The organism is Streptomyces iconiensis (genome assembly GCF_028657195.3).
Taxonomy (GTDB): Bacteria; Actinomycetota; Actinomycetes; order Streptomycetales; family Streptomycetaceae; genus Streptomyces; species Streptomyces iconiensis.
In genome coordinates this window covers 1-115,092 of sequence record NZ_JANCPR020000027.1, presented here as the reverse complement: position 1 = coordinate 115,092, position 115,092 = coordinate 1, and the positions used below count along the sequence as shown (strand labels likewise).

Genomic DNA, 115,092 nt, shown 5'->3' with positions numbered 1-115,092 from the left:
CGGGCGGGCGGGCGCGGGCGGCGACGATGCCGCCGGCGACGATGCGGCGGGCCAGCGCTGTACGGCCCTCCTGGACCTGGCAGCGGCGCTGAGCCTGACGGGCGCCGGCCCCGGCGAGCGCCTGCGGGTCCTGGAGCGGGCCCGCGAGGCGGCGGGCGAGCGCCGCGATCTGAACCTGCGCTGCGCGCGGGAGCGCGCCCGGGTGCTGCGCGAGAGCAGCGCCTGGGACGAGGCGGCCGAAGCGTACGCACAGGCGGAGCGACTGACCGTGCGGGACAGTGCCCAGCGGGGCGAACTCCTCACCGAATGGGGCGAGATGCTGCTCACGGAGGCCAACGACATCCCGCGCGCCGAGGGGATCCTGCGCGAGGCGCTCACGCGTGCCCCGGTAGGCAGCCGGGTGATCAGCAGAGCCGCGCTGCTGCTCGGCAAGGTGCTGCTGCTGCGCTACGAACGCGAGGGCTTCAGGCCCGACCTGTACGAGGGGTGTCATCTGCTGGAGCAGGCGGCACGCCAGGACCCGGAGGCCGAGCGCCGCGCGACAGCGTGGCTCGCGCTCGGCAGGGCCCGTGCCCTGTTCCCCGAGGACGCGCCCCAGTTCCAGCAGGCGGGCGCCGACCTCACCAACGCACTGGAGGAGGCCGAGGAGGGCGGCAAGCCGTCCGGGTCGGTCACCGTGGCCCGCGCGCTGCACGCGCGGGGCGACTTCCACCGCCGGGCGAGCCGCAGGGACGAGGCGCTGGCCGACTACCGCGCGGCGGCGGCCGAGTGGCAGCGGCTGGCCAACCATCTGGCCGAGGTGCCCTGGTCCGAGGTCAGGGAGACCCGCGCCCGGGTCACCGAACTGGCCCCGCAGTGACGGGATGAGGGGGGACGAGGGGGAGCGGCGGCCGAATGCGACGGCCCCCAGGACCGAACGGGTTTCCGTATACATGGCCCGGGAAAGAGACATCATCCGTGCTTACCGCCCCCGGGCGGGGCGTCAGGGAGGAGATGAGCGTGCCGAAGCGGACCGGTGGCACGTCCCGAGGCCCGGGGCAACAGAGCGGGGGCTCGGCGCCTCTGCCCGACCTCAGCGGCATCGACCTGCGGACTCTCCGTACGTCGGACGACTCGGCAGTGGCCGCCGCCGTCGAGTGGGCGCTGCGTGTACCCGAGAAGTTCCGGCTCTTCTGGGCGGCCGAGGGCGGCGAGGGGCGCGGACCCAACCGCTGCGCGGGCACGCCGCCCCGGCAGGACGAACGGCACTCCGTGCCCGAGCTGGGCGCCGACGTGCCGCGTGATCCGGCCAATTTCCTTCCCTGAAAGCCGGGTTCACGATGCCGCCACCGGTACGACCTTTCGCCGTGAAGAGCCCGGCACCGCACAGATGGGGCGACGCCCGACCTGCTGCCGAGGACACCGCGCTGCTGCGGGACGGGCTGCACAGCACCCGCCTCCTGCTGCTGAAGACACTCCTCACCCGCGCCGAGCGCGAAACGGTGTCCCCCCGTGCCATCCGCGCGTTCCGTGACCACTGGAGCCTGCTGGAGCGCGCCGAGGCCCACGATCCCGGCGCGGCACGCGAGACGCTCGGCTATCCCGCCGTCGGCGCCTGGCTGGTGGCCGCGCTCGACGCGTTCGAACCCGAGGCGTTCGAAGCGGCGCTCTCGGACCTCGGCGCCGTAGCGGCGACTGCCGCGTCCCGCGCCGGTCTGGAGTCGGACGCCACGCTCCCCGTCCGGCACGGCGCGCTGACCCTCCCCGGCCTCGGCGGCGGTGTGACCTCGGCGCCCGCCATACATGTGCGGGTCACCCACGAGGGCCCGCGGCTGCGCGCCGAGCGGCGTCCTGGCGAGGCGGAGGGAGCCGACGGCTCCTGTGGCTGGCGGCCGTTGTCCGGCCTGCCGGGCGGCGTGGGCGTGCTCGACGACCGGGACCCGTATCTGTGCGCCGGGGGCGACCTCGCCGGCTTCTCACCCGTACACCTGCGCACCTCCCGTGAGACGCGTCCCTGGCTTGAGGTGTGGGAAGCGGCGCTCGGCCTGCTGCGCGAGACGGACCCGGAGCGGGCGGCCGAGGTCGCCGGTCTCGTCAGGGCGCTGGTGCCGGTCGTACGCGAAGAGGCGGCGGGACCGGTGAGCGCCACCTGCTGGTCGGCGCCCTGGGCGGTGCTCACCACGCTGCCCGGCACGGCCGAGGAGATGGCCGAGGTACTCGTCCACGAGGTGCAGCACAGCAAGCTCGCCGTGCTCGGCGACCTGGTCACGCTGCACCACGGCGACCGCGAGGCCGTCTACAGCGTCGGCTGGCGCACCGACCCGCGCCCGCTGGGCGCCATGCTCCAGGGTGCCTACGCGCATCTCGCGCTCGCCGACCTGTGGGGCCGAATAGCCGCGAGGGACGGCGTCCCGGCCAGAAGCAGAAGAACGGCGCGACTGCGCTGCGCCGAGTACCGCGAGCAGGTGGCCGATGCGCTTACCCTTTTGCTGGGGTCGGACCAACTCACCTCCGAGGGCAGGGAGTTCGTGGAAGGCATGCGGCGCCGCCACGGAAGGCTGGGACCGCGGAGCACCCCCATAACGGACGAACCGTTATCAAAAGACAACGTTGGGTAATCTCGCCGCGAGAAGTCACCTCCTCGGTGACGCGGCTGCTGGACGAGGGAGAACGACGCATGGTCGCTCAGCGGGAACCGGCTCAGAGCGGGCCACCCGGGCAGGAGTCCGAGCACTTCGTGGTGGTCTTTCCCGGGTACCACCGTGCCTGGGGCAGCTGGATCGCGCACAAGCTGGAGAACCACGGCCATCGCACCACCCTCCAGCGCTGGGACCCCGACCGCGAACAGCCGCTGGAGGAGGCGCTCGGCGACCTCCAGCTCGCCACGGGACGCGTCGTCCTCGTCATCAGCGACCTGTTCTTCCAGCTCGGGCCGCGTACGGAGACCGACTGGAGCTCCGTGCTGCGGGGCTTCGTCTCCGAGCACGCCGGGGAGTTCGCCGCCGTCAACCTCACCAACCGCGAACTGCTGCCCGCCACCGCCGTGCTGGAGCCCGTCAACCTCTGGGGCGTAGGGGAGGACGAGGCCGAGCGGCGCCTGCTCAACAGGCTCGGGCTGCGCCCCCGCCGGCTCAGGAACCTCCCCCCGGCCGGCTCCAGCCGCTACCCCAACGAGCCGCCCGCCGTCTGGGGCGAGGTCCCGCGCCGCAACGCCCGCTTCACCGGCCGCGACGTCATCCTCGGCGATCTGCAGCAGCAGCTCATGGACGCCGAACACGGCGCCGCCGTATGCACCCTCGTCGGCACGGCAGGCATCGGCAAGACCCAGATCGCCGCCGAGTACGCGCACCGCTTCGCTCCCGACTACGACGTCGTGTGGTGGGTCAACTGCGACCAGCGCAACACCCAGCGCGAGGCGTTCAGCTCCCTCGCCGGAGAGCTGGGCCTCGGCGGCGTCGCCGAGGTCGGCGAGCGCGTGCGCGCCGTACGCGACACCCTGCGCAGGAACGAGCCCTCAGGGCGCTGGCTGCTCATCTTCGACGGATGGGAGGAGCCGGAGGACGCCATCACCTACCTGCCCCAGGGCGGTACGGGACACGTCCTCATCACCTCGCGCAACCAGAACTGGCGCTCCAGCACGGACATCAAGCCCATCACGGCCTTCCGCCGTGCCGAGTCCACCGGCTACCTCATGCGCGGCGCCCCGCACATCAGTGTCGACCAGGCCGACCAGGTCGCCAGCGAGTTCCAGGACCTGCCGCTCCAGCTCGCGCAGGCCGCCGCCTGGCTGGGCCAGGAGGGCATGGAGGTGCCCGAGTACCTGCGCATGGTGCGCGGGGTCGGGCTCACCCGGCTGGAGAGCCACTCCATGCCGGACGACTACCCCGTCTCCTCCCTGACCTCCTGGTCGATCCTCCTCAACAAGCTGCGCAAGTCCGAGCCCCGCGCCGTCGAACTCCTCTCCCTGTGCGCGGTCTTCGCGCCGGGCCGCATCCCCCTCGGCCTCGCGCGCGGCATCCCCGGCGCTGAACTCCCCGACCAGATGCGCTGGATCAGCAGCGACGGAGCCGGCTGGGCCCGCGCCCTGGACTCCCTCGTCAGCTACTCCGTACTCACCCGCGAGAGCCGGGGCCCGGCGGGCGACGGCGAGCAGGAAGACTCCGTGCACATCCACCAGGTGGTGCACAGCGTCATCAGCGAGCTGACCGGGGGCAGGAAGAGCGAGGTGTACCGCGACATCGTGCACCGGCTCCTCGTCGAGGCGGACCCCGGAGCCCCCAACGACAGCAGGCAGTGGCCCCGCTACGCCGAGCTGATCCCGCATCTGCTCGCCTCGGAGGCGCACTCCAGCAGGGAGGGCCGCGTCCAGGAGATGCTGCTCAACTGCCTGCGCTACTGCTACACCAGCGGCGAGTACACGCTCGGGGCCGAACTCGCCGAGGCGGTACGCGAGAAGTGGGAGGAGTTCCTCGACGTCGCGGGCCCGCGCCTGGGCGCCCTCACCACCCAGCAGGGCAACCTGCTGCGCCTGGCAGGCCGCTTCCGCGAGGCCCAGTACCTCGACACCTTCCGGCGCGACCGGCTGCTGGAGATCCCCGGCGCCGACGAGGAAGCCCTGGTCGAGGCCACCAGCTGCCTGGCGGCCGACCTGCGCCCCCTGGGCCAGTACGAGGACGCGCTGAAGCTCCAGCAAGAGGTCGTCGAGACCACCCGCAGGCTCTACGGCCCGGAGGAGCGCACCAGCCTCCTCGCCCAGCACAACCTGGCCGTGGGACTGCGCCTGCTGGGCCGGTACGAGGACGCGTACGACGTGGACCTCGACACCCTCCGCAAGCGCGAGCAGGTGCTACGCGCCCGCCACCCCAACACCCTCTCCTCCGGCAACGCCTGCGCCCGCGACCTGCGCCTGATGGGCCGCTACCAGGAGGCGCTGGCCCGCCAGGAGCTGGGCATGCGGCTGCACCTCCAGGTGCTGGGCCCCCAGCACCCGCAGACCCTGCTGGCCCGCCACAACCTGCTGCTGTGCCAGCGCAGAGCGGGCACCTCACGGCAGGACATGGCCACCGCCATGGCGTCGCTGCTCGACCAGCAGGAGCAGGTGCACGGCCGCCGCCACTACTCGACGCTGGCGCTGCTCACCGACTACGGCAACTTCCTGCGGGAGCACGGCGACCTGTCCCAGGCCAGGGAACTGCTCACCGAGGCCGAGGAAGGCTTCCGCAGACTGCTCGGACCCGCGCACCCCGTCTCCACGGCCATGCAGTCCAACGCGGGCCTCGTACTCCAGGCCGAGGGCGAGCGGGACGGCGCGCTGAACATGTTCGAGCAGGCGCTCGCCGGGCTCACCTCGCTGCTCGGCGCCGACCACCCGGCGACCCTGGGCTGCGCCCTCAACACCAGCGGCGGCAGGAACCTGAGCGAGGCACTGGACGACGCCTTCGAGCTGAGCCGGGACACGTTCGAGCGGGCCCGCGAGACGCTCGGTGCCGACCACCCGCTGACCCTCTCGTGCATGGTCGCGAACGCCGCTGACCTCCGGGGGCTGCGCCGCCGCGACGAGGCACGCGCGGTCGAGGCCGAGGTGCTGGAGCGGCTCACCCGCTCCCTGGGCGCCCAGCACCACCACACGCTCTCCGCACGCCAGCGGACACGCCCCTACTGGGACTACGAGCCCTACCTCGGCTGAGGGCCGGGGGCCGGTCCCTGAAAGCCCGGCGTACGGAAGTCCGGCGCGCGGGGAGCCCGGAGCGCGGGAAGCCCCCGCCGCGAAAGTCGCGGCGGGGGCTTCCCGTTGCTGCCTGTACGGGCGGTGCCGTACGCGGCCGGTCAGATCGCGAAGACCTCGTTGATCAGCTCGTTCTGCTCCTCGGCGTGCCGCTTGCCCGAGCCGACGGCCGGCGAGGACGAGGACGAACGCGAGACCCGGCGCAGCCGGTCGGCGTTCGGCACCGGCTCCGAGCCGATGATCAGGTCCAGGTGGTCCACCAGGTTGAGCGCGATGAACGGCCACGCGCCCTGGTTGGCGGGCTCCTCCTGGGCCCACACGAACTTCTCCGCGCCGCTGTAGCGCGCCATCTCGGCCTGGATCTCCTTGTCGGGCAGCGGGTAGAGCCGCTCAAGCCGGATGATCGCGGTGTCCGTGACGCCACGCTTCTGCCGCTCGGCGTCCAGGTCGTAGTAGACCTTGCCGGAGCAGAAGACGACCTTGCGGATGTGTGCCGGGTCGCCCTGCCCGGAGGAGATCCGCGTGTCACCGATGACCGGGCGGAAGCCGCCCTGGGTGAACTCCGCCGTCGCGGACGCCGCCGCCTTGGACCGCAGCATCGACTTCGGGGTGAAGACGACCAGCGGCTTGTGGTGCGGGTTGTGGACCTGCCAGCGCAGCAGGTGGAAGTAGTTCGACGGCAGCGACGGCATCGCGACCGTCATGCTGTTCTGCGCGCACAGCTGGAGGAACCGCTCGATGCGGGCCGACGAGTGGTCGGGCCCCTGGCCCTCGTAGCCGTGCGGGAGCAGCAGGGTGACCCCTGACGTCTGCGCCCACTTCTGCTCGGCCGACGAGATGAACTCGTCGATGACCGTCTGCGCGCCGTTCATGAAGTCGCCGAACTGCGCCTCCCACATGACCAGCGCCTCGGGACGGGCCAGCGAGTAGCCGTACTCGAAGCCCATCGCCGCGTACTCGCTCAGCAGCGAGTCATAGACGTTGTAGCGCGCCTGGTCCTCGGTGAGGTACAGCAGCGGCGTGTAGTCGTCACCCGAGTTCTGGTCCAGCAGCACGGCGTGCCGCTGGCCGAAGGTGCCGCGGCGCGAGTCCTGGCCCGCCAGGCGGACCGGGGTGCCCTCCATCAGCAGCGAGCCGATGGCGAGCGTCTCGCCCATGCCCCAGTCGATGGTGTCGTCCTCGACCATCTGCGCGCGGCGCTGGAGCTGCGGCGTCAGGCGCGGGTGCACGGTGACCCGCTCGGGGATGTTGACCTGCGACTCGGCGATCTGCTTGACGACCTCCTGGCTGATGCCGGTGTCGACGTGCACGGGGAACTCGGGCTGGGGCGCCGGGACCTCGGCGGGCGCCGGCGCCGAGGTGGCGTCGCGCACCTCCGTGAAGACCTTCTCCAGCTGGCCCTGGAAGTCCTGGAGCGCCTGCTCCGCCTCCTCCAGGGTGATGTCGCCCCTGCCGATCAGCGACTCGGTGTACAGCTTGCGCACCGAGCGCTTGCGGTCGATCAGGTCGTACATCAGGGGCTGGGTGAACTTCGGGTTGTCGGTCTCGTTGTGACCGCGCCTGCGGTAGCACAGGAGGTCGATGACCACGTCCTTGTTGAACGCCTGGCGGTACTCGAAGGCGAGCCGCGCGGTGCGCACGACGGCCTCGGGGTCGTCGCCGTTCACATGGAAGATCGGGGCCTCGACCATGCGGGCCACGTCCGTCGAGTACATCGACGAGCGCGCCGACTCGGGTGCGGCGGTGAAGCCGACCTGGTTGTTGATGACGACGTGGATCGTGCCGCCCGTACGGTAGCCGCGCAGCTGGGACATGTTGAGCGTCTCGGCCACGACGCCCTGGCCCGCGAAGGCCGCGTCACCGTGCAGTTGCAGCGGCAGCACGGTGAAGTCCGTGCCGCCCTTGCCGATGATGTCCTGCTTGGCCCGTGCCACGCCCTCGACCACCGGGTCGACGGCCTCCAGGTGCGAGGGGTTGGCGGTGAGCGAGACCTTGATCTGCTCGCCGTCCAGGCCCGTGAAGGTGCCCTCGGCGCCCAGGTGGTACTTCACGTCGCCCGAGCCGTGCATCGACTTCGGGTCGAGGTTGCCCTCGAACTCCCGGAAGATCTGCGCGTACGGCTTGCCGACGATGTTGGCCAGCACGTTCAGCCGGCCGCGGTGCGCCATGCCGACCACGCACTCGTCCAGCCGGGACTCGGCCGCGGCGTCGATCACCGCGTCCATCAGCGGGATGACGGACTCGCCGCCCTCCAGCGAGAAGCGCTTCTGGCCGACGTACTTGGTCTGCAGGAACGTCTCGAACGCTTCAGCCGCGTTCAGCCTGCGCAGGATGCGCAGCTGCTCCTCGCGCTCCGGCTTGACGTGCGTCAGCTCGACGCGGTCCTGGATCCACTTGCGCTGCTTGGGGTCCTGGATGTGCATGTACTCGATGCCGGTGGTGCGGCAGTACGAGTCGCGCAGTACGCCCAGGATGTCGCGCAGCTTCATCATCGACTTGCCGGCGAAACCGCCGACGGCGAACTCACGCTCCAGGTCCCACAGCGTGAGTCCGTGCTCGGTGATGTCCAGGTCGGGGTGCTTGCGCTGCTTGTACTCCAGCGGGTCGGTGTCGGCCATGATGTGGCCGCGCACCCGGTAGGAGTGGATCAGGTCGAAGACCCGGGCCGCCTTGGTGACGTCGTCGTCGTGCGAGGCGTCGATGTCCTGGAGCCAGCGCACCGGCTCGTAGGGGATGCGCAGCGCCTTGAAGATCTCGTCGTAGAAGTTGTTCTCGCCGAGCAGGAGCTGCGCCACCGTGCGCAGGAACTCGCCGGACGCCGCGCCCTGGATGACGCGGTGGTCATAGGTGCTCGTCAGGGTCATGACCTTGGAGATGCCGAGGCGGTTCAGGGTGTCCTGGGAGGTGCCCTGGAACTCCGCCGGGTACTCCATGGCGCCGACGCCCATGATCAGACCCTGGCCCGGCATGAGGCGCGGCACGGAGTGCACCGTGCCGATGCCGCCCGGGTTGGTCAGGGAGCAGGTGACCCCGGAGAAGTCCTCCATGGTCAGCTTGTTGCTCCGCGCGCGCCGGACGATGTCCTCGTACGCCTGCCAGAACTCGAAGAAGGTCAGCGTCTCGGCCTTCTTGATCCCGGCCACGACGAGCTGGCGGTCGCCGTTGGGCTTCACCAGGTCGATGGCCAGGCCGAGGTTCACATGGTCCGGCTTGACCAGGGTCGGCTTGCCGTCCTTCTCGGTGAACGACTGGTTCATCGAGGGCATCGCCTTCAGCGCCTGCACCATGGCGTAGCCGATGAGGTGCGTGAAGGACACCTTGCCGCCGCGGGCGCGCTTGAGGTGGTTGTTGATGACGATGCGGTTGTCGAACAGCAGCTTCACCGGCACGGCGCGCACGGACGTGGCCGTGGGCAGCTCCAGTGACGCGTTCATGTTCTTCGCCACGGCCGCCGACGGGCCGCGCAGCTGCACGTACTCCGGACCCTCGGAAGCGGCGGACTGGCCCGGCTGCTCCTTCTGGGTGGCAGCCGGCTTCGCCGCGGGGGCCGGGGCGGGAGCCGCGGCCTTCGGCTGAGCGGCCGGTGCCTGCTGTGCGCTCGGCGTCTGCTGTGCGCTCGGTGCCGGGCTCGCGCTGGGCTGCGCGGGTGCCGGTACCGGGGCCTGCTGGGCCGGCGCCTGCCCGGCCGCCGGGGCCTGGGCCGCCGGCTGCGGGGCGCTCTGCTGCGCCTGCTGCGGCGTGGAAGCGCTCGGTGGGGTCTGAGCGTCCCGCGGCGTTCCCGCGCCGTCGGGCGCGGCCTTGGCTGCTTCTGAGGACTCTGGCTGGTAGTCAGCGAAGAAGTCCCACCAGGCTCGGTCTACCGAGTTCGGGTCCTGGAGGTACTGCTGGTAGATCTCGTCGACGAGCCACTCATTGGGCCCGAACGACGTGGAGGCAGGGTCTTTGCCCTGCCCGTCCTTCCGTTCAGGGGAGGTGCTCGGTGAGCTATTGGGGGACTGTGACGACACGGCGGCAACCGCCCTCTTCCGCTTCCTTAGGTGGTGGACAGCGGAAATAAAGGCTACGCCTCTCCGGACGATTGGTGGAGTCCGGGCCGCCCCTTGGTCACCTAAGTCACATCAGAAGCGCGGTTTCGGCCCCGGATTTGGCGGGAATCACCAACGGTTTTGACGTGATTCCGCGACCACACATCCCTCATCCCACGTCCACGTGGGCCTCACCAGCGACCCTACGTCAACCTGGCAAGGGCGGCTCTCCCGGAAGCGTGACCTGGATCCGGCAGCCCCGGGGCGATTCGGCCACCCTGATCAAGCCGCCGTGCAGATCGACGGCCCAGCGTGCGATGGCGAGGCCCAGCCCCGTGCCGCCCGTCCCGCCGCCCTCGCGCACCCGCTCCGCGCTCTGCGTGCGGCTGAAGCGCTCGAAGACCCGCAGCCGCTCCGACTCGGGGATGCCCGGCCCCTCGTCGAGCACGTCGACTTCCAGGCTGCCCCGCTCCTGCGCGCTCTCGCCCGGTCGGGCCCTGATGGTGACGCGGCCGTGCTGCGGGCTGTGCTTGACCGCGTTGTCGATCAGGTTGGCGACGACCTGGTGGAGCCGTTCGGGGTCGGCGTATGCGGTCAGCTCGGGCGGGGAGACGTCCAGGTGCAGATGGACGTCCGTACGCGCGTGGCCCGAGCCCTTGCTCATGTTGGCCTCCTTGAGCACGCCCGCCAGGTACGGCCAGACCTCGAAGCGGCGCGAGCGCAGCGGCACCACGCCGTTGTCGAGGCGCGAGAGGTCCAGCAGATGGTCCACGAGCCGGCCGAGGCGCTCGGTCTGCGACAGCGCCGTGCGCATCGTCTCCGGATCGGCCTCGGAGACGCCGTCCACGACGTTCTCCAGCACCGCGCGGAGCGCCGCTATGGGGGTGCGCAGCTCGTGCGACACATTGGCGACCAGCTCCTTGCGGTGCTGGTCGACGGCCTCCAGGTCGGCCGCCATGTGGTTGAAGGTCTCCGCCAGCTCCCCGAACTCGTCCCGCCGTCCTCCCCGCACCCTGCGCGAGTAGTCGCCGTGCGCCATCGCCTTGGCCGCGTCCGTCATCTCGTCCAGCGGCGCGGTCAGCGACTGCGCGACGAACTGGGTGATCAGCAGCGAGGCGACGATCGAGATGATGGTGATCACCCGCAGCTCCGTCGCCGACTGCACGGCGAACAGCGCGAGCAGCGTGGTGATCACCACGCTGACGATCACCAGCGCGCCCAGCGCCGCCTTGACCGAGCGGTACGGGTCCAGGGGGCGCAGCGCCTCCCAGAACCTGTCCCACTGGCCGGCGCACCACCGCGCCGCAGCGCGCCGGCACCTGACCACGGAAGCGGACACCTCGCCGCCCTCCTCCGTGCCCTTCAGGAGCCCTCGACGGCTGCGCCCGTCACCGGCGTCGGCTGTGCTCCTGGCGCGCCGGGCGTGCCGGGTGCGGGGGTCTCCAGCGCGTACCCGACGCCGTGCACCGTGCGGATGCGCTCGGCACCGATCTTGCGCCGCAGCGCCTTGATGTGGCTGTCGACCGTGCGCGTGCCCGAGGCGTCGGCCCAGTCCCACACCTCGGCCAGCAGCTGCTCGCGCGAGAGCACGGCGCGCGGCGAGTGCGCCAGGCAGACCAGCAGGTCGAACTCGGTCGGCGTCAGATGCACGTCCTCACCCGTGACCCGCACCCGGCGCTGCGCGTGGTCGATCTCCAGCTCGCCGAGCCGGAGTATCCCGCTGCGGGGCGTGTGCGCCGCCAGCGTGGCCCGCTCGACGCGGCGCAGCAGCACGTGCACACGGGCCGCGACCTCGCGCATGGAGAACGGCTTGGTCATGTAGTCGTCGGCGCCCACACCGAGGCCGACGAGCATGTCGGTCTCGTCGTCCCGCGCGGTGAGCATCAGCACCGGTACGGGGCGCTGTGCCTGGACCCTGCGGCAGACCTCCAGGCCGTCGAAGCCCGGCAGCATGATGTCCAGGACCAGCAGATCGGGCTGCCACGCCTCCGCGGTGTCCACGGCGGCGGGCCCGTCTCCCGCCGTCTGGACCTGGAAACCCTCGGCGCGCAGCCTGCGGGCTATGGCATCCACGATGGTCGGATCGTCCTCCACGACCAGGATGCGACGCTGGGCGCCAGGGGTGCTGGCGGCGGCTGAACCGCCAGGTGTCTGAGTGGTGTTCTTGTGGTCCATGCGGCCCCGCCCCTGCTGGCTCTCTCCGGCTTTCTTCGCACAGCAGCGTAAGGGCCTGCCGCGCGCCTCGGCTACGCCGGTCGTACTGCGAAGTGGACCACGTCGGGGACGCCTCGGGCGACGTGGATCTCTTCGGTCCTAACGCGGCAGAACCCCTCATTCCGCAGGGAATTCTCGAATACGGGCGACGGCCGGGCCGACCAGACGGCCAGTACGCCGCCCGGTGCGAGCGCCTCGCGGCAGGCCGCGAGCCCGGTGGGCGAGTAGAGGGAGGAGTTCTCCTCGGTGACGGTCCAGTCGGGGCCGTTGTCGATGTCGAGGCACAGCGCGTCGAAGCGGCGGCCGGCAGCGGGCGCCTCGCGTACGTACGCGAGGAGGTCGGCCCGCACCAGTTCCGTACGCGGGTCGGCCAGCGCCTCGCCGGAGTACGGCGACAGGGGGCCCTCGCGGTGCCAGTCCAGGATCGCGGGCTCGCGCTCGACCACGGTCACGCGCGCCCAACGGGGTTCGCGCGCCGCCTCGGCCAGCGAGAAGCCGATGCCGAGGCCGCCGATCAGCACATGCGGCGCCCGCCTGCCGCCCGGCCCAGCGGGCAGGTCCTCTCCGTTCTGCTCATCGAGCGCGGTGAGTGCGGCGCGTACGAGGAGGCGTTCGGAGCGGCCGTCGGAAGTGTCCATGAGGAAGCAGCCGTTGGCGATGATCTCGAAGACCTCGCCGGCCGCCGAGTGGGTGCCGCGCCGCCGCAGCACCACTTCGCCGTAGGGGCCCTCGCGCCGGTCGACCGTCACAGGCGTGGCAGGTGGAGTCAGCATGGGGGCAGCGTAGGCATGCGTACGGGCCCGCGTCGTTCGCGTGGAGTGCGCGTACATGCGCGGGGGCGGGGCAGGACCGGGCAGGGGGCGGCGGAGAAAAACCCTTGGCGGGCCTCGGCGGCGGATTGTTACGGTACCGGTGAATCGTGAGAACCACCGGTCTGCCATCTCCGGCAGCCGGACTATCGGGCGTTCGCGCCCTGGAAACGCAGGTGTTGATGTTCCGGCAAGCGCCGAGCGCGCCTCTCCGAGCTCACGCGACCGCCCCTCCGGCGACGCGCGGTCCCGACTGAGCCGGAACACGATACCGAGGACCGCTCGGCGCTCCCTTGCTGCCCCAAGACAGATCTCCAGCAAGGAGTCCACCGGTGTCCACTCTGCGGACCAACACCTTCACCTGCGTACGCTGCGGCCTCACAGTCACCCTGTCAGGACCCGACGGCGCGCGCCGTAACCACTGTCCGAGCTGCCTGCACTCGCAGCACGTCACCGACCACGTCGAGGGCGGCCCTTCGGACTGCCTCTCGCGTATGACGCCGATCGCCATCGCGGTGCTGCGCACCAGCGACTGGATGGTCATCCACCGCTGCACGCGGTGCGACGAGCTGACGTCGAACCCGGTCTCACCGGACGACAACCACCTCATCCTGATGAGGATGGCCGTGCGTCCGCTGGCCCAACCGCCGTTCCCGCTCGAAGTGTTCGGCGAGGTGTGACATGGCGAGAAGACACGCACGCTCCGTGCGCCCGCAGCGGCGCAAGGAGCGCGCACACGCGCTGCCCGGTGAGCGGGGCGACGCCTTCAGATGCGTCGGCTGCCGGCTCGACGTACCCATGGCGGCGCCCGGAACCGCACACCGCAACCACTGCCCGCACTGCCTCAGCAGCCTCCATGTCGACCGGCGCGTGCCGGGCGACCGCGCCTCCGGGTGCCGGGGGCGCATGGCGGCGCTGGGTCTGTCCGTGCGTCAGAACGGGGAGTGGCTGCTCATCCACCACTGCCTGACCTGCGGCGAACTCAGCGCCAACCGCATCGCGGGCGACGACAACGCGCTCGCTCTGCTGCGCATCGCCGTCCGTCCGCTCTCGGACTCCCGGGTGCCGGTGCGGGCGATGCTGACGCTGTAGTCCAGCCGGTGCCGGTGCCGGTGCCCGTGCTGCCGTCGGCACCGGCATCGGCGCCGTAGCTCACTCGATCCCCACCGGATAGGGGATCGACCTGAACGCGCCGTCCAGGTGGCGCGCGCTCCGGGGGAGCCAGGTCGCTGCCAGCCGCACCACCTTCGCGGCCGGCAGCGGCTTGCTCACCTCGGTCATGCTGGGCTTGGCCGTCGACTGCACCGCCCAGGCGAACCCGTTGAGCGGTGCGAGAGCGGCCCAGCGGCCGGCGTCGATACCGCGCAGCATCATGGCCCGCATGTAGGCGTGCCACACGTGGTAGCCGATCGGTGCCATGCCGGGGGCGAAGTTCATGGTGTGCACGGGGGAGTGCGCCTCGGCCCTGCGCGGGTCGAAGAGCACGCCCTGTCCGAACCACGAGAAGGCCGCGGTCAGCCGGATGTCCCTGGGCCGGTAGAACCTGTCCACGACGCCGAGCTGGGCCCTGGACAGGACGCGCAGTGCCTTGTCGACGGGGCGCATGTGCGCGGCGTAGTTCTCCGGGTAGCCGGGCTCGCCGCTGAGCTTCAGCCACAGGTCGCGGATACCGGTCTCCAGGCCGCCGGGGATGTACTTCTCGATGGCCTCATAGGCGGCGTTGATCTCGGCTGACGGCTTGTAGAGCGTCACTTCGTCGAACCAGTACCAGAACTCGTTGGCCCTCCTGTCCCCGAGCATGCCGGGCACGTCGGGGAAGTCCGGGTCGCCTCCCGGCCTGATACGGGCGACACGCGCCGCCTCGGGCGCTTCCGCGGCCTGCCGGGCGCCGGCGGCCCGTGCGGTGGTCCCGGCGTGTGCCGTGCCCGTGGCGGCGGCGCCGAGCCCGACGACGGCTGCGGCTCCCAGCGAGGTGCGCAGGAAACTCCTGCGCCCCGTGGCCACTTGGGCCGGGCCCTCCTCTGTACGTGTGGTCCTGCGCTCTTCTCTCATCTTCCTCATCCACTCCTCTCCTGTGTGAACACCCGTTCCACGTCGTGCCGTTGGATCCAGTCGATGTCCCGGACGAGCGAGGCCGCGCCGCTTCCGCCGCCCGCGCCTGGCGAGGGGCGCAGCCGCAGCGAACCGCCGTCCCTGGCACCGAGCTGGACCCGGGTGGTGTGGGCACGCCGTACGGCCTCGTAAGCGAGCAGCGCGCTGGGCACCGTGGGCCCGGCGGCGAGACAGTGGGCCAGGGCGGCCCCGTCCTCGATGGCCTGGCTGGCGCCCTGTCCGTGGTGCGGCAGCATCGGGTGCGCGGCGTCGCCGAGCAGCGTGACGCGGCCTCTGGTCCACGAGGGCAGCGGTTCGCGGTCGTGGAGCGCCCAGCACCCCGCCTCGTCCGCCGCCTCCACGAGTGCGGTGACATCGCGGTTCCAGCCACGGAACGCCCTGGCGAGCACCGCCGGGCCGGCGACCGCGCTCCAGGACTCGCGGCGCGGCGCGGCGTCGGGCAGTACGGCCACATAGGTCCACAGCGCGCCGCCGCTGACCGGATAGCACAGCAGCCGGGAAGCGGCCCCGGTCCAGACGAACAGCGTGCGCGCGGGCAGACGGGGAAGGCTTACCGCCGGTACGGTTCCCCGTACGGCGCTGTGGCCCGAGAAGACGGCTGAATCCGGTCCCGCGACGGCACGCCGTACGGCCGAGTTGACCCCGTCGGCCCCGACCAGCACGTCCGCTTCCGCACGCCCGCCACCTGCGAACTCAAGCCGGACGCCGTCCACTTGCTCCCGGAATCCCACCAGCCGGTTCCGCAGGTGCAGGCATCCGCGTGGAAGCCGCTCCGCGAGGATCCCGTGAAGATCCGCCCGATGGATGGTGTAGTACGGGGCACCGAATTCGGCCTCCCAGCTCCGGCCCATGGGCTGGCGGAAGAGAGTCTTCCCGTTCGCTCCGTCCCGTACCTCCAGGGCGGCCGGCCGTACCGCGGTCTCGCGCAGCCGGCCCGCCAGTCCCCAACGGTGCAGCACCCGGCTGCCGTTGGGCGCCAGGTGCATGCCGACGCCGACCTCGCGCAGCTCAGCGGCCTGCTCGTACACCTCGACGCCGATGCCACGGCGCGACAGCGCCACGGCGGCTGCCAGCCCGCCGATGCCCGCACCCACGATCGCCACCCGCACCGCCGGCCCCCCGCCCCTCGCGGTTCCACTGACCTGCTCACGCTAGGTCGGCCCGGTTCCCGGGCGCGTGGGCCGGTTGTCCCGAGGCTGTCCCTGCCGCCGACAAGCGGAACCAGAGGTAGGGGTTTCTACGGGTGAGGTGCGGCCGTGCGACTCCTGTGGCTGGAAGGTGCCTGTCCAAACGGGAGTGTCACCGACATAGCCTGATCCCATGGGGAGTTTGTGGGAGAACTTTCACAAGCGTTCAGTGACCGATTCGAATAGGTTAGGTGGGAACGAATCCCCACCAGTAGGCGGCATGCTTCCGCTGAATGTGCCCCTGGCTGACCTACCAGGGCACACCGCCGTCCGGCTGCGCCGTCCCTCTTGGCGGGAGCTGCTCACGGCGGCCGGCACGCTCTATGTCGCCTACGCGCTGTTTCCTGGCGTACACATGTCGGCGGCCCAACTGCCGGGCGGTGTACTGGGGGAGAGCCTCAGCCTGGAGGTGCTGCGGCTGCCGCTCGCGCTCCTTCCCGCGGCCCTCGCGCTGCCGCTCTACGTACTGCTCGCGGACCGCCGAAGACGGCTGGGCCGCCTGGCGCCCGGTAAGGGCGCGACACTTCTGTGGTACGGCGCCATCCTCTGCGCCTCGGCCGCCGTTCCGCTCATCAGCATCGTGAGCCTCTGCCTGCTCGTCGGCATGCTCCTGCCGGTCTCACGCACCGGGCGCGCGGGGGTCGCGCCGGTGGACGCACTCCGTTCCGAACGCCGACGGCGCGTGGTCGCGAGGGAGACGGCCCTGCGGGAGGAACTCGTTCGTGAGGAGGAACGCCACCGCCTCAAACGGGATCTGCACGACGACCTCGGGCCGGCGCTCGTCGCCATCCGGCTGCGGCTGGACACGGCCGCCTCGCTCCTGCCCGACCAGCCGGAGTCCCCCGGCAGACCCGGCCAGCCGGGGCTGCACCGGATCATCACCGACGCGGCGGCCGAGGCGGCACGCGCGGTCGGTGAGATGCGCCGCGTCATCGCCGACGAGCCCCCTTCGGGGCTCGCGGGTTCGGGTCTTGTCGACGCGCTGGAGCTGAAGGTCAAGGAACTGCACGCCGCCGGGCCCCGGCTCACCCTTGAGGCGCCCGACGGGCCCCTCGACCTGTCCCCGCCGGTCCAGACGGTCGCCTACCGGATCGCGACCGAGGCACTGGCCAACGCGCTGCGTCACGCACACGCCCACCGCATCGAGGTGCTGCTGGTCCAGGATGCACAGCACGTGCGCCTGACCGTCAGCGACGACGGCGTCGGGCTGCCTCCGCAGCCCGCGCCGGGAGGCGGTACGGGACTGCGCTCGATGGCCAGACGGGCCGCCGAAGCGGGTGGCTCCTGCGTCGCCCTACCGCGAGAGGACAGGAGAGGTACCGAGGTCAGCGCCGTCTTTCCGCGCGGCGCCTGAGAGGGGAGGAGCAGCACGAGGGGGGACGAGGGGGACTGACCGGATGACCGTTTCGATACTCCTGGTCGACGACCATCCCATCTACCGGGCGGGCGTACGGCTGGCGCTGGAGAGCTGCGAGGGGCTGGAGGTGGCGGGCGAGGCGGCCAGCGGCGAGGACGCCGTCGCCTGGCTGTGCAGTCCCGGGCAGAGCGCCGACCTCGTCCTCATGGACATCCAACTGCCCGGCATGCTGGGCACCGAGGCGATCCGCGCGATCCTCACGGGCGACGGCGCGCGGCACCACAGGGACACCGGCACCAGTCCGCCCCGCGTGCTCGTGGTGTCCATGTCGTCCGAGGACGACGTGGTGGTGGCCGCGCTGCGCGCGGGCGCGCACGGATACGTGGGAAAGGAGGCGTCCCGCGAGGAGCTGATACGCGCCGTGCGCACCGTGGCGCACGGCGGCGGAGTGTTCAGCCCGTCCATCGCGGTCCGGCTGGGCGCGTACTTCTCGTCCGTGCACGAGCTGCCCAACCGCGCGGCCTTCCCCCAACTCACCGACAGGGAGCGGGAGATCCTCGGCCTGCTGGCGCGCGGTCGCAGCAACCGCGGCATCGCGCGCGAGCTGGTGCTGTCCGAGAAGACGGTACGCAACCACATCTCGCACGTCTTCGCGAAGCTCCAGGTCAAGGACCGCGCCGCGGCCGTCGTACGCGCCCGCGACGCGGGACTCGGTACCTGAACGCACCCGCCCCGGCCGGGGACACACACAAGCCCTCCGGCCGGGGACACCCGCCCCCGGCCGGGCACGCGCAACCGGAGCGCACAGCCCCGCTGTGCCGTGCCTCGGACCGGAGGACATCGGTCCACGGTGTGACACAGGGCCCCGTACGGGCCCGCCGTGCACCCGTGGGCCGACGCCGTCATCGCGACATGGGGCCGATGCGCCGGCCACCCCCGGCGCGGCAGCGTGGAGGGGTGATCGAGCTGAGAGAACTGACGAAGCGTTACGGGGACAGGATAGCCGTCGACGACCTGTCCTTCACGGTCTCCCCGGGCCGCGTGACGGGCTTCCTCGGGCCCAACGGAGCCGGGAAGACGACCACCATGCGCATGGCGCTGGGCCTCGGCCGCCCCACCTCGGGCACGGCCCTCGTGCACGGCCGGCCCTACGCACAGCTGCGCGAGCCGCTGCGGCAGGTCGGGGCGCTCCTGGAGGGTTCGGCGGCGCACGGCCGCCGGCGTGCCCGCAGCCACCTGCTGTGGCTCGCCCGCAGCAACAGGATTCCGCGCACCCGCGTCCGCGAGGTCCTCGGCATGGTCGGCCTGGAGGACGTGGCGCGCAAGATGCCGCAGGGCTTCTCGCTCGGCATGAACCAGCGCCTCGGCATCGCGGCGGCGCTGCTCGGCGACCCGCCGCTGCTGCTCCTGGACGAGCCCGTCAACGGCCTGGACCCCGAGGGCATCCTGTGGATCAGGAACCTGATGAAGGACCTGGCCGCCGAGGGCCGTACCGTCCTCGTCTCCAGCCACCTCATGAGCGAGATGGCGCTGACGGCCGACCATCTCGTCGTCATCGGCAAGGGCAGGCTCCTCGCGGACACGCCCATGAACGACTTCATCGCCCAGCACTCGCGCTCCCGCGTCCGCGTCCGTACGCCCGAACCCGACCGGATGCGCGAGGCGTTGACGCGGGCAGGACTGCGCGTCAGTACCGGTGAGGACGGGACGCTGGAGGCCGACGGCACGGAGGTCTCCTTCGTGGGCGAGGTCGCCTCGCGCGCCGGGATCACCGTCCATGAACTCAGCAGGCGGGCCGCCTCGCTGGAGGAGGCGTTCATGGGCCTCACCGGCGAGTACGTCGACCACCGCGGGACCGCACGGGTCCCGGACCAGGCCGAAGCCGCTCCCCCCGGCCCCGACCGGGACCCGGCGGACGTCCGTACGGAACGGGGCGACAGGTGACGGCGGAAACGGGTACGGCCGAGCGCGGGGTACGGCGGCGCGGTGGCGCGCTCGCCGCCGAGTGGACGAAGATCCGCACCTTGCCCTCCACGCTATGGACCCTGCTGACGGCCTTCGTCCTCACCGTGGGCATCGCCGCTGTCTACGGCATCGTTCTGCGCGACGCGTACGGCGACATGGACGCCAAGGGCCGCAGCACCTGGGACCCGGTCTACTCGGGGCTCAACGGCCTCACGTTCGGCGAGCTGGGCATGGTCGCCTTCGCCGTGCTCGTGGTCGGCGCCGAGTACAGCACCGGCACCATCCGTGCCTCGCTGACCGCCGTCCCCCGGCGCGGGCTCTTCTACGCGAGCCAGCTCCTCGCCGGCACCCTGCTGTCCCTCGTGGTCGCCGTCGTCACCACGTACGCCGCCTTCTTCGTTTCGCAGGCGGGCATCGGGCCCGAGCACAACGCGAGCCTCGGCGACCCCGGAGTCCTCCGCGCGACGCTGGGCGCCTGCGTCTACCTGACGCTGCTGTGCCTGTTCTCCATGGGCGTCGCCGCGATGCTCCGCAGCAGCACCCTGTCCCTGGGCGTCCTCATCCCCCTGTTCTTCATCCTCTCCGAGGTCCTCACGAACGTCTCCAAGGTCAAGACCGTCGCCAAGTACCTCCCCGACGAGGCCGGACGCCAGATCATGCGCCTGGTGCCCTGGGACGACAAGCTGGGCGCCTGGGAGGGCCTGTGGGTCATGGTGGCCTGGACCGTCGCCGCCGTCGCGGGCGGCTACGTGATGCTGCGCCGCCGCGAGATCTGATGCCGGGCGGGCGAGGGAGCCGCCGGCCCGGGGGCCTGGCCTGTGCGTACGGGAGCTGAGGACCGGGACGGGACTGGGGACCCAGGTTTCCGGGACAGCGGGCGACCTACGTTTCGTTGTGCCCAGGAGGCTGCGGGCACAGCTCGCAGCCCTCGTATTCAAGTGAAGGATGGTGGCACATGGCCACGTTCGACGACGTCTACGAGCCCCCGACCCTCGACGAGGTCGGCGACTTCCAGGAGCTGACGATGCTCGGCGGCTCCCGCCCCTGCAAGGACTGGTTCAACGGCCAGGCATGGGTGGGCTGCTGACCGACTGAAGCGCGTCCGACGCGCTGAGGCGCGGTGGAGGGAGCCCGACAGGCGTGCTCCCTCCACCGCTCCGCGCTTCCCGGGCCCGGAAACCGTCATTTCCGGGCCCGGAACCTCCACTTCCGGGGCCCGCCGACGCGCGCCCGCAATCGGCCCCCGCGCGCCCGCCAACGGCCCGCGCCCGCGAAGGCCCCCGCTCCCGGCCGACGAACCCGCACAAGGCACAAGGAGAAGACATGGCGTTTCTGGCTCTCCCGGACACCCCAGCGGCCGAGGCGCTCGTGCGCGAGGCCACCGGGGCGCCCGGTGTCCACGTCGTCCCGCACGCCTCGGGCAGACCCTGGCTGGTGGGGCACTGGGCCGAGGAGGACGCGTGCCTGGTGAGCGCGGGGCGCTCGCGGCAGCTCGCCGTCATCGGGCACGGCAGACCCGACCCGCACGCCGCCGAGAAGGCGCTCGCGCGGGCACGTGTGCTGGAGGACCTGGACGGGATCGCCCGTACGCTGCCCGGCTCCCACCATCTGATCGCCTGCATCGACGGCCGGAGCCGGGTCCAGGGCGCCGTGTCGACCGCGCGGCAGGTCTACCTCGCGCGTACCGGCGGGGTCACGGTCGCAGCGGGGTCGCCGGCGCCGCTCCTGGAACTGCTCGGAGCCCGGATCGACGAGGACGTCCTCGCGCTGCACCTGCTGGGCACCCTTCCCGCGCCGCTCACCCAGCGCTCCATATGGTCGGGCATCCACCTCCTCCCGGCGCGGCACTGGCTGGAGCTGGGAAGGGAGGGCGGCAGCAGAGCCGTCTCCTGGTGGACGCCCCCGCCACCCGCACTGCCGCTCGCCCAGGCGGTCGAGGCGACGGCCTCGGCACTGCACGAGGCGGTCGCCGCCCGGCTGCGCCCCGGGCGGCCGGTCAGCGCCGACCTGTCCGGCGGCCTGGACTCCACAGGGCTGTGCTTCCTCGCGCACGCCGCGGGCGCTCAACTGATCACCCACCACTGGAAGTCACGGGACGTGGGCAACGACGACACGGAGTGGGCCCGCCTCGCCGCCGCTGCACTGCCAGACGCCCACCACCGCTTCCTGCCGCTGGAGGACAGCCCTACGTGGTTCGACGCCTCGGCCGGAGAGGCCGGCACGGCGGCCGTACCCCTGGATGTGGAGGGTCCGCTCCAACTGGGCAGGAACCGCGCCAACTCCGAACTGCTGGCCCGCGCGGCGCGCGATGAGGGCGCCACGGCGCACCTCGCGGGGGTCGGCGGCGACGACCTGTTCGGCGCCACCCCCATCTACCCGTGGTGGCTGGCGCGTGCCCACCCGTTCACCGGCCTCCCCGCGCTCCACCGCATACGGGTCATGAACCACTGGGCGGTACGCCCCACGGTGCGTGCCCTGTGCGACAGGGCGACGCCCGCACAGTGGCTGGCGGCCTCGGCGGCGCGCATCACCCTGCCGCACGCCCGCGAGTCGCGGATGCCGCTGGAGTGGCGGGGCGACTCGCACATCGCGCCCTGGGCGACGCCCCGGGCCGTGAGCACGGCGGCCCGCCTGGTGCGCGAGTCCGCCGCGCTCCAGCCGCGCGTACGCCATCACACGGCGTGGCTCCAGCACTTCGTCGTCGAGACCGCCGCACGCAGCGGCCAGGGCATCCGGCAACTCAGCCACGCGATGACACCCTTCGGGGTCGGCTTCGAGGCCCCGTACCTCGACGACCGGGTGCTGGAGGCGGCCCTGTCGGCGCGGGTCGACGACCGTATGGGGCGGCTGCGCTTCAAACCGCTGCTGACGGCCGCGCTGCGCGGCGTGGTACCCGACGCCTCGCTCGCACGGGTGAGCAAGGGCGAGTACGGCGCCGAGATGTACGCGGGGCTGCGCCGCAACCGCAGGCGGCTGCTGGAGCTGTGCGACGACCTGCACCTGGCCAGACTGGGCCTCGTCGACGCCGAGGCACTGCGCTCGGCGCTGCTGCACCTCGGTCCTGAGACACAGCAGGTCGCGCCCTTCGAAGCCACGCTGGCCTGCGAGAACTGGCTGCGTTCACCCGGCGTCCCCGCACCGGCCGCGCCGGCACCCTCTCCTCTTCCGGCAGGAGGCACCCGATGACCCTCGCCCTGACCCGCGATGTGTCCCTGGCGGACGTCGAGGACGGAGCCGTACTCCTCGACGAGCGCAGGGGCCGCTACTTCAAGCTCAACGCCACAGGCCGCGCCACGCTCGCGCTGCTCCTGGAGGGCCACAGCCCCGAGGAGGCAGCGGCCAAGCTGACCGAGCGCCACCCCGCCGCCGCCGAACGGGCACTCGCCGACGTACACGTCCTGATGCGCGGTCTGCTCGACGCGAAGCTGGCGGTGCGCTCATGAGCCTTCCCGTCACGGGTGAGACTCGTATCCGGCTGCGTTGGCGCCGCCATCTCACGGCACGCCTCGCCGCTGCCTGCGCCCGGCTGCTCATCGTGCTGCCGCCCCGCAGGCTGCGCCAGGTGCTGCGCGTGGTGGCCGTCGGCGCGGGTGCGCCCAGCGAGCAGTACGTGCACGAGGCCCGGCAGTCGGTGGTCACGGTCAGCTCGCGCTGCAACGGCAAAGGCTGCCTCCAGCGTTCGGTCGCCACCGCCCTGCTGTGCCGTATGGGGTCGGTGTGGCCCGACTGGTGCGTGGGCGTGCGCACCGAACCGTTCGGCGGCCACGCGTGGGTCGAGGTCGACGGGGTGCCCGTGGGCGAGGGCGCCGGGATGGCCACGTTCCATACGATCCTGAGCGTGCGGCGCGGCCCGGGACCCTCGCGGCCAGAGACGGGGATCCTCGGGCGCGGTACCGGACTTGTACGGCGCGGTACGGGGCTCGTACGGCGCCGCACCGCGAGCGCGCGGCACGGCACCGGGCGCACCGGGCGGTCCCGCACCGGGCGCACCGGCCGGTCCTGGGGCGCCGGGGAGAGCGCGCGGGGCGCCGCCAGGAGCGGGCCGCACGGGACCGGGAGCCGCACGTGAGCGGCACGACCGTCGTGGAGACACGGGGCCTCAGCAAGCTCTTCGGACAGCGGGCCGCCGTCACAGGGCTGGACCTGGACGTGGCCGCGGGCGAGATCTTCGGCTTCCTCGGACCCAACGGCGCGGGCAAGAGCACCACCATCGGCATGCTCGCCACCCTCGTACGCCCCACACTCGGCGAGGCCAGGGTCGCCGGGTACGACGTGACGCGCGACCCGCACGCGGTGCGCCGCCGCATCGGCCTCGTCTTCCAGGAACCGTCACTGGACGGGGAGTTGACGGCCCAGGAGAACATGCGTTTCCAGGCCGAACTGTTCGGAGTGCCCCGGCGGGAGGCACGTTCCGCCATCGCCGCACTGCTCGGCCTCGTCGATCTGACGGACCGCAAGGACTCACCCGTACACACCTACTCCGGCGGCATGAAGCGCCGACTGGAGATCGCCAAAGGACTGCTGCACACCCCGCGCGTCCTCTTTCTCGACGAGCCGACCACCGGGCTCGACCCGCAGACCAGGGCCGCCATCTGGGAGCACCTGCACCGGCTGCGCGAAGAACAGGAGATCACGATCTTCCTGACCACGCACCACCTCGAAGAGGCCGAGAACTGCGACCGCATCGCGATCATGGACGAGGGCGAACTCGCCACCGAGGGAACGCCCGCCGAGCTGAAGGCCGTGATCGGGTCCGACCTGGTCGTGCTGCGTACGGGCGACGACGCGGAGGCGGCGCGCACCGTGCGCGAACGCTTCGGCACCGAGGCCGAGACCGGCACCGACGGCGTACGGCTGCGCGTCGCCGACGGCGCGGCGTTCGTACCCCGGCTGTGCGCGGAGATCTCCGTTCCCGTCCACGCGGTGACCGTCACGCCGCCGACGCTCGACGACGTCTTCCTGCACTCAACGGGCCGCACCATCCGCGACGCCGACGACGGCCCCGGAGCGCTGGCCGCGCTGGAGAGGCGGTGACCATGGCACACACCGGAACCACGCCCACGACGAGCACAGCACCCCGCGCGCCGTCCACACCCACCGTGGCGGGCACACGACCGGAACCCGAGCCGCGCGGGCGGCTCATCGGCGACCTGCGCACGGTCCGGCTGCTCTGGCACCGCGAGATGATCAGGGTCGGGCGCAACCGCCTCCAGGTCGTCATGGGCCTGCTGGCCCCGCTGATGTTCCTCCTCGTCCTCGGCTCGGGGCTGGAGTCGGCGTCGAGCGGCATGGAACAGTTCCGGCTCTTCCTCTTCCCGGGCGTCCTGATGATGGCGCTCCAGGCACCGGCGATCACCGTCGGCGCCTCCATCGTCTGGGACCGCCAGTCCGGGTTCCTGCGCCAGATGCTGGTCGCCCCGGTACGGCGCGGCGCGATCCTCTCCGGCATCTGCCTGGGCGGCGGCGCGACCGGTGCCTTCTACGGGCTGCTCGTCCTGCTGACCGGGCCGGTGGTCGGAGTGCCCTTCCACCCGAAGCTCCTGCTGGTGCTCCTGGAACTGGGGCTGATCGCCTTCGCGTTCACGGCCTTCGGGGCCCTGGCAGCGGTGTACGTGCGCAAGCCGCAGACCTTCCAGGTCGCGATCAGCATGTCGATGATGCCCCTGCTGTTCCTCTCCGGCGCCGTCTTCCCACCGAGCGGTCTGCCGGGCTGGCTCGGCGGCGCCGTCATGGTCAACCCCCTCACCTACGCGGTCGACGCGATACGGCGCACGCTGCCCGGCGAACGCAGCAGCTTCGGCGGAGCCCTCAGCCCCGACTGGTGGGGCTGGACCCCGCCCGTCGCGCTGGAGGTCGGCCTAGTCGCGGCACTCGCGGCGCTGACCCTGACGGTGGCGACGCGGAGGTTCGCGCGCTGAAACGGGCGGGGCCGTAGCCGCAGCCCGGCGGCCGGCTCTGGCCCCGCGCGCCGGTTCCGGCCTCCGCCGGCTCTGGCCCCCGTCGGCTCTGGCCCCCACCGGTCCCGCTGACGGGAACGACCAGCGCAGGCCCGTGACTTGTACTCCGTGGCCCGTGGCCCGTGGCCCGTGGCCCGTGGCCCGTGACCGTGAGCGCTGTCCCGCGCAGCTGAACGCCGCGGCGCCGGCTTCCGTTCCTCGTCAGGCCCCGCTCAGGCACCGCTCAGGTCCTGGCGGCCGACCACTGCCTGAACGATGCAGGCAGTGCTGCCAGGACATCGCTCTCCTGCGGGGTCCACCCCAACGCGTCCCGGGCAGCGGAGGAGTCGATGACCTCGTCACGGTCGAACACCCGGTACACCGGCTTCTCGTCCTCAACCGGGGCGAAGGCCAGAGCGTCGGTTCTGCCGGCCGCCCGGGCGGCGGCTTCGACGACAGCCAGCGGGGCCACGGGACGCGCGTCGGCCAGCAGGTAGGCGCGCCCGTCATGTTCCTCGGGCGCACGCAGCACCGCCGTGTACGCACGCGCCAGGTCCTCGACGTGAATCCAGGACCACACCTTGTCCCGCCGTCCCCGGTGCACAGGACCGGAGGACCGGGCCTCGCGGAACCAGTCCCCGACGATCGAACTGCGCGCGTCACCGCCGTGCACCATCCCGGGGCGCAGCACGGTGTGCGGCAGCCCGGCACTCCGCAGCTCGGCTTCCAGACGAGCACGGAGGTTGCCGCCGTCGACGGGGGTCCGAGGCGTCAGCACCGCATGGGCGTGCTCACCGTAGACCGAGCAGCCCGTCGTATAGACGAGATGCCGCCGGCCACCTACGTCGGCGAGAGCACCGAACAGAGCGCGATCGGCGCCGACGGGGTCGTGCGGGTCGAAGGCGGTATGGACAACGGCGTCCGCACCGGCGAGCATCCCGCTGAGCTCGGCACGGTCCGCGAGACGCCCGCGCAGCGGCCGGACGCCGAAGTCCTCCAGCGCCCTCGCCCTGTCCGAGCCCGGATCCCGCGTGAGGGCATGGACCTCATGTCCCGCCCCGGCCAGAGCAACCGCAACGGCTTGCCCGACATAACCAGTTGCCCCTGTGATCAGTACACGCATCCGAAGAGGTTAATCGGTACCCCGGCAACCGCCGCGGTCGCCGGGCAGCAGCCTCCCGACCGCGGCGACCCACACGCCCCGTGCGGCGAGGTAGCTCTTCACTCCGCGAGATCCCCTGCGAAGTGACGCTTCGACCTGCGGACATTTCCGTCACGGTCGTGATCGCTCACGGCGAACAGCAACACAGGGGCGCAGGGGAACATCCTTGGCGTCACAAGCATTGAGTGGGTATTACTCAACTTGCCTGCCGAGGGAGAGATCATGGCTGCTGAGTCGGCTCAGCTTACGGACCCCACACCGCTCACCCTGCCTGTGCTGCCGCTCGACGACGAGATCGTGCTGCCCGGGATGGTGGTGCCTCTCGACCTGTCCGAGAGCGAGGTGCGGGCCGCAGTCGAAGCGGCGAAGGCGGCGGCGTCCGAGGGCGAGAAGCCCCATGTGCTGCTGGTGCCGCGGGTGGACGGCCAATACGCCGGCATCGGTGTGCTCGGCCGCGTGGAGCAGGTCGGACGGCTCGCCGACGGCGACCCCGGCGCCCTGATCCGCGGCCTTCGCCGCATCCGTATCGGTGCGGGAACCACGGGACCCGGCGCTGCCCTGTGGGTCGAGGGCAGTGAGGTGTCCGAGACCGTGCCCGACCCTTCCTCAGCCTCCGGCCGGGGAGACCCCAAGGCGGGCGCGGTCACCGAGCTGATGAAGGAGTACAAGGCACTCAGCACGGACTGGCTCCGCAAGCGCGGAGCATGGCAGGTCGTCGACAGGGTGCAGCAGATCGAGGACGTGTCCCAGCTCGCGGACAACGCCGGGTACTCACCGTTCCTCAGCGCGGAACAGAAGCTGGCCCTCCTGGAGACCATCGACCCCGTCGAGCGCCTCAAGGCCGCGACCGCCGCGCTGCGCGAGCACCTCGCCGAGCAGGACGTTGCCGAGTCCATCGCCAAGGACGTCCAGGAGGGCGTCGACAAGCAGCAGCGCGAATTCCTGCTGCGCCGCCAGATGGAGGCCGTACGCAAGGAACTGGCCGAGCTGAACGGTGACCCCGAGGACGAGGGCGAGGACTACCGCGCCCGCGTCGAGGCCGCCGACCTGCCCGAGGAGGTCCGCAAGGCGGCCCTCAAGGAGGTCGACAAGCTGGAGCGCTCCAGCGACCAGTCGCCCGAGGTCAGCTGGATCCGCACCTGGCTCGACACCGTGCTGGAGCTGCCCTGGAACGAGCGCACCGAGGACGCGTACGACATCACGGGCGCGCAGACCGTCCTGGACGAGGACCACGCCGGACTTCAGGACGTCAAGGAGCGCATCACCGAGTACCTCGCGGTCCGCAAGCGCCGTGACGAGCGGGGACTCGGCGTCGTCGGCGGACGGCGCGGGGGAGCGGTGCTCGCCCTCGTCGGCCCTCCCGGCGTCGGCAAGACCTCGCTGGGCGAGTCCGTCGCACGCGCCATGGGCCGCAAGTTCGTCCGCGTCGCACTCGGCGGCGTACGCGACGAGGCGGAGATCCGCGGCCACCGGCGTACGTACGTCGGCGCGATGCCGGGACGCGTCGTACGCGCCATCAAGGAGGCCGGTTCGATGAACCCGGTCGTCCTGCTGGACGAGGTCGACAAGGTCGGCTCCGACTTCAGGGGCGACCCCGCGGCTGCGCTGCTGGAGGTCCTCGACCCGGCCCAGAACCACACGTTCCGTGATCACTACCTGGAGGTCGAACTCGACCTGTCCGACGTGGTGTTCCTCGCGACGGCCAACGTCATCGAAGCCATTCCGCAGCCCCTGCTGGACCGCATGGAGGTCGTCCAGCTCGACGGGTACACCGAGCACGAGAAGGTCACCATCGCCCGTGACCACCTGCTGCCCCGCCAGCTGGAGCGCGCGGGCCTGGAGACCGGCGAGGTCACCTTCGAGGAGGAGGCGCTGCGCAAGCTCGCCGCCGAATACACCCGGGAGGCGGGCGTCCGCAGCCTGGAGCGCTCCGTGCAGCGGGTGCTCCGCAAGGTCGCGGCGCAGCAGCAGCTCGGCAAGCTGGAGCTGCCGTACACCGTCGGCACCGGGGAACTGCGTACGCTCATCGGCCGCCCGCACCACACCCCCGAGTCCGCGCAGGACCCGGCAGAGCGCCGCACCTCGGTGCCCGGCGTGGCGACGGGGCTGGCCGTCACCGGAGCCGGCGGAGACGTCCTCTTCGTCGAGGCGTCCCTCGCCGACCCGGAAACGGGCGCCTCGGGACTGACCCTCACGGGCCAGCTCGGCGACGTGATGAAGGAGTCGGCGCACATCGCGCTCTCCTACCTGCGCTCGCGCGGAGCCGAACTGGAGCTGCCCGTCGGCGACCTGAAGGAACGCGGTATCCACCTGCACGTTCCCGCCGGCGCGGTACCCAAGGACGGACCGAGCGCCGGTGTCACCATGACGACGGCCCTGGCCTCGCTGCTCAGCGGGCGCCAGGTACGGCCCGACGTGGCGATGACCGGCGAGGTCTCCCTGACCGGCCGGGTGCTGCCCATCGGCGGCGTCAAGCAGAAGCTGCTGGCCGCTCACCGCGCCGGGGTGACGACCGTCGTCATCCCGAAGCGGAACGAGCCGGACCTGGACGAGGTACCCGAGGAGGTGCTGGACGGACTCGACGTCCACCCCGTCTCCGACGTACGCCAGGTACTGGAACTGGCCCTGACGCCCGCCCGCACCCCGGCCCGCGAAACACCGGTCGCGGCGTGACGGACGCGCACCGGTAAGAGCGGCCCCCGCCTGCAATGGGCGGGGGCCGCTTGTTGTTACCTGGTCGGTTCAGCCGGTGGCGGGGGTTTTCGGCCGGTCCATCGCCCCGTTGCTGTTGTCGTGTGGGGGGCGACCCCCACGCCCCCGGCCGGGGGTGGTGGCTGGTTCAGCCGTTCGCGAGGGCCCTCAGCCGGTCCATCGCCCCGTTGAAGACGTTGTGGTCTCCGACGATCGGGCCGCTGGAGGTGTACTGCCAGAAGGTGTAGAAGCCCCAGCCCGCCGGGAGCGTGCCCGGGGAGGAGGCATAGCGGGCGATCCAGAGGGGGTTGGTGTTACCGAAGCTGCTGCTGTTGCCCGTGCACTGTGTCCACCAGTTGGTGGTGGTGTAGATGACCGCGTCGCGGCCGGTACGGGCCTTGTACGTGCTGGTGAAGTCCTTGATCCAGTTCACCATCGCGCTCTGGCTCAGCCCGTAACAGGTCGCGCCGTACGGGTTGTACTCGATGTCCAGGACACCCGGCAGCGTCTTGCCGTCCTTGCTCCAGCCACCGCCGTTGCTCGCGAAGTAGTTGGCCTGTGTGGCGCCGCTCGATGAGTTGGGGGTCGCGAAGTGGTAAGCGCCGCGGATCATGCCGATGTTGTACGAACCGTTGTACTGCTGCGCGAAGTACGGGTTCTTGTAGCTGGTGCCTTCCGTGGCCTTGACGTACGCCCAGCGCACGCCGCTGTCCCACAGGCCCTTCCAGTTGACGTTCCCCTGGTGGCTGCTGACGTCGACGCCCTCGACGGTCGCGGCGAGCCGCGCGCGTTCTCCTGGCGGCTTGCCGCTCGTGTCGTCGCCTTCGTGCTGCTGGACTCCGGCGCCCATCCACGCCTCGCCCGGTTTCAGCGGGGCCTCGCTGGGGGACTGCTGTGCGGGCGCCGTGCCGGGGCCGGGGGGTGCCGCCGTCGCCGCGCCGGGGAGGGCGAGGAGGACGGCGAGTGCTGAGACGAACGTTCCGATGAGTGTCGCGAGTCCGCGTCTGCGGCGGGTGGGACCGGATCTGTAACTGGGCATCGCTGCCTCCGGGAGACCTCGGTTGGCGGGGGGAGGAGAAGCAGAACGCACGACATGTACTGGTGTGCACATGCCATATTTGAAAGGTACGCGCGTAGACCTGCCAGGTGGAAGACGACCCGCCGTACGCCGTTGGTCTATTCCTGCGAAATACTGTGCCGAGCTGCGACTATCGCGGTCGCTGGCAGAAACTTTCTTCCTGGAGAACGCCGAGAGGGCGGCTGACGTGCACAAGACTGCGACGGAACCGGAGGAGCCCTTCGGGCCCGAGTGTCTCGACGTGGAGCGCGAATTGGCGGTCTTCCTGCGCCGGGCCCGCGCCTCGTCGGGCGAGATGGCCCGTGAGGTGCATCCCGAACTGGAGCCCGCCGCCTACGGATTGCTCGTACGCCTGGAGGACGCGGGCCCGCAGCGGGCCACGGACCTCGCCGCGTACTTCGGAGTGGGCAAGGCGACGATCAGCCGCCAGCTCCACGTCCTCGTCACGCTCGGGCTCGTGGACCGCGCGCCTGACCCCGGAGACCGCCGGGCCTCCCTCCTCCGCCTCACCGAAGAGGGCCGCGCCCGCTTCACCCGCGTCCGCGACGCCCGCCGGCTGCGCTACGCGCGCAAGCTCGCCGCCTGGGACCGCAACGAGATCGCCGAACTCGCCCGCCTCCTCCACCGCCTCAACTCCCTGGGGGAGTCCGAGGAGTGAAGGGGAAGGGCCGTGGGAGAGGGGGGAGGGAGGGGGCGTGACCAGGCCGTAAGGGGTCAGCCGCTGACCCGCTCCAGATACGCGGCTGCCTTCTCCGGCTCGAAGAACCACTCCTCGAAGTCCGAGGGATCGTCGAACCCGTTCGCGAACCGGTCGGCGACGGCCTGCAGCTCGTTGCCGGCACCCAAGAGCTGGAGGACATGCTCCGGCGGCGGAGCCAGCATCGCGTTGGTCCACTTCGTCACGTGCTGTGCCGTGGCCCAGTAACGGGCGAAAGCGCCCTGCATCCACTCCTCGTCGAACGGCTCGTCGCCGCGCTCCAGTATCGCGGCGAGATATGTCGCGGCGCACTTGGACGCGGAGTTCGAACCCTGCCCGGTGATCGGGTCGTTGGCGACCACGACATCGGCCACACCGAGAACCGCACCGCCCCCGGGCAGCCGCCCGACAGGCTTGCGCACGGTGGGTGCGTAACGGCCGGCGAGCGTACCGCCCGCGTCGGTCAGCTCGACCTGGGTGGCACGCGCGTACTCCCAGGGCAGATACCTCTCCAGCAGCTCCAGCGACGTGGCCAGGTGTTCCTGCGGGTCCTTGACGCCTTGGAACGCGTCGAGGGGCCCGCCGGGGATGCCCTCCCAGAAGAGGATGTCGGCCCGGCCACTGGTGGTGAACGTCGGCATCACGAAGAGTTCGCCGACACCGGGCACGAGGTTGCACCGTACGGCCTCGGTCTCGGGGTGTTCGGGACGCGGGCCCATGCCGTGGACGTAGGCGACGGCCAGCGCGCGCTGCGGGGTCTCGTGCGGCGAGCGCGCGGGGTCCCGCTCGAACATGGACCCCAGCTCGCCCTTGCCGGCCGCGACCAGTACGAGGTCGTAGCGGCGTGCGAAGAAGTCGAGGTCGGAGACGGCGGCGCCGTGGATGACGAGCTGTCCGCCGCGCTGCGCGAAGGTCTCCATCCAGCCGGCCATCTTGACGCGCTGGTCGACGGATTGCGCGTAGCCGTCGAGGTGGCCGAGCCAGTTGACCGCCCGGGAACTGTCGGGCGCCGCGACGGAGACACCCAGGCCCTGGATCCTGGGAGCCTGGCTCTCCCAGAAGTTGATCTCGGTGTCGCGCTCGTGCTGGAGCGCGGTGTGGAACATGCACTGGGTCGACATGACCCGACCGCCACGGATCTCGTCCGCCGTGCGGTTGGACATCACGGTGACGTCGTAGCCGTGCGACTGGAGGCCCAGCGCGAGTTGGAGACCGGCCTGACCGGCTCCCACTATGAGTATCTTCCGCATGGCGGTTCTCTCTTCTTCCGTTCGGACGTACGTGCGCGAGCGCGCGCCCGCTGCCGGCGCGCGGCTCTCAGACCGTCGTCGCGTCGAGCGCGTGCGCGCAGAGGGAGAGGAGCGACTCGATCACCGTGCTCCGCTCCCGCGCATCCATGATCACAACGGGTGAGTGCGCCGGTACCGACAGGGCCTCCCGCACATCCTCGGTGTCGTACGCGTGCGTACCCTCGAAGTGGTTGACCGCGACGATGTACGGCAGTCCGCAGCTCTCGAAATAGTCCAGCGCCGGGAAACAGTCCTCAAGACGCCGGGTGTCGGCCATCACCACGGCGCCGATCGCGCCGCGCACGAGGTCGTCCCACATGAACCAGAAGCGCTGCTGGCCCGGGGTACCGAACAGATACAGCACGAGGTCGGACTCCAGGGTGATGCGCCCGAAGTCGAGTGCGACCGTGGTCGTGGTCTTCTCGGGAGTCGAGGCGAGGTCGTCCGTGCCCTCGCTCGCCTGCGTCATCAGAGCCTCGGTCTTGAGCGGCTCGATCTCCGAGACGGCACCGACGAACGTCGTCTTGCCCACTCCGAAACCTCCCGCCACCACGATCTTCGTGGATATGGGCGCGCGGCTGAGATCCGTCTGCCACTCCGGCACGGGCCCCCTGATCGCCTCAGAGTCTGCGAAGTCCACCAAGCACCCTTTCCAGCAGCGCGCGGTCCGGCCTGTCGGCGCCGTGCCCGGTGCCGTAGACCCGAATCTTTCCCTGGTCGGCGAGGTCGCTGAGCAGTACGCGTACCACGCCCAGCGGCATGCGCAGCAGCGCGGAGATCTCGGCGACCGACCGCATCCTGCGGCACAGCTCCACGATGGCCCGCATCTCGGGCATGATCCGGTCCCGCAGCCCGCCGGAGGTCAGTTCGTGCAGCTCTTCGGGGGCCTCTATCGCGGCGACGAACGTCTCCACGAGCAGCACGTGCCCGTACTGCGTACGTCCGCCGGTGAGGGCGTAGGGGCGGACCCGTTTCGCTTTGCCGGGCTCGGCTCCGCGTATCGGCAAAGGGGGTAGGGAGTTCACTGCTGTCTCACTTCTCCAGCTCCATGGACTCACGCAGTTCGCTGCGGAGTTCGGGGGTGAGGACGTGACCGGCGCGGCCGACGAAGAGCGCCATGTGATAGCCGATGACGTTCATGTCGCAGTCCGGTGTGGCGTGGACGCCGAGCAGCGAACCGTCGCCGATGGTCATGACGAAGAGCGCCCCCTCGTCCATCGCGACCATGGTCTGCTTCACCTTGCCGCCGTCCATGAGCTTCGCGGCCCCGAGCGTCAGCGAGCCGACGCCGGAGACGATGGTGGCCAGGTCGGCGCTCGACCCTTTGGGCCCGGTCGACTCTCCCGTACCCTCCTGGCCACTCACCCCCGTTGGCCCCATCGGTCCGCTTGGCCCCGTCGGTCCGCTCGCTCCCCCTGGTCCGGTGGGGCCCGTCGGCGCTCCGGGGCCCGTCGACCCGCCGGGTCTGCGCGTCGGTGCCTTCGGCCTCGGACCTTCGTCGCCACCGGCTTTCGCCGGGGCACCGCCGCCCTCGCTCTTCCTCTCTCCGAAGCCCTCCTGGCCGTGCTCCGCACCCAACGAGGGGTCGGAGGACAGCAGAAGCAGCCCGTCGGACGAGACGACGGCGACGGACCGGACTCCCGGTACCTCGTCGACCAGATTGTCCAGCAGCCAGCGCAGATTACGCGCTTCAGTGCTGCTGGTAGTGCGCGTGGCGGGCGCGTTCACTTGCGTGCCTCCTCGGCAGTACCACCGTCAACCTGCGCCCCCGCTTGTTCCTCTACACCCTCTTCAGCGGCAACCTGCGCTTCTGCGTCACGCAGCCCTTCCCGTGCGCCCTGCTGGAACCCTCCGAGCCTGCGTCGCAGCTCATCGGCGTTGGCTCCCCCTTTGCGGGCACGCGGTGGCGCCGTCTCGCGCGCGGCGATCCTGGGCGTGCGCTTGGGCAGCCCTTTGACGGTGACCTCGGCATCCACGCTCCCGCGCTCCGAGCCCTGCGCGTCACGTGCGCCATCTGTGGCCTTTGCGGGGCTTATGGCACCTACGGCACCTGTGGCACCTATGGCATCTGTGGCGCCCGGGCCGGTCGTACTGCCCGTGCCGTGGGTGGCCTGGTCATCTTGCGTGGCCTGTGCGTCACGTGTGTCGCGTGTGTCCTGCGAGCGCTGTGTGACCTCCACACCGCCCGCATCTGAACTGTGCGCCGGGGCCTGATCATCGGCCCTGCCATGCTCGTCCGCCGGCTCGTCACCCTGATCGGGCTCCGCGGCCTCGGGCTCGGTAGCACGACCGGTCCTCGGGGCCCCGGCTCCGGGGACCTCGGACTCGGGGACCTCGGACTCGGCGGAGTCGTCCCCTTCCTCGGAGTCGTCCGCATCGCAGGCAGCAGTCTCCGACGCGGCATCGAGCTGCGGAACCTCGACGGACACGGTGGTCTCGCCGGAGTCAGCGCCGTCACCTCCGTCAACCCCACCGCGTGCCCCAACAGCCTCAGAGGGCTCGATGCCCTCCTCTCCAGCCTCGGCGACTCCGGCGACTCCGGCGACTCCGGCGGCTTCGGCGGCTTCGGCGGCTTCGGCGATTCCAAGGGCCCCGGCGACATCGGCGGCACCGGACCCCTTCTCCGCCCCAAAGGCAACCTGGGCCTCCGAGGTGTCCTCCGCCTCAGAGGTGCCCTCCGTCCCAAGGGCTGCCTCCGTCCCGGTGACCTCCTCCGGCTCCGTCACACGGGACTTCCTGCGTACAGGCAACGCGTTGGAATTGGCCTCGGCGACGGAGCCCGGAAGCTCCGTCCCGTCGGCCCGGCCCGTCGCGCCGGCCGGAGCGGAGGCGGCCGGTGCGGGGCGGTCGGGGAGCAGTTTGCGCGGGACGATGACGACCGCAGCCGTACCACCCTGCTTCTGCTTGCGCAGCTGTACGCGCAGCCCATGGCGTGCGGCGAGCCTGGCAACCACGTAGAGGCCCATGCCCAGCCCGTCGGTTGCTTCGTCATGCACGGGCGTGCTGCCGTCGGCGGCGAACGGTGGGTGCAGCGCCTCGGGCTCGCCCAGTCGCGTGTTGAGCGCGATGAGCTGGTTGTCGCTTACACCGATGCCGTCGTCCTGAACGGAGAGCATGACCTCGCCGTTCTCCAGCATCCAGCCGGACAGCCTCACCTCGGACTCGGGAGGTGAGAACGAGGCGGCATTGTCGAGCAGTTCGGCGACCAGGTGGCTGAGGTCGTCCGCCGCGAACCCACTGACCTGGATGTGCGGCGGCAGCGAACCCAGTTCGACGCGCTCGTAGCGCTCTATCTCGCTGACGGCCGCGCGCAGCACGTCCAGCAGCGGTGCCGGGCTCTGCTGGTGGCCGCCGGACTGCTCGGACCCCGCCAGCAGCAGCAGGTTCTCGCCGTGCCGCCGCATACGTGTCGCGAGGTGGTCGAGCTTGAAGAGGGTCGCCAGCTGGTCGGGATCGGTCTCCTTCTCCTCCAGGCCCTCAAGGACGGCGAGCTGACGTTCGACCAGCCCGAGGCTGCGCAGCGCCAGGTGGACGAACGTTCCATGGGTGGCACCCGCGGTGGCGGTCATTTCCTCCCTGGCGGCCTCCAGCTCGTCCCGGAGCGCGAGGAAGTCGTCCTGCAGCAGCGTGTGGCGCTCGGTCAACTCAGCCTTGCTGACCGCCAGTTCGTCCTGCTCGCTCTCCGCGCAGGCGGCCCGCCGCCGAAGGTCGGCCGCAGTGGCGCGCAGCGCGTTCAGGGCGCGTACGACGTCGGCGAACTCGTCGTTCCTGCCGTTGAACGTGATCGGCTCAGCCTGCCCGGGGTCCTCGGCCAGCCGCTGCGAACCGCGCTTGAGCACGGACAGCGGACGGGCCAGCGAACGTGCCGTCGTCACGCTGATGCCGACAGCGAGCAACAAGCACACGCCGAGCAGCGCGGCACGGATCTGCAGCGCCGTCACATCGTCGTCGCGCAGCCCCTCCAGCCGCTTGATCTCCGCGACCGCGAACGACGACTGCACCCCGCGCATGTGCGCGATCCGCGCGGACACGGCGGCATCGAGCCGGCCCCTGTCCACGGTGCGCGCCGACGTCGTGAGGTAGGGACGGGACGTCAGCTTGTCGAGGTAGCGCTCCGCGACATTGACGTCCGTACCGTTCACGGTCGTGCTGTAGCTGTCACGGGCCTTGGCGCCCGCCATCTCGTCGAAGTCCGCGAGCGCGCTCCGCTCCCTTACGCGCGCCTGCTGGGCCTGCGTGGTCAGTTCGCGCTGCGCGCCCTTGCCCGCCATGGCACCGCGCAGCAGCCCGCGGGTGGCCGATGCCTGGTCGATCGCGCGCGCGAGGTCGGGCAGTGCACCGGCCGTGGCGTCCTGCGCGCGCGCCGGAAGATCTCTGACGACGCTCTGCGTCACACCGCGCAGGTCTTCGATGACACGTGTGTAGGCGGTGTAGGCGTCGAGCGCGTTGCCCCGTCCCGTTATCGCCCGCTGCCGCGTCTTGGGCATCCGCTTGAGTGCTTTGGTGACGTACGAGGGCGGGGAGGCGGCCCTGATCTCGCGGATCTGCCGGTCAACCCGGGCGCGTTGGGACTCGCTGACCCCCGCGCCGCCCCGGCTGGTGCGACCCGCCGCGATGTACTCGACCATGCCGTCACGCTCGTCCGCGAGGGAGTGGGAGAGCGCGATCGCCTGCCGGTTGAGGCCGGCGAGGTCAACCAGTTCCTGCGCGTCCGTCGCATCCCGCGATGCGGCGGCCACGGTGGGCGCCCCCGCAGCCAACACGGCAACGGCGCACAGAACAACCGAGGCGAGCAGCCTGTTACGCACCCGCGCCTTCTTACGGGGCCTCCCCGGAACACCCTGTCCGCCCCCGCCTCCCTCTCCGCCCCCTTCGACAGGAACCTCGGGACTGCCAGGCCCACCAGGACTGACGGGAGCCTCCTCCGGAACAGTGGGCTCTGCGGACCCTGCGGACCCTGCGGGCTCGGCGGCCCCTGCGGGCTCGGTGGAGTCGTCAGAGCCAACAGGACCAGCGGGACCGCCAGGGCCGACGGAGCCGGCAGAACCAACAGAGTCAACAGGCTTGGCGGGACCGCCAGAGCTGAAGGGGCCGCCAGGGCTGAAGGAGGCATCGGAACTGCCGGAACCGTCAGCAGCGAAGAGGCTGCCGGAGGTACCGAGGGGCCCAGCAGAACTGGCCGGACCGGCGGAGCTGACAGGGCTGACGGAGCCGCTGGAGCCACTGGAACTGCCGGACCCACCAAGGCTGGTGCGCCCGCCGATGCCAACCGGACTGCCAGGCACGACGGAACCGGCTGAGCCAACCGTCCCGCTCCCGGGCTCGGCCGACCCACTCGACCCACCGGCGGACTCGGCTGTCCCGCCCACTTCCTTGGCAGCAACGCCCGGCCCACGGCCGACCGAACTACCGGTGCCACTTGGGCGGTCAGCGCTACGGGCACCGTCGGGAACGCCGCCACCGTCAGCGCCACCGGGGCCTTCAGGACCGCCGGAACCGCCAAGAACGCCGAGCCCCCCGGGATCACGAGTACCGCCGGGACCCTCGGGATCACGGGTACCGCCAGGGCCTCCGGAATCACGAGTACCGCCGAGGCGACCGGTGTCACCGGGCACGTCCGGGCTGCTGCCGCGCCCGGTGGCGTGCCTCGGCGCCTCGGTTGCCGTCGGCTCTTCCGTACTGGTGCCGCCCGTTGAGGGGGCGGTGGGGGCAGCGGCGTCGGTGGGGGGCGCCGTGGCCTGGAGAACATCCGGTTTCCGAAGTTGCTTCTTCCGCACCCGTGCTCGCAATCTCGTCCCGCCTGTCCCGGAGGGCCCGGGTTGGCACAGTCCAACGTGTGTGGCAAGAGATTGACCCCGACTGCCTCCGGAACTCCTTCGGCCTTCCTCCGCCCGGCTCTTGCCGGGAGGTGCCCCCCATCTCGACGACCGACCATCGCAGCGCGCTTGTGGGACGGGTGTGAATCCCCTGCCGGGCCACCCGAAGGAGTGAACATCACTCCGGAGTTGGTGAACAACTCGGCCTGGGGCGCCCTCCGTCCAGGGCCTGGGCATGGGTTGGAAATCCGCTCGGCCTCCTGGCAGGATGCCCGCCGCACATTTTCGGAGTGCACGATTCCGGTCAGCGGCACCCGCCGAGACGCACCGCGGCACGCCACATTCCCCGTCAGGTCCGGACCACTCTCCATGAGGCGGCGTCACCTCGCCGTGTGTGCTTGCTACTCCGGCAGACTTTCCCCATGCGCATCGAGATGGCCACCGAGCCTGGTGATCCCCAACGTCCCAATGAGGACTACGCGTCAGCGACCGTTCCTGCCTCCGGTTTCGGCGGCGCGCTCGTTGTGCTCGACGGCGTGACACCTCCACAGGGCGACGACGGCTGTGTGCACGGTGTCCCCTGGTTCGTCGCCAGACTCGGCGGAGCACTTCTAGAGCTGTCCGGATCACGTCAAGACATGACACTCTCCACCTGCCTCTCCTCCGCGATCCGGCGCACCGCTGCCACCCATCGCGAAACCTGTGATCTTTCTCACCCGCGCACCCCTCAGGCAACCGTTGTCGTCGCGCGGTGGGACGAGCTGCACATGGAGCACCTGGTCCTCTCCGACTCCGCGCTCCTCATCGAGAACGCCCACGGCGAGGTCGACACCGTCCTCGACCGGAAGCTCTCCCAACTTCCCCCGCACGTCCGCGCCCTGCGTGATCGCGTCCGCGCGAGTACGGAACCGGAAGACCGCGCCACCGCTCGCGCCGCGTACGTGCGTGCTGTGGAAGCGCTCCGCAACGCGCCCGACGGCACCGGCTTCTACACCGCCGCGGCCGACCCCGACGTCGCCGCACACGCGGTCACCGGTTCGACGCCACGCGCCCAGGTCCGTACCCTCCTCGCCCTCACCGACGGCGCCACCCGCTGGACCGAGACCTTCCACCTGGGCACCTGGCCCGACCTCTTCGCCCTCACCCAGAAGGAAGGCCCCCACTCCCTCATCTCTCGCGTCCGCACAGCCGAGTCGGCCGGCCCGACCTCCACGTCCCTCCCCCGAGGCAAACCCCACGACGACGCCACCGCCCTCCTCGCAGACCTGACCTGACACGCCCTCACCCCCGTTACCCGCACTCCCACCCCGCCCCCGGCTTCGCCCGCCCCTGGTGCCGGCCCTCGGCCCAGCTCTGAGACGAGCCCAACCATCGGCTGCCCAGCCCTTGTCCCCGTCCCAGCCCCTGTCCCGGCGTCAGCTCCTGCCTCAGCGCCAGCCCCTGGGGTACGCGGCTGGCTCCGCCCGGGCCGCGGCCCCAGACCGCCGCCCCCAGGTGCTCGCGCCCGCCCCTGGCCCGCGCCCCGAAAGTTGCTCCCCCAACCGACCCCACAAGGTCACAGCTGACGGGGCGCCCCGGGCATCAGGTCGCCAGGCCCCTGCTGTGCCCCGGCCCGATGCCGACCCCGGCAGCGCTTCCCCGCCCGGGGGCCCGGACCTGACGAGCCTTCGGCATCGAAACGCCCGGCCGGACCGACTCAGTCCCGGCGCCCTGTCCTGGCTTGAGCCCCGGTTTCGCACCAGCCGGCTGCCGGGCTCCGGGATCTGGCCGAGCCCGATGCCAGGTCATTTCGGCTTGCCCTGATTCCGGCCCCGTGGCGTGCTCTGTCCAGGCCCCGGGCCGCTCCGACCTGGCCCCGGTTCAAGCCTCGGGCCCTCGGCGGCCCACTCCCACCCCGACAGCCCTTCACGTGGACGCGTCGGGCCGGACAGCCCCGATAGGTGGGTTGGAGGCCAAGGGCGAGATCTTCACGACGCCCCCGGGCCGTGGAGCCTGCACCACGCGCCCGGCACCGGCGTAGATCCCCACATGCGTCGCACCGGCGAAATAGATCACCAGGTCACCGGGGCGCAGCTTGCTCAGGGGGATGCGGGGGAGGCGTCGCCATTGTTCCTGGCTGGTGCGCGGGATCGAGCGCCGCGCATGGTGCCACGCCTGTGAGGTGAGCCCCGAACAGTCGAACGAGCCCGGGCCCTCGGCTCCCCACACATAAGGCTTGCCGAGTTGCCGCATCGCGTAGTCGAGTGCCTGCTGCCCCGCGCCGGAGGGGTCACGTGGGCCGCCGAGCGCGCCGGAGGCCATCAACTCGCGCTGTGCCTCATCGGTACGCCGGCTCTCCAAGGCGCGCAGTTCCGCCAGCTCGGGCCCGCTGAGCGAGGCGAGTAGCTTCTCCACCTTCCGCAGCCTTGCCCGCACCTCGTCGCGCTGTGCCTTCTTGCGCGCCGTCAGTCGCTGCTTCTTCTTCAGTGCCCGTCGCGCCCGCTCGGTCAGCACGGCCTGACGCCGCTCGCCGACCGCCAGCTGCCGCACGGTGGCGGCCTGGTCGCCTGCCGCGCGCTTCAGGAGATGTCCTCTCTCCAGCAGCTGGTACGGCTCGGGTGAGAGCAGCACCTGCATGGCGGGTGGCAGCCCGGCGCCGCCACCCCGGTACTGCTGTCGTGCGAGCTGTCCCGCCTGCGTGCGGCCCGAAGCGAGCGCCGACCGAGCCCGAGCGAGCGCTGCTTGGGCTCGTGCGGTCGTGGCACGCTGTGCCTTCAGTTTCTCCTCCGTGGCGTTGTACGCCTCCGTCGCGGCCTCGGTCCGTTCGTACAACGACCGCATCCGGCCCAGCAGTTGGCTGACAGAGCCCTCACCCGTAGTCGCGTCGCCTGCCTCGGCCCCGCCCGCTGACCCAGCATCACCCCCCGTCTCAGAGCCCACCCCAGCCTCTGTATCCATCCCAGCCCCGGCGTCCCTACCCGCCTCTGGCCCGGACCCCGCACCGGCCGCACCCCGACCGGGCCCGGCGCCCGTATCCGGCTGCGGAGTCGCCGGCGAAGGCTCCGGAACCGCGAGCGCGGGCCCGGAGGCGAACCCCATCACCGTCAGCACAGCCAGCACGGCGGCCATCACAGCCCGCACGGCAGAGCCCGTACTCGCCCCACCTCTCGATACCGATACCGACATCACACACCTCGCTTCCGAGCGGCTTCTCCCCGTGTTCCAGCCGCTCTTTGGCGATCGTGGCACGGGCCTGCACACCTGCTCAGGGCGAGCTGAGCGAATGCGCGCACGGCTCTCACCCGTTCGTTGGACGGCCGCAGACCGCTCTCCGGCCCCCGCTCCCGCGCGCGGCGAGGCTTCCAGCGCGCGTCGCCGCTCCCGTGGACGTTGCTGGATTTCGACGTGGCGAAGAGGGGGCATCGGCGACGTCACCGGGAAGCAAGCGCGGGAATCCGGCACCCTGCGGACGACCCGTCAGGACCGGAGGCGGGCACGGTTCGAACGACATCCGCTGTCCGTGTCCCCCGGTCAGCGCGCTGTCTCCGCCGTGTTCTGCGAGGCGGAAGAGCAACCGGGAGAAGAACCGGAACGCCCCGGGCCGCAGACATGTCGGCGTACGGCGCAGACCTCCGCCCGGCTCCCTGTTCGGCGGCCGTACAAGTCGCCGGAGCACCAGAACCGTGTACCCGTACGCCCGGGCCCCGATCCGAGGTACCGAGGTCCGGCGATCGCAGCCCCACCTCGATCACCCGAACGTGTGAGGACAGCCCTTCCGTGAACCCGCTGCACCCCTCGCCACGAGCCTCGCCCAGCCCCCGGCGAGTCAGCCGCTCGACAGCCCGTCAGCAGCCGGCCTCCGCCCCCGGCAAGCGCACCGACCCGCCGTCAGCAGCCGGTCCCCGCCCCCGACAAGCACGCCGACAAGCCGTCAGGTCCCCACCTTTGCCGACCGAACAGCTCGGCAAAGAAACAGTGCGCCCCAACGACGAAACGGCACATCCACCAACGGGACATCGGCCCAAAGCGATCAACCAACGCCCTCAGCGACGAAACAGTCGCCGCTCTCACCGACGGAACAGCCGCCCCACCAGTCGCCGTGCCTCTTCGGCGCGGCCGTCGATGTCGTGGACGTACGGCTCGGGCAGCCACTCCTCGGCGGGCCGCTCCGCCATGCCCGACAGGTCGAGGGCGCGAGCCAGGGGCTCGGGGCGCGGGCGGGAGGCGGGGGTCTTGTGCAGACAGTCGAGCAGCGTGGGACGCAGTGCCTCCGGTACGCCTGCCAGGTCCGGGTCCTCGCGTGCCGTGGGCAACAAGCTCCTGGTGAACGGGGAACGGGCGGTGGCGGCCAGCACCAGCAACACACCGAGTTCGAACACGTCGTCGGCGAGGTGACCTGCGGTCGAGGCTTCCTGCTCCCCGTTGCCGTTGCGCCCACCCACGGCTGCCGAACGCCCCAACGGCGTCCCGTAGTCCACGACGCGCGGCCCGGCGGCCGACAGCAGAACATTCCCCGCGCGCAGGTCGCGGTGTGGTGTTCCCGTGGCATGCAGTGCCGCCAGCGCGCGCGAGACGCCGCCGCCCAGTGCACGTACGGACATTTCCGGCAGAGGCCCGTAGGAGGCGACGAGCGCGGCGACGGAGTGCCCCGGCACGAACGCTGTGGCGATCCAGGGCTGTTCGCTGTCCAGCTCGCACCCGAGCGCTTCCGCGACGTGAGGACTGTCGACAGAGGCCGCCGCATGCCCCGTCTCCTGCCGTACCCGTGCCCGTAGTTGACGGTCGCGCAGCAGCTCCGGCCTGACGGCACGGACGGCGACGGTCCGCTTACGTGCCCCGCGCCACGGTGTGCCCTTGCCGAGGTAGACGGTGCCCGCCGCGCCGCTTCCCAGTACGCCGTGCAGCCGGAAGGGGCCGAGCCGTTGCGGGTCGGAGTCTCGGAGTCGGGCTATCCCTTCGATCACGCCAGCAGCGTATGCGCGCGGTGCGTCGCCAGCCAGGTCGTTGACCGACCGTTGTGGGGCGCCGCCCGTACGAGATGACGAACCGGGGGAGGCAGCCAGGGCGGCGCCCGCAGGGCGAGCAAACCGGACTGGACCATGACTGTCAATGGTCCGGACCATTAAGGAAGTTGAGGTGACAAAGGGGCGCGAAGACCGACTACAGGCGCTTCGGGAAGCATCGACAGGGGAGTGGCCACGCACAGTCACGCGAGGCCATCTCCCACAACGAACCCGCCGTCACCGCGGACGGCGCCAAGGAAGGCGCGACAGGAACCCGCCGCTCGGCCGGCCCTCGCCCTCGTAGACGTACTTCCAACCGCGCGGGAGTCCCAGCTTGTTCACCGCCGAGGGCTCCAACCGGTACAGGTGCACCGCAGCGCGCCCACCCGACGCCCCGTCTCGCTCCCCGTCCGGATCGCCGTTCCCGTCCAGGATGGGGATCTCGTAGTCGCGCGGTGGCCTGCCCGTCGGGCCGAGCAGTACGGGAAGCGTCCGCCCGTCCATTGGGCCGCCGGAGAACGTGGTCTCCTCGCTGCGCACGCGATCAGCCCGCCGCGTCCACGTCGCACCGGCCGGACCCGGCCCGCACGTCGCCATCCGCGCTCTCCTGCTGCTCGCCGGCCTGTGATGTGTCGGGCCCGCCTGGCCGCGCGAGCGCACGCGCTCCCGGGCCCTCTTCGCCGAGCCTGTCGTGGTGGTTCACCAGCGCGCAGGTCGTCAGCGAAAGGCAGCCGCAACCGATGCAGTCCGTGAGGTGGTCGCGGAGCTGTTCCATCAGCGCGATGCGCTGGTTGAGGTCGTCGCGCCAGCACTCCGAGACGGCGGCCCAGTCCGCCGGTGTGGGGGTACGGCCCTCCGGCAGCAATGCCAGTGCCTCGCGGATGGAGGCGAGCGGCATGCCGAGCCGCTGCGAGGCACGGATGAAGGCGACGCGGCGCAAGGTGTCGCGGCTGTAGCGTCGCTGGTTGCCCGAGGTGCGGCGGCTGCGGATCAGCCCCTCGCGCTCGTAGAACCGCAGGGCCGATGTCGCGACCCCCGCGCGCTCCGCCAGTTCTCCGACGGTGGCTTCCTTGGCCTTCCATGACAGTTGAGTCGGCATAAGGGCCAGCCTAGCCCAACCTTCAACCGTTCTTTAAGTCCCCGCGTGCCGCCGTTCCAGCCCCCGCAGAGCACACCTAGTAGTGCACCCCTTCCGCGCACTTCACCCTGCCCGCCGGTGGTGCGCACGTCGACGCGCTCACCAGTAGTACGCAGTCCTCCCGGCCCGAACGCCGGAACGCGGCGGAATGCCGCCCCCGCTTCACAACAGATGCGTGGCGTCGGCCACCACCGGCAGCACCCTGCGCGCCAACCGCCCCACAGTGCCGTCGTGCGGCTCCATCGAGAGGGCGCGCTGGGTGAGCGCGGCCGTCTCGGCGTCGCCGGCTGCCGTTATCGTCAGCACCGCGACGAAGTGGTCGACCAGCCAGTCCCGCAGCTCTTCCACGGGCGGCTGTTTACCCTCGTCCAGCCAGATCAGGGATGCCGCCTCCACGGCCCCTATCCACGTGCGTACGGCCATCCCCAGCCGCGCTCCAGGCTTTCCGGCGACGCCGAGGTGCGTGAGGATCTGTTCGGCCGCGTTCCGGCGCACCTCGTCCACTATCGCGTTGGTGCGCGAGGTCTCCACCACGCTGCCGCCCTGCAACAGAGCAGTGAAACCCGCGTCGTGCCCGTCGACGAAGGCGAGGTAGCGGTCCAGGGCGTGCGAAAGGCGCTCGGTGAGTGGCCCGGTCTGCGGCTCGGTGAAGCACTGCTCCAACTCGTCGGCGGCGCTGCGCAGAGCGGCCTCGTACAACTGCTGCTTGCCACCGGGAAAGTAGCGGTAGACGAGTGGCCGGGAGACGCCGGCCGAGACCGCCACGTCGTCCAGGGAGACGTCCTCGGGCGGCCGGTTCGCGAACAGACCGAGCGCGTGGACGAGCAGTTGTGTGCGCCGCTCGTCCACGCTCAGTCTGCGATAGGCCGGGGCGGTGCCGCTACTGCTCATGCGTGCAGCGTAACCGCCAGGGGGCGCACGGGTGTTCCCCCGCACGGGGGGGGGCATCCTTCACGGCGGCTTCACGCTGTCCCCACGGCCTCACCCGCGGTGCTGCCCACTGTCTCCACCACGCTCAACCCGCGGGCTGCCGCGGCCACTCGCCGCAGACAACCGGGCGATGGCCGACACCGCTGAGGCCGCGTTTCGAGCCGAGCCGCAGACCCATCGCCTACTGGGACAGCGTCCGAACCAACCACAGCCTGTCGCCTACTAGGACAGCGGTCGAACCGACCGCAGCCCGTCGCCTACCAGGACACTGCTCCGAGGTGAGCCGCACTTCGCCACCTACTTGGGCAGCAGTCCTGAACTGACCCACAACTTGCGGCCGACGCCGCGCAGGACGCCGATCTCGTCCAGGAAGTCGGTCAGCCGCTTGGCGCCCGACTGCATGACCTCCTTGCGATGCCCGCTCGCCTTGACCTGCGCAATCGCCTCCTGCTTGTTCAGTCCGACGTTCTCGTACACCTGCGGGTTGACGAAGGAGATCGAGAAGACCCGGGCCGCCTCGCCGGAGCTTATTCGTGTCAGCTCGGCCTCCCAGCGCGGGCAGTCGACCATCTGGCGGCGCAGTTCCTCGCGCGCATAGCGCACGTGCCGTGCCTCCTCGATGACGTGTATACGGGTCACGCCGCGAACCAGCGTCTGGACCCGCTCGTCGGGGAAGGTGAGGCGCTGCATCCAGTCGAGGATCTCCTCGCCCAGTAGCGTCGCCGTGAACGAACCAGGCGTCGTGGAGACGGTCTTGAGCAGCCGCGCGAGGTTGTGGTGGAAGCGCGAGACCGGGTAAGCGGGAGCGCCGCCCTGGGTGATCAAGCGCGCGAACATCATGGAGTGCCGGCACTCGTCCGCTATCTCGGTCAGCGCGTAGCGCACGTGGTTGCTGGTGAGCGGCTTGTCGTAGATGTGGCGCACGAGGAGCTGCATCAGGATGACCTCGAACCAGATGCCCAGCGAGGCGAGCGAGGCCGCCTCGTGCCGGGACAGGTCCATCCGCTGCTCTTCCGACATGCGCTTCCACAGCGGGGTGTCGTAGAGCGAGACGAGCTCCGGCGGCCAGTACCACTTGCCTTCCTCCCAGGAGGCGTCCCAGTCCAGCTCCGTGTCCGGGTCGAACGAGTGCTTCCTGGAGGATTCGAGAAGTCGCTCAGCGACCTGCTCACGGTCCTTGAGCAGACCGAGGGCATCACTGAGCACCTCGCGTTCCATGGGTGCGATGTCAGGCGCTGTCGTCATGCTGAGGCACCTCTTCGTTGGGGTTACCGGCGGTCACGTCTGGCGTTCCCTCTTATGAGACTGCCTGTCAGCAAGGGCGTCAATCCCCCTCGCACGCCTTGTTGACCGCGCGGTAACACGCGTGTGAGCCTGCCAACTACCCACCCCTAGAGGGCAGTACGTGAGCTGGAGGCGACATCCGTGTCCACACACGATCTCTACGTACACAAAACCGAAGCCCCCCTGTGGCAGGTCCCCGCCTCCGGGAACGCGCGCTTCAGCTGGGACTACGACGACGGCCGCGACCGTCTCCTTGCCCTCTACCAAAAGGGCAAGGACAAACAGTGGGACGGTCAGCGCCGCATCGACTGGGACCTGGAGGTCGACCCGTACGACCCGCTGGGCACTCCCGACGAGGCCATGACGCTGTACGGCACGTCCTACTGGGACAAGATGAACGAGGCCGAACGCGGCGACCTGCGCAGGCACTATGCCTCCTGGCAGTTCAGCCAGTTCCTCCATGGCGAGCAGGGCGCCATGGTGTGCGCCGCGCGGATAGTGGAGGCCGTGCCGGACCTGGACGCGAAGTTCTACTCCGCGACACAGACCATGGACGAGGCGCGGCACGCGGAGATATACGGCCGCTTTCTCCATGAGAAGGTCGGCATGCTCTACCCGATCAACGACAACCTGCAGTCCCTCCTCGGCGACACCCTCCGCGACTCCCGCTGGGACATGCCGTACTTGGGCATGCAGGTGCTCATAGAGGGTCTGGCGCTGGCCGCTTTCGGCATGATCCGCGACACCACGGACAAGCCCCTCCCCAAGCAGATACTCGCCTACGTGATGCAGGACGAGGCCCGCCACGTCGCCTTCGGCAGGATGGCGCTGCGCGACTACTACAAGCAGCTCTCCGACGCCGAACTCCGCGAGCGCGAAGAGTTCGTCATAGAGGGCTGCTATCTGATGCGCGACCGGCTCAAAGGGAACGAGGTGCTGGAGAACTTCGGCATACCCAAGGCCGAGGCCGAGGCGTTCAGCGAAGGCTCCGAATACCTCCAGCTCTTCCGCCAGTTGCTCTTCAGCCGCATCGTCCCCTGTGTGCGCGACATCGGCCTGTGGGGCGAGCGTCTCCAGCGCGCCTACGTCGACATGGGCGTCTTCGAGATGGGCAACCAGAACCTCGACCTCCTCATGGCCCAGGACGAGGAGATCGCTGAAAAGCTCGACGCGGAACGCTTCGCGGCGGAAGAGACCGCACGCACCGACGAGGTCGCGGAGGCCATAGCGGAGGGAGCGCGTGATTCCGGGCCTACCGGCGATTGAGGACGGTCGGAAACGGGCCGCCGACGGGCGGAGACGGCACAACACCCCGCCGATACCGACGCATCCATTACCCGCCCAGGGGAAACATTCCCCGCTACAGGGCCAAACGAGTGTAAGTGCATCCGAAGGTCTCGAAGGGTGCCACTACCATCCCAGGGCATGACCTCTTCCACTGCCGCAACGTCAGACCAGCAGAATTCCCTTCTGGGCACCCTCATCATCGTCCCGTGGGCCAATGAACCCGCCCCCGGTTCCAACGGCGCCGCGACGCCGTTCCTGTTGGTGTGTTCGCGAGGGGACGGCCGCGACGGGCCGGGGCCGGGAGCGAAAGCGCTACGGGCCGAGCTGGAAAAGACCGGCCTCTGGATCGGCGAGGGGACAGCGGATCTGACGCGCAAGACCCAGAGCCCCGTCACGCTTCTTGTCGAGGCTGGAAGGGCCGTACTCAGCATGCCGTTCCTGCATGTCCAGTGCCCGGTCACCCCGAACTGGGAAAAGGCGGCCCACGAAAGCGGCACTGCCTACCTGATCTGCACGGTGCGCCCGTGGCCCGAAGCCGTACAAGGAATGCCGGTCGGCGCTGACCAACTGCGCGAGTTCGTCTCGGACGAGCAACTGGTACCGACCAGCGCCCGCTGCCTGCTGCCGGTCCGCAGGGTACGTACCTGACGCGCCACGGCGACAGATGAAGGGGCACTTCCGAGCCCGGAAGCTCGGAAGTGCCCCTCTGTACTGCGCAAGCGCCGAGCCGCCATGACAGAGGGCATACGGGGCTTGAATATCCCCTCGCGCCCAACTCCTCGCCATGGCGAGCGACTTCAGGCCGAATCTCCTGAATCCCGCGCCAGCGGCCTCGCATCCATGGCCGCAGAGCGGTAAAGAGACGGTCGATTGCGAGTCGCAGGCAACTCTTCTTTCGCCCACGCACACGTACTTCGGCGCGCTCGCCGGGTGGCTATCGGCGCCGGGACAGGAATTGCACCAATTCCGCGACGAAGCCGTCTGAATCGGAGGACTTGGGGAGCCAGTACCCCTGTTGCTTGGACGGAACGGCCGGAGGCTTTCTTGCTCTGGCCCCCCATGGGAGTGCGACCTTCAGAACACAAGAGGGGATTCAGCCCGCCTGACCGGTGATCGGCCGGTGCGAGGCAGCCGGCCACGGAACACGCCCTCGACGCCGGACTGGGCCATCGCCCAGCGGCAGTTTCCGGGTCACAGATCGACGCGACATCCGTACCTTGCAGCCGCCAACGTCGGCGAGGCCGCCCGCGCGGTCAAGTGCAGGCTCCAAAGGCAAGTACGGGTCACACATAAGCGATGTCGCCTCATCGTACGCCGCCGCCCCTATTCGCTGGAGCCCTGGACGTCCTGCTCAGTCGCGCAGTGGGCTGCAAATCCGTCCTGGAGCCGTGTGTCACAGGCCGTCGAACAGGACGGAGGTTCTTGCTGCGGTTGCAACGCCCGCAGCAAGGAAAGTGAAACGTCGGCCCTCTACGTCAACGCGCTTTGGAGGGCAGCGACTTCTCACGGCTACGCAGATCGCGTAGACACAAATACACTATGTTGATAGATGCTGATCCCAGGCGCGGTTCGCGATCAGCATCTGCAGCGGAGGTAGGCCCAAACGCCGGGGCCGCTGATGAGACAGCGGCCCCGGGTCCGTAGTAGGGCCTCACCTACCGCCGGACCGCGTCGGCCTCAGTCGATGACGGCGCCCAGGATGGGCAGCGCCGGGGCGGAGGAGTCGTCCTTCACCTTCGAGCCCTGGCGGACCTCGTTGCACTGGAAGGCGCGTGCCTCGTCCAGCAGCTCGATGGTGATGATGTCGATGTCCTGGATGGTCGGGCAGACATCGCGGATGATTTCGATGTTCTGCGAGTAGTGACCGTGTGCCTCTTCGTCGGCCATTGCCGGAGTGGCCGTCATGCCGGTTGCGGCCAGCGTCAGCATCGAGCCGGCGAGAATCTTCTTAGCGTTCATGGGCATGTGCCTTCCTTGCGTCCGGTAGCTGTGGCGCTTATCCGTAAGCGCCGACAGATTCTCTAACTGTCTGGCAGTCCCCGGAGTTCCGATCCCTAAAACTCATTCACCCTTTTGCAGCAACATGTAACTGAGTAACGAGTGGTAGGTCTTCATGCGCGAGCTAAGGCGCTGGTGAATTCACTGGACGCCTACCCTCTCGGCGCCCTCGCTCGTTGCCAAAAGCTCTGGCCGCCGTCCTTTTTGGTGAGGGGCTTGGCTCGTTGTTCCGTCTGGCAAACTAATGGGCCCCGAGCTACGCGGTCGTACCGCCGGCTCGGGGCCCATATCCCTCGTTGAGGGTATTCCAGAGCACCGCAAAGGGTGCCGCGAGACTTTAGTTGATTACCTGGCCGAGGAGCGGCAGCGCAGGGGCAGAGGAGCTGTCCTTCACCTTGGATCCCTGGCGGACCTCGTTGCACTGGAAGGCGCGTGCCTCGTCCAGCGCCTCGATGGTGATGATGTCGATGTCCTGGACGGTCGGGCAGATGTCGCGGATGATTTCCACGTTCTGCGAGTAGTGACCGTGCGCTTCTTCGTCGGCCATTGCCGGCGTAACGGCCATGCCGGTAGCGGTAAGAGTCAGCATCGAACCGGCAACAAGCTTCTTCACACTCATGGTGTGTACCTTCCTAACGTATATGGGCGTCTCCCAGTGAGTGCGCCAGCACAAGCAATAACGTGCCGCCCGTCTTTACGTTTCTCCGAAAGGCAATAATCACCCAGTTACCGCATCAGTCTGCTTATTTGAAATGTCTCCATAGTATTTTCGGACGACGCGAGGGTGCAACTGGGTGAAAGCCACTCTGGTCGCGCAACCTCTGACACGGCATGACGGTTGGGACCGGCGTCGGCACCCGGACCGGGTGCCATGTCGTCCCAGGAAGGAGTGCTCAGCGAAAATGAACACTAAGAAGGTGTTGGCCGGGTCGATGCTGACTCTGACGGCAACCGGCATGACAATCACGCCGGCAATGGCCGACGAGGAGGCGCACGGTCACTACTCGCAGAGCATCGAGATCATTCGCGATATCTGCCCGACCATCCAGGACATCGACATCATCACCATCGAGGTGCTGGACGAGGCACGCGCCTTCCAGTGCAACGAGGTCCGCCAGGGCTCGAAGGTCAAGGACGACTCCTCTGCCCCGGCGCTTCCGCTTCTGGGCCAGGTCCACAACTGACGGTCCTGAGCATCTCGTCTTCCCTTCCGCCAGGTGAAGCACTCGAAACGACCGGATGCCGCCCATACGTCAGCAGCACTATGAGGTGGCCACTGCCTGGCAAGACTGGGGCACTCTTGGCGTAGCGGAATTTGGAGATTGTCCCGGGGGCGGGGGAACTTACCCTCCGCCTCTGGGACGTAGCTTTTTGAGCAAAGGCAGAACGTGAAGCCGGAGCGCCGCGAACGGCCACCTGGCGCCCAGCCGCCCCCGCTGGTCTGCGGGGCGAGCGTGGCGGAGTAACGCGCCACCAAGCACGTCTGCGGCCCCCGTTCAGCGGAGCCCAACTGCCCCACCAGTAAATGCCTCTGGTGGGGCAGTCGCTTGTGTGGCTGCTGGGAAGAACCCGTGAGGTCCTAGGGGCGGACGCTCGCGTGCCCCGTGGTCTCACCGGGGAGGCGACGGGTGCGGGGTGAGGTCGGACTGCGGATTCCGCGGTAGTACAGGGCCTGGCGTCACTGCCGCGGCTGCGCGACAAACAACTGGCCAAGAACCCGGCGCTGTACGGACGGGAGCAAGGGGTGGACGTTACAGCGCGTCGAGACCGCGCTTCGGTGAGGCTGCCTAACCTGCGTCGTTCGAGGTGTGCGGAAGCTGCTGGTGTGCAGCGACTGGGGCTTGTCAGAACACGGGTCGGTGCGTGACACGGGGTTCGGAGGGCTCACCCCCGAAGCCCCGGTGGGCGCCGGCAGCGGCGCTGTCGATCCATTCGGTTCGGGAACGATCGTGCAGGCGACGTTGAAGGGCGTGGCCGAGCCGGTCTTCGAGGTCGGGTCGCGCTCCCTACCGGCGGGCGGCGCGTGGTGGAGACGGCCAGGCTTGGCTGGTAGCCAGCGCTTTCGGGGGCGGCGTCACGTCGTCTTCTCGCTGCTGGTGGACCTTTAGCCGCACCGCCTGGACCGGCGGCCGGGCGTCCGGGCCTTCTCGTTGCCGGGTGACCGCGAGTTGGGGGGACAGCGGCGGCCTGTGAACACGCTGCGGCTCACGGCGAGGCCGTGGACGCAACAACGCCCCGCAACCAACATGCGAGTTGGTAACAGGGCGTTTGCGGTACTTAACAAGAAGTACCCCCGGCAGGATTCGAACCTGCGCACACGGCTCCGGAGGCCGTTGCTCTATCCCCTGAGCTACGGGGGCGTGGCCGCGTGGGCGGCGACAGGTAGAACAGTACCAGGCCAAGGGGGGTGGGCCGGAACGGGGTTTTTGGTGGGGTGGGGTGAGGGCGGAAATGGGCAAAACCCGGACGCAGGTGGAGGGGTGCCCCTAGGCTTTGCGACGTGCCAGGTATGTCCGGCCGGGTGCTTGTTGTCGACGACAGCAAGGTCATCCGGCAGTTGATCAGGGTCAACCTTGAGCTGGAGGGCTTCGAGGTGGTGACCGCCGTTGATGGTGCCGATTGCCTGGAAATGGTGCATCGGATCCAGCCAGACGTCATCACGCTCGATGCCGTGATGCCACGGCTCGATGGTGTGCGTACGGCGGAGCGATTGCGTGCTGATCCGCGCACGCGGCACCTACCGCTCGCTCTCGTGAGCGCGTGCACCGAGCTGAAGGGTGGTGTCGGTGCGGGTGGCGCGGGAGGCGTGGACGCGTTTCTCGCGAAACCGTTTGAGCCGGCCGAGCTGGTCCGCCTCGTGCGGCGGCTCATGCACGGGCGCGGGGGAGGCGAATCCGGATCGGGTGCCTCCGAGGCCGTGGGGCCCGTCTCCGAACCGGTCGAGCCGTAATCGGTCGCCGGCCGGTCGAGGACGTGGGGCGAACCGCGCGTTGGGTCGTGGCCGCGACCGCACCAGGCGGACATCGGTCGAGCCGTCGTCCGCCCTAGCCGTATGCGGTCGGCGCTTCGCTCTGCGACGTGGCTCGCGGGCTCGTGCCGTCCCGAGGTGTACGAGTCCGGAGCCGTGTGAGGGGTCCGTTGCGAGCGCGTGCCCCGGTGGTTGCCGGGTGGGCGCTCTCTGGTTTGCGACCGAGCGGGCCTTGTCGCCTTGTCCTGAGCGTGCGCCTCCCCCGGTCCCGCCTTGCCGCTTCGTCCGGTTCGGCGCCGTTCGGCACCGTTGTCGTCCGTTGGTGTCCGTGCCCCGACACGGCGGGTGTGTCCGCGTGCTCCGTCCTTTCGCGAGTCGTATGCGGTCCGGGTGGCGAAACCTGTTCGCGTGGACCCACCCCGCCTCCCATACGCTTGCTCTGTGACCCCCGCCCAGCTCTCGCGCATCGTGTTGCACACGTTGCGCCGTGATCAGCCCGCTCTCTCTGGCGAGATGCGGGTTGTCGTGGAGACGCCGCCCCGTCGCGGGGGCGGGGACTACTCGACGGGGGCTGCCTTTCAGGTGGGGGCGCGGCTGGGGCGGGGTGCGTATGCGGTCGCTGTCGCGCTGCGGGACGGGCTGTGCGGGGAGGCGGGGATCGCCTCGGCCGAGGTGGTCGGCGGGGGATTCGTGAACGTCACGCTGGAGGACGGGGCGCGCGCCGCGCTCGTACGGGATCTGGCGGGTGGCCGGCAGGCTTCCCCCCTCGCGTACGGGCTTGCTGGCAGCCCTGTCAGTGATCCTGCTGATGGTGACCTCTCCGTCGGTGGCTCTCCTGGCAGTGATCTTTCCGCCGGTGGCCGACCTGCGGCCGGTGAAGCACCGGCCGGTGGACCTTCCGCCGGTAGTGCTTCCAGCACGGTTCTCTCCGGCGGCGGTCTGCCTCCGCATCCTTCCGTCGGTGCCTCTCCCGTTGCTCGGTCTTCCGCCCGTAGCGACGTCCTCGTTCACGACCGGCCCACAGCGATCACCGCCTCGACCTGCGCCACCACCTCCGCCCTTTCCGCCCACGACCTTCCCGCCCGGGACATCCCGCGGTGGGCCGAGGTCACGGGGGAGGGGGAGGCCGGGCTCGCGGTGCGTTCGGGGCGGGGGAGTTCGCTGTTCCGCGTGCAGTACGCGCACGCTCGCGCGCGAGCGCTCGTGCGGAACGGGGGGGAACTCGGGTTCGCGCCGGATCCGGAGGCCGCCGGGGTCGAGGATGCGGGGCGTCCACTGCTCGCGCTGCTCGCCGACCGGGCCCGGGTGACGGAGCCCGGGCCGCTGGCGCGGCATCTGGACGCCGTGGCGGGCGCATTCACCGACTTCGCCGAGTCCTGTCCGCCGCTGCCCAGCGGTGACGAGAAACCCGGGGCCGTCCACCGCGCCCGGCTGGCCCTCGCCGAGGCCACCGGAGCGGTGCTGGCAGACGGCCTGTCCCAGCTCGGCGTGACCGCACCCGTACACATCTGAGGACACGAAGAGATCATGAGCCGTTCCGCGCACCCAGCCGGGCCCCGCTATGCCGACGTACTGCCCGAGGGGCACTACACAGCGCCGCCGGCCGACCTCAATCAGCTCGACAGGACCGTCTGGTCACAGACGGTCGAGCGCGGCACCGAAGGGGCCGTCACCGTCGGCGGGATGGATGTGAGACAGCTCGCCGAGGAGTTCGGCACGCCCGCCTACTTCCTCGACGAGGCCGACTTCCGCGCCCGCTGCCGCGCCTGGCGGGATGCCTTCGGGCAGGGTGCGGACGTGTTCTACGCGGGCAAGGCGTTCCTCTCACGCGCCGTTGTGCGCTGGCTGTACGAGGAAGGGTTGAACCTCGACGTGTGCTCGGGCGGCGAGCTGGCCACCGCGCTGGAGGCGGGGATGCCGGCCGACCGCATCGCGCTGCACGGCAACAACAAGTCGGTGGACGAGATCACACGGGCCATCGAGGTGGGGGTGGGGCGCATCGTGCTCGACTCCTTCCAGGAGATCGCCCGTGTCGCGCACATCGCCGGGCGGCTCGGGCGCCGCCAGGCCGTGCAGATCCGTGTGACGGTCGGCGTCGAGGCCCATACGCACGAGTTCATCGCGACCGCGCACGAGGACCAGAAGTTCGGGCTCGCGCTGGGTAGGGGCACCTCACAGCCGGAGGCCGGGGGAGGCCAGGCGGCCGAGGCGGTGCGCCGGGTGCTGAAGCTGGACAGCCTGGAGCTGACCGGTATCCACTCGCACATCGGCTCGCAGATCTTCGACATGGCGGGCTTCGAGGTCTCGGCGCGCAGGGTCGTGGGGCTGCTCACCGAGATCCGTGACGAGCACGGGGTCGAGCTGCCCGAGATCGACCTCGGCGGCGGCCTCGGGATCGCCTACACCCCCGAGGACGACCCGAGCGAGCCGCACGACATCGCCAAGTCCCTCGGCGACATCGTCAGGCGGGAGTGCGAGTCGGCCGGGCTGGCCGTGCCGCGGCTCTCGGTGGAGCCGGGGCGTGCCATCGTCGGTCCGACGGCGTTCACGCTCTACGAGGTGGGCACCATCAAGGAGCTGGAGGGCCTGCGTACGTACGTGAGTGTCGACGGTGGCATGTCCGACAACATCCGTACGGCGCTCTACGACGCCGAGTACAGCGTCGCGCTCGCCTCGCGTGCCTCTGAGGCGCCGCCGATGCTCAGCAGGGTCGTCGGCAAGCACTGCGAGAGCGGGGACATCGTGGTGCGCGACGCGTTCCTGCCCGCTGACCTGGCACCGGGCGACCTGCTCGCCGTGCCGGCGACGGGTGCTTACTGCCGTTCGATGGCGAGCAACTACAACCACGCGCTGCGCCCGCCGGTCGTAGCCGTGAAGGATGGGAGCGCCCGCACGATCGTGCGGCGGGAGACGGAGGAGGATCTCCTGCGACTCGATGTCGGTTAGCGAGATTTATGTCCCACATACTGGACCGGGCGTGGGATCTCCCGACCCGTACGTGAGACTTGACACCACGACACGCTTGTGACGAGACATACGGAAGATGAGGTCAGATGATGCGTACGCGTCCGCTGAAGGTGGCGCTGCTGGGCTGTGGGGTTGTCGGCTCAGAGGTGGCGCGCATCATGACGACGCACGCTGACGACCTCGCGCAGCGCATCGGCGCCCCGGTCGAGCTGGCCGGGGTCGCCGTACGCCGTCCCGACAGGGTCCGTGAGGGCATCGACCCGAGCCTCGTCACCACCGACGCCGCCGCGCTCGCGGCGCGCGACGATGTCGATGTCGTGGTCGAGGTCATCGGCGGCATCGAGCCCGCGCGCGCCCTCATCACCTCGGCCTTCGAGCACGGCGCCAGCGTCGTCACGGCCAACAAGGCGCTGCTCGCGGAGGACGGCTCCACCCTCCACGAGGCGGCCGAGAAGCACGGTGCCGACCTCTTCTACGAGGCGGCCGTCGCCGCCGCGATCCCGCTGGTCAGACCGCTGCGCGAGTCGCTCGCCGGCGACAAGGTCAACCGTGTGCTGGGCATCGTGAACGGCACGACCAACTTCATCCTCGACCGGATGGATTCCACCGGCGCCGGTTACAGCGAGGCGCTGGACGAGGCGACGGCGCTCGGCTACGCGGAGGCGGATCCCACGGCGGACGTCGAGGGGTTCGACGCGGCGGCCAAGGCCGCGATCCTCGCCGGGATCGCCTTCCACACGCGCGTACGTCTGGACGACGTGCACCGTGAAGGGCTCTCGGACATCACGGCCGCCGACATCGCCTCGGCGAAGCGCATGGGGTGCGTGGTCAAGCTGCTCGCGATCTGCGAGCGTGCCACCGACGGGCGCTCCGTGACCGCTCGGGTACACCCCGCCATGATCCCGCTCAGTCATCCCCTCGCGTCCGTACGCGAGGCGTACAACGCGGTCTTCGTCGAGTCGGAGGCCGCGGGTCAGCTCATGTTCTACGGTCCCGGCGCCGGGGGAGCGCCCACGGCCTCGGCCGTGCTGGGCGACCTGGTGGCCGCCTGCCGCAACAAGCTGAACGGCGCCAAGGGACCCGGCGAGTCCGCGTACGCGCAGCTGCCGGTGTCGCCCATGGGCGACGTGGTCACCCGCTATCACATCAGCCTGGACGTGGCCGACAAACCGGGTGTCCTCGCCCAGGTGGCCATGGTCTTCGCTGAGCACGGCGTCTCGATCGACACCGTGCGGCAGAAGGGCAAGGAGGGTGCGCACGACGGAGCCTGGCTCGTCGTTGTCACCCACAGGGCCGCCGATGCCGCGCTCAGTGCGACGGTCGAGGCACTGCGTGGCCTCGACACCGTCCGCGGGGTCGCGAGCATCATGCGGGTCGAAGGCGAGTAGGCCAGTAACAGTGAGCAAGGGAGCCAAGGAACAGTGACCGTCATGGAACCTCCGATGTCCCAGATGCCCGGCGTCGCGGCAGGCCCAGTACCCACGGCTGGACGCGCGCAGTGGCGCGGCATCATCGAGGAGTACCGCGACCGCCTCCCGATCGGCGCGGACACCGCTCCCGTCACGCTCCGTGAAGGTGGCACGCCGCTCGTTCCCGCCCAGGTGCTCTCCGAGCTGACCGGCTGCGACGTCCACCTCAAGGTCGAGGGCGCGAACCCCACGGGGTCCTTCAAGGACCGCGGAATGACGATGGCCATCACCAAGGCCAAGGAGAACGGCGCACAGGCCGTCATCTGCGCCTCCACAGGCAACACCTCGGCCTCGGCCGCCGCTTATGCCGTACGGGCCGGAATGGTCTGCGCCGTCCTCGTGCCGCAGGGCAAGATCGCGCTGGGCAAGATGGGCCAGGCGCTGGTGCACGGCGCCGAGATCCTCCAGGTGGAGGGAAACTTCGACGACTGCCTCAGCCTCGCGCGCGGGCTGTCGGAGAAGTACCCCGTGGCGCTGGTGAACTCGGTGAACCCGGTGCGTATCGAGGGCCAGAAGACGGCCGCCTTCGAAATCGTCGACATGCTCGGTGACGCCCCCGACATCCACGTCCTCCCTGTGGGCAACGCGGGCAACATCACGGCCTATTGGAAGGGGTACGGCGAGTACGCCGACGCCGCCATCGCCTCAAGGACCCCGCGTATGTGGGGCTTCCAGGCGTCCGGTGCCGCGCCGATCGTGCGCGGCGAAGCCGTCAAGGACCCGAGCACCATCGCGACCGCCATCCGCATCGGCAACCCGGCCTCCTGGACGCTCGCCGAGCAGGCGCGTGACGAGTCGGGCGGGTTGATCGAAGCGGTGACCGACCGTCAGATCCTGCGCGCCTACCGGCTGTTGGCCGCACAGGAGGGCGTCTTCGTGGAGCCGGCCTCCGCCGCTTCCGTGGCCGGACTGCTCCAGGCGACCGAGGAAGGCAAGGTCGATCCGGGCCAGCGCATCGTCTGCACCGTGACGGGCAACGGCCTCAAGGACCCGGACTGGGCCGTCGCCGGCGCCCCGCAGCCGGTCACCGTACCTGTGGACGCCGACGCAGCGGCCCGGCGCCTCGGTCTCGTCTGACCCGGTGCCGCACCCCGGCGTCGCACGTCAGCGCCGTTTTCTGGGGCAGGAGCACAGGGTGGCTCACGACACGCTTCGTGCGCCTCCTGTGCGCCCTATGTCGCCAGTGAACCCACCTTCGATAGGCTGACTTCTACCCCGACGGTCCACCCCGACTCCCGTACGTCCTCCGTGTGGGGCACGTGGAGCCGTGACCGGTCCGGCTATGCCGCGGTTCGAGGGGTGCTGCCGCAAACAGAAACCAAGGAGAGTCATCGAGAGATGGCCGGTCCCGCGTTCCGCGCCGCCGCCGTCCGTGTGCGCGTCCCTGCCTCCAGCGCCAACCTCGGCCCCGGCTTCGACGCCCTGGGCCTCGCGCTGGGGCTCTACGACGACGTGGTCGTCCGTGTCGCCGACTCCGGGCTGCACGTCGACATCGCGGGCGAGGGCGCCTCCACCCTGCCCCGCGACGAGAACCACCTGCTCGTACGCTCCCTGCGCACCGCCTTCGACCTGCTCGGGGGCCAGCCACGCGGACTGGAGGTCGTGTGCGCCAACCGCATTCCGCACGGGCGCGGCCTCGGTTCCTCCTCGGCGGCGATCTGCGCCGGCGTGGTGGCGGCCCGCGCCGTGACCACGGGCGGTGAGGCCAGGCTCGACGACATGGCGCTGCTGGAGCTGGCCACGGAGATCGAGGGCCACCCCGACAACGTCGCTGCCTGTCTGCTCGGCGGCTTCACGCTCGCCTGGACCGACGCCGGCGCGGGACGCGCCATCAGGATGGACCCCGCCGAGTCCCTCGTCCCAGTGGTCTTCGTACCGGAGAAACCGCTGCTCACACAGACCGCGCGCGGTCTGCTCCCGCGCTCGGTCCCGCACGTCGATGCCGCGTTCAACGCGGGCCGTGCCGCGCTGCTCGTCGAGGCCATGACGCGCCGGCCCGAGCTGCTGCTGGCGGCGACGGAGGACCGGCTGCACCAGGAGTACCGCGCGCCCGCCATGGACGAGAGCGCCGACCTGATCGGACGCCTGCGGGCCGACGGCGTCCCCGCCGTGATCTCCGGCGCCGGTCCCACGGTTCTGGCCCTGGCAGCCGAGGAGGGCGAGGCCGACAAGATGTCCCGGCTCGCGGGTGAGGGATGGACCGCGAACCGGCTCTCCGTCGACGCGGCGGGCGCCAGTGTGCTCCCGCTCAACGCGGGCGGAACAGGACGGCCGGGGGGCACCGAGAGCCCCGGCGGCGCACCGGGAGGCACGGGCAGCGCGCCCCGGTGACAGTCGATTGCCGGTCTTCGAGAGGGGGAATGTTTGTTGGACCCGGTAGTGTTAACCTCAAAGCAGCACTCGCAGTCTCGTGAACCTCACACGGAAGTGCGTGACGGTTCGAAGAGTGCGGTGTTTACGTGTTCCCCTGGCAGGACCAGCAGGGACCACCTCTTCTCCCAGGAGCTTCCCAGACTGCTTGGATCACTACCGGGCAGCGCCGAGCACGCTCCGGAGCCGACGTGAAGGACATCAAAGTCCATGCTTCACGCCGAACCCACGTACTGATCTCCCCGCCATACATCCAGGCGGGACCACCGCCCCGGTCAGGTCCCCGAGCACAGGACTCTAGCCGGACAGCACAACCGGTCGCCGAGCCAGACTGGCCGACGTCCGCTCCAGGGAAGGACCCTTCGTGAGCGACACCACCGATCTGATGGGCGTGAACGCCGATACCGCAGCCGACGGTGCCGCGGCGCCTGCTGCTACGGACGCTTCCGCCTCGACTGCCTCCGGTGCCGCACCCAGGCGTCGGCGCTCCGGCACGGGGCTTGAGGGCATGGTTCTGGCCGAACTCCAGCAGGTCGCCTCCGGCCTCGGCATCAAGGGCACAGCGCGGATGCGCAAGAGCCAGTTGATCGAGGTCATCAAGGAGCGGCAGGCAGGCGGGAGTTCGGAGCAGGCAGCCGCCTCCACGTCCACCGCCGGCGCGCGGGACACCAAGGCCGCAAAGAGCACCAAGTCGTCAGACGACAGCAAGACCGCCAAGAGCGCCGAGAGCAAGGGCGCCGAGAGCGCCGAGGGCGCGGCGGAGACGAAGCCGAAGCGCCGCACCACCTCGCGGAGCCGCACGGGCGAGGGCGAGAACGCGGCGGACGCCCAGCAGCAGATCGAGATCCCGGGACAGCCCGAGGGCGACGAGAAGCCCAAGGAAGGGCGTTCGCGGCGCGCCAAGGCGGAGTCGGCAGCCGACACCGCCGAGGGCCGTACCGATTCCGCACCCGCCAAGCAGGACGTCAAGTCCGGTGGTGACAACGGGAAGTCGGAGGGCGGCAGGCCGGAGAAGGACGCCAAGGGCGGGGCCCAGGGCGACGGCAAGCAGCAGCAGGACCGCCAGTCCAAGCGCGACCGCCAGCGCGACAGGGACCGCGACCGTGACCGCAACCGCAACAAGGGCAACGACGGCGGTGGCGGCGGCCAGCAGGGCCAGAGCCAGGGTCAGGGCCAGGTCGGTGGCGGCGGCCAGCAGGGCCAGGGCGGCGGCAACAACCGCAGGGACGACTTCGACGACGAGAGCGGCGGCCGTCGTGGCCGTCGTGGCCGTTACAGGGACAGGCGCGGCCGTCGTGGCCGCGAAGACTTCGGCGCCGAGCCGCAGGTCGCCGAGGACGACGTCCTCATCCCCGTCGCCGGCATCCTCGACATCCTCGACAACTACGCGTTCGTGCGCACCTCCGGCTACCTGCCGGGCCCGAACGACGTGTACGTCTCGCTCGCCCAGGTCCGTAAGAACGGTCTGCGCAAGGGTGACCACGTCACCGGCGCCGTCCGGCAGCCGCGCGAGGGGGAGCGGCGCGAGAAGTTCAACGCTCTCGTCCGCCTCGACTCGGTCAACGGCATGGCGCCCGAAGGCGGCAAGGGCCGGGCGGAGTTCACCAAGCTCACCCCTCTCTACCCGCAGGAGCGGCTGCGCCTGGAGACCGAGCCGGGTCAGCTCACGACGCGGATCATGGACCTGGTCTCGCCCATCGGCAAGGGGCAGCGCGGTCTGATCGTGGCCCCGCCGAAGACCGGCAAGACCATGATCATGCAGGCCATCGCCAACGCGATCACGCACAACAACCCCGAGTGCCACCTGATGGTCGTCCTCGTCGACGAGCGTCCCGAAGAGGTCACCGACATGCAGCGGTCGGTCAAGGGCGAGGTCATCTCCTCGACCTTCGACCGCCCGGCCGAGGACCACACGACGGTCGCCGAGCTGGCCATCGAGCGGGCCAAGCGGCTGGTGGAGCTGGGGCACGACGTGGTCGTGCTGCTCGACTCGATCACCCGCCTCGGGCGTGCGTACAACCTGGCTGCCCCGGCCTCCGGGCGCATCCTGTCCGGTGGTGTCGACTCGACCGCGCTGTACCCGCCGAAGAAGTTCTTCGGTGCCGCGCGGAACATCGAGGACGGCGGCTCCCTGACGATCGTCGCGACGGCCATGGTGGAGACCGGCTCCCGCATGGACGACGTGATCTTCGAGGAGTTCAAGGGCACGGGCAACATGGAGCTGAAGCTGGAGCGGAAGCTCTCGGACAAGCGGATCTTCCCCGCTGTGGACGTGGACGGCTCCGGCACCCGTAAGGAAGAGATCCTCATGGGCAGCGACGAGCTCCAGATCGTCTGGAAGCTCCGCCGTGTGCTGCACGCTCTTGACCAGCAGCAGGCCATCGAGCTGCTGCTGGACAAGATGAAGCAGACGAAGTCCAACGCCGAGTTCCTGCTCCAGATCCAGAAGACGACGCCGACACCTGGCAACGGACAGGACTGACGTTCGGCGGGCCGTCGGCCCGAGGGCCGGGATCGCCCGTACGGATCACGGCGAGGGCCGCTCCACCACACACGGTGGGGCGGCCCTCGCCGTCTGTTGTGGCTGCTGAGAGCTTGACCACAAGTGATTGCCCGAGGCAACCCGTGTGGTTTCGCCGAGCGCGGGTACGTCGTCGCAGGTAAAACGGGACCGGTAGGGAACAAGGGCCCGTCGGGGCGCCCTCGTCCGCAGTGCGTGGTGGAAGCACCGTTGTGACTCGTTGTGCAACCCTTCCGCGAGACACAGCGTCCACATCGGACAACAGCGCCAATCGGCAGGACCTAGGGAAGTGAAGATGGCGGGCGACAGCAACGAGGGCGATACCGCGGCCGAGCGCCGCGCCCGGGGCATACGTGCCACCGGCCGCCGTCGCAGGCCACGCACGGGGCGTCAGCGCGCGGTGCGCGTGGCTGTGTGGAGCGTCGCGGGCGCCGTCGTACTCGGCGGGACCGGCCTGGGCTTCGTCTACTTCAAGCTGGACGGCAACATCTCCGGCGTCGACATCAACGCGGCGCTCGGCACGGACCGCCCCCAGGACGTACCCAACGGGTCGATGGACCTCCTCGTCCTCGGCTCCGACACCCGCGAGGGCGACAACGCGAAGTACGGCGAGGACCAGGGCGGGGCCCGCTCGGACACGGCGATGATCGTGCACATCAATGAGACGCACGACAAGGCGAGCGTCGTCTCGATACCGCGGGACACGCTCGTGCAGCGTCCGAGCTGCCAGGGCGACGAGAGCGTGGGCAACAGAAAGGTTCCTGCGCAGCGCGCGATGTTCAACAGCGCCTACGAGGTGGGCGGCCCCGCCTGCGCGGTGAAGACGGTGGAGTCCCTCTCGGGGGTCCGTATGGACCACTACCTGGAGGTCGACTTCTCGGGCTTCAAGAAGCTCATCAACACCCTCGGCGGTGTGGAGATGACCACCACCAAGGCGATCAAGGACAAGGACAGCCACCTCGATCTCCAGGCCGGCACCCACACCCTCGACGGCGAGCAGTCCCTCGGGCTCGTACGTACCAGGCACGGCGTCGGGGACGGCAGCGACCTGGGCCGCATCCAGCTGCAGCAGTCGTTCGTGAAGGCCCTGATCGACCAGGTCAACAGCGTCGGCCTGTTCGGCAACCCCAAGCGGCTCTACGACCTCGCCGACACCGCGACCTCGGCGGTCACCACCGACTCCGAGCTGGACTCGGTCGGCGAGCTGACCGGCATGGCCAAGATGCTCAAGGGCATCAAGTCGGACGACATCGAGATGACGACGCTGCCGGTGCGGTACGACCCCGCCGATCCCAACCGCGTCATACCGCTGGAGTCCAAGACCAAGCAGGTCTGGTCCGCGATCAGGCACGACAAGCCGGTTCCGAAATCGGCCACCAAGGGCTCGGCCGGCGATCAGACCGATATAGAAGGCGTTGTCCAGGACAAGGGCGACAAGCCGGGCAAGGGTGGCAAGGGTGACAGGCTCGCTGAGGAGCGGGGAACACGGGAAGAGGCGAAGGGCGGGGACCGTCCGGAATAACCGGCTCGTCCCCCCGGTTTTGGGGGGTGCGGTCACCAGTGGCAAACTGGACCGTCGGCCCCGGTTCACGGTGGACAACCCGTCCCCCGACCCGGTGCTCTCCCGAACCTAGGAGTGACCTTGAAGCGCGAGATCCACCCGGAGTACTACGAGACTCAGGTGAGCTGCACCTGTGGCAACTCGTTCACCACGCGCAGCACGATGTCGGAAGGCCAGATCCGCGCCGACATCTGCTCTGCGTGCCACCCCTTCTACACCGGCAAGCAGAAGATCCTCGACACCGGTGGCCGCGTGGCCCGCTTCGAGGCGCGCTTCGGCAAGGACGCCGGCACGGCCAAGAAGTAGCGACACCGCAGCGCCGGTCCGCGGCTGCCCCCTCCGGGCAGCCCGGCCCGGCGCTCTTTTGGTGTTCCGCGCTCCGGCGTCCCACCTCCCCGGTGAAGGGGAGAGGCGCCACACTTCTTCAGTAAGGATGGCCACGATGTTCGAGGCGGTCGAGGATCTCATCGGCGAGCACGCCGACCTCGAAAAACGGCTCGCCGACCCCGCGATCCACGCGGACCAGGCGGGTGCGCGCAAGCTGAACAAGCGGTACGCCGAGCTGACCCCCATCGTCGCCGCCTACCGTGAATGGAAGCGGACAGGGGACGACATCGGCACGGCGCGTGAACTGGCCTCCGAGGACCCGGAGTTCGCCGACGAGGTCAAGGAGCTGGAGCGGCATCGCGAGGAGCTGACGGAGCGGCTGCGGCTGCTGCTGGTTCCGCGCGACCCCAGCGACGACAAGGACGTCATCCTGGAGATCAAGGCGGGTGAGGGCGGTGACGAGTCCGCGCTCTTCGCCGGTGATCTGCTGCGGATGTATCTGCGCTACGCCGAGCGCCACGGCTGGAAGACCGAGCTGATCGAGTCCAACGAGTCCGACCTCGGCGGCTACAAGGACGTCCAGGTCGCCGTGAAGATGAAGGGCTCGGCCGAGCCGGGCCAGGGGATCTGGGCGCGGCTGAAGTACGAGGGTGGGGTGCACCGCGTGCAGCGGGTGCCCGCGACCGAGTCGCAGGGCCGCATCCACACCTCGGCTGCCGGGGTGCTCGTGCTCCCCGAGGCCGAGGACGTCGATGTCGAGATCAGCCCCAACGATCTGCGGATCGACGTCTACCGCTCCTCGGGACCCGGTGGCCAGTCGGTCAACACCACCGACTCCGCCGTCCGCATCACCCACGAGCCGACCGGCATCGTCGTCTCCTGCCAGAACGAGAAGAGCCAGCTCCAGAACAAGGAACAGGCCCTGCGCATCCTGCGGGCACGGCTGCTGGCCGCCGCACAGGAGGAGGCCGAGCGCGAGGCTTCCGACGCGCGCCGCAGTCAGGTCCGTACGGTCGACAGGTCCGAGCGGGTGCGCACGTACAACTTCCCGGAGAACCGGATCTCCGATCACCGGGTCGGCTTCAAGGCGTACAACCTCGACCAGGTCCTCGACGGTGAGCTCGATCCGGTCATCCAGGCATGCGTGGACGCGGACTCCGCCGCCAAGCTGGCCGCCGCACAGTGAGACGGATGGGGTCAGAGTGAACGTGCTGCTCACCGAGGTGGCGCAGGCCACCCAGCGGCTTGCGGACGCGGGCGTGGCCTCGCCGCGTTTCGACGCGGAGGAGCTGGCCTCCTTCGTGCACGGCGTCAAGCGGGGTGAACTGCACCGCGTGGCCGACGCCGAGTTCGACGCGCGCTACTGGGAGGTCGTGGCGCGTCGCGAGGCCCGCGAGCCACTCCAGCACATCACCGGACGTGCCTTCTTCCGTTACCTCGAACTCCAGGTGGGCCCCGGTGTCTTCACACCGCGGCCCGAGACGGAGTCCGTGGTCGGCTGGGCGATAGACGCGGTACGCGCGATGGATGTCGCCGAACCGCTCATCGTCGACCTGTGCACGGGTTCGGGCGCCATCGCGCTCGCGCTCGCACAGGAGGTGCCGCGCTCCCGTGTGCACGCCGTCGAGCTGGACGACGGCGCGCACGGCTGGGCCCGTAAGAACGTCGAGGGGTCCCGCGTCACGCTGCACCACGGCGACGCGCTCACGGCGCTCTCGGAGCTGGACGGACAGGTCGACCTCGTGATCTCGAATCCGCCCTACATCCCGCTCACCGAGTGGGAGTATGTGGCTCCCGAGGCCCGTGACCACGATCCCGGTATCGCGCTGTTCTCGGGTGAGGACGGTCTCGACACCATCCGCGGTCTGGAGCGCGCCGCACACCGGCTGCTGCGTCCCGGCGGGGTGGTGGTCATCGAGCACGCCGACACCCAGGGCGGCCAGGTGCCGTGGGTCTTCGCGGAGGACCGGGGCTGGGCCGATGCCGCGGATCACCCCGACCTGAACAACCGACCCCGCTTCACCACAGCACGCAGAGAGGTGCCGTAAGTGACTCCGCCGGTCCGTGCCATGGCACGGGGCGGTTTCCCTCCCGGCCCCGTGGGCCGGGACGCGGTCAAGCCCTGACCGCTGCCCGAAGACAGATCGCCATCGTATGAGGAACCGCGGGGCACCCGCAGGCAGTTAAAGGAGGAATCCGGTGGCACGGCGTTACGACTGCACTGACGCGACCGATCGCAAGACCGGACTGCGCGAGGCCGCTTCGGCCGTCCGCCGGGGCGAGCTGGTCGTGCTGCCGACGGACACGGTCTACGGCATCGGGGCCGACGCGTTCAGCGCGGACGCCGTCGGTGACCTGCTGGAGGCCAAAGGCCGCGGCCGTGGCATGCCCTCACCCGTACTCGTCGGCTCTCCCAACACCCTGCACGGGCTCGTCACCGACTTCTCCGAGGCGGCCTGGGAGCTGGTCGACGCGTTCTGGCCGGGTGCGCTCACCCTTGTCGCGCGCCACCAGCCCTCGCTCACCTGGGATCTCGGCGAGACGCACGGCACGGTCGCCGTACGGATGCCGCTGCACCCCGTGGCGATCGAGCTGCTCACCGACTTCGGTCCGATGGCCGTCTCCTCGGCGAACCTGAGCGGGCACCCCGCGCCGCAGGACTGCGACGCGGCGCAGGAGATGCTGGGCGAGTCCGTCGCCGTCTACCTCGACGGCGGGCCAACGCCCGACTCCGTGCCGTCCTCCATCGTCGACGTCACCGGCTCGGCGCCGACGCTGCTGCGTGCCGGCGCCATCAGCGCCGAGGAACTCCGCAAGGTCGTACCGGGCCTGGAGGTGGCCCCGTAGTGACCGCCCCCGAAGGGCGTGGCCCGGCGGAGTCCGGCGGCATAAGCAGCGCCGATGGCGCGTTCCGTATCCTCCACGTCTCTACAGGCAACGTGTGCCGCTCGCCCATCACCGAGCGGCTGACCCGGCACGCTCTCGCGGCCCGGCTCGGCGACCGCCGTACCGGGGGACTCCTCGTGGAGAGCGCCGGCACGTGGGGACACGAGGGTGCGCCCATGGAGGAGAACGCGCTGGCCGTACTGCTCGAACACGGAGCGGACGCCGACGGGTTCACCGGGCGTGAGCTGCTGGACGAGCACGTCATCAGGGCCGACCTCGTACTGACCGCGACGCGCGACCACCGCGCGCAGGTCATCTCCATGGGGCACTCGGCGGGGTTGCGCACCTTCACGCTCAAAGAGTTCACGCGCCTCGTGCGCGCGATAGACCCGGCGACGCTGCCGGCTCCGCGTACGGCGGAGGGCGTGGTCGACCGCGCGCGTGCGCTGGTGCAGGCCGCCGCCGCGCTGCGCGGCTGGCTCCTGGCACCCAGCCCGGAGGCGGACGAGATCTACGACCCCTACGGAGCGCCGATCCCGTACTTCCGTTCCGTCGGCGACGAGATCTCCCGGGCGCTCGACCCGGTGGTCACCGCCTTGACGGGTGTTCCCGCACACACGTAGAACCAGCAGGCAGGAGCACGTGTCTTAGGCTGTGGCCCTGCTTGTCGACGTGTACCGATGTGTATCGATGCACGCTGACGCGTGCTGATGCGTGTGCCGTTCGCGGGGTGCCGGGAATGTGCCCGGTACATCCGATGCCAGCGAGACCCCTGGGGAGCCCGTGCGTGAATATCTGCTGACGCTCTGCGTGACGGCAGCGGTCACCTATCTGCTGACCGGACCCGTGCGGAAGTTCGCCATCGCGGCCGGGGCCATGCCACCGGTACGCGCTCGTGACGTGCACCGGGAGCCGACGCCCCGGCTGGGCGGCATCGCGATGTTCGGCGGCCTGTGCGCCGGCCTGCTCGTGGCCTCCCAACTGACCAACATCGGTGAGCTGTTCACCCTTTCCGACGAACCCAGGGCGCTGCTCTCGGGCGCTGCGCTGATCTGGCTGATCGGTGTGCTGGACGACAAGTGGGGCGTCGACGCGCTGGTCAAGCTCGGCGGGCAGATGATCGCCGCGGGCGTGATGGTGCTCCAGGGGCTGACGATCCTGTGGCTGCCGGTGCCGGGCATCGGCAATGTCTTCCTCACGCCGCTCCAGGGCACGCTGCTGACGGTCGCGCTGGTGGTGGTCACCATCAACGCGGTGAACTTCGTCGACGGGCTCGACGGTCTCGCGGGCGGGATGGTCTGCATCGCGGCTGCGGCGTTCTTCATGTACGCGTACCGGATCTGGTACGGCTACGGCGTCGAGGCCGCGGCCCCCGCCACGCTCTTCGCCGTCGTGCTGATGGGCGCCTGCCTGGGCTTCCTGCCGCACAACATGCACCCCGCGCGGATCTTCATGGGCGACTCGGGCTCGATGCTGATCGGCCTCGTACTCGCCGCGGGCGCCGTGTCGATCACGGGCCAGGTGGACTACGACCTGCTGGTGCAGCACGCCGGCTCCGAGCGCTCGGCCGTGCACGCGATGGTTCCCCTGTACATGCCGCTGCTGCTGCCGCTGAGCATCATCGCCGTGCCCTTCGCCGACCTGGTGCTCGCGATCGTCCGCAGGACCTGGAACGGGCGTTCCCCGTTCGCGGCCGACCGGGGGCATCTGCACCACAGGCTGCTGGAGATCGGGCACTCCCACAGCCGCGCCGTCCTGATCATGTACTTCTGGGCCGCGCTGATCGCCTTCGGCGCCGTGGCCTTCTCGGTACGTTCGTCCAGCCTGGCGATCGTGCTGGCCATCGTTCTGCTCTGCGCCGCCGGGCTGGTGATCCTGCTGCTGCCGCGCTTCACCCCGCGGGTGCCCGGCTGGGCACAGAAGCTGGTGCCGCCCCGGTACCGGCGTCCTGGCGGGGAGTCGGCCGAGCCGGGAGCCGTGACGGCCTCTGAGGAGACCTCCGGGGCCACGGGGGCCGAAGGGGCCGGGGAGCCGGAGGAGGGCGAACGTGAGCCCGCGATGGCCGGTCTGCACGGAGCGACGGCCATCGGTGACCGGCAGCGCTTCTCGCGCCAGAAGCGGATCAACAGCCGCCGGTGACACGGGAGTCGGGGGCAATCCGCCAATACCAGACATACTTCGTGGCCTCGGTCCGGCACGCCCGCGCGTCCCCCGCGTGTGACGACGGGCACACCAAGTAGGTAAAGACCTCATCAAATAGTTTGTGATACCGTTCACGAGACCCGGTGACCCAACCGAAGTACCGCACTCTCGCGGCCTCTTCGGCGGGAGGTTTCGTCCTCAATGCCGGGACTACGCTCGTCATCGACGACAGACGACCCCCGATTTCCCCGGAGCACACCACATGCAGTCGAACGACGCTCGCATGCTGCTGCATTGCGCCGTCCCGACCGCCGTAGCCGGTGTCGTGGCCGCAGTGATCAGCGGCGTGTTCGCAGGCGGTAAGGGAGCGATTGGCGCGGCGTCCGGAGCGCTCGTGGTGATCCTCTTCATGGGCCTGGGTCTTTACGTCCTCCAGCGGACAGCCAAATCCTTTCCGCACCTCTTTCAGGCGATGGGTCTCCTGCTGTACACGACCCAGATCCTGCTTCTCTTCGTGATTCTGGTGGTCTTCAGGGATACGACCCTTTTCGACACCCAGGCCTTTGCCTTCACCCTCCTCGGTGGCACCGTCGTATGGGTGGCAGCGCAGGGCAGGGCGCACATGAAGGCCAAGATCATGTACGTCGAACCCACCTCCGACAGCGGCCACAAGGCCGCGGACGCGACCGAGGGCGGTCAGCAGGCCGCCGCCTCGGGGGCGAATTCGTGACGTGGGTACGAACGAGGACTCGTAGGGGCGGGATAAGCGCTCGTTCGAGCAACTGCTATCGTCCGGTTCCAACTGCGGCGCAGCAGGCGGGGACGGAAGAGTTTCCAACGGTTCCGGTATTCACGGGACGGAACGGACACTCACGCACCCTGATCAGCCGCCGCCCCCGATTCGTAAGACCTAGACCAGTGCCGTTCCGCGGCTGCTCGCCGCGCCGACACAACGAGGTAGCCGTTTTCATGCGCCATGCAGAAGGAGCCCGCGGTGAGTGCTGACCAGATGCTCGCCTTCAAGACCGACTGCCACATCTTTGATGGCTGCGGCTTCGAGGCTCCAGGGCTCCACTCGTTCGTCTTCGAGCCGATGTTCACCGTCGGCGGCATCGGCTTCAACAAGCCGATGTTGCTCGCACTGGTCGGCACGCTCGTCATCGTGTGGTTCTTCTGGGCGGCCTTCAACAGGCCCAAGCTCGTCCCGGGCAAGCTCCAGATGGTGGGTGAAGCCGGCTACGACTTCATCCGCCGCGGAGTGGTCTACGAGACCCTCGGTAAGAAGGAAGGCGAGAAGTACGTCCCCCTCGCGGTGGCCCTCTTCTTCTTCGTGTGGGTGATGAACCTCTGGTCGGTCATCCCGCTCGCCCAGTTCCCGGTGACCTCGATCTTCTCGATCCCGCTCGGCCTGGCGCTGCTCGTCTACGTCATCTGGGTCGGCCTCACCTTTAAGCGCCACGGATTCGTCGGCGCCTTCAAGAACTTCACCGGCTACGACAAGTCGCTCGGCGGCGTCCTGCCGCTCGTCATGGTGATCGAGTTCTTCTCCAACCTCCTGGTGCGGCCCTTCACCCACGCCGTCCGGCTCTTCGCGAACATGTTCGCGGGTCACATGCTGGTGGTCCTGTTCACCATCGCGAGCTGGTACCTGCTGAACGGCATCGGTATCGCCTACTCGGCGGTCTCGTTCCTGATGACCATCCTGATGATCGCCTTCGAGCTGTTCATCCAGGTGATTCAGGCGTACGTCTTCGTCCTCCTGACCTGCACCTACATCCAGGGCGCGCTCGCCGAGGAACACTGAGCAAGCCCCTCCCGCACGACCCCCCGATATGTCCGGTGGCCAACCCCCGCCGGTCCGTACAGAGAAGGAAGTAACGGCATGTCCGCTGCTCTCGAAATGGTCAACCTCGCCGCTGAGACCAAGGGTGTCACCGGCAACCTCGGCTCCGTCGGTTACGGTCTCGCCGCCATCGGCCCCGGCATCGGCGTCGGCATCGTCTTCGGTAACGGCACGCAGGCGCTCGCCCGTCAGCCCGAGGCCGCCGGTCTGATTCGTCAGAACCAGATCCTCGGTTTCGCCTTCTGTGAGGCGCTGGCCCTCATCGGCATCGTCATGGGCTTCGTGTTCCGTAACTGATCGCCCGAGCGAACCGACCCATTTCCCACGGAAGGCACTGACGTGATCGCCTTGGTACACATGGCGGAGACCGAGGTTCCGCAGAACCCGCTCATTCCGCCGATTCCTGAGCTCGTCATCGGCCTGATCGCATTCGCCATCGTCTTCTTCTTCCTCTGGAAGAAGCTCCTCCCGAGCATCAACAAGGTGCTGGAAGAGCGTCGTGAAGCCATTGAGGGCGGCATCGAGAAGGCAGAGGCGGCTCAGCAGGAAGCGTCCGACGTCCTCCAGCAGTACAAGGACCAGCTCGCTGAGGCCCGCCACGAGGCCGCGCGACTGCGTGCCGAGGCTCAGGAGCAGGGCGCCGCGCTCATCGCCGAGATGCGGGCAGAGGGCCAGCGGCAGCGTGAGGAGATCATCGCTGCCGGTCACACCCAGATCGAGGCCGACCGCAGGCAGGCCACGCAGGCTCTGCGCCAGGACGTGGGCAAGCTCGCCACCGACCTGGCCGGCAAGCTCGTCGGCGAGTCCCTGGAGGACCACGCCCGGCAGAGCCGCACGATCGACCGGTTCCTGGACCAGCTGGAATCCGACGCGAATGCGGCTGAGGCCAATGGAGCCGCCCGATGAACGGTGCGAGTCGTGAGGCGCTTGCCGCCGCACGCGACAGCCTGACCGCGCTGACCGACTCCACGTCGGTCGACGCGGCCTCGCTCGCCGACGAGCTCGCCGCCGTGACCACGCTGCTCGATCGCGAGGTCTCGCTGCGCCGGGTCCTCAGCGACCCGGCGCAGGACGGGGGGCGTAAGGCGGAGCTGGCCGGGAGCGTGCTCGCCGGGCAGGTCGGTGGCGCGGCCGTCGACCTGGTCTCCGGCATGGTCCGCTCCCGCTGGTCCTCCCCGCGTGACCTGGTCGACGCGGTCGAGATCCTGGCGGACTGCGCCGATCTCGTCGCCGCCGAGCGGGACGGCTCGCTGGACGATGTCGAGGACGAGCTGTTCCGGTTCGCCCGGACGCTGTCCTCCTCGCCCGAGCTGCGCTCCGCGCTGACCAGCCGTACGGCACAGACCTCGGCGAAGACGGCGCTGCTGCACACGCTGCTGGGGGGCAGGGCCAGGCCCGCCACCGAGCGGCTGGTGACGCGCCTTGTGACGCAGTCACGGGGACGTAGCCTTGAGGCAGGGCTCGATGCCCTGTCCCGGCTGGCGGCCGAGCGCAGGAACCGCTCGGTGGCCGTCGTCACCTCGGCCGTGCCGCTCAGCGACCGGCAGAGGCAGCGGCTCGGCGCCGCGCTCGCCACGATGTACGGCCGTCAGGTGCACCTGAACCTCGACGTGGACCCCGAGGTCCTCGGCGGGATCACGGTGCGTGTCGGTGACGAGGTCATCAACGGTTCCATCGCCGATCGCCTGGACGAGGCGCAGCGGCGGATGGCCGGCTGACGGCACGCGGCTTGCGCCACAGCGCCACACCAACTCAACAAGCACGACAGCGGCCCGAGTTGGGCCGTACGACAAGATTTACGGGCCCAACAAGGAGAGCAGGGAACCCAGATGGCGGAGCTCACGATCCGGCCGGATGAGATCCGGGATGCGCTGGAGAACTTTGTCCAGTCGTACACGCCGGACGCGGCCTCGCGGGAAGAGGTCGGTACGGTCAGCGTTGCCGGCGACGGCATCGCGAAGGTCGAGGGGCTGCCCTCGGCCATGGCGAACGAGCTGCTGAAGTTCGAGGACGGCACCCTCGGCCTCGCCCTCAACCTTGAGGAGCGCGAGATCGGTGCCGTGGTCCTCGGCGAGTTCAGCGGCATCGAGGAGGGCCAGCCGGTGCACCGCACCGGTGAGGTCCTGTCGGTCGCGGTCGGCGACGGCTACCTCGGCCGTGTCGTGGACCCGCTGGGTTCCCCGATCGACGGCCTCGGCGACATCGAGTCGGAGGGCCGCCGTGCCCTGGAGCTGCAGGCTCCCTCGGTCATGGACCGCAAGTCCGTGCACGAGCCGATGGAGACGGGCTACAAGGCCGTCGACACCATGACGCCGATCGGCCGCGGCCAGCGTCAGCTCGTCATCGGCGACCGCCAGACCGGCAAGACCGCTCTGTGCGTCGACACGATCATCAACCAGCGCGACAACTGGCGCTCGGGCGACCCGGAGAAGCAGGTCCGCTGCATCTACGTCGCCGTGGGCCAGAAGGGCTCCACCATCGCGTCCGTTCGCGGCGCGCTGGAGGAGGCGGGCGCGCTGGAGTACACGACGATCGTCGCCGCTCCGGCGTCCGACCCGGCCGGCTTCAAGTACATCGCCCCCTACACCGGTTCTGCCATCGGCCAGCACTGGATGTACCAGGGCCAGCATGTGCTGATCGTCTTCGACGACCTCACCAAGCAGGCCGACGCCTACCGCGCCGTTTCCCTGCTGCTGCGCCGTCCGCCGGGCCGCGAGGCCTACCCGGGCGACGTCTTCTACCTGCACTCCCGGCTGCTGGAGCGCTGCGCGAAGCTCTCCGACGACAAGGGCAAGGGCTCGATGACGGGTCTGCCGATCGTCGAGACGAAGGCGAACGACGTCTCGGCGTTCATTCCGACCAACGTCATCTCCATCACCGACGGGCAGTGCTTCCTGGAGTCCGACCTGTTCAACGCGGGCCAGCGCCCGGCGCTGAACGTCGGTATCTCCGTTTCCCGTGTGGGTGGTTCGGCCCAGCACAAGGCCATCAGGCAGATCACGGGTTCGCTCCGTGTGGACCTGGCCCAGTTCCGCGAGCTGGAGGCGTTCGCCGCCTTCGGTTCCGACCTGGACGACGCCTCCAAGGCGGCGCTCGGCCGCGGTCAGCGGATGACCGAGCTGCTGAAGCAGGGGCAGTACGCGCCCTTCTCCACGGAGGACCAGGTCGTCTCGGTCTGGTCGGGCACCAAGGGCAAGATGGACGACGTCCCGGTCGAGGACATCCGCCGCTTCGAGCGCGAGCTGCTGGACTACATGCACCGTGAGAACCAGGGGCTGATGACCAGCATCCGCGAGGGCGGGAAGATGTCGGACGACACCGTTCAGACGCTCGGCGAAGCGGTCGACAGGTTCAAGACCCAGTTCGAGACCGCGGACGGCAAGCTCCTGGGCGAGGGCTGATCCATGGGCGCCCAGATGAGGGTCTACAAGCGGCGGATCAAATCCGTCACTGCGACCAAGAAGATCACTCGGGCAATGGAGATGATCGCCGCCTCGCGCATCGTCAAGGCGCAGCGCAGGGTGGCCGCCTCCGAGCCGTACGCGACGGAGCTGACCCGCGCGGTCACCGCCGTCGCGCAGGGCTCCGACACGAAGCACTGGCTGACCACCGAGGTCGAGCGCCCGACGCGGGCCGCTGTCCTGCTCATCACGAGCGACCGCGGCCTGGCGGGGGGCTACAACTCCAACGCCATCAAGGCGGCGGAGCAGCTCAACAACCGGCTCATCGGTGAGGGCAAGGAGATCGTCAGCTACATCGTCGGCTCCAAGGGTGTGTCCTACTACGGTTTCCGCGGGCGCCCGGTCCAGCAGTCGTGGACGGGCTTCACGGACAACCCGACGTACGCGGACGCCAAGGCCGTCGCCGGTCCCCTGATCGAAGCGATCAAGGAGGACACCGGTGCCAAGGGCGGTGTGGACGAACTGCACATCGTCTACACCGAGTTCCTCTCGATGATGACGCAGACCCCGGTGGACCGCCGGATGCTGCCGCTCACCTTCGAGAAGAGCGCGGAGGACTCGGCGGAGGTGATCGAGGGCGCCATCAAGCGTGGCGGTCCCGAGATCATGCCGCTGTACGACTTCGAACCGTCGGCCGAGGACGTCCTTGACGCCCTGCTGCCCCGGTATGTCGAGTCTCGTATCTACAACGCCCTGCTCCAGGCGGCAGCGTCCAAGCACGCCGCCACGCGCCGGGCGATGAAGTCGGCGACCGACAACGCCGAAGACCTCATCAAGTCGCTGACGCGGCTTGCCAACGCGGCCCGCCAGGCCGACATCACCCAGGAAATCAGCGAGATCGTCGGTGGCGCCGGCGCGCTGGCTGACGCTAACGCGGGGAGTGACCGCTAACCATGACCACCTCAGTTGAGACGGCACCCGCCGCTGGTGTGGCCGCAGGCCGCGTCGCGCGGGTCATCGGCCCGGTCGTCGACGTGGAGTTCCCCGTCGACACCATGCCCGAGATCTACAACGCCCTCCACGTCGAGGTCGCCGACCCGGCGGAGAACGGCAAGAGGAAGATCCTGACCCTTGAGGTCGCCCAGCACCTCGGCGAGGGCCTCGTACGGGCCATCTCCATGGAGCCGACCGACGGTCTGGTCCGCCAGGCCCCGGTGACCGACACCGGCGAGGGCATCACCGTGCCCGTCGGCGATGTCACCAAGGGCAGGGTGTTCAACACCCTCGGCAGGATCCTGAACGAGCCCGAGGCGGAGTCCGAGATCACCGAGCGGTGGTCCATCCACCGCAAGGCCCCGGCCTTCGACCAGCTTGAGTCCAAGACCGAGATGTTCGAGACCGGCCTGAAGGTCGTCGACCTGCTGACCCCGTACGTCAAGGGCGGCAAGATCGGTCTGTTCGGTGGTGCGGGCGTCGGCAAGACCGTCCTCATCCAGGAAATGATCATGCGTGTGGCCAAGCTGCACGAGGGCGTTTCCGTGTTCGCCGGTGTCGGCGAGCGCACGCGTGAGGGCAACGACCTCATCGACGAGATGGCCGAGTCGGGCGTTCTCCCGCAGACCGCGCTGGTCTTCGGGCAGATGGACGAGCCCCCGGGCACCCGTCTCCGGGTCGCGCTGGCCGGTCTGACCATGGCGGAGTACTTCCGCGATGTGCAGAACCAGGATGTGCTGTTCTTCATCGACAACATCTTCCGGTTCACCCAGGCAGGTTCCGAGGTCTCCACCCTGCTCGGCCGTATGCCCTCCGCCGTGGGCTACCAGCCGAACCTGGCGGACGAGATGGGTGTGCTCCAGGAGCGCATCACCTCGACCCGCGGTAACTCGATCACCTCGATGCAGGCGATCTACGTGCCCGCCGACGACCTCACCGACCCGGCCCCGGCCAACGTGTTCGCGCACCTGGACGCGACCACGACGCTGTCGCGTCCGATCTCCGAGAAGGGCATCTACCCGGCGGTCGACCCGCTGGACTCGACGTCCCGGATTCTGGACCCCCGCTTCATCTCGCAGGACCACTACGACTGCGCCGAGCGAGTCAAGGGGATCCTCCAGAAGTACAAGGACCTTCAGGACATCATCTCGATCCTGGGTATCGACGAGCTGTCCGAGGAGGACAAGCTCACGGTTTCCCGTGCCCGGCGCATCGAGCGCTTCCTGTCGCAGAACACCCACGCGGCGAAGCAGTTCACCGGTCTCGACGGCTCCGACGTGCCGCTGGACGAGTCGATCGCGGCCTTCAACGCGATCGCCAACGGTGACTACGACCACTTCCCCGAGCAGGCGTTCTTCATGTGCGGTGGCCTTGACGACCTCAAGGCCAAGGCGAAGGAGCTGGGCGTCTCCTGACGCCGTGCTCCGGCGCGCTTCCGCGCGCGGTCGCGTGCGCGACCGTGCGCGGGAGATGCTCCGCTGCGGGAGCAGATGCGAGTATCTGCTCCCGCGCCGCACCCCTTATCCTTTCCCCATCCCAGTCTGAGGAGCCACAGTGGCTGAGCTGCACGTCGAGTTGGTCGCCGCGGACCGTAAGGTCTGGTCGGGCGAGGCCAGCCTGGTCGTCGCGCGTACCTCGTCGGGTGATATCGGCGTCATGCCCGGCCACCAGCCGCTTCTCGGTGTGCTGGAGTCCGGGCCTGTGACCATCCGTACGACCGGTGAGAGCGGTGACGGCACCATGGTCGCCGCCGTGCACGGCGGTTTCATCTCGTTCGCCGACAACAAGCTCTCGCTGCTCGCGGAGATCGCGGAGCTGAGCGACGAGATCGATGTCGAGCGTGCCGAGCGTGCGCTGGAGCGGGCGAAGTCGGATGCCGACGCGCACGCCGAGCGCCGTGCGGACGTCCGACTGCGCGCGGTGACGTCCGTGCGCTGACGCAGAGAGCGTCGCGACGACACTCAGCCGCGGGTGGTCCTGGAATTCTCCAGGGCCGTCCGCGGCTGAAGGCATACAGGTGCGGTTGAGGGCCCGTGAGCTGACGGGCCCGTGAGAGAGCGAGGAGGTCGGTGAAGATGGTCCTCGCTCTGCTGCTGTGCGGCGCGGTCGTCCTGCTGGTGGCGGCGGGACTCTTCGCCTTCGGCGTGCGCCGTCGGCTCATCCAGCGGTCCGGTGGCACGTTCGACTGCAATCTGCGGTGGGAGGTCTCCGAAGCGGAGGCCACCGAGCCGACGGGTAAAGGGTGGGCCTACGGGATCGCCCGTTACAACGGAGACCGGATCGAATGGTTCCGCGTCTTCTCCTATGCCCCCAGGCCCCGCCACCATCTGGTGCGCGGGGCCATCGATGTTCTGGAGCGCCGCTCGCCGCGCGGCGAGGAGGAGCAGGCCCTGCTGTCCGACGCGATGGTGCTGGCCTGCGCCGTGGGCCCCGACCGTACGCGGATCGAACTGGCGCTCAGCGAGGACGCCTTGACGGGTTTCCTCGCCTGGCTGGAGGCGGCGCCGCCAGGTCAGCGCGTCAACGTGGCCTGAGCCCCTGCCCGCCTGGGCCTCAGCCCAGCAGTGCGGCCACCGCCACCAGGGCCGGGATGGCGAGGATCGTGGAGAGCAGGATGGACTCACGGGCCACGCGGACGCCGACGCCGTAGCGGCTGGCGTAGGTGAAGAGGTTCTGGGCCGCGGGGAGCGCAGCGGTGACGACGACCGTGAAGAGCTGGCGCCCGCCGAGGCCGAACACCGTGGCGCCGAGGAGCCAGGCGGTCGCCGGCTGGCCGACGGTCTTGAGGGCGACCGACAGCAGTACGGGTACACGCTCGGAGCCCCGTCCCGGCAGTGCGCTGCCGTGGAGGGATATGCCGAAGGCGAGCAGTACGGCGGGCACGGACATCGCGCCGATGAGGTGGAACGGTTCCATGACGGGTTCCGGCAGCCGGTTGCCCGTCGCCGCGACGACCACGCCCGCGAGCGAGCCGATCACGATGGAGTTGCGGAACGGGCTCGTGACGCGGCGCAGCACGCTGTCGCCCGGGCCCGATGTGGTGATGTCGAGCACGGTGAGCGCGACCGGGGTGACCAGGAGCAGCTGGAAGAGCAGCACCGGGGCGACGAGTGAGGCGTCACCGAGGACGTAGGCGGCGACGGGGATGCCGAGGTTGCCCGCGTTCACGTAGCTGGCGCACAGCGCTCCCACGGTGATCTCGCCAGCCGGCCAGCGGCGGAGGGCGCCGATGAGGGTGTAGACGCCCGCCATGGCGACGGTGCACAGCGCCGTGATCACCAGGGGAGCGGAGACGAGAAGGGACAGGTCGGTGCCTGCGAGGGTCTCGAACAGCAGCGCCGGGCTGGCGATGTGGAAGGCGAGCTTGGTGAGGACCTCGCGCCCGTTCTCGCCGAGCAGTCCGTAGCGGCCCATGAGGTAGCCGACGCCGATGACGGTGGCGATGACCGCGAAGCCTGTGAGCACACCGGACACGGCTGACCTCCCCCGATGCGGTTCCTGAGCCGGGCTCAATTGTCCGCATGGCTCCGGGGAGACGGGAGGCGGCCCCGTCTCCCCGGATGTTTCAGGGGGACTGTTTGTGCTGGTTGGCGGCTACTTGAGCCCGTTGCTGAGTGCGGTGATCAGCTCGCCGTTGGCGGTGTCACCGCTCAACTCCCAGACGAAGCTGCCTCCCAGGCCCTCCTTCTTGGCGTAGGACATCTTGCTGCCGACGGTGGCCGGGGTGTCGTAGCTCCACCACTGGTTGCCGCAGTGCGCGTACGCGGTGCCGGCGACGGTCCCGTTGGAGGGACAGCGGCTCTTGAGTTCCTTGTAGTCCTCAATTCCCGGTTCGTACTTGCCGGGTGCGGGTCCTGTCGCCGTTCCGCCGGGTTCCTTCTGCGTGACGCCCGTCCAGCCCCGGCCGTAGAAGCCGATGCCGAGGAGCAGCTTCTTGGGAGCGACACCCTTGGCCTTGAGCTTCTGGATGGCCGCGTCCGAGTTGAAGCCCTGTTGTGGGATGCCGCTGTAGGAGTTGAGCGGGGAGTGCGGGGCCGTGGGGCCCTGTGCGGCCCAGGCGCCGAAGAAGTCGTAGGTCATCACGTTGTACCAGTCGGCGTACTGGGCGGCGCCGGCGTAATCCGCCTTGTCGATCTTTCCGCCGTCCGAGCCGTCGGCCGTGATGGCCGCTGTGACGAGGTTGTTGTTGCCGAAGCGGGTGCGGAACGCCTGCATCATGTCCTTCATGACGGCGGGTCCGCTGGTGTCACAGGTGAGACCGCAGGCGTTGGGGTACTCCCAGTCGAGGTCGATGCCGTCGAACACGTCTGCCCAGCGCGGGTCCTCGACCAGCTTGTGGCAGGAGTCGGCGAAGGCGGCCGGGTTCTTCATGGCCTCCGTGAAGCCGCCGGACCAGGTCCAGCCGCCGAAGGAGTAGAGGATCTTGATGTGCGGGTACTTGGCCTTGAGCTTGCGCAGCTGGTTGAAGTTGCCGCGCAGGGGCTGGTCCCAGGTGTCGGCGACGCCGTCGACCGACTGGTCGGCCGTGTAGGACTTCTCGTAGTCGGCGAACGAGTCGCCGATGGTGCACTTGCCGTTCTGGACGTTGCCGAAGGCGTAGTTGATGTGGGTGATCTTCTCGGCCGTGCCGGAGGTCACCAGGTTCTTGGCGTGGTAATTGCGCTGGTAGACGCCCCAGTTGGTGAAGTAGCCCATCTTCACCTTGTCCCCTGGCTCCCCAGGGCCGCCACCCGTCGTGCGGACCTGGCGCACGCCGCTCGCGGGTCCCGTCTGGTCCGCCGTGTCGCGGGCCTGGACGGTGTACGCGTAGTCGGTGCCTGCCTTGAGGCCCGTGTCGCTGTACGTGAGACCGGTGACGGTGGCGATCTTGCTGCCGTCGCGCAGGACGTCGTAGTTCTTGACGCCCTTGTCGTCGGTGGCCGCCGTCCAGGTCAGCTTGACGCCGGTCTCGGTGATGTCACCCGCCGTAGGGGTGCCGGGCGCGGAGGGCGGCTTGTCACCCGGTATGCCGCCGTCACAGGAGCCGCCGTTGAGCTTGCACTCCGCAGGGTTGCCGTTCCCGCTGCCGTTGAAGCCGAACGAGACGGAGGCGCCGGGCGCGAGGTTGGCGTTCCAGCCCTTGTCCTTGGCCGTCCAAGTGGTGCCCGAGTTGGTGACGTCGGCGTCCCAGGCCGAGGTGACCTTGGTGCCGGTCGGGTAGGTCCAGTTGATCGTCCAGCCGTTGAGCGCCGTGGTGCCGGTGTTCTTCACCGTCCACTTGCCCTCGAAGCCTGTGCCCCAGTCGGACACCTTGGTGTAGGTGGCGGTGGCCTCGGCCGCGAGGGCCGCCGCCTTGGTGTCTGCGGTGCGTTCGCCCGGGGTGGCGGCAAGGCCGACACCGGCGAGCAGGCCGAAGGAGAGGCCGAGTGCCAGCACGGGAGCGGCTGTACGCCGCCGGAAAAGTCTCAGGCGCTTCAGGCGCCGGAAGAATGGTGCGGTTGCAGATCTCACGGGGGGCTCCTCGATCCGGGTCCGCCCGGACGCGGTCCGGGCGTGAGTGAGACGGAAAGGACCTGCGCCGCCTTGCGAGCACGTGTGGGGCCACGCTCACCGCAGTGTCGGGAGACTAGAGAGGTCTGTACCACTGGGTCAATAGGTCTGGACCAGATCGGGACCGTTCGTCTTCTACGGCGCCGGAATGCCCAACTCCTGGGCGAGCACGGCCGCCTGGGTCCTGCTGCGCAGATCCAGCTTCGCGAGCAGTCTGCTCACATGCGTCTTCACCGTGGCCTCCGCCATCGTGAGCCGGCCCGCGACCTCGGCGTTGGACAGCCCCTCGCCCAGGCACCCGAGCACCTCGCGCTCCCGGCGGGTGAGTTCGGCGAGACCCGGCGGTGCGTCCTCGGGGACGCGGGGCGCGCGGGCGCCCGGCTGGGCGAACTCGGCGATGAGACGCCGGGTCACGGCGGGCGCGATCAGACCCTCGCCGCGCGCGACCGTACGGACGGCGTCCACGACGGCAGCCGCCTCGCTGTCCTTGAGGAGGAAACCGGAAGCGCCCGCGCGCAGGGCACCGAAGACGTACTCGTCCAGGTCGAACGTCGTCAGTACGAGCACGTCGGCGAGCCCGTCACCGGTGATCCGGCGGGTGGCGGTCACCCCGTCCAGGCGCGGCATCTGGATGTCCATCAGCACCACGTCGGGGCGCAGTTCGCGTGCGAGGCGCACGGCCTCCTCGCCGTCCTCCGCCTCGCCCACGACCTCGATGCCCGGCGCGTTACGGAGGATGAGGACGAGGCCGGCGCGCACGGCGCCCTGGTCCTCGGCGACCAGTACGCGGATGTCCTCGGCGCCCTGGGTGCTGGCCGTTGTCACCGGTTCTTCTCCTTGTGGTCGAGGGGCCCCGTGGTGCGTGCGGTCTCTGTACGTGCGGTTTCCGTACGTGCGGTCTCTGTGCGTCCGGGGCCCGTCCGTGCCGTGCCTGCCCGTGCCGTTCCCGTACGTGGCGTCTCCGGGGCACCTGGCTCGGTGGGGGCGGGCAGCGCGGCACGGACCTCCCAGATCTTGGCGCCGTCGTGGTCCGTGGCCGGCCCGGCCGACAGCTCGCCGTGCAGCAGGTCAACGCGCTCGCGCATGCCCACGAGGCCGGCGCCCGCCCCCGGCGCGCGCGGGGAGTCGTCACCGGCGAGAGGGCTGGTGACCCGGATACGCAGCGCCTTGTCGCGCTCCAGCTCGACGGTGACGGGGCCGGGGGAGGCGTGCTTGAGCGCGTTGGTGACCGCCTCCTGTACGACCCGGTAGGCGGCGAGTTCCACGGGGGCCGGCAGCCGCTCACCCGGCGTGCGGCGGTCGTCCAGCGTGAACGTATGACCGTCGTCCGCCGCCGCGCGGGCGCGGTCGAGCAGCGCGTCGATCCCTCCGAGGGAGGGGGTGGCCACGGGCTGCGCGTTCCTGTCGGCGTCCCGCAACAGGCCGATGAGGCGGCGCATTTCAGCCAGCCCCTGCACGCTGTTCTCCCGGATGACGGCGAGGGCTTCCTGCGCGGCGGCGGCAGCCTTCTGGGCGCCGGCGTTGGCGTCGGCTCCGTCCTCGGCGCCCCCGGCGTGCTCGGCGTGCTTGGTGCCGTTGGAGGCATTGGCGCTGGTGGCCGTGCCGGTTCCGGTTCCGGTTCCGGCGCCGGTGCCGATTCCGAGGGAGAGTGCGGCCGTGGAGTGGATGGCGATGGCGGAGAGGTGGTTGGCGACCACGTCGTGCAGTTCGCGTGCCATTCGCGCCCGTTCGGCGTTGATGGCCTGTGTACGGTCCATCTCGGCCAGCAGCGCCGTCTGTTCGGCCCGCAGCCGCTCGGCGGCTGCCTCCTCCCTGTGGTTGCGCAGCAGGGCGCCCGTACACGCGGGAGCGATGGTGACGCCGCCGCACAGCCCGGCGAGGAGCAGGACCTCGGGGGAGCGGAAGGTGGCGATCAGCGTGACCGAGACGATCACCGTGAAGACCACGCTGCCGCGCATCAGCGCCCGCGACAGCCGCGCGGAGCCGTACAGCACCGCCGCGTAGACGACGTCCGTGAACAGGACGATCGTCGCCAGTAGCGAGCCGACCAGGATGTCGGCCGTCTGTGCCAGTACGGCCAGGGCCAGTGCGTACGGCGGCGCCACCCGGCGGCCCAGCGCGGCCAGGCACATCACGCCGAGCGGGACCAGCGCCAGCCAGCGGGGCCCGCGCTCGGACAATGGGGTGCTGGTCAGCCCGAACGACCACAGGAGCAGGCCCCCGGCCAGCCCGGCGATCGCGATCAGGATGTCGTCGCGGCTCGGGCGGTACGCGCGCGACGCCGGGGATGCCGTCATGGCCCCATTCGCCATGGCCCGATCCCTCATGGCCCGATCCGCCACGGCCCCGTCTTGGCGCCGCTGCGGTGACCGCGACTCGCGCCCGCGGTCATACCTGTTCCGCGGCCTGTTCTCGTGCGCGTGCCGCGTCGCGGCGTGCGCGCACCGTCAGATAGCCGCCCTTGGCCACCAGTAGTACGCCGATCGCCATCAGGACCACGCCCAGCGCCGTGAGCGTGATCACGGGGATCTCGACACCGCCGCCGAAGAGCCACAGCCCCAGACCGGCGATGAAGTGGGCCGCGCCTTCCAGGAAGGACTTGGTCACGGGATTCATACGGCCAGGTTAGTCGGCGTCACACGCCCCGATCGTCGTACGTACGGCCGACCGCGCGGCAACGTGCGCTGCACCGTTCGATGCAGTGGCGGCAGGCGGGGAATCATCATGGGCTACGACGCGTCGCGGGCGGTCGGCGATCACGCTGGAGGGACGGAAAGATGAGGAGCCCACCCCATGATCGTCACCTTGATCATCATTTGTGAGATCGCCTTCTGGGTGCTGCTCGCCGGCGGCCTCGCACTGCGCTACCTCGCGCGGATGCCGCGTACGGGAGCCGCCGTCCTGCTGTGCGAGCCGCTTCTGGAGGTCGTGCTGCTCATCGTGACGGCCATCGACCTGAAGAACGGCGCCGAGCCCGACTGGAAGCACGGCCTGGCCGCGGTCTACATCGGCTTCACCGCCACCCACGGGCACTACGTCGTCAAGTGGGCCGACGGTCACGCGGCGCACCGCTTCGGCGGCGCCGGCCGCCCGGTCAAGCCTCCGCGCTACGGCATGCCGCGCGCCCTGCACGAGTGGAAGATGACCGCCCGCTTCGCCGGCGCAGCCGCCATCGCCGCCGCGCTGCTCCAGTGCGCCACCTGGTACGTCGGCGACCCCTCGCAGACCGAGGGACTGCGGCAGTGGCAGGGCCGCATGGGCCTGCTGACCGTGATCAGCGTCATCATCGCGCTGAGCTACACGTTGTGGCCGAAGCAGCCGAAGGAGGGTGAGGAGCCGATGGAGCCGATGGAGCCGATGGAGCGGATGGAGTCGGCGGAGCGGACGGGGGCGACGGGGCGGAAGGCGTCTGCGGGGTCGGCGGAGTCGGTGGAGCGGAAGCGGCTCGGGGGCGGGGAATCGTCCGCGGACGGCAGCGCCGCCGACCGCGGCGAGGACGTGACGAAAACCCTCAGGTGAACAGGGTCGGCGGCGCGTACGCTCGAAGCCCCTGTCCGTATGCCCTCGTTGGCCTGCTTGCCCGTAAGCCCGTAAGCCCGTACGACCGCGTGTCCGCTTGCCGGTTCGTTCGGCGCCCCGCTCGCTCGTCGCGTGCCGCATGTCACACGTGCGAAGGGCGTGCGACTGCCCGCGTAGGCGTCCGCCTTCTCGTGGGAACGTGCCCGCCGCCGGAGGAACACGTCATGGACGAACAGCAGTTGCTCGCGCTCTCCCGGGGGCCCGTCACACACAGTCGCCTTGTCGCCGAGCTGGCGGCGCTGGGGCTGGAAGCGGACGCGGGGGAGACGGTCATGTTCCACACCCGTCTCTCCGCGCTCGGCTACGTTCCGGGTGGTCCGCGCACCGTTGTCGGGGCACTGCGCGAGGCGGTGGGGGAGCGGGGCACGCTGCTGGTCTACAGCGGCTGGAACGACGCGCCACCGTACGACTTCGTGGAGTGGCCACGCGCGTGGCAGGACGCCGTGCGGACCGAACACCCGCCCTACGAGCCGGGGTTGAGCGAGGGTACGCACGACAACGGGCGGCTGCCCGAGGCGCTGCGGCTCACCCCGGGCGCGGTGCGGACGGCACACCCCGACAGCTTCGTGGCGCTCGGCGCGCGTGCCGCCGAGCTGACGGCCGACGTGTCCTGGGACGACCCGTACGGCGTGAACGGCCCCCTGGGCAGGCTCGTCGCCACCGGAGGGCGGGTGCTGCTCCTGGGAGCGCCGCTGGACGCCCTCACGGTGCTCCACCATGCCGAGTCCCTGGCCCAGGCGCCGGGAAAGCGGTACCTCGGCTATGAGGTCCCCGTCCTGGACGAGCGGGGCGAGCGCGTCTGGCGGCACTACTGGGACATCGATACCGAGGACGAAGCGTTCGACTACAGGCGTGCGGGAGTTCCCGAGGGTGAGTGGCCCTTCGCCGTGATCGCCCGTGAGGCGCTCGCCGCCGGAATCGGTGTCTCCGGTCGGGTGGGCGCGGGCGAGAGCCAGCTGTTCGACGCCGCGGCACTGGTGCGCTTCGGCGTGAACTGGATCGAGTCCCGCGTCACCGGCGCCTAAGAGCGCCCCACCGGGTGCGAGAGCGTCCCACCGGGTGCGAGAGTGCCCCGCCGTGCGTGAGGCCCGCCGTGCGTGACGCTCAGCCGTTCGCCCGTTGAGGACGGTCACCCGTGCCCTTGTCCGTCCGTCCGTCCGCCCGCCCGTCCGCCCGCCTCGGTGAGCGCTGCCAGCTCCCAGGGGGCGTGCGCGCGGTGTGCCGGCACGGTGTGAACGAGGCGCTGCCTGTGGTGCGCAGCGCCCGGAACGGCGACCGCGGCGCGAGGCGTCAGGTCGCTCGGGTGAAGCTTTCGACCGCCGCCAGGGTGCCCGCCGCTTCCGTGTGGAGGTGGCCCGTCATGCCGAGAGCTTGGGCCGCTGCGACGTTGCGCGCCGAGTCGTCCACGAAGAGCGCAGCTGAGGCGGGTACTCCCAGCAGTTCCAGGGCGTGTGTGTAGATGCGGGGATCGGGCTTGGCGACGCCCACCTCGTAGGAGAGGACCGCGTGGTCGGCGACGGCCAGCAGCTCGGCGAGGCCCGTACGGGTGTGCGGCCAGGCATTGCTGACGAACGCGGTACCCACCCGCCCACGCAGGGCCGCCACGGCGTCGACGAGTGCGTGGTCCCAGACGGGGTTGCCCGTCAGGTCCCGCCGGATCTCGGCGACGGTCTCCTCGTTCACGTCCAGCCGTTCGCGTACGACGTCCCACCACTCGGGCTCGGACATGCGTCCGACGAGGACCGTGTCGTCGTTGCCCGCGAACACGGCGGAGATGAGGGCCTGTTCGGAGATGCCGAGCCGCGGTGCCCACTTGGCCACCATCCCGGGCAGCGCGTCGCGGACCACGACGCCGCCCAGGTCGCACAGGAGAGCGGAACCCGGGGGCGAGCCGTTCACCGCTCGCCGCCCGGAACCCACAGCACGTCGCCGACGGACTTGTTCGCGGTGCGCGCCAGGATGAACAGCAGGTCGGAGAGGCGGTTGAGGTAGGTCGCCGTGAGCGGGTTCATCACGTCGCCGTGTTCTTCCATCGCGGCCCACGTGGAGCGCTCGGCGCGGCGTACGACGGTGCACGCCTGGTGCAGCAGTGCCGCGCCCGCTGTGCCACCGGGAAGGATGAAGGAGCGCAGCTTCTCCAGGTCCTCCAGGAAGCGGTCGCAGTCCGCCTCCAGTTTGTCGACGTAGGTCTGTTCGACCCGCAGCGGCGGGTACTGCGGGTTCTCGGCGACCGGCGTCGACAGATCGGCGCCCACGTCGAACAGGTCGTTCTGGACCCGCACCAGGACGGTCCGCATCTCCTCGCCCAGGTCACCGAGTGCGAGCGCGACCCCGATCGCGGCGTTCGCCTCGTTCGCGTCGGCGTACGCCGCGATGCGCGAGTCGGTCTTGGGCGCGCGGCTCATGTCGCCGAGCGCGGTGGTGCCCTTGTCGCCGGTACGGGTGTAGATCCGCGTGAGGTTAACCATGTCCCGAGCGTAGCCCGCTGCTCCCCGCGCCAGGGCGGAGCTGGGAACGCGTGGGCGATGCCGGGACGGTGCACGACGGTGTGGGCCGGTCGCAGGCGATGGCCGGTCGCCCGCGACGCCCGCTGCCGGGATTTCCGCTGTGGCGGGCCCCGCTGTATGACGACGGCCTCTGTATCGGCTGTATCGGCTGTTCCCGTCATCGGCTCCCGTCATCGGCCGTATCGGCTCCCGTCGCGACGGAACGAGGGTCGGTGCGGAGGAGCTCTCTTCCATGAGCGCCCGATGAGTACCCGTGGTTCGTGGGTCTCCAGTAGTCGCGTGGGTCTCCAGTAGTCGTCAGTAGTCGTTCAGTAGTCATCGGCAGCTCTCAAGTAGGCGTCGGCGCCCGGTTGATGACGCGCGACACACCAGTGCCACCCCCGGTGTGATGTCCGCCATGTGAGACGTGATACGTGTCTCTTCCCCGCCCACGCCCACCGAAGAAGCGCTAATGTCCGCCCAACGGACGCTTATTCACGGGTGTGAGTGACGCGCACGTGGCAGTGGCGCGGCCACCCGGAGGGACAAAGCTCACCAGCGGGACGAAGTGAGGGTGAACAACGTGGCGAAGAAGCTCGCCGTCATCGGGGCAGGACTCATGGGCTCCGGAATCGCGCAGGTCTCCGCACAGGCGGGCTGGGACGTGGTTCTCCGCGATGTGACGGACGAGGCGCTCACCCGCGGTACCGACGGCATCAAGGCTTCCTACGACAAGTTCGTCGCCAAGGGGAAGCTCGACGCCACGGACGCCGAGGCCGCGCTCGCCCGCATCACCACCACGACCGACCTGGACGGCGCGGCGGACGCCGACCTCGTCGTCGAGGCCGTCTTCGAGAAGATCGAGGTCAAGCGGGAGATCTTCGCCAGCCTCGACAAGCTCGCCAAGGACAGCGCGATCCTCGCCTCCAACACCTCGGCGATCCCGATCACCAAGATCGCGGCGGCCACGGAACGGCCCGACCGGGTGGTCGGCACGCACTTCTTCTCGCCTGTGCCGATGATGGCGCTCTGCGAGCTGGTGCGCGGCCACAAGACCAGCGACGAAACTCTCGCCTCCGCACGGGAGTTCGCCGAGTCCGTCGGCAAGACCTGCGTCGTCGTCAACCGCGATGTCGCCGGCTTCGTCACCACCCGCCTCATCTCGGCGCTCGTCGTCGAGGCGGCCAAGCTCTACGAGTCCGGTGTCGCCTCGGCCGAGGACATCGACACCGCCTGCAAGCTGGGCTTCGGTCACGCGATGGGCCCCCTCGCCACCGCAGACCTCACGGGCGTCGACATCCTGCTGCACGCCACCGACAACATCTACGCGGAGTCGCAGGACGGCAAGTTCGCGCCGCCGGAGCTGATGCGGCGGATGGTGGATGCAGGGGACCTGGGGCGCAAGAGCGGCCAGGGCTTCTACGAGCACTGACGGCGCGTCAGGGCTCTGCTGAACGCTACAGGCGTGCACAAGCACTACAGGCACGCACAGCTCGCTGAGCAGGCATGAGCACGAGCAAGCTCACCGAGCACGAACGACCTCATTGAGTACGCGAGGACCCATTGAGCACGAACGGTCTCACTGGGTACGAGAGAACTCACTGAGCACGTATGAGTACGTACGCACAAAGGGCGCCGACACGTGCCGCCCACTCTCGCCCGCGAGGGTGAAATCGGTATCGGTTAAGGCACGGACGGCAACTTCGTCCCTCCCGCGACAGTCAGTTGTGGTGGGACAACAACACGTAGAGGTTCACGTACGCGGACAGCAATCCGGGGAGCGCATATGCACATCAAGGGCGACCACGCCGAGCTGGTCGTCGGAGGTCGTCTTGACGTCCGCAGCGCGGCGGACGCCCGAACGGTCCTGCACGCCGCCGTCGACTCGGGCGACGGCGACCTCGTGCTGGACCTCGCCGAACTCGACTCGTGGGATGCCACGGGCCTCGGCGTCATCATGGGTGCACACCGCCGCGCCGGGCGTTGCGGGAGGAGGCTCGTCCTGCGGGAGGTACCCCCGCAGATGCGGCGTCTGCTCGTGGCCACTCGGCTTCACCGGATCCTCGCCATCGAAGGAGGGCAGGGGGCCAGGAGAGGCCAGCGTGGGCAAGGAGGCCAGCGCGGACCTGCACCTTCCACTTCTATCGAGCCCGACGTCCACATCCTCACAAACCCATGACGTACGGGCCCGCTCCGCGCACGCCCGGCTCCGGAACAATGGGCCGCGAGCTGTGCCGGCCGAGTAGTTGAGGTGCAGCACCGTTCTTGGGGGGATGACCATGGATCCGTACGGCAGTGAGCGGCATCGGCACGGAAGAGAGCACGCGTACGGCGACGGCGGGCCCGTGCGTACGGTCCAACTGCTCGCTGACAGCTACTTGCTGACGGTGAACCCCGTCGACGGCAGCGAGATCGAGCCGTGCCCGCCGGGTGAACTGCCGGGCAGGGCGCCCAAGCTGGGCCCGGACGAGCGCCCCGAGCCCCTCGGCGCCGCGACACTCGCCGCCATGACACCGCCCGCGCCGCCCCTCCTGGAACGCGAGGAAGAGCGCGAGCGGCTCGCCAGGCTTCTCGCGCGCGGGCGCTCCGTACGGCTCACAGGGCCCGCGGGTTCGGGGCGCACCGCACTGCTCGACGCGGTGGCGCAGGACGTCGCCGGGCTCGCACCCGACGGCGTCGTGCGCCTCAGCGGACACCGCCGTACCCCCAGCGACCTGCTGCACGAGCTGTTCGTCTCGGTCCATGACGCGCCGCTCCAGCGGCCGGGCAAGGCGCAGCTCACCGGGGCGCTGGCCGAGATCGGCGCGGTCGTCATCCTGGACGACCTGGAGTTCGGCGGTGCCGCGCTCGACGAACTGCTGCGGACGACGCCCGAGTGCGCCTACTTGTTCGCCACCACTCCCGATATCGCCTCACCCGCCTCCGAGTCCCGCGTCGAGGAGGTCTTCCTCGCGGGGCTCAGCCGTACCGCCTGTCTGGAACTGCTGGAGCACGCCGTCCGCAGGCCCCTGACCGACGACGAGGCCGACTGGGCGGCCGACCTGTGGTTCGAGTCCGAAGGCCACGTGCAGTGCTTCGTCCAGGCCGGAGCGCTGCTGCGGCGGCGCCAGGCGGGCGGAGCCTTCGCCCCCGCTTCCGGCACGGCACTCGTACCGGCGCTTCTCGGCACGCTGCCAGGCGCCGCGCTCGGCACACTGCGGCTGGCCGTCGCCCTCGACGGTGAGCTGCCGCACCACGCCCACCTGCCCGCGCTCACCGGCGACCAGCAGGCCGACGACGCGCTGCCGGAACTCGTGGGCTCCGGCCTGGTCAGCCCGGCGGGCGGCCACTTCAGACTGGCGGCGGGAGTCGCGGACCAACTCGCCGAAGCCGGCTTCACCGAGGCCGCCGAAGCACAGGCACTCGCCGCCGCCCAGCACTACACCTGGTGGACGGGGCACCCGTCCGTCACGCCCGAACGCGTCGCGGCGGAGGCCGACGCCGTACTCGCCGCCGCGCGGGGCGCACAGCGAGGCGGCAACCCCAACGCCGCCGTGCTCCTCACGCGTACGGCAGCGCCCGTGCTGGCGGCAGCGCTGCGCTGGAGTGCGTGGGAGCGGATGCTGCGCTGCGGCCAGGAAGCCGCGCGGCTGTCGGGAGAGATCGCCGAAGAAGCCTACTTCCACCACGAGCTGGGCGTCCTCGCCCTCGCGACGGGCAACCCCGAGCGGGCCAGGGCCGAGCTGGAGGCCGCCGTCGGGCTGCGGGGCACCCTCGCCGAGCAGCGCGGTGTCGTCGCGGGCCGCAGAGCCCTCGCGCTCGTCGCCGACCGCCTCGCCGCCACCGGCACCCCGGCAGCCCATGGCGCCGCACCTGCGCCCTCAGGGCTCTCACAGGCGCAGAGCGGCGCCGCGCACCCGCTGGACGGCGAAGAGTCCGCCTCACCGCCCGCGGGCGTGCCCATGGGCGCGACAGCGGGGCCTGTCACCACATCCGTCTCCTCGATGGCCGCCGCGCGGCAGCCCGCGGGCGAGACGCTGGTCTCTCCCGAAGGACACACGGTCAACGCCACGGGGCCCGCTGCGGGTTCTGCAGCGGGCATGGGTGCGGTGGCCAACGCACGCACCTCCAAGGAGGCGGCAGGGCGCGGCGCTTCACGCCGGCTGCACGCGTTCACCAGCAGCAAGCGGAACGTCGTGGCCGCGAGCGCCGGAGCGCTGCTCGCCGCCGTCCTCGGCACGATCGTCACGCTCAGCAGCGCGTCCGACGACGGCACGCCCGACACCGTACGGCCCGAGCAGTCGGCGTCCCAGGACGACGACGGCGGGCTGACGGCCGACGAGCCGGGGCGCGGAGGCGGCGCGACCAGCCGCCCCCAGCAGCCGGCTGCCGGTGCCACCTCGCCGGCGCCCGGCGGGGGAGCCGCCTCGTCGGGCGGCAGCAAGCCCCCCGAACAGTCGCCGAGTTCGCCGGACAGTTCCACGCCGTCCGACGACCCGCCCTCCTCGCCGGATGACCCCCCGTCCTCGCCGGACGACCCGCCCTCGTCGCCGAGTGACGACCCGACGCCCAGCGACGACCCGACTCCGAGCGACGACCCGACTCCGAGCGACGATCCGACGAGCGAGGACCCGCCGAACACCCCGACGGGCGGCTCGGGTTCGGCCCTCGGCCCTGAATCGGACACCTCGGACACGGGCGGCGCCGTGCGGCAGGATTCCGCCACGTCGCAGGCGGTGTAGGGGCGCACAGCGCCGAGCTGTTCGTGACATCGGCGCCGAACCGGCGTACTGGTACGGGGCGTTGTTTCTGGCATCAACCGAATGGTTGATGCCAGAACGAACAGAATGGCCGATGTGCGGGGGTGCCCGCTCCGTCACGCTCGTGACATGCCACTTATCGAAGTCAACGGGCTGCGCAAGGAGTACGGGGGAAGGCCCGTCGTCGACGGGGTGAGCTTCACCGTCGAGGACGCCTCACTGGATGACGCCTTCCTCGATCTGACGGCACAGGAGAACCCGACATGACGACTACTTACGTCCCGCCGCACCCACCCCCTCCCCGGCTGGCCCGACCAGGCAGAGGGGCCGGAGCAGGGTGCCGTAGCAGAGGGCCCGAGCCGGGGCCGGAGCCGCTCGGGTGCGGGGGGTCGGGGGTCGGGGGCGGCCGGCGGGGCGGAGGAGGTTCAGGGGTGGGGCTCAGAAGAGGCGGAGCTTGTCGTCCTCGATGCCGCGCAGCGCGTTGTAGTCGAGGGTCACGCAGTCGATGCCCCGGTCCGTGGCCAGCACGCGGGCCTGCGGCTTGATCTCCTGGGCGGCGAACACGCCCTTGACGGGGGCGAGATGGGGATCGCGGTTGAGCAGTTCCAGATACCGGGTGAGCTGCTCCACGCCGTCGATCTCGCCGCGCCGCTTGATCTCGATGGCGACGGTGGTGCCGTCGGCGTCCCTGCACAGGATGTCGACGGGGCCGATCGCCGTGGGGAACTCCCGCCGGATCAGGGTCCAGCCTTCCCCCAGGGTCTCCATTCGGTCAGCGAGGAGTTCTTGGAGGTGAGCTTCGACACCGTCCTTGATGAGGCCCGGGTCGACGCCGAGTTCGTGCGACGAGTCGTGGAGGATCTCCTCCATCGTGATGATCAGTTTCTCGCCCGCCTTGTTCTCCACCGTCCAGCGCTGATCGTCACCCTCCTTGAGCGTGCAGGGCGGAGACATCCAGTTGAGGGGCTTGTAGGCGCGGTCGTCCGCATGGACGGAGACCGAGCCATCGGCCTTCACCAGGATGAGCCGGGGCGCGGAGGGAAGGTGTGCGGTGAGTCTGCCGGCGTAGTCGACGGAGCAGCGGGCGATGACGAGGCGCATGGTCGGTCACGCTACTGGACACCCCGCGCTCCGCGCGATTCGCCCCTGGATGGCCTCCTTCGCGGGTGGCGCGAGTATTCCCATTCGCATGAGGTGCGGACGGGTTGAGCCTTACCGTGAAAGGGGGGCGTCGCCGTCCGAGGTTGCGCGATTACACGGCGAGGTCCCGACACCCCCAAGAGACCCCGGTCTCCGGGCCGGGTCCGTGAGAGGAGAACTCATGTCGCTCGACGTCCCACCTGCGCTTCTGGAACAGGCAGAGCGTGGCGAGGTGGATGAGGCGGCGTTCGTCGACTGCGTCCGCACTTCTCTCCCGTACGCCTGGGAGATGGTCAGCTCACTGGTCGCGCAGTTGAAGGTGGACGGCGGGGAGTTCGCCGACAACCAGACGCCACCGCCGGACGAGCAGGCCCGAGGCCAGCTGTTGCGAGCGCTGGCGAGTGACGCGATCAGGGGCGCGCTGCAGCGTCACTTCGGCGTGCGGCTCGCGTTCCAGAACTGCCACCGGGTCGCGGTGTTCCCGCTCGACGCCTCGGTGGACGAGCGTCTGAGCCGGTTCACATCGGTCCGTGGCCAGCTTCTCAACCAGTCTCCGGAACTGCGGGACTGCTAGGCCCTCACTTCGTTGGTTGCGCGCCGTTGCGGCGTCGGAAGCCACTGCCGTCGCAACGGTCTTCGCTTCCCCCTAACCCCCGGCCCCCCGCAAGGGCTCACCCCGCCCCGCAAGGGCTCACTCACCCCGCATCCCCGCAGAGGTTCACCGGAGCAGTGGCAGCACCTCATCGCCGACCTGCTGGATGTTCCGTTCCGTGGCGTCCAGGTCACCGGTGCCCTCGACCAGCAGCGCGAACCGCTGGATGCCCGTACGTTCGGCCGAGGCCGCGAGCCGGTCGGCGCACAGTCGGGGTGGGCCTACGGGGTGCAGGCCGCACAGCAGTTCCGTATAGCCGACCGGGTCCCGCATGGGCCGTTGCCTGCCGTCCACGGTCGTATGTGCCCCCAGCCCCTCGCGCAGCCAGCCGGGCATCGCCTTGATCAGGCACTCCGTCGCCTCGCTCCGTGAATCGCCCACCTGCACGACCCCGGCGGACACGTGCCACGGCTCCGCCGCCTCGATCTCCTCGGGCCCGTGCCCCGCCGCACGGGCCTCACGGCGCCACAGGGCGACCATCCCGGCCTTGTCCTCGTCCCCGCAGTGCATCCCCAGCAGCATCGGCAGGCAGCGCGCAGCCGCGAGCCGCACGGTGCCGGGCGAGGTGCAGGCGACAACGACGCGCGGGGCGCCGTTCGTGGCCGTACCGGCGCGCGGTACCACGGGGACCTCACGGAAGGTGTAGCGCTCGCCTTCGGCGCCGACCCTCGGCTCCCGCAGCCAGCGCAGCAGCAGGTCGAGGGACTCGGGGAACCCCGTGTCGTATGCGGGGAGTCCGCCGCCGAACACCTCCAGGTCCACCCATGGCCCGCCCCTGCCGACCCCGAGCGTGAAACGTCCGCCGGAGACGTGGTGCAGCAGCGCGGTCTGCTCGCCAAGAGCGACCGGGTGCGCGTTCGGCAGCACGGTCACCGCTGTGCCGACGCCGATCCGCCGTGTACGCCCCAGCAGCAGCGCCGCGAGGGTCACGGCCGAGGGACAGACGCCGTACGGGACGAAGTGGTGCTCGGCCAGCCAGACGGCGTCGAGCCCGGCATCCTCCGCTGTCTCGGTCGCGCGCACCACACGGTGCAGCGCTTCCTCCTCCCCCTGGCCCGGGAACTGTGCCCCCAGGACAAAAGCTCCAACTCGCATTCCCCACCGCCCTTGTGGACCGCTCCCGCGACGGCCGGGCCGCGGGTGGAGCGCCCTGGCCGACCGGGGCCCCTGCCTAGCAATAACGGCTGACACGTGCCAAAGGCACGGCCCCGCGTGCCATTCGTCGGATGAACGCCAATCGGCCGTCGTCTGTGGACAGGCGCCGGTCACGGCGTCGCGCGTGCGTAGGGTGGTTGCGGCACGGTCCCCCGGCCTGCCGCCCCCGCCGTTCCCCCCGTCGACCCCGAGGTGCCCACGTGTCCCCGCGTCGTAACCGCTCCCGTGGCGGTGCTGCCAACTCCGGCAAGGCCGCCCGCTCCGTGTCTGCCACGCGGCGTGAGGGCGACGAGGGAGAGAGCAGAGAGCGGTACGGGCTGGAGCGAACGGAGACCTGGCGGGGGGAGGAGTGGGCCGTGCGGCAGATAAGCGGGGGCGCGGCCATGAAGCACTACCGCTGTCCAGGCTGTGACCAGGAAATTCCACCCGGGGTGCCGCATGTGGTCGCCTGGCCGCGTGAGGGCGATGTCGCGGAGCGGCGGCACTGGCACCGCGCGTGCTGGAACGCGCGGGACCGCCGGAGCGCGAGGCTCCAGCGGTCCCGGAATGCGCCGCGCTACTGACGGCGTCCTCGTGTCCCCGTACCAGGGACGGTACGGCGGCTAGACGTCCCGCTTGTTCAGCAGCGTGCAGGCCACGACGAGGGCCACGGCGGTGACGCCGGCCAGCCCGCCGAGCAGTGGCCACCCCGAGGCGCTGTCCTCCGGAAGCATGGGGGTGCCGAACAGGGCGCCGAGCCCGTTGAGGGGCGAGTACTCCATGAGCTTGTCGCGCACGGTCTCCAGCGCCTCGGCGCGCATGAACATCGCCAGCAGCAGCGGCAGGAGCACCACGCCCATCATCGTGGTGATGGCCCCGGCCGAGTGCCGCAGCAGCGCGCCGACAGCGAGGGACAGCAGCCCGAGGAGCGCCACGTACAGCCCGGCGCCGACGGTCGCGCCCAGCCACTCTCCGCTGTCCGCGACGATCCTGCCCCCTTCGACGGAGTCGGCCAGGGAGCTGTTCCTCACGTACGAGGGAATCTCCTGGTCGCTCAGCAGCGCCGAGTTGATCAACGCGGTGATGGTGCAGGCGACCGTGGTGGTCACGAAGGCCAGCACGAAGAAGACCAGCGACTTGGCCATCAGGACCCGCCCGCGCTGCGGGCAGGCGGTGAGGGTCGTACGGATCATGCCGGTGCCGTACTCGGAGGTGATCACCAGCACCCCGAGCGTGATCACACAGATCTGGCCGAGCATCAGGCCGAACAGCCCGCTGGACAGCAGTGGATTGCCCGTGTACTGGCCGCCGCTCATCGCGAGCGCCGACAGCAGGCCGATGCCGACGACGAGCGCGAACATGATGGCGATCGTCCAGACCGTCGAGCGGACCGAGCGGATCTTCGTCCACTCGGAGACGATCGCGTTGCCCAGGTGGGTGCGCCTGGGCGGGATGGGCGAGGTGTACGTCGCGCCGCCGCCCTGCCCGGACCAGCCGTGCTGCTGTGCCTGTTGCTGCGGCACCTGTTGAGCCTGCTGCGGCTGTGCCTGCTGCTGTGCGTGCCCTGTCTGCTGCGGCTGAGAGGGCCGGCCAGGCTGCTGGGGCGGGACCTGCCCCTGGTACTGCTGCTGCGTGCTCATCGGGCGTCCCCGCCTTCGGCTCGGGCGTACGGATTCGGCGCGTCCTGCGGGGGTGGGGGCGGTGGCGCCCACCCGCCCTGTTGCGCCGGCATCTGCTGGCCGGGCACCGGACCCCCGGGCATCGGCGGGCCCGGTACCGGGGCTCCGGGCATGTGTTGCCCCGGCATCGGGGTTCCCGGCAAGCCCCCTGGCATCTGCTGACCCGGCAACGGGCCGCCGGGCATCTGCTGCTGGAGGCCGGCGCGTTCGTCGACGGTGGAGCGGTAGTCGACGGAGCCCTGGGTCATGCGCATGTACGCCTCTTCCAGGGATGCCTGGTGCGGCGAGAGTTCCCACAGCCGGACGCCGGCGTGGTGCGCGAGGTCACTGATGTGCGGCAGCGGGAGCCCGGTGACGCGGAGCGCGCCGTCTCCCTCGGGCTGCGGTTGGCCGCCGGCCTCCTGGAGGACCGCGGTCAGCTTCTCCTGCTGTTCGGGCTCGCCTTCGGGCGTTCGTACGCGCGCGAAGCCGACGGAGTTGCGCGTGATGAACTCGTTCACGGACATGTCGGCCATCAGCTGGCCGCGCCCGATCACGATCAGATGGTCGGCGGTCTGCGCCATCTCGCTCATCAGGTGGCTGGAGACGAAGACCGTACGGCCCTCGCTCGCCAGCCGCTTCATGAGGTTGCGCACCCACAGGATGCCCTCGGGGTCGAGGCCGTTGACCGGCTCGTCGAAGAGGAGGACCTGCGGGTCACCGAGGAGCGCTGCGGCGATGCCGAGGCGCTGGCCCATGCCGAGCGAGAAGCCCTTGGACCGCTTCTTGCCGACCTCCTGGAGCCCTACGACCCCCAGCACCTCGTCGACCCTGCGGGTCGGGATGCCGGACAGCTGCGCGAGCGAGAGCAGGTGGTTGCGCGCGCTGCGTCCCCCGTGCACGGCCTTGGCGTCGAGAAGCGCGCCCACCTGCCGTGGCGCGTTGGGCAGTCCTTTGAAGGCGTGCCCGCCGACGGTGACCTGTCCGGATGTCGGGGTGTCGAGCCCCAGGATCATCCGCATCGTGGTCGATTTCCCGGAGCCGTTGGGCCCCAGGAATCCGGTGACGGCACCGGGCCGCACCTGGAAGGTCAGGTTGTACACGGCCGTCTTGGCGCCGTAGCGCTTCGTCAGGCCGTATGCCTCGATCATCCTTCGCCCCTGTACGCAGTTCGGGGCTTGCTCGCCCCCCGACACGGCCTAGGAGGACGTGAGAGGCGGCATTGGTTCCATGGGGCGCCTGTCCTCTCCAGGGGAGCGAGGGACGAAACGGGTGAGGGGGACGGTCTCAGGCGTCCCGCTTCTTGAGCACCACGTATCCCGCGAGGAGCGCGACGGCGGTCCAGGCGACCATGATGAGCAGCCCGCCCCACGGCCCGTACGGGCGGTCCAGCGAATCGGGCACCACCGACATGACCGTGCCGCCCGCCTGGTCCGGCAGGTACTGCGCGAACTTCTTCGTGGCGCTGACCGACCCCAGGATGTTGGCGACCAGGAAGAACCACGGCATCAGGATCGCGAAGGCCAGCAGCGGGCTGCGCATCACGAAGGTGAAGCCGAGCGAGAAGAGCATGATCAGCGTCATGTAGAGCCCGCCGCCGAGCACGGCGCGCAGCACGCCCGGTTCGCCGATGTTCGTCCCGTGGTCGCCGAGCAGTGCCTGGCCGAGGAAGAACGTGGCGAAGCTCGTGACCATCCCCACCACCAGCACCAGCAGCCCGGCCACCAGCACCTTGCACAGCAGGAACGTGCCACGCTGCGGCACGGCGGTCAGCGAACTGCGGATCATGCCGGTGCCGTACTCGGCCGACACCACCAGCACCCCGAAGGCGATCATCGCGAGCTGGCCGAGACTCATGCCGGCGAAGGCGGTGTACGTGGGATCGAACGTGAGCTGGGAGCGGGTGGACATGCGGGAGAACTCGGACTGGGTCAGCGTGCAGATCATCGCCCCGAGCCCCACGGTCACCACCACAGAGGCGACCAGCGTCCACAGTGTGGACCTGACGGAACGGACCTTTGTCCACTCGGATTTGAGTACGCGGGAGACGTGCGCCATGTCAGCGTCCCTTCCCCTTCTGCGGGTCGTCCCAGCCCTCGCCCCAACCGGTCCCCGGCGCGGGCCCAGCGCCTGGTGCGGGCCCCACCCCGGGCGTGTGCCCGGGGCCCGCGGGCCCTTCGCCCGGCGGTACGTTCGCGCCGGGCACGGGTGAGGCCGGCGCGGCGCCGTTCTCCGCGTGCGCGTGGTACTCGACGGTCTCGGCCGTCAGCCGCATGAAAGCCTCCTCCAGCGAGGCCCGCTGGGTGCTCAGCTCGTGCAGCACCAGGCCCTCCCTGGCCGCGAGTTCGCCGATCCGCGCCGCGGCCTGCCCGTTCTCGACCGTCTCGATCTCCAGCGCCCCGTCTTCGCCCTGCACCGGTTGGTACCCCTCGGCGAGGAACACCTCCCGCATCCGCTCGGCCTCGGGAGACCGCACGCGTACATACGTGCGCGAGTTCTCGCGGATGAACTGTGCCATCGAGGTGTCGGCCATCAGCTTGCCCTGGCCGATGACGACCAGGTGCTCGGCGGTGAGGGCCATCTCGCTCATCAGATGGCTGGAGACGAAGATCGTCCTGCCCTCGCGCGCCAGATGCAGCATGAGGGTGCGGATCCAGTGGATGCCCTCGGGGTCGAGCCCGTTGACCGGCTCGTCGAACATCAGGACCTGCGGGTCGCCGAGCAGCGCGCCCGCGATGCCCAGGCGCTGCCCCATCCCCAGCGAGAACCCCTTGGGGCGCTTGCGCGCGACAGCCGAGAGACCCACCATCTCCAGCACCTCGTCGACCCTGCGGTCGGGGATGCCGTTGGACTGGGCCAGACACAGCAGATGGTTGTACGCGGAGCGCCCGCCGTGCACGCTCTTGGCCTCCAGCAGCGCCCCGATGTGGTTCAGCGGCTCCTGGAGGTGGTCGTAGTGCTTGCCGTCGATACGTACGTCGCCGGCCGTGGGCGAGTCGAGGCCCAGCAGCATCCGCATCGTCGTGGACTTGCCCGCGCCGTTCGGACCGAGGAAGCCGGTCACGACGCCAGGGCGCACCGTGAAGGTGAGATCGTCGACGGCGAGCTTCTCGCCGTAACGCTTCGTGAGGCCCCGCAGCTCGATCATGAGTCCGAAGCTAGGCGGGCCCGGGGTGCTCCGCGATACGGGTTGGGCCGACCGGGTGGACCACCGCCGGTGTCCTCGCGGGTCCGGCCCGTTGCCCTCGCGGGGCCTGTCCCTCCTACGGGCCCCGGAACCCACACAGGCCCGGCACCCTCACCGGGTGCCGGGCCCTCGGCGAAATCTCCGGCCCTTCAGCGCGTCTGCTGAGCGGGCACCCCGCGGCTGAGAGAAGAGGACTCCTCCGTGCCGGCCTCCTCGCCACCAGGCTGTCCGGCGGCGGCGACGGCCGCACCGGTGAGCGTGGCCAGCATCTCGCGCACGTTCGTCAGCTGCGCGTTGATGCTGTCGCGGCGGTTGGTGAGCGCGGCCAGTTCGCGCTCGGACTCGCTGCGCACGCGGTCGGCCTTCGCGTTCGCGTCCGCGACGATGTCCTCGGCCTGACGCTGCGCGGTCTCGACGGTCTGACGCGCGCGGCGCTCCGCGTCCGTACGCAGCTTCTCGGCCTCAAGGCGCAGCTGCTCGGCACGGTGCTCGATCTCGGCGAGGCGCTTCTCCGCCTTGGCCTGACGGGAGGCCAGGTCGCGCTCGGACTGCTCGCGGCGCTTGGCGAGGTTGGTCTCGAAATCGGCGGCGGCCTGCGCGGCCTTGGCGCGGGTGTCCTCGAAGAGGGAGTCGGCCTCCTCCCGCTTGGACTGGGCGTCCTTCTGCGCTTCGTTCCGCAGCGTGGTGGCCTCGCCCTGGGCCTTCTCGACGATCCGGGTGCCCTCGTCCTCGGCCTTCGCCTTGCGCTCGACGGCGAACGCCTCGGCGTCGTTGCGCACTTGCTGCGCGGCGCCCTCGGCCAGCTCACGGTGCTGCTCGGCGGCCCTGCGGGCCTCCTCACGCAGGTCCTTGGCCTCTTCTTCGGCGAGGCGGAGGATCTTCTCAACGCGCGCACCGAGACCGGCATACGACGGCTCCGCGTCGTTGACCTGGGCCTGGGCATTCTGGGTTTCGAGGTGGAGTTCCTCGATGCGCTTTTCCAGAGAGGTGATACGGGCAAGGGCGCTGTCACGGTCGGCGACGAGCTTCGTGATGCGGTCGTCCACCTGCCCGCGGTCGTAGCCACGCCGCACGAGCTCGAAGCCGAAGGGGGAGGAAGTGTCGCTCATGGGGTTCCTGTCGATTCAGACGGGTTATCAGACGGGGAGTGATAGAGGGAATCCTAGGGGCCAAAGCGGCGTGTCATCGAGCTTATGCCCGTTTGATCTGGAGAACGTGCCCTCGTTCGGGTGGCTAACTCCCCGTACTCTTGCCACTCGAACGAGTTGTACCAGCGCCAACGCCCGCTGTCACACTGCCGTTTGCGCTCTGCTCATTACGTGCGTCGCGCTCGCCGCCGCTCTTCTTGCCGCCGGAACCTGAGCCGCGGCCCGAGCCGCCGCCGGAACCGGAACCCGAACCGGAATCCCCTGCCGGTGCGGGAGTCTCGAACGATTCCAGTGCCTCCAGTACGTCCTGGACACGGGAGATCTCGGCGTTGATGTCCTCCTGGCGCCTGACGAGAAGGTCGAGTTCGCGCTGCCCGGCCTCCACCGTGCTCCGGGCCTCGTCGTTCGCCTCCTCGCGCAACTGCTCGCCCTCGCGCAGCATCTCCGCCTTCTTCTGCTCCGCCTCCTTGAGCAGGCCCTCCGCCTTCTTCACCGCGGCGATCCGTACCTTGCCCGCCTCCGAGTTGGCGTCGGAGCGCAACTGCTCGGCCTTCGCCTGTGCTTCGGCCAGCTGCTCCTCGGCCGCCTTCACCAGCTTGTCGCAGCGCTCGCCGGCCGACTGCATCGCCTCGGCCGCTTCCCTGCGCGCCCGCTCGTGCAGCTCCTCGACCTCCGACTCGACACGGGTGCGCAGCTCTTCGGTGCGCTCCCGGATCGCGCCCGAGTCGGCACGCGCCTCCTCCAGCATCGTGTCCGAGTCCGAACGGGCCTTCTCGACCAGCTCCCTGCCCTCGGCACGCGCCTCGGCGACCAGCCGCTCGGACTCCGTACGCGCGGCGCCGACCATCGTGTCGGCCTGCTCCTCGGCCGCTGCCTGGGTACGCAGGGCCTCCTCCTGTGCCTTCGCCATGAGTTGGTCGGCCTGCTCGGCGGCCTCGCTGCGCTTCTTCGCGGCTTCCTCGCGTGCCTCGTCCCGCATCCGCTCGGCGTCGGCGCGTGCCTGCTCGGCCTCGGCCAGTGCCTCCGAAACGGTGTGCTCGGCCAGGGACTTGGCCGCGTCGGTCTCCTCCTGCGCCTCCCTGCGCAGCGTCGCCGCGGCGTGCTCGGCCGCCGAACGCAGCCCCGCGATCTCCGACTCGGCCTCTTCGTGCAGCCCGGCGACCGAGTCGCGCACCTGCTGGGCCTTCTCCTCGGCGGACGCGACCAGTTCGGCCGCGCGCCGCTCGGCCTCGCCGGTGAGCCGCTCGGACTCGGCCTGCGCCTCCTCGACCCGCTTGCGTGCGGAGGCCAGCAGCTCCTCGCTCTGTTCGCGCGCCTGTGTCCGCTCCTGATGTGCTTCCTCGCGCGCCGAGGCCAGCAGCTCCTCGGCCTCGCGCCGGCGCCTGGCCGCCTCTTCCTGTGCGGCGCTGAGCGCCTCCGCCGCCTCGGCGCCCGTACGCTCCGCCGCCGCGTCCGCCTCGGCGCGCACCCGGTCGGCCGTCGCCTGGGCCTCCTCGCGCAGCCGCTCCGCCTCCGCGGTCGCCTCGCTGCGCAGCTGCACGGCGACGGACTCGCCCTCGGCGCGCGCCTGTGAGGCGTCCGAAGCCGCCTCCGTGCGCAGCCGCTCGGTCTCTTCCTCTGCCTGCTCGCGCAGTGAACGGACGCGCTCGGCCGCCTCGTTGCGCAGCCGCTCGGTCTCCGCCCTGGCCTCTTCCCGCAGCCGTTCGGCCTCGGTGCGTGCCTCGGCGAGCCTGGTCTCGGCGTCCGCGAGCTTCGCGTCGGCCTCCTCGCGCAGCCGCTTCAGCTCCGTCTCGGCCTCGGCCCTGCGCTCCTCGGCCGCCTGCTCGGCCTCCTCGCGGACGCGCTGCCCTGCCTCGTCGGCCTCGGCGCGGGTCTGCTCGGCCTGCCCCTCGGCCTGTGTGCGCAGCTCCTCGGCCTCGCTCGTGGCCCGCTCCAGCGCCTCCTCGGCCTGCTTGCGCAGGGTCGTGGCGCGCTCGATGGCCTCCGTGCGTACCCGCTCGCTCTCGGCGGTTGCCCCGGTGCGGGTCTCCTCGGCGTCGGACTTGGCCTTGGTCAGCAGCTCCTCGGCCCTGCTCGCGGCCTCCTCGATCTGCTGGACGGCCTCGCGGCGTGCCTCGCCGCGGATCTTCTCGCCCTCATCGACCGCCTCGGCGCGCAGCTGCTCGGCCTCGCCGCGCAGCCGGCGTGCCTCCTCCTGCAGCTCGACGGTCTTGGCGCGGTACTCCTTGGTGTCGTCCTTGGCCGCGCCCTTGAGCTGCTCCGCGGTGTCGTGGGCCTCGGCACGCAGCCGGTCGGCCTCCTCCTCGGCCTGCTTGCGCAGCCGCTCGGCCTCCTCGGCCGCCGCCTTGGTGGTGGCCTGGGCCTCCTCGGACGCCTTGTTCAGCACGTCCTCCGCGGTACGGGCCGCCTCGGCGAGCTGGTTGGCCGACTCCTCGGCCGTGGTGGACCTGGCCTCCTCGCGTGCCTCGGCGATCAGCCGCTCGGCCTCGGCGCGCGCGTCCTCGCGCAGCTGCTCGGCCTCCGCCCTGAGCGCCTCGGACTCCTTGGTGGCCGCGCCCACGAGCCGTGCCACCTCGGCCTTGGCCGTACGGGTGCGCTGCTCGTTCTCCGACTCGCAGTCCGCCAGCCGCTTGGCGGCCTCCTCCTCGGCCTCCTCCAGCTTCTGCCCCGCCTCGCTACGGGCCTCGCGCAGCGCGGTGTCCGCCTCGCGCATCCGCTCTTCGGCCCTGCGCACCAGCTCGGCGGCCTCGCGCCTGCTGGTCTCGGACTCGTTGACCGTCGAGGTACGCAGCTGCTCGGCGTGGTCCGTGGCCTCCTGGGCCTGGGTCGAGGCGGCGTTCAGCAGCCGTTCGGCGTCGGCGCGCGCCCTGCGCAGGATCGACTCGGCCTCGGTGCGCGCGTTCTCCGCCTCGCTGCTGAGCCGCTGCCTGGACTCCTCGGCCAGCCGCTGGGCCTCGGCACGTGCCTGCGCGAGCGACTGCTCGGTCTCGGCCCGCGTCTCCTCCATGAGGCGGCGTGCCTGCTGCTCGGTGCGGGCACGGAGCTGCTCGGCCCACGCGACGTTCTCGTTGACGTGGTTCTCGACCGTGGCGCGGCGCTCGGACAGCTCGTGGTCGAGCTGCTGGCGGCGGCGTACGGCCTCGGTGTGCAGCTCGGACTCCAGCCGGCTCTGCTGCTCGGCCTGCTCCTGGAGGAGCCGCTGGGTCTGCGCACGTGCGTCGCGCAGCTCGCGCTCCGCGTCGGCGCGCATCTGGTCGGCCTGGATCTGCGCGTTGCGCAGCAACTGCTCGGCCTGGTGGGAGAGATTGTCGTACCCGGCCGGGCGCGTGGCGAGAGCGCGGCGTGCCTCATGCAGCTTGGCGCGCAGCACTTCGACCTGATAGCCGAGGTCGTCGGCGTGCTGGACGGCCTTCTCCCGCTCCTTCTTGAGCCGATCCATCTCGGCCTCGAATTGCGAGAGGTGATCGTCAGCCTCGTAGCGGTCGTAGCCCCGCACTGCGCGGTCCCATCCGTCCCCTGGTCGTCGTGGAGGTGATCCGAACCCTCTCCGCGGACTTGGTAGAAATGCCGTCTCCCCGGAAATGGTGTCAGATCATCGGCGGAACGTGGGCCCAGCCCCCAGCCCGGAACTCCCGTCACTTCCTCTTCGATGGAAGGGAGCCCGCCCCGGCCGAAGGGCCACTCTACCGGGCGCGGAAGCGGACGTCAGTGGTCCATTGGTGAGGAAGGGGCATCAGAGGCGGCTGGTTCGGTGAGAACGCCGTGCGAGCGCTCCATCGGCGGGGACCGCGGCGCTGCGGAACGCCGCTCCCGGCACCCGCCCCGGCCCGATCTGCGCGGTCAGTTCTGTTCGTTGCCGGGAGTGGCGGAGGTGACCAACTCCGTGAGCACGCCGTGACAGTCCTTCGGGTGCAAGAAGGTGATCCGCGAATCCATCGTGCCGTGGCGGGGCTCGTCGTAGAGGACGCGGACGCCCTTGTCGCGGATGGCTGCGGAGTCGCCGTCCACATCGGCGGTGCCGAAGGCGATGTGGTGAACGCCCTCGCCGTTCTTTTCCAGCCACTTTCCGACGGCGCAGTCCTCCCGGATGGGCTCCAGGAGCTGGATGTAGGACGCGCCGCCGTCGTCCGTGCCGTTGATCCGCAGCATGGCCTCGCGGACGCCCTGTTCCTGGTTGACCTCGGTGTGGAACACCTGGAAGCCATAGGTGCGCGAGTAGAAATCGACGGTGGCCTCCAGGTCACGGCAGGCGATCCCGATGTGGTCGATACGCGTCAGCATGGGGACCAGTGCAGCGCTTGGGGCCCGGTTACGCAACGTGCGCACGGTCACACTCACCGACGGGTGACCTGAGCTGGTACCGCTCAGTATCTTGATGGATAACCCTCGTTAACTTCCCCGCCGGAAGGGGCTTTCTTCTCGTGACTGGCATGACTGGCACATCCAGCAGCACCACCTCCGTGATCGTCGCCGGAGCCCGCACGCCCATGGGACGGCTGCTCGGCTCCCTGAAGTCCTTTTCCGGGGCGGACTTGGGCGGCTTCGCCATCAAGGCCGCGCTCGACCGTGCCGGGATCGCCGGTGACCAGGTCGAGTACGTGATCATGGGCCAGGTTCTCCAGGGCGGAGCGGGCCAGATCCCGGCCCGCCAGGCCGCCGTGAAGGCGGGCATCCCCATGAACGTCCCCGCGCTGACCGTCAACAAGGTATGTCTCTCGGGGCTGGACGCCATCGCGCTGGCCGATCAGCTCGTGCGCGCCGGTGAGTTCGACATCATCGTCGCGGGCGGTCAGGAGTCCATGACCAACGCGCCCCATGTGCTGCCCAAGTCCCGTGAGGGCTACAAGTACGGCGCCGTCGAGATGCTCGACTCCATGGCGCACGACGGCCTCACCGACCCGTTCGAGGGCATCCCCATGGGCGCCTCGACGGAGAAGCACAACACGCGGCTGGGTATCGGCCGCGCCGAACAGGACGAGATCGCGGCGGCCTCGCACCAGCGCGCCGCCGCCGCGCAGCGCAACGGCGTCTACGAGGCGGAGATCACGCCCGTCGAGGTCCAGCAGCGCAAGGGTGACCCGGTGCTCGTCTCGCAGGACGAGGGCATCCGCGGCGACACGACGGCCGAGTCGCTCGGCAAGCTGCGCCCCGCCTTCGCCAAGGACGGGACGATCACGGCCGGTTCGGCCTCACAGATCTCCGACGGTGCGGCGGCCGTCGTCGTGATGAGCAAGGCACGCGCCGAGGAACTGGGGCTGGAGTGGCTCGCGGAGATCGGCGCGCACGGGAACGTGGCGGGCCCTGACAACTCCCTCCAGTCGCAGCCGTCCAACGCCATTCAGCACGCCCTCAAGAAGGAGGGCCGCGCCGTGGGCGACCTCGATCTGATCGAGATCAACGAGGCGTTCGCCGCCGTCGCGCACCAGTCAATGAAGGATCTCGGCGTCGGCCCCGAAAAGGTGAATGTCAACGGGGGAGCCATCGCGCTGGGGCATCCCATTGGTATGTCGGGCGCCCGGCTCGTCCTCCACCTCGCGCTGGAGCTGAAGCGGCGCGGCGGCGGCCTCGGTGCCGCCGCGCTGTGCGGCGGTGGCGGCCAGGGCGACGCCCTGATCGTCCGCGTCCCGTAGGACCGCTGAACACCCGCACCGCTGCCCGCTCGCCTTCCCCGGCTACCGGCCGGAAGCTGGAGAAGGGGGCGGGCCGGGGCGGGGAACCGTACGAGCCTCACTCACCTAGGACAGGAGCCCGGGAACGATGGTGGACGTCGCAGACCTCGTGGCGCAGGCGCGAGCCGGGAAGCCGCGGGCCGTGGCGCGGCTGATCTCGCTCGTGGAAGGGGCCTCGCCCCAGTTGCGCGAGGTCATGGCCGCGCTCGCACCCCGCTGCGGCAACGCATACGTCGTCGGGCTGACGGGATCACCCGGCGTCGGCAAGTCCACGTCGACATCGGCGCTGGTGAGCGGCTTCCGCGAGCGGGGCAAGCGGGTCGGGATCCTCGCCGTCGACCCCTCCTCGCCGTTCTCGGGCGGAGCGCTGCTCGGCGACCGGGTCCGTATGGGTGAGCATGCGTCCGATCCGGGGGTCTACATCCGTTCCATGGCCACCAGGGGCCATCTGGGTGGCCTGGCGTGGGCGGCGCCGCAGGCGATCCGGGTGCTGGACGCCGCCGGCTGCGACGTGGTCCTGGTGGAGACGGTCGGCGTGGGCCAGTCCGAGGTGGAGATCGCCGCACAGGCGGACACCAGCGTGGTGCTGCTCGCGCCGGGTATGGGCGACGGGATCCAGGCGGCGAAGGCCGGGATCCTGGAGATCGGCGATGTCTACGTCGTCAACAAGGCCGACAGGGACGGCGCCGACGCGACCGTGAGGGAGCTGAACCACATGCTCGGCCTCGGAGAGGCCCGTAAGCCGGGTGACTGGCGGCCTCCCGTGGTCAAGACGGTCGCCGCGCGTGGCGAGGGCGTGGACGAGGTGCTCGCCGCGCTGGAGAAGCACCGCGGCTGGATGGAGGAGAACGGCGTCCTCGCGGAACGGCGCGCTGCCCGTGCCGCACACGAGATCGAGACGATCGCGGTGACCGCGCTGCGGGAGCGGATGGGGGAGCTGCGGGGAGACAAGCGCATCGGGGCGCTCGCCGAGCGGGTCGTCAGCGGCTCCCTGGACCCGTACGCGGCGGCCGACGAACTGGTCGAGGGCGTCACCGAAGGGTGACGCCCTCGACAGGGGCCCGCGTTCACGGGGAGCTGCGGGGGCCGGTGCTCAGGCCCGCCGACCGACTGCCCGGTCAGTCGTCGTAGATGTCGTCCCCGTCGTCTCCGTCGTCGTCTCCGTCGTTGTCGGCCGGCTCCGACTGGTGCTTCAGCACCTTGCCCGAGGTGGCGTCGATGTCCACCTCGTGCTCTGTGCCGTTCTTGCCGACGGTGTCGACCTCCCACCGGGAGCCGTTGCTCTCCAGGTCGATCGAGGTGACGGAGCCGTTCGTGGTGGAAGCGGCCTTCTTGGCGGCGGCCACCGCGTCGATCTTCGGGGTGCGGGGCACGCCGCTGTCGTCGTCGTGGTCGACGCGGTTCTGCACGACCTTGCCGCTGGCCGCGTCGATCCCGACCTTGTGCCAGGTGCGGTCCTTGCCGAGGACGTCGGCCTCCCAGACGAGCTTGTTGTTGTCCGTGTCCAGCTCCAGCTCCGTCAGGGTGCCGGGCGTGGCCTTCAGGATGGCCTCGGACGCCTGGCTCACGGACAGGTCGGCGTTCCCGGTGTCCTCGTCGCGGTCGGCGGCGTTGTCGCGGGCCGTGCCGTCGTCATCGTCGTCGTGCGCTTCGCTGTCGTGGGTGCCGTCGGGGCCGTCGGGGTCGTCGGCGTCGGAGTGGGCGTCGTCGTCGGCGAGGCGTACGTCCGACGAGGTCGGCAGTGCCTTCGCGTCCTGGTCACCGCCGCTCCCCGACGTGACGCCTGCGGCTGTGGCCGCGCCTCCTCCGACCAGCACGGCGGCGGTCGTTACGGCGATGATGACCTTGCGCTTCATGAGTCCTGTTCCCCTCGGGTCGTGGTCTCTGCTCTTGATGACTCCACGGTCGCGCACCGTTGCTGAACGTAAGCTGAAGCTACCTGAAGCCTTCTTCAGCCGCGATTTGGGAGGGTGGGCACATGCGCCTGCTGATCGTGGAGGACGAGCGTCGACTGGCCCAGTCGCTCGCCGGAGGACTGATGGCCGAGGGTTTCGCCGTCGATGTCGTGCACGACGGGAGCGAGGGGCTCCACCGGGCGACCGAGAACGAGTACGACTTGATCATTCTCGACATCATGCTGCCCGGGATGAACGGCTACCGCGTCTGTGCGGCGCTGCGCGCAGCGGGCGACGAGACGCCGGTACTGATGCTGACCGCCAAGGACGGAGAGTACGACGAGGCCGAGGGCCTGGACACGGGCGCCGACGACTATCTGACCAAGCCGTTCTCCTACGTCGTACTCCTCGCACGCGTACGGGCGTTGCTGCGCCGCCGCACGCGCGGAGCCAAGACGGCGCTGCGGATGGGCGAGCTGACCGTCGAGCCGGCCACGCAGCGCGTCACCGTGTGCGAACGCGAAGTGGAGCTGACGGCGAAGGAGTTCGCCGTACTGGAGTACCTGGCGGTGCGCGGGGGCGAGGTCGTCTCCAAGTCCGAGATCCTCGAACACGTCTGGGACTTCGCCTATGAGGGCGACGTCAACATCGTCGAGGTCTACGTCAGCGCGCTGCGCCGCAAGCTCGGCGCCGGCTGGATCGCCACCGTACGCGGCGCCGGCTACAGGCTGACCGACGCCGGGGCCGGAGCCGGTACGGGGAGCGGTGCGCGGCCTGGAGCGGGGCCCGGAGCCGGCAACGGTGGCAACCGTGCGTAAGGGTTCCGTACGCGCCCGTGCCGCCATCGGCGCGACCCTCGTCGTGGCGCTCGCGCTGGTCGCCGCCGGTTTCCTCGTCATCTCAGCCCTGCGCTCCGGCCTCGCCGGCACGGCACGCCTCAACGCCGAGACCTCGGCGCGCGAGATCGCCGCGCAGGTCACGGACGCGCCCGACGGCAAGGTGCGCGACGTCGACGGGCTGGACGGGGACGACCCCGCACAGGTCGTGAACGCGTACGGGCGCGTACTGGGGGCCAGCGACCCCCTCGAAGGCCGGGGCCCCGTCGCCGACTTCGCACGCCCCGACAAACCGGAAGAGGGGAGCGAGGACGACGGAGCCGACGGAGCCGACGACAAGGGCGACGAGCCTCCCGGAAAGGGCAAGGGGGACCAAGGAGACAAGGCCGAGGAGAAGGCGGACAAGGCGGAGGACGCGGCCGACGACAAGGCCGACGACAAGGAGGACAGGGAAGACCAGGGGGACGAGCCGGCCGAGGTGGACCGCGACAGCGACGACAAGACCCTCACCTTCCCCGTCGACGACGACGGCGAAGTCACCTATGACAAGGGCGACATCGCCGGCTCCCAGGACTTCAGCGTCGTCGCCGTACAGACCCTGACCCGTGACGGCACCCCGGTCACCGTCTACTCCGGTGGCTCGCTCAACGCGCAGGAAGAGGCCGTCTCCACGGTCACCCGCTCCATGCTGCTCGGGCTGCCCGTCATGCTGCTCGTCGTCGCCGGGGTCACCTGGCTGGTCACACGGCGCGCGCTGCGCCCCGTCGAGGGCATCCGCCAGGAGATGAGCGCGATCACCGCCAGCACCGACCTGTCCCGCCGCGTGCCCGAACCCGACTCCCGCGACGAGGTCGCACGGCTCGCGCGTACGACGAACGAGACGCTCGCCGCGCTCGAAGGCTCCGTCGAGCGCCAGCGCCGCTTCGTCGCGGACGCCTCCCACGAACTGCGCAGCCCCATCGCCTCCCTGCGCACCCAGCTGGAGGTGGCCGCCGCGCACCCCGAACTCCTCGATGTGGACGGCGCCGTGGAGGACACGGTGCGCCTCCAGGCCCTCGCCGCAGACCTGCTGCTGCTCGCGCGGCTCGACGCGGGCGAGAAACCGCCGGACGCGCGCGTGTCCCTGGCCGCGCTCGTCGGGGAACAGCTGGGGCAGCGGGTCGGCGACCCGCGCCCCGTACAGCTGGAAGGCCCGCTCGCCGACGGCGAGGTGCGGGGCTCCCAGGGGCAGTTGGCACGGGTACTCGGAAACCTGCTCGACAACGCGCAGCGGCACGCGGACAGCCGCGTCGCGGTGAGTGTGGAGCGGGAGGACGGGTGGATGGCGCTCTCCGTCTCCGACGACGGCGAGGGAGTGCCTGCGGAGGAGCGGGAGCGGATCTTCGAGCGGTTCGTCCGGCTGGACGGCGCGCGTACGAGGGACGAGGGCGGGGCAGGACTCGGCCTCGCCATCGCACGGGACGTCGCCGTCCGTCACGGGGGTTCGCTCGCCGTACAGACCGCCGGGGGAGGCGGGGCACGGTTCGTCCTGCGGCTGCCCGCGGCCTGAAGGGTACGGGGCTCCGAAGGGACGGGGCTCTTCAGAAAGCGCCGGGGCTCAGAAGCGGCCTCGTTCGCTGCGGAGTTTCTCCGCGACCGGGTGGAGCATCGCGTCCAGCCGCGTCAGTTCCTCCGGGCCCATCTGGTCGATGAAGTGGCGGCGCACCGAGGCGACATGGTGGGGTGCGACCTCGCGCATGGTGTTCCAGCCGTGATCGGTGAGTACGGCGAAGAGGCCGCGCTTGTCCGACTCGCAGTTCTCGCGGTGCACCAGCGCGGCCTTCTCCATGCGCGTGATCTGGTGGGACAGGCGGCTCTTGGACTGGAGCGTGGCAGCGGCCAGGTCGCTCATCCGCATCCGGCGGTCCTCCGACTCCGAGAGGTTCACGAGGATCTCGTAGTCGTTGAGGGTCAGGCCGAAGGGCTGGAGGTCACGCTCCAACTGGTACATGAGCAGGCGGCTGACCTCCAGGTGGGTCCGCCATGCGCGCTGCTCGTCCTCGGTGAGCCAACGGGTGCCGTTGTCGGTGTCCATAGGGTGAGACTCTACCTAGCGTCGTACACACGTGCTTACGCGGTGTGGCGTAAAGGTGTCGGAGCGTCGTCAGAGTCCGAACCGCCGTTGCAGCCCCCCGAGCTGACCGGGAAGCTGCGGCGTCTGCTGCCCGCCCTGCCCGCTCTGCCCTCCGTGGCCTCCATGGCCTCCGCCGCCGGGCACGCCTGCCTGGTCGGGGACGGCGCCCGCGTTCCTGTCGGCCATCAGCATCTCGGTCGACTGGATCAGCACGGTCCCCGCACCGACGAACTCGAACTGGTGCTCCTCGCCGGAGGCACCACCGAGCCCTGTCATCGCGCGGATGCCGCCCATGACGCCCTTGAGGTACTGGTGGTCGTAGTGGTGACAGGGCGAGGGGCAGTCGGCCCAGCCGACGAGCGCCTGCGGGTCGACCCGTACCGGGGGCTCGACGAAGTGGACCTCGCCGTTGGAGGCGGCCACGAACTTGCCCGTACCGATGAGGGTCAGAAAGCCCGGGATGATCGACTGCTTGAGGGAGAGCGAGGGCTCGTAGGCGAGCAGATTGCCCGAGCGGACGGTGAGATTGCCGTCGTCCAGGTCGTAGGAGTTGACGTCGAAGGCGCGGTCGGCGAGCAGCAGCTTCCCGTGGCCCTCGGCGACGACCCAGTCGGCCGCGTGCAGTGGTGAGTGGAAGCTGGAGGCGACCAGCCGGTCGAGGGGGCCATGGCCTATGCCGTGGAAGTCGATCTGCCCGTAGTAGGCGATCATCTTCCCCTTCTGCAGGAACCACTGCCCGTTCAGATCGACGCTGAAGGCGTACGGGTTGACGTTGTCGTTCGCCGGCAGCGTCGTGAAGTCGAAGACCTGTGGCGCGTCCGTCGTCATAGCTTCTCCTCACTGGCCTGCACGAACACAGCCCCGTTTCCCGTCAGTTCGAGCTGGAACCCCTCGCCCGAGCCCCGGCCGACCATGTCCCGCCAGCCGAGGGCGGTCGACAGCTTGTTGCGTACGTCCCCGAAGTGCGCGACGTACGCCTGCGGGTCGACGTGGACCGGGCGGTCGGGCGTGATGGGGAGCTGGACGATGCCGCCGTGCGCCATGACGGCGGCGGCGCCCTTGCCCGTGAGGGTCGTGGTGAACAGGCCCTGCCCCGAGATCTGGCCGCGCACCATGCCCATGACCCCGCCGTCCTTGCCGAGGAAGAGCGTGCCCTGTTGCAGGCTGCCGTCGAAGGCGAGCAGCCGGTCGGCCTCGACGCAGAGCGTGTCACCGTCGAGGTTGATCACCTCGACGTGGTGGCCTCCGTGCCCGAACATCACCGTGCCCTGGCCCTCGACGGTCATCAGCGGCGTCGACTCGTTGGCCACCCGGCGGCCGATCATGGACATCACGCCGCCCTGTCCGCCCTGGATGTTCGGCGTGAAGCGGACGTCGCCCTTGTACGCCACCATGGCGCCGCGCTGGCTGAACATCCGCTGCCCGGGCACCACCTGGGCCTCGACCAGCTTCGCCGAGATCTCCGTGAACGGCATCACAGCTCACCCCCCACCGTGTTGCGCTCGCTGGGCTGCACGTACACCAGGCCGTCTCCCTCGAAGCGGATCTGGAACGCCTCGCCGGAGCCCTCGCCCATGAATGTCCGGAAGTTGACCCCGGACTGGAAGCTCTGCCGCAGGTTGCCCTGGTGTGCGACGTAGGCGCCCGGGTCCACCTGGAGGGGAGCGCCCTGCGAGACGCGCAGCAGCACGGCGGGTCCTGCGGACATGAGCGCCGCCTCGCCCGTGCCCTCGACCGCGGTGGTGAACAGCCCGTTGCCCTGCGTGGCGCCACGCAGCCCCGTGAAGGAAGTGCCGGTGTGCAGACCGGCGTCCGTGCACAGGAGGTTGCTCGCCTCCACGTGCAGCTTCTCGCCGTTGAGCCGTACGAGGCTGATGTCGCTGGCGCGGTCGGCGAAGAAGCAGGTGCCCTGCCCCTTCACCTCCATCACCGTCATCTGTTCGCCGGTGAGGCGGCGCGTGACCATGCCGCGTATGCCCTCGCCGCCCCCTGTCATCTTTTTGAACGCCATCTGGCCGTCGTAGGCGACCATCGAGCCGTTCTTCGCCTTGACCGTGTCGCCTCCACCGCTGAGCGTGACGGCGAGCACCTTCGTGCCATGAAGTCGGAACTGAGCCACCCGAAGAACCTACCCTGCGGGTCATGATCGACTGGAGGGCTGCCACAATGGCACCGCTTGTGCTTCCCTTCACAAACGATCTGAGGACAACGCCGTGGCCATCCTGGAAACCCCGAGCGGCCTGCCGCCCAAGTCGGTCTCCGCGCTCCGCCGTCTCCGTCTCACCTCCATGCCCGAAGCGGTCTCCTTCATCCTGCTTCTCGTGTGCTCCGTGCTGAAGCGGACCTCCGACTTCAACGCCGTGCCGGTGATGGGCGCCATCCACGGCATCCTCTTCGTCCTTTACGTCCTGTTCTGGGCGGACGCCTGGAACCGCATCAAGTGGCCCTTCCCGCGCGCCGCCCTCTACTTCGTCCTGTCGGTCCTGCCGACCGGCGGGTTCTTCGCGGACAAGATGCTGCGCAAGGAAGAGGAGGCGGGCGTCATCGCCGCGCGTGCGCGCAAGGAGCAGGGCGGCCGGAAGGGAGTGGCCGCGTCATGATCGTTGCCTTCTCCGTCACGCCGCTGGGCGTCGGCGAGGACGTGGGGGAGTACGTGGCCGACGCCGTACGCGTGGTCCGCGAATCCGGCCTCCCGCACCGCACCGACGCGATGTTCACCTCGCTGGAGGGCGACTGGGACGCCTGCATGGACGTCGTACGCCGCGCCGTCGCGGCCGTCGAGGCACGCGCACCTCGCGTCTCCCTCGTACTCAAGGCCGACATCAGGCCCGGCGTCACCGACGGCCTGACCGCGAAGGTCGACACCGTGGACCGCTACCTCGCCGACGAACGCCATCTTGGCGAGGGCTGAAGCGGTTGGGCCTCAACGGGGTTGAGGCCCGTGCCGCATGGGGTTGAGGGGCGCGCTCAATGGGGTTGGGGGCCGCATTCAACGGGGTTGAGGGTCGCGCTCAATGTGGTTGAGGGCCGCGCCCAACGGGGTTGAGGCTCGTGCTCATTGAGGTGGAGGTCGCGCTCAATGGGGTTGAGGGCCGTGCGCAACGGGGTCGGGGCCCGTGCTCAGCGAGGCGCGAGGCCCTCGCCGTGCTCCTGGGGTCCGCCGCCCGCCAGTAACGCGCGGCCCAACGCCGTGCGCACGTACAGCACTTGGTGGCGTACCCGGTACGAGTCCAGCAGCCCCGCACCGCGCAGCGCCGTCAGGTGTGCCGAGACCGACGAGGGTGCCAGGCCCAGCCGGTCGGCCAGCGCTGAGGTCGTGGCGGGCTCGTCCAGCGCGGCCAGCACGGCGGCACGGTTCGCGCCCATCAGCCGTACGAGTGCGCCGGACGCGCGCTCGCCGGGCGCCCGGCTGCCCCTGTTCTCGCCCTGGCCCCATTCCCGGCCCGCCCACAACTCGCCGACGCCGCGTGCCGGATACATCAGCGCGGCCGGCGCCGGCGGATCGAACCCCGTAGCCACGTCAGGCCACACGAACACGCTCGGCACCAGCACCACGCCCTCGCCACCGGTCAGCACGCGGGTGTGCCGGGGCGGCCGGTCGATGCGCAAGGTGCCGTCGCGCCACGTCACTTGGGGGTGCAGCTCCGAGAAGACCCGGGCGAGGCCGCCGTCGGCGAGGCGGCGCGAGTGGAACGCTATGTCCGCGTCCAGCAGCCGCCGCAGCCGCGGCCACTCCGGCGCCACCAGCGCCTCCCACACGCGGCCCTGCGCTGCCGTGAGCGCCTCGACGGCCGCCACCGGATCGGCCAGCAGTGCGCGTCCCGTCCGTGACGCGGCGGCTCCCGGTGTGCACGCGAGAGCGCGCGCGATCTCCTCGCGCACCCGCCCGGGTTCCGTGGCGCGAACCCGCGCCCTCTCCTCCTCGAACGTCGCCCCGTGGCTTCGCGGCGGCGGAAACAGGAAGTCCGGCGTATAGCCCTGTCGCGGCATCACCGCGACCAGCGCCTCCAGTTCGAGCCCCCGCGCCGTTGGCAGGCTCCGCCGCACCCACCGACCGTGAGGCCCGCCTCCGTGCCCCCAGGTCAGCGCCCTGACCGCCGCCTGTGTCTCTCCTGTCGGCGACACGGCGAACCGGCAGTTGAGCAGATCCTCCGGCCCGAACCGAATCCTGAACGCCACCGCTCCTCCCTCCCCCGAAGATTCGCGTGGGCCCGAAAC

General features: G+C 70.1%; 100 protein-coding genes, 1 tRNA gene and 4 pseudogenes (1 of these 105 only partly in view). 60 read left to right on the top strand and 45 right to left on the bottom strand.

Annotated elements, in window-relative coordinates; all coding sequences use genetic code 11:
* The 4 genes from NMN56_RS25530 to fxsT form a co-directional block, all read left to right on the top strand.
* Window positions 1–859, top strand: partial view of an SAV_2336 N-terminal domain-related protein gene (locus tag NMN56_RS25530; protein WP_274040658.1) — the end only. The gene continues 2,321 nt to the left of window position 1, outside the view; 859 of the gene's 3,180 nt are visible here — the last part of the coding sequence; its start codon lies off the left edge, out of view; it ends in the stop codon at window positions 857–859.
* Between the two features lie 140 nt (window positions 860–999).
* Window positions 1,000–1,305, top strand: a complete 306-nt coding sequence (locus tag NMN56_RS25525) for a hypothetical protein (RefSeq protein WP_274040657.1) — start codon at window positions 1,000–1,002, stop codon at window positions 1,303–1,305.
* A gap of 41 nt (window positions 1,306–1,346) precedes the next feature.
* Entirely contained in the window at window positions 1,347–2,597 is a 1,251-nt protein-coding gene (locus tag NMN56_RS25520; RefSeq protein ID WP_274040656.1) for an aKG-HExxH-type peptide beta-hydroxylase, read from the top strand.
* A gap of 59 nt (window positions 2,598–2,656) precedes the next feature.
* Window positions 2,657–5,665, top strand: coding sequence for an FxSxx-COOH system tetratricopeptide repeat protein (gene fxsT, locus NMN56_RS25515; RefSeq protein ID WP_274040655.1), 3,009 nt, complete (start codon window positions 2,657–2,659; stop codon window positions 5,663–5,665).
* A 140-nt stretch (window positions 5,666–5,805) separates the two neighbouring features.
* On the opposite strand, the gene NMN56_RS25510 is transcribed toward fxsT, so the two are convergent.
* The 4 genes from NMN56_RS25510 to NMN56_RS25495 all read right to left on the bottom strand — a co-directional run bounded on the left by NMN56_RS25510 (window position 5,806) and on the right by NMN56_RS25495 (window position 12,716).
* Window positions 5,806–9,711, bottom strand: coding sequence for a multifunctional oxoglutarate decarboxylase/oxoglutarate dehydrogenase thiamine pyrophosphate-binding subunit/dihydrolipoyllysine-residue succinyltransferase subunit (locus NMN56_RS25510; protein WP_274040654.1), 3,906 nt, complete (start codon window positions 9,709–9,711; stop codon window positions 5,806–5,808).
* Between the two features lie 226 nt (window positions 9,712–9,937).
* The gene (locus tag NMN56_RS25505) at window positions 9,938–11,068 is read right to left on the bottom strand and encodes a HAMP domain-containing sensor histidine kinase (RefSeq protein WP_274040653.1); all 1,131 of its coding nucleotides are present in this window, start codon (window positions 11,066–11,068) and stop codon (window positions 9,938–9,940) included.
* A 23-nt stretch (window positions 11,069–11,091) separates the two neighbouring features.
* Window positions 11,092–11,904 carry a response regulator transcription factor gene (locus NMN56_RS25500; protein ID WP_274040652.1) on the bottom strand — a complete coding sequence of 271 codons (813 nt, stop codon included), beginning with the start codon at window positions 11,902–11,904 and terminating at the stop codon, window positions 11,092–11,094.
* Between the two features lie 71 nt (window positions 11,905–11,975).
* A complete protein-coding gene (locus tag NMN56_RS25495; RefSeq protein WP_274040651.1) occupies window positions 11,976–12,716 on the bottom strand; it encodes a spermidine synthase family protein in 741 nt (246 codons plus the stop codon).
* A gap of 368 nt (window positions 12,717–13,084) precedes the next feature.
* Between NMN56_RS25495 and NMN56_RS25490 the strand changes: the two genes are divergently transcribed.
* Complete coding sequence (locus NMN56_RS25490; protein WP_274040650.1) at window positions 13,085–13,432, top strand: RNHCP domain-containing protein; 348 nt, start codon at window positions 13,085–13,087, stop codon at window positions 13,430–13,432.
* Between the two features lies 1 nt (window position 13,433).
* Entirely contained in the window at window positions 13,434–13,844 is a 411-nt protein-coding gene (locus NMN56_RS25485; RefSeq protein WP_274040649.1) for an RNHCP domain-containing protein, read from the top strand.
* 60 nt (window positions 13,845–13,904) lie between these two features.
* Here NMN56_RS25485 and NMN56_RS25480 read toward each other — a convergent pair whose 3' ends face one another.
* Entirely contained in the window at window positions 13,905–14,813 is a 909-nt protein-coding gene (locus NMN56_RS25480) for a hypothetical protein (protein ID WP_274040648.1), read from the bottom strand.
* Window positions 14,810–15,973, bottom strand: coding sequence for an FAD-dependent monooxygenase (locus tag NMN56_RS25475; RefSeq protein ID WP_274040647.1), 1,164 nt, complete (start codon window positions 15,971–15,973; stop codon window positions 14,810–14,812). The genes NMN56_RS25480 and NMN56_RS25475 overlap by 4 nt, the downstream gene beginning before the upstream one ends.
* Window positions 15,974–16,271: 298 nt before the next feature.
* Here NMN56_RS25475 and NMN56_RS25470 point away from each other — a divergent pair, with 298 nt between their 5' ends.
* The 10 genes from NMN56_RS25470 (at window position 16,272) to NMN56_RS25425 (ending at window position 25,291) form a co-directional block, all read left to right on the top strand.
* Window positions 16,272–17,405 (top strand): sensor histidine kinase, encoded by a 1,134-nt coding sequence (locus NMN56_RS25470; protein ID WP_274040646.1) that lies wholly within the window; start codon window positions 16,272–16,274, stop codon window positions 17,403–17,405.
* A gap of 43 nt (window positions 17,406–17,448) precedes the next feature.
* Window positions 17,449–18,129: a response regulator gene (locus tag NMN56_RS25465; protein WP_274040644.1), complete on the top strand. Its 681-nt coding sequence runs from the start codon at window positions 17,449–17,451 to the stop codon at window positions 18,127–18,129.
* A gap of 236 nt (window positions 18,130–18,365) precedes the next feature.
* Window positions 18,366–19,352, top strand: a complete 987-nt coding sequence (locus tag NMN56_RS25460; protein ID WP_274040643.1) for an ATP-binding cassette domain-containing protein — start codon at window positions 18,366–18,368, stop codon at window positions 19,350–19,352.
* Entirely contained in the window at window positions 19,349–20,149 is an 801-nt protein-coding gene (locus tag NMN56_RS25455; RefSeq protein ID WP_274040642.1) for an ABC transporter permease subunit, read from the top strand. The genes NMN56_RS25460 and NMN56_RS25455 overlap by 4 nt, the downstream gene beginning before the upstream one ends.
* 179 nt (window positions 20,150–20,328) lie before the next feature.
* A complete protein-coding gene (locus tag NMN56_RS25450) occupies window positions 20,329–20,460 on the top strand; it encodes a lasso RiPP family leader peptide-containing protein (RefSeq protein ID WP_274040641.1) in 132 nt (43 codons plus the stop codon).
* Between the two features lie 236 nt (window positions 20,461–20,696).
* Window positions 20,697–22,559 carry an asparagine synthase-related protein gene (locus tag NMN56_RS25445; protein WP_274040640.1) on the top strand — a complete coding sequence of 621 codons (1,863 nt, stop codon included), beginning with the start codon at window positions 20,697–20,699 and terminating at the stop codon, window positions 22,557–22,559.
* Window positions 22,556–22,816 (top strand): lasso peptide biosynthesis PqqD family chaperone, encoded by a 261-nt coding sequence (locus NMN56_RS25440; protein ID WP_274040639.1) that lies wholly within the window; start codon window positions 22,556–22,558, stop codon window positions 22,814–22,816. The genes NMN56_RS25445 and NMN56_RS25440 overlap by 4 nt, the downstream gene beginning before the upstream one ends.
* Window positions 22,813–23,442, top strand: a complete 630-nt coding sequence (locus tag NMN56_RS25435) for a lasso peptide biosynthesis B2 protein (protein WP_274040638.1) — start codon at window positions 22,813–22,815, stop codon at window positions 23,440–23,442. The genes NMN56_RS25440 and NMN56_RS25435 overlap by 4 nt, the downstream gene beginning before the upstream one ends.
* The gene (locus NMN56_RS25430) at window positions 23,439–24,407 is read left to right on the top strand and encodes an ATP-binding cassette domain-containing protein (protein WP_274040637.1); all 969 of its coding nucleotides are present in this window, start codon (window positions 23,439–23,441) and stop codon (window positions 24,405–24,407) included. Before NMN56_RS25435 ends, NMN56_RS25430 begins: the two co-directional genes overlap by 4 nt.
* A 2-nt stretch (window positions 24,408–24,409) precedes the next feature.
* Window positions 24,410–25,291, top strand: a complete 882-nt coding sequence (locus NMN56_RS25425; RefSeq protein WP_274040636.1) for an ABC transporter permease — start codon at window positions 24,410–24,412, stop codon at window positions 25,289–25,291.
* A gap of 262 nt (window positions 25,292–25,553) precedes the next feature.
* On the opposite strand, the gene NMN56_RS25420 is transcribed toward NMN56_RS25425, so the two are convergent.
* On the bottom strand, window positions 25,554–26,432 hold the full coding sequence (locus NMN56_RS25420; protein ID WP_274040635.1) for an NAD-dependent epimerase/dehydratase family protein: 879 nt from the start codon (window positions 26,430–26,432) through the stop codon (window positions 25,554–25,556).
* A gap of 261 nt (window positions 26,433–26,693) precedes the next feature.
* On the opposite strand from NMN56_RS25420, the gene lon reads away from it, so the two are divergent.
* Entirely contained in the window at window positions 26,694–29,144 is a 2,451-nt protein-coding gene (gene lon, locus NMN56_RS25415; protein WP_274040634.1) for an endopeptidase La, read from the top strand.
* Between the two features lie 166 nt (window positions 29,145–29,310).
* On the opposite strand, the gene NMN56_RS25410 is transcribed toward lon, so the two are convergent.
* Window positions 29,311–30,201: a lysozyme gene (locus NMN56_RS25410; protein ID WP_274040633.1), complete on the bottom strand. Its 891-nt coding sequence runs from the start codon at window positions 30,199–30,201 to the stop codon at window positions 29,311–29,313.
* A 226-nt stretch (window positions 30,202–30,427) separates the two neighbouring features.
* Between NMN56_RS25410 and NMN56_RS25405 the strand changes: the two genes are divergently transcribed.
* On the top strand, window positions 30,428–30,898 hold the full coding sequence (locus NMN56_RS25405; RefSeq protein ID WP_274040632.1) for a MarR family winged helix-turn-helix transcriptional regulator: 471 nt from the start codon (window positions 30,428–30,430) through the stop codon (window positions 30,896–30,898).
* A gap of 56 nt (window positions 30,899–30,954) precedes the next feature.
* Here the strand turns inward: NMN56_RS25405 and NMN56_RS25400 are convergent, their stop codons facing one another.
* The 6 genes and pseudogenes from NMN56_RS25400 to NMN56_RS43310 form a co-directional block, all read right to left on the bottom strand.
* Window positions 30,955–32,187, bottom strand: coding sequence for a styrene monooxygenase/indole monooxygenase family protein (locus NMN56_RS25400; RefSeq protein ID WP_274040631.1), 1,233 nt, complete (start codon window positions 32,185–32,187; stop codon window positions 30,955–30,957).
* Window positions 32,188–32,254: 67 nt separating this feature from the next.
* Window positions 32,255–32,866 (bottom strand): GTP-binding protein, encoded by a 612-nt coding sequence (locus NMN56_RS25395; RefSeq protein WP_430542700.1) that lies wholly within the window; start codon window positions 32,864–32,866, stop codon window positions 32,255–32,257.
* Window positions 32,847–33,251 (bottom strand): DUF742 domain-containing protein, encoded by a 405-nt coding sequence (locus NMN56_RS25390; protein WP_274040629.1) that lies wholly within the window; start codon window positions 33,249–33,251, stop codon window positions 32,847–32,849. The genes NMN56_RS25395 and NMN56_RS25390 overlap by 20 nt, the downstream gene beginning before the upstream one ends.
* Before the next feature lie 7 nt (window positions 33,252–33,258).
* Window positions 33,259–33,570 (bottom strand): annotated as a pseudogene (locus tag NMN56_RS43060) (roadblock/LC7 domain-containing protein); the annotation flags it as partial.
* A 237-nt stretch (window positions 33,571–33,807) separates the two neighbouring features.
* Window positions 33,808–33,954 (bottom strand): annotated as a pseudogene (locus NMN56_RS43055) (roadblock/LC7 domain-containing protein); the annotation flags it as partial.
* A 1,145-nt stretch (window positions 33,955–35,099) separates the two neighbouring features.
* Window positions 35,100–38,279, bottom strand: a pseudogene (locus NMN56_RS43310) (nitrate- and nitrite sensing domain-containing protein); the annotation flags it as partial.
* Between the two features lie 185 nt (window positions 38,280–38,464).
* On the opposite strand from NMN56_RS43310, the gene NMN56_RS25375 reads away from it, so the two are divergent.
* Window positions 38,465–39,316: a protein phosphatase 2C domain-containing protein gene (locus NMN56_RS25375; RefSeq protein ID WP_274040626.1), complete on the top strand. Its 852-nt coding sequence runs from the start codon at window positions 38,465–38,467 to the stop codon at window positions 39,314–39,316.
* A 631-nt stretch (window positions 39,317–39,947) separates the two neighbouring features.
* On the opposite strand, the gene NMN56_RS25370 is transcribed toward NMN56_RS25375, so the two are convergent.
* From NMN56_RS25370 to NMN56_RS25345, 6 genes are all read right to left on the bottom strand, one after another.
* Window positions 39,948–40,961 (bottom strand): C40 family peptidase, encoded by a 1,014-nt coding sequence (locus NMN56_RS25370; RefSeq protein ID WP_274040625.1) that lies wholly within the window; start codon window positions 40,959–40,961, stop codon window positions 39,948–39,950.
* 1,127 nt (window positions 40,962–42,088) lie between these two features.
* Window positions 42,089–42,985 carry a protein kinase domain-containing protein gene (locus NMN56_RS25365; RefSeq protein ID WP_274040624.1) on the bottom strand — a complete coding sequence of 299 codons (897 nt, stop codon included), beginning with the start codon at window positions 42,983–42,985 and terminating at the stop codon, window positions 42,089–42,091.
* A gap of 276 nt (window positions 42,986–43,261) precedes the next feature.
* On the bottom strand, window positions 43,262–43,564 hold the full coding sequence (locus NMN56_RS25360; protein WP_274040623.1) for a hypothetical protein: 303 nt from the start codon (window positions 43,562–43,564) through the stop codon (window positions 43,262–43,264).
* Between the two features lie 4 nt (window positions 43,565–43,568).
* Complete coding sequence (gene soxR, locus NMN56_RS25355) at window positions 43,569–44,123, bottom strand: redox-sensitive transcriptional activator SoxR (protein WP_274040622.1); 555 nt, start codon at window positions 44,121–44,123, stop codon at window positions 43,569–43,571.
* A gap of 201 nt (window positions 44,124–44,324) precedes the next feature.
* The gene (locus NMN56_RS25350; protein WP_274040621.1) at window positions 44,325–45,053 is read right to left on the bottom strand and encodes a TetR/AcrR family transcriptional regulator; all 729 of its coding nucleotides are present in this window, start codon (window positions 45,051–45,053) and stop codon (window positions 44,325–44,327) included.
* A 336-nt stretch (window positions 45,054–45,389) separates the two neighbouring features.
* Entirely contained in the window at window positions 45,390–46,337 is a 948-nt protein-coding gene (locus tag NMN56_RS25345) for an AurF N-oxygenase family protein (RefSeq protein ID WP_274040620.1), read from the bottom strand.
* Between the two features lie 180 nt (window positions 46,338–46,517).
* On the opposite strand from NMN56_RS25345, the gene NMN56_RS25340 reads away from it, so the two are divergent.
* Window positions 46,518–47,642, top strand: coding sequence for a ferritin-like domain-containing protein (locus tag NMN56_RS25340; RefSeq protein WP_274040619.1), 1,125 nt, complete (start codon window positions 46,518–46,520; stop codon window positions 47,640–47,642).
* Window positions 47,643–47,801: 159 nt separating this feature from the next.
* The gene (locus tag NMN56_RS25335) at window positions 47,802–48,311 is read left to right on the top strand and encodes a DUF5949 family protein (RefSeq protein WP_274040618.1); all 510 of its coding nucleotides are present in this window, start codon (window positions 47,802–47,804) and stop codon (window positions 48,309–48,311) included.
* Between the two features lie 1,029 nt (window positions 48,312–49,340).
* Here NMN56_RS25335 and NMN56_RS25330 read toward each other — a convergent pair.
* Window positions 49,341–49,628 (bottom strand): hypothetical protein, encoded by a 288-nt coding sequence (locus NMN56_RS25330; RefSeq protein ID WP_274040617.1) that lies wholly within the window; start codon window positions 49,626–49,628, stop codon window positions 49,341–49,343.
* A gap of 370 nt (window positions 49,629–49,998) precedes the next feature.
* Window positions 49,999–50,280 carry a hypothetical protein gene (locus NMN56_RS25325; RefSeq protein ID WP_274040616.1) on the bottom strand — a complete coding sequence of 94 codons (282 nt, stop codon included), beginning with the start codon at window positions 50,278–50,280 and terminating at the stop codon, window positions 49,999–50,001.
* Window positions 50,281–50,617: 337 nt separating this feature from the next.
* On the opposite strand from NMN56_RS25325, the gene NMN56_RS25320 reads away from it, so the two are divergent.
* Entirely contained in the window at window positions 50,618–50,845 is a 228-nt protein-coding gene (locus tag NMN56_RS25320; RefSeq protein ID WP_280842649.1) for a hypothetical protein, read from the top strand.
* Between the two features lie 1,104 nt (window positions 50,846–51,949).
* Here NMN56_RS25320 and NMN56_RS25315 read toward each other — a convergent pair.
* Window positions 51,950–52,021: transfer RNA gene (locus NMN56_RS25315), tRNA-Arg, on the bottom strand.
* A gap of 161 nt (window positions 52,022–52,182) precedes the next feature.
* Here NMN56_RS25315 and NMN56_RS25310 point away from each other — a divergent pair.
* The 24 genes from NMN56_RS25310 to NMN56_RS25195 all read left to right on the top strand — a co-directional run bounded on the left by NMN56_RS25310 (window position 52,183) and on the right by NMN56_RS25195 (window position 77,643).
* Complete coding sequence (locus NMN56_RS25310; RefSeq protein ID WP_280842648.1) at window positions 52,183–52,611, top strand: response regulator; 429 nt, start codon at window positions 52,183–52,185, stop codon at window positions 52,609–52,611.
* A 459-nt stretch (window positions 52,612–53,070) separates the two neighbouring features.
* Entirely contained in the window at window positions 53,071–54,141 is a 1,071-nt protein-coding gene (locus NMN56_RS25305; RefSeq protein WP_274040613.1) for a DALR anticodon-binding domain-containing protein, read from the top strand.
* A 15-nt stretch (window positions 54,142–54,156) separates the two neighbouring features.
* The gene (gene lysA / locus NMN56_RS25300; protein ID WP_274040612.1) at window positions 54,157–55,575 is read left to right on the top strand and encodes a diaminopimelate decarboxylase; all 1,419 of its coding nucleotides are present in this window, start codon (window positions 54,157–54,159) and stop codon (window positions 55,573–55,575) included.
* Window positions 55,576–55,685: 110 nt separating this feature from the next.
* A complete protein-coding gene (locus NMN56_RS25295; protein WP_274041062.1) occupies window positions 55,686–56,984 on the top strand; it encodes a homoserine dehydrogenase in 1,299 nt (432 codons plus the stop codon).
* Between the two features lie 42 nt (window positions 56,985–57,026).
* On the top strand, window positions 57,027–58,142 hold the full coding sequence (thrC, locus tag NMN56_RS25290; protein ID WP_430542699.1) for a threonine synthase: 1,116 nt from the start codon (window positions 57,027–57,029) through the stop codon (window positions 58,140–58,142).
* Between the two features lie 261 nt (window positions 58,143–58,403).
* Entirely contained in the window at window positions 58,404–59,396 is a 993-nt protein-coding gene (gene thrB / locus NMN56_RS25285; protein WP_274040611.1) for a homoserine kinase, read from the top strand.
* A gap of 403 nt (window positions 59,397–59,799) precedes the next feature.
* The gene (gene rho, locus NMN56_RS25280; RefSeq protein ID WP_274040610.1) at window positions 59,800–61,917 is read left to right on the top strand and encodes a transcription termination factor Rho; all 2,118 of its coding nucleotides are present in this window, start codon (window positions 59,800–59,802) and stop codon (window positions 61,915–61,917) included.
* Between the two features lie 334 nt (window positions 61,918–62,251).
* Window positions 62,252–63,478, top strand: a complete 1,227-nt coding sequence (locus tag NMN56_RS25275) for an LCP family protein (protein ID WP_274040609.1) — start codon at window positions 62,252–62,254, stop codon at window positions 63,476–63,478.
* A gap of 120 nt (window positions 63,479–63,598) precedes the next feature.
* Complete coding sequence (gene rpmE, locus NMN56_RS25270) at window positions 63,599–63,823, top strand: 50S ribosomal protein L31 (RefSeq protein ID WP_274040608.1); 225 nt, start codon at window positions 63,599–63,601, stop codon at window positions 63,821–63,823.
* A 136-nt stretch (window positions 63,824–63,959) separates the two neighbouring features.
* Window positions 63,960–65,030, top strand: coding sequence for a peptide chain release factor 1 (prfA, locus tag NMN56_RS25265; protein WP_274041060.1), 1,071 nt, complete (start codon window positions 63,960–63,962; stop codon window positions 65,028–65,030).
* Between the two features lie 16 nt (window positions 65,031–65,046).
* On the top strand, window positions 65,047–65,892 hold the full coding sequence (prmC, locus tag NMN56_RS25260) for a peptide chain release factor N(5)-glutamine methyltransferase (protein ID WP_274040607.1): 846 nt from the start codon (window positions 65,047–65,049) through the stop codon (window positions 65,890–65,892).
* Window positions 65,893–66,043: 151 nt separating this feature from the next.
* Window positions 66,044–66,691: an L-threonylcarbamoyladenylate synthase gene (locus NMN56_RS25255; RefSeq protein WP_274040606.1), complete on the top strand. Its 648-nt coding sequence runs from the start codon at window positions 66,044–66,046 to the stop codon at window positions 66,689–66,691.
* Window positions 66,691–67,353 carry an arsenate reductase/protein-tyrosine-phosphatase family protein gene (locus NMN56_RS25250; protein WP_430542698.1) on the top strand — a complete coding sequence of 221 codons (663 nt, stop codon included), beginning with the start codon at window positions 66,691–66,693 and terminating at the stop codon, window positions 67,351–67,353. The genes NMN56_RS25255 and NMN56_RS25250 overlap by 1 nt, the downstream gene beginning before the upstream one ends.
* 160 nt (window positions 67,354–67,513) lie before the next feature.
* Window positions 67,514–68,869 (top strand): MraY family glycosyltransferase, encoded by a 1,356-nt coding sequence (locus NMN56_RS25245; RefSeq protein ID WP_274041058.1) that lies wholly within the window; start codon window positions 67,514–67,516, stop codon window positions 68,867–68,869.
* Window positions 68,870–69,134: 265 nt separating this feature from the next.
* On the top strand, window positions 69,135–69,602 hold the full coding sequence (locus NMN56_RS25240; protein WP_274040605.1) for a Cg1360 family ATP-synthase-associated protein: 468 nt from the start codon (window positions 69,135–69,137) through the stop codon (window positions 69,600–69,602).
* A gap of 246 nt (window positions 69,603–69,848) precedes the next feature.
* A complete protein-coding gene (gene atpB, locus NMN56_RS25235) occupies window positions 69,849–70,676 on the top strand; it encodes a F0F1 ATP synthase subunit A (RefSeq protein ID WP_274040604.1) in 828 nt (275 codons plus the stop codon).
* A gap of 78 nt (window positions 70,677–70,754) precedes the next feature.
* Entirely contained in the window at window positions 70,755–71,012 is a 258-nt protein-coding gene (atpE, locus tag NMN56_RS25230; RefSeq protein ID WP_274040603.1) for an ATP synthase F0 subunit C, read from the top strand.
* A 60-nt stretch (window positions 71,013–71,072) separates the two neighbouring features.
* Window positions 71,073–71,621, top strand: a complete 549-nt coding sequence (locus NMN56_RS25225; RefSeq protein ID WP_274040602.1) for a F0F1 ATP synthase subunit B — start codon at window positions 71,073–71,075, stop codon at window positions 71,619–71,621.
* A complete protein-coding gene (locus NMN56_RS25220; protein WP_274040601.1) occupies window positions 71,618–72,433 on the top strand; it encodes a F0F1 ATP synthase subunit delta in 816 nt (271 codons plus the stop codon). Before NMN56_RS25225 ends, NMN56_RS25220 begins: the two co-directional genes overlap by 4 nt.
* Window positions 72,434–72,544: 111 nt before the next feature.
* A complete protein-coding gene (atpA, locus tag NMN56_RS25215; RefSeq protein WP_274040600.1) occupies window positions 72,545–74,116 on the top strand; it encodes a F0F1 ATP synthase subunit alpha in 1,572 nt (523 codons plus the stop codon).
* Between the two features lie 3 nt (window positions 74,117–74,119).
* A complete protein-coding gene (locus tag NMN56_RS25210; RefSeq protein ID WP_274040599.1) occupies window positions 74,120–75,067 on the top strand; it encodes a F0F1 ATP synthase subunit gamma in 948 nt (315 codons plus the stop codon).
* A gap of 2 nt (window positions 75,068–75,069) precedes the next feature.
* On the top strand, window positions 75,070–76,524 hold the full coding sequence (gene atpD / locus NMN56_RS25205) for a F0F1 ATP synthase subunit beta (protein WP_274040598.1): 1,455 nt from the start codon (window positions 75,070–75,072) through the stop codon (window positions 76,522–76,524).
* 139 nt (window positions 76,525–76,663) lie between these two features.
* Complete coding sequence (locus NMN56_RS25200; RefSeq protein ID WP_274040597.1) at window positions 76,664–77,047, top strand: F0F1 ATP synthase subunit epsilon; 384 nt, start codon at window positions 76,664–76,666, stop codon at window positions 77,045–77,047.
* Window positions 77,048–77,184: 137 nt separating this feature from the next.
* A complete protein-coding gene (locus NMN56_RS25195; protein ID WP_274041057.1) occupies window positions 77,185–77,643 on the top strand; it encodes a DUF2550 domain-containing protein in 459 nt (152 codons plus the stop codon).
* Window positions 77,644–77,662: 19 nt separating this feature from the next.
* On the opposite strand, the gene NMN56_RS25190 is transcribed toward NMN56_RS25195, so the two are convergent.
* From NMN56_RS25190 to NMN56_RS25170, 5 genes are all read right to left on the bottom strand, one after another.
* Entirely contained in the window at window positions 77,663–78,583 is a 921-nt protein-coding gene (locus NMN56_RS25190) for an AEC family transporter (protein ID WP_274040596.1), read from the bottom strand.
* 120 nt (window positions 78,584–78,703) lie between these two features.
* Window positions 78,704–80,524, bottom strand: a complete 1,821-nt coding sequence (locus NMN56_RS25185) for a glycosyl hydrolase family 18 protein (protein WP_430542697.1) — start codon at window positions 80,522–80,524, stop codon at window positions 78,704–78,706.
* A 249-nt stretch (window positions 80,525–80,773) separates the two neighbouring features.
* The gene (locus tag NMN56_RS25180; RefSeq protein ID WP_274040595.1) at window positions 80,774–81,463 is read right to left on the bottom strand and encodes a response regulator; all 690 of its coding nucleotides are present in this window, start codon (window positions 81,461–81,463) and stop codon (window positions 80,774–80,776) included.
* A complete protein-coding gene (locus tag NMN56_RS25175) occupies window positions 81,460–82,950 on the bottom strand; it encodes a sensor histidine kinase (RefSeq protein WP_283742509.1) in 1,491 nt (496 codons plus the stop codon). The genes NMN56_RS25180 and NMN56_RS25175 overlap by 4 nt, the downstream gene beginning before the upstream one ends.
* A 76-nt stretch (window positions 82,951–83,026) precedes the next feature.
* Window positions 83,027–83,254 carry a DUF5708 family protein gene (locus NMN56_RS25170; RefSeq protein ID WP_274040593.1) on the bottom strand — a complete coding sequence of 76 codons (228 nt, stop codon included), beginning with the start codon at window positions 83,252–83,254 and terminating at the stop codon, window positions 83,027–83,029.
* A gap of 177 nt (window positions 83,255–83,431) precedes the next feature.
* On the opposite strand from NMN56_RS25170, the gene NMN56_RS25165 reads away from it, so the two are divergent.
* Entirely contained in the window at window positions 83,432–84,157 is a 726-nt protein-coding gene (locus NMN56_RS25165; protein WP_274040592.1) for a hypothetical protein, read from the top strand.
* A gap of 224 nt (window positions 84,158–84,381) precedes the next feature.
* Complete coding sequence (gene aac(3), locus NMN56_RS25160) at window positions 84,382–85,242, top strand: aminoglycoside 3-N-acetyltransferase (RefSeq protein WP_274040591.1); 861 nt, start codon at window positions 84,382–84,384, stop codon at window positions 85,240–85,242.
* Window positions 85,243–85,507: 265 nt separating this feature from the next.
* Here the strand turns inward: aac(3) and NMN56_RS25155 are convergent, their stop codons facing one another.
* Window positions 85,508–86,116: an HAD family hydrolase gene (locus tag NMN56_RS25155; RefSeq protein ID WP_274040590.1), complete on the bottom strand. Its 609-nt coding sequence runs from the start codon at window positions 86,114–86,116 to the stop codon at window positions 85,508–85,510.
* Window positions 86,113–86,685, bottom strand: coding sequence for a cob(I)yrinic acid a,c-diamide adenosyltransferase (locus NMN56_RS25150; RefSeq protein ID WP_274040589.1), 573 nt, complete (start codon window positions 86,683–86,685; stop codon window positions 86,113–86,115). The genes NMN56_RS25155 and NMN56_RS25150 overlap by 4 nt, the downstream gene beginning before the upstream one ends.
* 601 nt (window positions 86,686–87,286) lie before the next feature.
* On the opposite strand from NMN56_RS25150, the gene NMN56_RS25145 reads away from it, so the two are divergent.
* The 4 genes and pseudogenes from NMN56_RS25145 to NMN56_RS25130 form a co-directional block, all read left to right on the top strand.
* Window positions 87,287–88,135: a 3-hydroxyacyl-CoA dehydrogenase family protein gene (locus NMN56_RS25145; protein ID WP_274041055.1), complete on the top strand. Its 849-nt coding sequence runs from the start codon at window positions 87,287–87,289 to the stop codon at window positions 88,133–88,135.
* Between the two features lie 354 nt (window positions 88,136–88,489).
* Window positions 88,490–88,882: an STAS domain-containing protein gene (locus NMN56_RS25140; RefSeq protein ID WP_274040588.1), complete on the top strand. Its 393-nt coding sequence runs from the start codon at window positions 88,490–88,492 to the stop codon at window positions 88,880–88,882.
* A 100-nt stretch (window positions 88,883–88,982) separates the two neighbouring features.
* Entirely contained in the window at window positions 88,983–91,424 is a 2,442-nt protein-coding gene (locus NMN56_RS25135) for an ATP-binding protein (protein WP_430542701.1), read from the top strand.
* A gap of 147 nt (window positions 91,425–91,571) precedes the next feature.
* Window positions 91,572–91,664 (top strand): annotated as a pseudogene (locus NMN56_RS25130) (ABC transporter ATP-binding protein); the annotation flags it as partial.
* Between the two features lie 216 nt (window positions 91,665–91,880).
* Here NMN56_RS25130 and nucS read toward each other — a convergent pair.
* Window positions 91,881–92,543 (bottom strand): endonuclease NucS, encoded by a 663-nt coding sequence (gene nucS / locus NMN56_RS25125; protein ID WP_274040586.1) that lies wholly within the window; start codon window positions 92,541–92,543, stop codon window positions 91,881–91,883.
* Between the two features lie 220 nt (window positions 92,544–92,763).
* Between nucS and NMN56_RS25120 the strand changes: the two genes are divergently transcribed.
* On the top strand, window positions 92,764–93,156 hold the full coding sequence (locus tag NMN56_RS25120; RefSeq protein ID WP_274040585.1) for an SCO5389 family protein: 393 nt from the start codon (window positions 92,764–92,766) through the stop codon (window positions 93,154–93,156).
* Window positions 93,157–93,300: 144 nt separating this feature from the next.
* Here NMN56_RS25120 and NMN56_RS25115 read toward each other — a convergent pair whose 3' ends face one another.
* Window positions 93,301–94,329, bottom strand: a complete 1,029-nt coding sequence (locus NMN56_RS25115; RefSeq protein ID WP_274040584.1) for an LLM class flavin-dependent oxidoreductase — start codon at window positions 94,327–94,329, stop codon at window positions 93,301–93,303.
* A gap of 260 nt (window positions 94,330–94,589) precedes the next feature.
* Here NMN56_RS25115 and NMN56_RS25110 point away from each other — a divergent pair, with 260 nt between their 5' ends.
* A complete protein-coding gene (locus NMN56_RS25110; RefSeq protein ID WP_274040583.1) occupies window positions 94,590–94,952 on the top strand; it encodes an ATP/GTP-binding protein in 363 nt (120 codons plus the stop codon).
* Window positions 94,953–94,991: 39 nt separating this feature from the next.
* Here the strand turns inward: NMN56_RS25110 and NMN56_RS25105 are convergent, their stop codons facing one another.
* The 7 genes from NMN56_RS25105 to mce all read right to left on the bottom strand — a co-directional run bounded on the left by NMN56_RS25105 (window position 94,992) and on the right by mce (window position 104,642).
* Entirely contained in the window at window positions 94,992–96,008 is a 1,017-nt protein-coding gene (locus NMN56_RS25105) for an ABC transporter permease (RefSeq protein ID WP_274040582.1), read from the bottom strand.
* Window positions 96,005–97,177: an ABC transporter ATP-binding protein gene (locus NMN56_RS25100; protein WP_274040581.1), complete on the bottom strand. Its 1,173-nt coding sequence runs from the start codon at window positions 97,175–97,177 to the stop codon at window positions 96,005–96,007. Before NMN56_RS25100 ends, NMN56_RS25105 begins: the two co-directional genes overlap by 4 nt.
* A gap of 136 nt (window positions 97,178–97,313) precedes the next feature.
* Window positions 97,314–98,084: an ABC transporter permease gene (locus tag NMN56_RS25095; protein ID WP_274040580.1), complete on the bottom strand. Its 771-nt coding sequence runs from the start codon at window positions 98,082–98,084 to the stop codon at window positions 97,314–97,316.
* 1 nt (window position 98,085) lies between these two features.
* Window positions 98,086–99,174 carry an ABC transporter ATP-binding protein gene (locus NMN56_RS25090; protein ID WP_274040579.1) on the bottom strand — a complete coding sequence of 363 codons (1,089 nt, stop codon included), beginning with the start codon at window positions 99,172–99,174 and terminating at the stop codon, window positions 98,086–98,088.
* A gap of 188 nt (window positions 99,175–99,362) precedes the next feature.
* Window positions 99,363–100,322 carry a coiled-coil domain-containing protein gene (locus NMN56_RS25085; protein WP_274040578.1) on the bottom strand — a complete coding sequence of 320 codons (960 nt, stop codon included), beginning with the start codon at window positions 100,320–100,322 and terminating at the stop codon, window positions 99,363–99,365.
* 124 nt (window positions 100,323–100,446) lie between these two features.
* Window positions 100,447–103,857: a polarized growth protein Scy gene (gene scy / locus NMN56_RS25080; protein WP_274040577.1), complete on the bottom strand. Its 3,411-nt coding sequence runs from the start codon at window positions 103,855–103,857 to the stop codon at window positions 100,447–100,449.
* A 344-nt stretch (window positions 103,858–104,201) separates the two neighbouring features.
* Complete coding sequence (mce, locus tag NMN56_RS25075) at window positions 104,202–104,642, bottom strand: methylmalonyl-CoA epimerase (RefSeq protein ID WP_274040576.1); 441 nt, start codon at window positions 104,640–104,642, stop codon at window positions 104,202–104,204.
* A 149-nt stretch (window positions 104,643–104,791) separates the two neighbouring features.
* On the opposite strand from mce, the gene NMN56_RS25070 reads away from it, so the two are divergent.
* Both NMN56_RS25070 and meaB read left to right on the top strand, forming a co-directional pair.
* Window positions 104,792–105,991, top strand: a complete 1,200-nt coding sequence (locus NMN56_RS25070) for an acetyl-CoA C-acetyltransferase (RefSeq protein ID WP_274040575.1) — start codon at window positions 104,792–104,794, stop codon at window positions 105,989–105,991.
* 127 nt (window positions 105,992–106,118) lie between these two features.
* Window positions 106,119–107,075 (top strand): methylmalonyl Co-A mutase-associated GTPase MeaB, encoded by a 957-nt coding sequence (meaB, locus tag NMN56_RS25065; RefSeq protein ID WP_274040574.1) that lies wholly within the window; start codon window positions 106,119–106,121, stop codon window positions 107,073–107,075.
* Window positions 107,076–107,148: 73 nt separating this feature from the next.
* Here the strand turns inward: meaB and NMN56_RS25060 are convergent, their stop codons facing one another.
* Window positions 107,149–107,943 carry a PepSY domain-containing protein gene (locus NMN56_RS25060; RefSeq protein WP_274040573.1) on the bottom strand — a complete coding sequence of 265 codons (795 nt, stop codon included), beginning with the start codon at window positions 107,941–107,943 and terminating at the stop codon, window positions 107,149–107,151.
* Between the two features lie 65 nt (window positions 107,944–108,008).
* On the opposite strand from NMN56_RS25060, the gene NMN56_RS25055 reads away from it, so the two are divergent.
* Together NMN56_RS25055 and NMN56_RS25050 are read left to right on the top strand one after the other, a co-directional pair.
* Complete coding sequence (locus tag NMN56_RS25055) at window positions 108,009–108,743, top strand: response regulator transcription factor (protein ID WP_274040572.1); 735 nt, start codon at window positions 108,009–108,011, stop codon at window positions 108,741–108,743.
* A complete protein-coding gene (locus tag NMN56_RS25050; RefSeq protein ID WP_274041054.1) occupies window positions 108,736–110,310 on the top strand; it encodes a sensor histidine kinase in 1,575 nt (524 codons plus the stop codon). The genes NMN56_RS25055 and NMN56_RS25050 overlap by 8 nt, the downstream gene beginning before the upstream one ends.
* Window positions 110,311–110,358: 48 nt before the next feature.
* On the opposite strand, the gene NMN56_RS25045 is transcribed toward NMN56_RS25050, so the two are convergent.
* From NMN56_RS25045 to NMN56_RS25030, 4 genes are all read right to left on the bottom strand, one after another.
* Complete coding sequence (locus NMN56_RS25045; RefSeq protein ID WP_274040571.1) at window positions 110,359–110,835, bottom strand: MarR family winged helix-turn-helix transcriptional regulator; 477 nt, start codon at window positions 110,833–110,835, stop codon at window positions 110,359–110,361.
* 69 nt (window positions 110,836–110,904) lie between these two features.
* Entirely contained in the window at window positions 110,905–111,702 is a 798-nt protein-coding gene (locus tag NMN56_RS25040; RefSeq protein WP_274040570.1) for an AIM24 family protein, read from the bottom strand.
* A complete protein-coding gene (locus tag NMN56_RS25035; protein WP_274040569.1) occupies window positions 111,699–112,349 on the bottom strand; it encodes an AIM24 family protein in 651 nt (216 codons plus the stop codon). Before NMN56_RS25035 ends, NMN56_RS25040 begins: the two co-directional genes overlap by 4 nt.
* Window positions 112,349–112,993 (bottom strand): AIM24 family protein, encoded by a 645-nt coding sequence (locus NMN56_RS25030; protein ID WP_274040568.1) that lies wholly within the window; start codon window positions 112,991–112,993, stop codon window positions 112,349–112,351. The genes NMN56_RS25035 and NMN56_RS25030 overlap by 1 nt, the downstream gene beginning before the upstream one ends.
* A 94-nt stretch (window positions 112,994–113,087) precedes the next feature.
* On the opposite strand from NMN56_RS25030, the gene NMN56_RS25025 reads away from it, so the two are divergent.
* Entirely contained in the window at window positions 113,088–113,474 is a 387-nt protein-coding gene (locus tag NMN56_RS25025; protein WP_430542696.1) for a DUF3817 domain-containing protein, read from the top strand.
* Entirely contained in the window at window positions 113,471–113,785 is a 315-nt protein-coding gene (locus tag NMN56_RS25020; RefSeq protein WP_274040567.1) for an MTH1187 family thiamine-binding protein, read from the top strand. Before NMN56_RS25025 ends, NMN56_RS25020 begins: the two co-directional genes overlap by 4 nt.
* A 209-nt stretch (window positions 113,786–113,994) precedes the next feature.
* On the opposite strand, the gene NMN56_RS25015 is transcribed toward NMN56_RS25020, so the two are convergent.
* Window positions 113,995–115,053: an ArsR/SmtB family transcription factor gene (locus NMN56_RS25015; protein ID WP_274040566.1), complete on the bottom strand. Its 1,059-nt coding sequence runs from the start codon at window positions 115,051–115,053 to the stop codon at window positions 113,995–113,997.
* Window positions 115,054–115,092 lie beyond the last annotated feature (39 nt).

What these genes read in the sequence shown, in the direction of transcription:
- NMN56_RS25335 (WP_274040618.1), top strand. Translation starts at nt 47,802, where the DNA reads ATGACCTCTTCCACTGCCGCAACGTCAGACCAGCAGAATTCCCTTCTG.
- NMN56_RS25410 (WP_274040633.1), bottom strand. Translation starts at nt 30,201, where the DNA reads ATGCCCAGTTACAGATCCGGTCCCACCCGCCGCAGACGCGGACTCGCG.
- NMN56_RS25425 (WP_274040636.1), top strand. Translation starts at nt 24,410, where the DNA reads ATGGCACACACCGGAACCACGCCCACGACGAGCACAGCACCCCGCGCG.
- NMN56_RS25140 (WP_274040588.1), top strand. Translation starts at nt 88,490, where the DNA reads ATGCACATCAAGGGCGACCACGCCGAGCTGGTCGTCGGAGGTCGTCTT.
- NMN56_RS25035 (WP_274040569.1), bottom strand. Translation starts at nt 112,349, where the DNA reads ATGCCGTTCACGGAGATCTCGGCGAAGCTGGTCGAGGCCCAGGTGGTG.
- NMN56_RS25170 (WP_274040593.1), bottom strand. Translation starts at nt 83,254, where the DNA reads ATGAATCCCGTGACCAAGTCCTTCCTGGAAGGCGCGGCCCACTTCATC.
- thrC (WP_430542699.1), top strand. Translation starts at nt 57,027, where the DNA reads ATGGAACCTCCGATGTCCCAGATGCCCGGCGTCGCGGCAGGCCCAGTA.
- NMN56_RS25500 (WP_274040652.1), bottom strand. Translation starts at nt 11,904, where the DNA reads ATGGACCACAAGAACACCACTCAGACACCTGGCGGTTCAGCCGCCGCC.
- atpB (WP_274040604.1), top strand. Translation starts at nt 69,849, where the DNA reads ATGCAGAAGGAGCCCGCGGTGAGTGCTGACCAGATGCTCGCCTTCAAG.
- fxsT (WP_274040655.1), top strand. Translation starts at nt 2,657, where the DNA reads ATGGTCGCTCAGCGGGAACCGGCTCAGAGCGGGCCACCCGGGCAGGAG.
- NMN56_RS25445 (WP_274040640.1), top strand. Translation starts at nt 20,697, where the DNA reads ATGGCGTTTCTGGCTCTCCCGGACACCCCAGCGGCCGAGGCGCTCGTG.
- NMN56_RS25350 (WP_274040621.1), bottom strand. Translation starts at nt 45,053, where the DNA reads ATGAGCAGTAGCGGCACCGCCCCGGCCTATCGCAGACTGAGCGTGGAC.
- NMN56_RS25040 (WP_274040570.1), bottom strand. Translation starts at nt 111,702, where the DNA reads ATGACGACGGACGCGCCACAGGTCTTCGACTTCACGACGCTGCCGGCG.
- NMN56_RS25045 (WP_274040571.1), bottom strand. Translation starts at nt 110,835, where the DNA reads ATGGACACCGACAACGGCACCCGTTGGCTCACCGAGGACGAGCAGCGC.
- NMN56_RS25195 (WP_274041057.1), top strand. Translation starts at nt 77,185, where the DNA reads ATGGTCCTCGCTCTGCTGCTGTGCGGCGCGGTCGTCCTGCTGGTGGCG.
- NMN56_RS25115 (WP_274040584.1), bottom strand. Translation starts at nt 94,329, where the DNA reads ATGCGAGTTGGAGCTTTTGTCCTGGGGGCACAGTTCCCGGGCCAGGGG.
- NMN56_RS25175 (WP_283742509.1), bottom strand. Translation starts at nt 82,950, where the DNA reads ATGGCGAATGGGGCCATGACGGCATCCCCGGCGTCGCGCGCGTACCGC.
- NMN56_RS25020 (WP_274040567.1), top strand. Translation starts at nt 113,471, where the DNA reads ATGATCGTTGCCTTCTCCGTCACGCCGCTGGGCGTCGGCGAGGACGTG.
- NMN56_RS25240 (WP_274040605.1), top strand. Translation starts at nt 69,135, where the DNA reads ATGCAGTCGAACGACGCTCGCATGCTGCTGCATTGCGCCGTCCCGACC.
- NMN56_RS25435 (WP_274040638.1), top strand. Translation starts at nt 22,813, where the DNA reads ATGAGCCTTCCCGTCACGGGTGAGACTCGTATCCGGCTGCGTTGGCGC.
- NMN56_RS25220 (WP_274040601.1), top strand. Translation starts at nt 71,618, where the DNA reads ATGAACGGTGCGAGTCGTGAGGCGCTTGCCGCCGCACGCGACAGCCTG.
- thrB (WP_274040611.1), top strand. Translation starts at nt 58,404, where the DNA reads ATGGCCGGTCCCGCGTTCCGCGCCGCCGCCGTCCGTGTGCGCGTCCCT.
- NMN56_RS25095 (WP_274040580.1), bottom strand. Translation starts at nt 98,084, where the DNA reads ATGGCGCACGTCTCCCGCGTACTCAAATCCGAGTGGACAAAGGTCCGT.
- NMN56_RS25320 (WP_280842649.1), top strand. Translation starts at nt 50,618, where the DNA reads ATGACAATCACGCCGGCAATGGCCGACGAGGAGGCGCACGGTCACTAC.
- NMN56_RS25100 (WP_274040581.1), bottom strand. Translation starts at nt 97,177, where the DNA reads ATGATCGAGGCATACGGCCTGACGAAGCGCTACGGCGCCAAGACGGCC.
- NMN56_RS25135 (WP_430542701.1), top strand. Translation starts at nt 88,983, where the DNA reads ATGGATCCGTACGGCAGTGAGCGGCATCGGCACGGAAGAGAGCACGCG.
- NMN56_RS25120 (WP_274040585.1), top strand. Translation starts at nt 92,764, where the DNA reads ATGTCGCTCGACGTCCCACCTGCGCTTCTGGAACAGGCAGAGCGTGGC.
- atpD (WP_274040598.1), top strand. Translation starts at nt 75,070, where the DNA reads ATGACCACCTCAGTTGAGACGGCACCCGCCGCTGGTGTGGCCGCAGGC.
- NMN56_RS25375 (WP_274040626.1), top strand. Translation starts at nt 38,465, where the DNA reads ATGCGCATCGAGATGGCCACCGAGCCTGGTGATCCCCAACGTCCCAAT.
- NMN56_RS25325 (WP_274040616.1), bottom strand. Translation starts at nt 50,280, where the DNA reads ATGAGTGTGAAGAAGCTTGTTGCCGGTTCGATGCTGACTCTTACCGCT.
- lon (WP_274040634.1), top strand. Translation starts at nt 26,694, where the DNA reads ATGGCTGCTGAGTCGGCTCAGCTTACGGACCCCACACCGCTCACCCTG.
- NMN56_RS25070 (WP_274040575.1), top strand. Translation starts at nt 104,792, where the DNA reads ATGACTGGCACATCCAGCAGCACCACCTCCGTGATCGTCGCCGGAGCC.
- NMN56_RS25210 (WP_274040599.1), top strand. Translation starts at nt 74,120, where the DNA reads ATGGGCGCCCAGATGAGGGTCTACAAGCGGCGGATCAAATCCGTCACT.
- NMN56_RS25295 (WP_274041062.1), top strand. Translation starts at nt 55,686, where the DNA reads ATGCGTACGCGTCCGCTGAAGGTGGCGCTGCTGGGCTGTGGGGTTGTC.
- NMN56_RS25330 (WP_274040617.1), bottom strand. Translation starts at nt 49,628, where the DNA reads ATGCCCATGAACGCTAAGAAGATTCTCGCCGGCTCGATGCTGACGCTG.
- atpE (WP_274040603.1), top strand. Translation starts at nt 70,755, where the DNA reads ATGTCCGCTGCTCTCGAAATGGTCAACCTCGCCGCTGAGACCAAGGGT.
- NMN56_RS25420 (WP_274040635.1), bottom strand. Translation starts at nt 26,432, where the DNA reads ATGCGTGTACTGATCACAGGGGCAACTGGTTATGTCGGGCAAGCCGTT.
- soxR (WP_274040622.1), bottom strand. Translation starts at nt 44,123, where the DNA reads ATGCCGACTCAACTGTCATGGAAGGCCAAGGAAGCCACCGTCGGAGAA.
- NMN56_RS25090 (WP_274040579.1), bottom strand. Translation starts at nt 99,174, where the DNA reads ATGATCGAGCTGCGGGGCCTCACGAAGCGTTACGGCGAGAAGCTCGCC.
- NMN56_RS25055 (WP_274040572.1), top strand. Translation starts at nt 108,009, where the DNA reads ATGCGCCTGCTGATCGTGGAGGACGAGCGTCGACTGGCCCAGTCGCTC.
- NMN56_RS25085 (WP_274040578.1), bottom strand. Translation starts at nt 100,322, where the DNA reads ATGAGCGACACTTCCTCCCCCTTCGGCTTCGAGCTCGTGCGGCGTGGC.
- atpA (WP_274040600.1), top strand. Translation starts at nt 72,545, where the DNA reads ATGGCGGAGCTCACGATCCGGCCGGATGAGATCCGGGATGCGCTGGAG.
- mce (WP_274040576.1), bottom strand. Translation starts at nt 104,642, where the DNA reads ATGCTGACGCGTATCGACCACATCGGGATCGCCTGCCGTGACCTGGAG.
- NMN56_RS25165 (WP_274040592.1), top strand. Translation starts at nt 83,432, where the DNA reads ATGATCGTCACCTTGATCATCATTTGTGAGATCGCCTTCTGGGTGCTG.
- NMN56_RS25150 (WP_274040589.1), bottom strand. Translation starts at nt 86,685, where the DNA reads ATGGTTAACCTCACGCGGATCTACACCCGTACCGGCGACAAGGGCACC.
- NMN56_RS25440 (WP_274040639.1), top strand. Translation starts at nt 22,556, where the DNA reads ATGACCCTCGCCCTGACCCGCGATGTGTCCCTGGCGGACGTCGAGGAC.
- NMN56_RS25450 (WP_274040641.1), top strand. Translation starts at nt 20,329, where the DNA reads ATGGCCACGTTCGACGACGTCTACGAGCCCCCGACCCTCGACGAGGTC.
- NMN56_RS25465 (WP_274040644.1), top strand. Translation starts at nt 17,449, where the DNA reads ATGACCGTTTCGATACTCCTGGTCGACGACCATCCCATCTACCGGGCG.
- NMN56_RS25225 (WP_274040602.1), top strand. Translation starts at nt 71,073, where the DNA reads ATGGCGGAGACCGAGGTTCCGCAGAACCCGCTCATTCCGCCGATTCCT.
- NMN56_RS25275 (WP_274040609.1), top strand. Translation starts at nt 62,252, where the DNA reads ATGGCGGGCGACAGCAACGAGGGCGATACCGCGGCCGAGCGCCGCGCC.
- prfA (WP_274041060.1), top strand. Translation starts at nt 63,960, where the DNA reads ATGTTCGAGGCGGTCGAGGATCTCATCGGCGAGCACGCCGACCTCGAA.
- nucS (WP_274040586.1), bottom strand. Translation starts at nt 92,543, where the DNA reads ATGCGCCTCGTCATCGCCCGCTGCTCCGTCGACTACGCCGGCAGACTC.
- NMN56_RS25470 (WP_274040646.1), top strand. Translation starts at nt 16,272, where the DNA reads ATGCTTCCGCTGAATGTGCCCCTGGCTGACCTACCAGGGCACACCGCC.
- NMN56_RS25400 (WP_274040631.1), bottom strand. Translation starts at nt 32,187, where the DNA reads ATGCGGAAGATACTCATAGTGGGAGCCGGTCAGGCCGGTCTCCAACTC.
- meaB (WP_274040574.1), top strand. Translation starts at nt 106,119, where the DNA reads ATGGTGGACGTCGCAGACCTCGTGGCGCAGGCGCGAGCCGGGAAGCCG.
- lysA (WP_274040612.1), top strand. Translation starts at nt 54,157, where the DNA reads ATGAGCCGTTCCGCGCACCCAGCCGGGCCCCGCTATGCCGACGTACTG.
- NMN56_RS25485 (WP_274040649.1), top strand. Translation starts at nt 13,434, where the DNA reads ATGGCGAGAAGACACGCACGCTCCGTGCGCCCGCAGCGGCGCAAGGAG.
- NMN56_RS25105 (WP_274040582.1), bottom strand. Translation starts at nt 96,008, where the DNA reads ATGAGCACGCAGCAGCAGTACCAGGGGCAGGTCCCGCCCCAGCAGCCT.
- NMN56_RS25345 (WP_274040620.1), bottom strand. Translation starts at nt 46,337, where the DNA reads ATGACGACAGCGCCTGACATCGCACCCATGGAACGCGAGGTGCTCAGT.
- NMN56_RS25480 (WP_274040648.1), bottom strand. Translation starts at nt 14,813, where the DNA reads ATGAGGAAGATGAGAGAAGAGCGCAGGACCACACGTACAGAGGAGGGC.
- NMN56_RS25495 (WP_274040651.1), bottom strand. Translation starts at nt 12,716, where the DNA reads ATGCTGACTCCACCTGCCACGCCTGTGACGGTCGACCGGCGCGAGGGC.